This is a genomic window from Micromonospora sp. NPDC004551, assembly GCF_040609975.1.
Classification (GTDB): Bacteria; Actinomycetota; Actinomycetes; order Mycobacteriales; family Micromonosporaceae; genus Micromonospora.
Map to the genome: position 1 here is coordinate 1 of NZ_JBEXLM010000007.1, position 110798 is coordinate 110798.

Annotated in this window: 111 protein-coding genes, 3 tRNA genes, 1 rRNA gene and 3 pseudogenes (1 of these 118 running past the window's edge); 55 read left to right on the plus strand and 63 right to left on the minus strand. The window is 72.3% G+C overall.

Features of this window, described 5'->3' with window-relative positions; all coding sequences use genetic code 11:
* Window positions 1-64: ribosomal RNA gene (locus ABZW14_RS10665) — 16S ribosomal RNA — on the minus strand; the annotation flags it as partial.
* A gap of 640 nt (window positions 65-704) precedes the next feature.
* Here ABZW14_RS10665 and ABZW14_RS10670 point away from each other — a divergent pair.
* Window positions 705-929, plus strand: a complete 225-nt coding sequence (locus tag ABZW14_RS10670; RefSeq protein ID WP_355343173.1) for a hypothetical protein — start codon at window positions 705-707, stop codon at window positions 927-929.
* 7 nt (window positions 930-936) lie between these two features.
* Here ABZW14_RS10670 and ABZW14_RS10675 read toward each other — a convergent pair whose 3' ends face one another.
* Both ABZW14_RS10675 and ABZW14_RS10680 read right to left on the minus strand, forming a co-directional pair.
* Entirely contained in the window at window positions 937-1734 is a 798-nt protein-coding gene (locus ABZW14_RS10675; RefSeq protein WP_355343176.1) for a carbon-nitrogen hydrolase family protein, read from the minus strand.
* A 40-nt stretch (window positions 1735-1774) separates the two neighbouring features.
* On the minus strand, window positions 1775-2608 hold the full coding sequence (locus tag ABZW14_RS10680) for an EamA family transporter (RefSeq protein WP_355343179.1): 834 nt from the start codon (window positions 2606-2608) through the stop codon (window positions 1775-1777).
* Window positions 2609-2649: 41 nt separating this feature from the next.
* Between ABZW14_RS10680 and ABZW14_RS10685 the strand changes: the two genes are divergently transcribed.
* Window positions 2650-3273, plus strand: coding sequence for an XRE family transcriptional regulator (locus ABZW14_RS10685; protein ID WP_355343182.1), 624 nt, complete (start codon window positions 2650-2652; stop codon window positions 3271-3273).
* 23 nt (window positions 3274-3296) lie between these two features.
* Here ABZW14_RS10685 and clpX read toward each other — a convergent pair whose 3' ends face one another.
* The 5 genes from clpX to ABZW14_RS10710 all read right to left on the minus strand — a co-directional run bounded on the left by clpX (window position 3297) and on the right by ABZW14_RS10710 (window position 7861).
* Entirely contained in the window at window positions 3297-4592 is a 1296-nt protein-coding gene (gene clpX / locus ABZW14_RS10690; protein ID WP_091319119.1) for an ATP-dependent Clp protease ATP-binding subunit ClpX, read from the minus strand.
* Between the two features lie 215 nt (window positions 4593-4807).
* Complete coding sequence (locus tag ABZW14_RS10695; protein WP_091269636.1) at window positions 4808-5470, minus strand: ATP-dependent Clp protease proteolytic subunit; 663 nt, start codon at window positions 5468-5470, stop codon at window positions 4808-4810.
* 10 nt (window positions 5471-5480) lie between these two features.
* Window positions 5481-6122 (minus strand): ATP-dependent Clp protease proteolytic subunit, encoded by a 642-nt coding sequence (locus ABZW14_RS10700; protein WP_088960728.1) that lies wholly within the window; start codon window positions 6120-6122, stop codon window positions 5481-5483.
* A gap of 173 nt (window positions 6123-6295) precedes the next feature.
* A complete protein-coding gene (gene tig, locus ABZW14_RS10705) occupies window positions 6296-7642 on the minus strand; it encodes a trigger factor (RefSeq protein WP_355343186.1) in 1347 nt (448 codons plus the stop codon).
* 145 nt (window positions 7643-7787) lie between these two features.
* Window positions 7788-7861: transfer RNA gene (locus ABZW14_RS10710), tRNA-Pro, on the minus strand.
* Window positions 7862-8000: 139 nt separating this feature from the next.
* Here ABZW14_RS10710 and ABZW14_RS10715 point away from each other — a divergent pair.
* Window positions 8001-8074: transfer RNA gene (locus ABZW14_RS10715), tRNA-Gly, on the plus strand.
* A gap of 70 nt (window positions 8075-8144) precedes the next feature.
* Here the strand turns inward: ABZW14_RS10715 and ABZW14_RS10720 are convergent.
* The 3 genes from ABZW14_RS10720 to ABZW14_RS10730 all read right to left on the minus strand — a co-directional run bounded on the left by ABZW14_RS10720 (window position 8145) and on the right by ABZW14_RS10730 (window position 10957).
* Window positions 8145-8789, minus strand: coding sequence for a response regulator transcription factor (locus tag ABZW14_RS10720; RefSeq protein ID WP_355343189.1), 645 nt, complete (start codon window positions 8787-8789; stop codon window positions 8145-8147).
* A complete protein-coding gene (locus ABZW14_RS10725) occupies window positions 8753-10054 on the minus strand; it encodes a sensor histidine kinase (protein ID WP_355343192.1) in 1302 nt (433 codons plus the stop codon). The genes ABZW14_RS10720 and ABZW14_RS10725 overlap by 37 nt, the downstream gene beginning before the upstream one ends.
* Window positions 10055-10129: 75 nt before the next feature.
* Complete coding sequence (locus ABZW14_RS10730; protein WP_355343195.1) at window positions 10130-10957, minus strand: type II CAAX endopeptidase family protein; 828 nt, start codon at window positions 10955-10957, stop codon at window positions 10130-10132.
* A 192-nt stretch (window positions 10958-11149) separates the two neighbouring features.
* Between ABZW14_RS10730 and ABZW14_RS10735 the strand changes: the two genes are divergently transcribed.
* Window positions 11150-14203 (plus strand): Hsp70 family protein, encoded by a 3054-nt coding sequence (locus ABZW14_RS10735; protein WP_355343198.1) that lies wholly within the window; start codon window positions 11150-11152, stop codon window positions 14201-14203.
* Here the strand turns inward: ABZW14_RS10735 and ABZW14_RS10740 are convergent.
* A complete protein-coding gene (locus ABZW14_RS10740; RefSeq protein WP_355343201.1) occupies window positions 14193-16073 on the minus strand; it encodes a propionyl-CoA synthetase in 1881 nt (626 codons plus the stop codon). The genes ABZW14_RS10735 and ABZW14_RS10740 overlap by 11 nt on opposite strands.
* Before the next feature lie 145 nt (window positions 16074-16218).
* Here ABZW14_RS10740 and ABZW14_RS10745 point away from each other — a divergent pair, with 145 nt between their 5' ends.
* Entirely contained in the window at window positions 16219-16470 is a 252-nt protein-coding gene (locus ABZW14_RS10745; RefSeq protein ID WP_355343204.1) for a hypothetical protein, read from the plus strand.
* 146 nt (window positions 16471-16616) lie between these two features.
* Here the strand turns inward: ABZW14_RS10745 and ABZW14_RS10750 are convergent, their stop codons facing one another.
* Complete coding sequence (locus ABZW14_RS10750; protein ID WP_355343207.1) at window positions 16617-17147, minus strand: hypothetical protein; 531 nt, start codon at window positions 17145-17147, stop codon at window positions 16617-16619.
* Between the two features lie 99 nt (window positions 17148-17246).
* Here ABZW14_RS10750 and ABZW14_RS10755 point away from each other — a divergent pair, with 99 nt between their 5' ends.
* Together ABZW14_RS10755 and ABZW14_RS10760 are read left to right on the plus strand one after the other, a co-directional pair.
* Window positions 17247-18467 (plus strand): GNAT family N-acetyltransferase, encoded by a 1221-nt coding sequence (locus ABZW14_RS10755; protein WP_355343210.1) that lies wholly within the window; start codon window positions 17247-17249, stop codon window positions 18465-18467.
* A gap of 366 nt (window positions 18468-18833) precedes the next feature.
* Window positions 18834-19022 (plus strand): annotated as a pseudogene (locus ABZW14_RS10760) (hypothetical protein); the annotation flags it as partial.
* Between the two features lie 37 nt (window positions 19023-19059).
* On the opposite strand, the gene ABZW14_RS10765 reads toward ABZW14_RS10760, so the two are convergent.
* The 4 genes from ABZW14_RS10765 to ABZW14_RS10780 form a co-directional block, all read right to left on the minus strand.
* Window positions 19060-19530 (minus strand): ribose-5-phosphate isomerase, encoded by a 471-nt coding sequence (locus ABZW14_RS10765; RefSeq protein ID WP_355343213.1) that lies wholly within the window; start codon window positions 19528-19530, stop codon window positions 19060-19062.
* A 73-nt stretch (window positions 19531-19603) separates the two neighbouring features.
* Complete coding sequence (locus tag ABZW14_RS10770) at window positions 19604-20803, minus strand: DUF1015 family protein (protein ID WP_355343216.1); 1200 nt, start codon at window positions 20801-20803, stop codon at window positions 19604-19606.
* Between the two features lie 71 nt (window positions 20804-20874).
* Window positions 20875-21234 carry a hypothetical protein gene (locus tag ABZW14_RS10775; RefSeq protein ID WP_355343219.1) on the minus strand — a complete coding sequence of 120 codons (360 nt, stop codon included), beginning with the start codon at window positions 21232-21234 and terminating at the stop codon, window positions 20875-20877.
* Between the two features lie 120 nt (window positions 21235-21354).
* The gene (locus tag ABZW14_RS10780; RefSeq protein ID WP_355343222.1) at window positions 21355-21978 is read right to left on the minus strand and encodes a disulfide bond formation protein DsbA; all 624 of its coding nucleotides are present in this window, start codon (window positions 21976-21978) and stop codon (window positions 21355-21357) included.
* 223 nt (window positions 21979-22201) lie between these two features.
* Between ABZW14_RS10780 and pepN the strand changes: the two genes are divergently transcribed.
* Window positions 22202-24748, plus strand: a complete 2547-nt coding sequence (gene pepN / locus ABZW14_RS10785) for an aminopeptidase N (protein WP_355343225.1) — start codon at window positions 22202-22204, stop codon at window positions 24746-24748.
* 149 nt (window positions 24749-24897) lie between these two features.
* Here pepN and ABZW14_RS10790 read toward each other — a convergent pair whose 3' ends face one another.
* The 14 genes from ABZW14_RS10790 to ABZW14_RS10855 all read right to left on the minus strand — a co-directional run bounded on the left by ABZW14_RS10790 (window position 24898) and on the right by ABZW14_RS10855 (window position 37804).
* The gene (locus ABZW14_RS10790; RefSeq protein WP_355343228.1) at window positions 24898-25311 is read right to left on the minus strand and encodes a DUF5130 family protein; all 414 of its coding nucleotides are present in this window, start codon (window positions 25309-25311) and stop codon (window positions 24898-24900) included.
* Window positions 25298-25585, minus strand: coding sequence for a hypothetical protein (locus ABZW14_RS10795; protein ID WP_107076375.1), 288 nt, complete (start codon window positions 25583-25585; stop codon window positions 25298-25300). Before ABZW14_RS10795 ends, ABZW14_RS10790 begins: the two co-directional genes overlap by 14 nt.
* Window positions 25586-25659: 74 nt before the next feature.
* A complete protein-coding gene (locus ABZW14_RS10800; RefSeq protein ID WP_355343231.1) occupies window positions 25660-27123 on the minus strand; it encodes an amidase in 1464 nt (487 codons plus the stop codon).
* Between the two features lie 65 nt (window positions 27124-27188).
* Entirely contained in the window at window positions 27189-28190 is a 1002-nt protein-coding gene (locus ABZW14_RS10805; protein WP_355343234.1) for an amidohydrolase family protein, read from the minus strand.
* Window positions 28190-28714 carry a 3-hydroxyanthranilate 3,4-dioxygenase gene (locus ABZW14_RS10810; RefSeq protein WP_355343237.1) on the minus strand — a complete coding sequence of 175 codons (525 nt, stop codon included), beginning with the start codon at window positions 28712-28714 and terminating at the stop codon, window positions 28190-28192. Before ABZW14_RS10810 ends, ABZW14_RS10805 begins: the two co-directional genes overlap by 1 nt.
* Window positions 28711-29166 carry a RidA family protein gene (locus tag ABZW14_RS10815; protein WP_355343898.1) on the minus strand — a complete coding sequence of 152 codons (456 nt, stop codon included), beginning with the start codon at window positions 29164-29166 and terminating at the stop codon, window positions 28711-28713. Before ABZW14_RS10815 ends, ABZW14_RS10810 begins: the two co-directional genes overlap by 4 nt.
* Window positions 29167-29186: 20 nt before the next feature.
* Window positions 29187-29960, minus strand: coding sequence for a fumarylacetoacetate hydrolase family protein (locus ABZW14_RS10820; RefSeq protein ID WP_355343240.1), 774 nt, complete (start codon window positions 29958-29960; stop codon window positions 29187-29189).
* A complete protein-coding gene (gene dmpG, locus ABZW14_RS10825; RefSeq protein ID WP_355343242.1) occupies window positions 29957-31018 on the minus strand; it encodes a 4-hydroxy-2-oxovalerate aldolase in 1062 nt (353 codons plus the stop codon). The genes ABZW14_RS10820 and dmpG overlap by 4 nt, the downstream gene beginning before the upstream one ends.
* Window positions 31015-31947, minus strand: a complete 933-nt coding sequence (locus ABZW14_RS10830) for an acetaldehyde dehydrogenase (acetylating) (protein WP_355343245.1) — start codon at window positions 31945-31947, stop codon at window positions 31015-31017. The genes dmpG and ABZW14_RS10830 overlap by 4 nt, the downstream gene beginning before the upstream one ends.
* Entirely contained in the window at window positions 31944-32738 is a 795-nt protein-coding gene (locus ABZW14_RS10835) for a fumarylacetoacetate hydrolase family protein (protein ID WP_355343248.1), read from the minus strand. Before ABZW14_RS10835 ends, ABZW14_RS10830 begins: the two co-directional genes overlap by 4 nt.
* Before the next feature lie 56 nt (window positions 32739-32794).
* On the minus strand, window positions 32795-34276 hold the full coding sequence (locus tag ABZW14_RS10840) for a 2-hydroxymuconic semialdehyde dehydrogenase (protein ID WP_355343901.1): 1482 nt from the start codon (window positions 34274-34276) through the stop codon (window positions 32795-32797).
* 20 nt (window positions 34277-34296) lie between these two features.
* Window positions 34297-35631, minus strand: a complete 1335-nt coding sequence (locus tag ABZW14_RS10845; protein ID WP_355343251.1) for an NAD(P)/FAD-dependent oxidoreductase — start codon at window positions 35629-35631, stop codon at window positions 34297-34299.
* Window positions 35628-36905 carry a kynureninase gene (gene kynU / locus ABZW14_RS10850; RefSeq protein ID WP_355343254.1) on the minus strand — a complete coding sequence of 426 codons (1278 nt, stop codon included), beginning with the start codon at window positions 36903-36905 and terminating at the stop codon, window positions 35628-35630. Before kynU ends, ABZW14_RS10845 begins: the two co-directional genes overlap by 4 nt.
* A 14-nt stretch (window positions 36906-36919) precedes the next feature.
* Window positions 36920-37804, minus strand: coding sequence for a tryptophan 2,3-dioxygenase family protein (locus ABZW14_RS10855; protein ID WP_355343257.1), 885 nt, complete (start codon window positions 37802-37804; stop codon window positions 36920-36922).
* Between the two features lie 142 nt (window positions 37805-37946).
* Between ABZW14_RS10855 and ABZW14_RS10860 the strand changes: the two genes are divergently transcribed.
* From ABZW14_RS10860 to ABZW14_RS10870, 3 genes are all read left to right on the plus strand, one after another.
* Window positions 37947-38417, plus strand: coding sequence for an Lrp/AsnC family transcriptional regulator (locus tag ABZW14_RS10860; protein WP_355343260.1), 471 nt, complete (start codon window positions 37947-37949; stop codon window positions 38415-38417).
* A gap of 91 nt (window positions 38418-38508) precedes the next feature.
* A complete protein-coding gene (locus ABZW14_RS10865; RefSeq protein ID WP_355343263.1) occupies window positions 38509-39018 on the plus strand; it encodes a hypothetical protein in 510 nt (169 codons plus the stop codon).
* 12 nt (window positions 39019-39030) lie between these two features.
* The gene (locus ABZW14_RS10870) at window positions 39031-39948 is read left to right on the plus strand and encodes a class F sortase (protein ID WP_355343266.1); all 918 of its coding nucleotides are present in this window, start codon (window positions 39031-39033) and stop codon (window positions 39946-39948) included.
* Window positions 39949-39955: 7 nt separating this feature from the next.
* Here the strand turns inward: ABZW14_RS10870 and ABZW14_RS10875 are convergent, their stop codons facing one another.
* The gene (locus ABZW14_RS10875; protein ID WP_355343269.1) at window positions 39956-40495 is read right to left on the minus strand and encodes an HNH endonuclease; all 540 of its coding nucleotides are present in this window, start codon (window positions 40493-40495) and stop codon (window positions 39956-39958) included.
* Window positions 40496-41566: 1071 nt separating this feature from the next.
* On the opposite strand from ABZW14_RS10875, the gene ABZW14_RS10880 reads away from it, so the two are divergent.
* Window positions 41567-41986 (plus strand): ATP-binding protein, encoded by a 420-nt coding sequence (locus tag ABZW14_RS10880; protein ID WP_355343272.1) that lies wholly within the window; start codon window positions 41567-41569, stop codon window positions 41984-41986.
* Between the two features lie 57 nt (window positions 41987-42043).
* On the opposite strand, the gene ABZW14_RS10885 is transcribed toward ABZW14_RS10880, so the two are convergent.
* The 5 genes from ABZW14_RS10885 to ABZW14_RS10905 all read right to left on the minus strand — a co-directional run bounded on the left by ABZW14_RS10885 (window position 42044) and on the right by ABZW14_RS10905 (window position 45334).
* Window positions 42044-42367 carry a hypothetical protein gene (locus ABZW14_RS10885; protein ID WP_355343275.1) on the minus strand — a complete coding sequence of 108 codons (324 nt, stop codon included), beginning with the start codon at window positions 42365-42367 and terminating at the stop codon, window positions 42044-42046.
* 603 nt (window positions 42368-42970) lie between these two features.
* The gene (locus ABZW14_RS10890) at window positions 42971-43783 is read right to left on the minus strand and encodes a hypothetical protein (protein WP_355343278.1); all 813 of its coding nucleotides are present in this window, start codon (window positions 43781-43783) and stop codon (window positions 42971-42973) included.
* Window positions 43784-44025: 242 nt separating this feature from the next.
* Entirely contained in the window at window positions 44026-44232 is a 207-nt protein-coding gene (locus tag ABZW14_RS10895) for a hypothetical protein (protein ID WP_355343281.1), read from the minus strand.
* 35 nt (window positions 44233-44267) lie between these two features.
* Complete coding sequence (locus ABZW14_RS10900; RefSeq protein WP_355343284.1) at window positions 44268-44936, minus strand: HAD family hydrolase; 669 nt, start codon at window positions 44934-44936, stop codon at window positions 44268-44270.
* Window positions 44937-44950: 14 nt separating this feature from the next.
* Window positions 44951-45334: a VOC family protein gene (locus ABZW14_RS10905; RefSeq protein ID WP_355343287.1), complete on the minus strand. Its 384-nt coding sequence runs from the start codon at window positions 45332-45334 to the stop codon at window positions 44951-44953.
* A gap of 352 nt (window positions 45335-45686) precedes the next feature.
* Between ABZW14_RS10905 and ABZW14_RS10910 the strand changes: the two genes are divergently transcribed.
* The 3 genes from ABZW14_RS10910 to ABZW14_RS10920 all read left to right on the plus strand — a co-directional run bounded on the left by ABZW14_RS10910 (window position 45687) and on the right by ABZW14_RS10920 (window position 48047).
* Complete coding sequence (locus tag ABZW14_RS10910) at window positions 45687-46121, plus strand: hypothetical protein (protein ID WP_355343290.1); 435 nt, start codon at window positions 45687-45689, stop codon at window positions 46119-46121.
* Between the two features lie 319 nt (window positions 46122-46440).
* Complete coding sequence (locus ABZW14_RS10915; protein ID WP_355343293.1) at window positions 46441-47637, plus strand: hypothetical protein; 1197 nt, start codon at window positions 46441-46443, stop codon at window positions 47635-47637.
* An 86-nt stretch (window positions 47638-47723) separates the two neighbouring features.
* The gene (locus tag ABZW14_RS10920; protein ID WP_355343296.1) at window positions 47724-48047 is read left to right on the plus strand and encodes a hypothetical protein; all 324 of its coding nucleotides are present in this window, start codon (window positions 47724-47726) and stop codon (window positions 48045-48047) included.
* 70 nt (window positions 48048-48117) lie between these two features.
* Here the strand turns inward: ABZW14_RS10920 and ABZW14_RS10925 are convergent, their stop codons facing one another.
* A complete protein-coding gene (locus tag ABZW14_RS10925; RefSeq protein WP_355343299.1) occupies window positions 48118-48600 on the minus strand; it encodes a hypothetical protein in 483 nt (160 codons plus the stop codon).
* Window positions 48601-48836: 236 nt separating this feature from the next.
* Between ABZW14_RS10925 and ABZW14_RS10930 the strand changes: the two genes are divergently transcribed.
* Together ABZW14_RS10930 and cutA are read left to right on the plus strand one after the other, a co-directional pair.
* Window positions 48837-49559, plus strand: a complete 723-nt coding sequence (locus tag ABZW14_RS10930) for a hypothetical protein (protein WP_355343302.1) — start codon at window positions 48837-48839, stop codon at window positions 49557-49559.
* A gap of 72 nt (window positions 49560-49631) precedes the next feature.
* Window positions 49632-50189, plus strand: coding sequence for a divalent-cation tolerance protein CutA (cutA, locus tag ABZW14_RS10935; protein WP_355343304.1), 558 nt, complete (start codon window positions 49632-49634; stop codon window positions 50187-50189).
* A 4-nt stretch (window positions 50190-50193) separates the two neighbouring features.
* On the opposite strand, the gene ABZW14_RS10940 is transcribed toward cutA, so the two are convergent.
* Entirely contained in the window at window positions 50194-51504 is a 1311-nt protein-coding gene (locus tag ABZW14_RS10940) for an XRE family transcriptional regulator (protein WP_355343306.1), read from the minus strand.
* 260 nt (window positions 51505-51764) lie between these two features.
* Between ABZW14_RS10940 and ABZW14_RS10945 the strand changes: the two genes are divergently transcribed.
* From ABZW14_RS10945 to ABZW14_RS11015, 15 genes are all read left to right on the plus strand, one after another.
* Window positions 51765-52094 (plus strand): hypothetical protein, encoded by a 330-nt coding sequence (locus tag ABZW14_RS10945; protein ID WP_355343309.1) that lies wholly within the window; start codon window positions 51765-51767, stop codon window positions 52092-52094.
* 122 nt (window positions 52095-52216) lie between these two features.
* On the plus strand, window positions 52217-53152 hold the full coding sequence (locus tag ABZW14_RS10950) for a hypothetical protein (protein WP_355343312.1): 936 nt from the start codon (window positions 52217-52219) through the stop codon (window positions 53150-53152).
* Between the two features lie 109 nt (window positions 53153-53261).
* A complete protein-coding gene (locus ABZW14_RS10955; RefSeq protein ID WP_355343315.1) occupies window positions 53262-54140 on the plus strand; it encodes an FtsK/SpoIIIE domain-containing protein in 879 nt (292 codons plus the stop codon).
* Window positions 54137-54328: a hypothetical protein gene (locus ABZW14_RS10960; protein WP_355343318.1), complete on the plus strand. Its 192-nt coding sequence runs from the start codon at window positions 54137-54139 to the stop codon at window positions 54326-54328. The genes ABZW14_RS10955 and ABZW14_RS10960 overlap by 4 nt, the downstream gene beginning before the upstream one ends.
* An 84-nt stretch (window positions 54329-54412) precedes the next feature.
* Window positions 54413-54940, plus strand: coding sequence for a hypothetical protein (locus ABZW14_RS10965; RefSeq protein WP_355343320.1), 528 nt, complete (start codon window positions 54413-54415; stop codon window positions 54938-54940).
* Window positions 54937-55656, plus strand: coding sequence for a GGDEF domain-containing protein (locus ABZW14_RS10970; protein WP_355343323.1), 720 nt, complete (start codon window positions 54937-54939; stop codon window positions 55654-55656). The genes ABZW14_RS10965 and ABZW14_RS10970 overlap by 4 nt, the downstream gene beginning before the upstream one ends.
* A 764-nt stretch (window positions 55657-56420) precedes the next feature.
* Window positions 56421-56768, plus strand: coding sequence for an RRQRL motif-containing zinc-binding protein (locus tag ABZW14_RS10975; protein WP_355343904.1), 348 nt, complete (start codon window positions 56421-56423; stop codon window positions 56766-56768).
* Complete coding sequence (locus ABZW14_RS10980; protein WP_355343325.1) at window positions 56765-57637, plus strand: DUF2637 domain-containing protein; 873 nt, start codon at window positions 56765-56767, stop codon at window positions 57635-57637. Before ABZW14_RS10975 ends, ABZW14_RS10980 begins: the two co-directional genes overlap by 4 nt.
* Complete coding sequence (locus ABZW14_RS10985; RefSeq protein ID WP_355343328.1) at window positions 57634-59223, plus strand: replication initiator; 1590 nt, start codon at window positions 57634-57636, stop codon at window positions 59221-59223. The genes ABZW14_RS10980 and ABZW14_RS10985 overlap by 4 nt, the downstream gene beginning before the upstream one ends.
* A gap of 92 nt (window positions 59224-59315) precedes the next feature.
* The gene (locus ABZW14_RS10990) at window positions 59316-59519 is read left to right on the plus strand and encodes a hypothetical protein (protein WP_355343330.1); all 204 of its coding nucleotides are present in this window, start codon (window positions 59316-59318) and stop codon (window positions 59517-59519) included.
* The gene (locus ABZW14_RS10995; RefSeq protein WP_355343333.1) at window positions 59516-59710 is read left to right on the plus strand and encodes a helix-turn-helix domain-containing protein; all 195 of its coding nucleotides are present in this window, start codon (window positions 59516-59518) and stop codon (window positions 59708-59710) included. The genes ABZW14_RS10990 and ABZW14_RS10995 overlap by 4 nt, the downstream gene beginning before the upstream one ends.
* A 1-nt stretch (window position 59711) precedes the next feature.
* Window positions 59712-60953, plus strand: a complete 1242-nt coding sequence (locus tag ABZW14_RS11000; RefSeq protein ID WP_355343335.1) for a site-specific integrase — start codon at window positions 59712-59714, stop codon at window positions 60951-60953.
* Between the two features lie 232 nt (window positions 60954-61185).
* Window positions 61186-62232 carry a mechanosensitive ion channel family protein gene (locus ABZW14_RS11005; RefSeq protein ID WP_355343338.1) on the plus strand — a complete coding sequence of 349 codons (1047 nt, stop codon included), beginning with the start codon at window positions 61186-61188 and terminating at the stop codon, window positions 62230-62232.
* Window positions 62233-62480: 248 nt separating this feature from the next.
* Window positions 62481-63866: an MFS transporter gene (locus tag ABZW14_RS11010; RefSeq protein ID WP_355343341.1), complete on the plus strand. Its 1386-nt coding sequence runs from the start codon at window positions 62481-62483 to the stop codon at window positions 63864-63866.
* Window positions 63867-63946: 80 nt separating this feature from the next.
* Entirely contained in the window at window positions 63947-64336 is a 390-nt protein-coding gene (locus ABZW14_RS11015; RefSeq protein WP_208602946.1) for a globin, read from the plus strand.
* A gap of 34 nt (window positions 64337-64370) precedes the next feature.
* On the opposite strand, the gene ABZW14_RS11020 is transcribed toward ABZW14_RS11015, so the two are convergent.
* From ABZW14_RS11020 to ettA, 4 genes are all read right to left on the minus strand, one after another.
* A complete protein-coding gene (locus ABZW14_RS11020; RefSeq protein WP_355343344.1) occupies window positions 64371-64958 on the minus strand; it encodes a YbjN domain-containing protein in 588 nt (195 codons plus the stop codon).
* Between the two features lie 131 nt (window positions 64959-65089).
* On the minus strand, window positions 65090-65758 hold the full coding sequence (locus ABZW14_RS11025; RefSeq protein WP_355343347.1) for a hypothetical protein: 669 nt from the start codon (window positions 65756-65758) through the stop codon (window positions 65090-65092).
* Window positions 65755-66198: a thioesterase family protein gene (locus tag ABZW14_RS11030; RefSeq protein ID WP_355343349.1), complete on the minus strand. Its 444-nt coding sequence runs from the start codon at window positions 66196-66198 to the stop codon at window positions 65755-65757. The genes ABZW14_RS11025 and ABZW14_RS11030 overlap by 4 nt, the downstream gene beginning before the upstream one ends.
* Window positions 66191-67867, minus strand: coding sequence for an energy-dependent translational throttle protein EttA (ettA, locus tag ABZW14_RS11035; protein WP_355343352.1), 1677 nt, complete (start codon window positions 67865-67867; stop codon window positions 66191-66193). Before ettA ends, ABZW14_RS11030 begins: the two co-directional genes overlap by 8 nt.
* A 313-nt stretch (window positions 67868-68180) precedes the next feature.
* Here ettA and ABZW14_RS11040 point away from each other — a divergent pair, with 313 nt between their 5' ends.
* A complete protein-coding gene (locus ABZW14_RS11040) occupies window positions 68181-69581 on the plus strand; it encodes a trehalose-6-phosphate synthase (protein WP_046566252.1) in 1401 nt (466 codons plus the stop codon).
* Between the two features lie 94 nt (window positions 69582-69675).
* Window positions 69676-72237, plus strand: a complete 2562-nt coding sequence (gene otsB / locus ABZW14_RS11045; protein WP_355343909.1) for a trehalose-phosphatase — start codon at window positions 69676-69678, stop codon at window positions 72235-72237.
* Between the two features lie 62 nt (window positions 72238-72299).
* On the opposite strand, the gene cobA is transcribed toward otsB, so the two are convergent.
* The 3 genes from cobA to cobC are packed head-to-tail and all read right to left on the minus strand — an operon-like array spanning window position 72300 to window position 75720.
* Entirely contained in the window at window positions 72300-73571 is a 1272-nt protein-coding gene (gene cobA / locus ABZW14_RS11050) for a uroporphyrinogen-III C-methyltransferase (protein WP_355343355.1), read from the minus strand.
* Window positions 73568-74638, minus strand: coding sequence for a nicotinate-nucleotide--dimethylbenzimidazole phosphoribosyltransferase (gene cobT / locus ABZW14_RS11055; protein WP_355343912.1), 1071 nt, complete (start codon window positions 74636-74638; stop codon window positions 73568-73570). The genes cobA and cobT overlap by 4 nt, the downstream gene beginning before the upstream one ends.
* On the minus strand, window positions 74638-75720 hold the full coding sequence (gene cobC / locus ABZW14_RS11060; protein ID WP_355343358.1) for an Rv2231c family pyridoxal phosphate-dependent protein CobC: 1083 nt from the start codon (window positions 75718-75720) through the stop codon (window positions 74638-74640). Before cobC ends, cobT begins: the two co-directional genes overlap by 1 nt.
* A 133-nt stretch (window positions 75721-75853) precedes the next feature.
* On the opposite strand from cobC, the gene ABZW14_RS11065 reads away from it, so the two are divergent.
* Window positions 75854-77989, plus strand: a complete 2136-nt coding sequence (locus ABZW14_RS11065; RefSeq protein ID WP_355343361.1) for a transglycosylase domain-containing protein — start codon at window positions 75854-75856, stop codon at window positions 77987-77989.
* Between the two features lie 96 nt (window positions 77990-78085).
* Here the strand turns inward: ABZW14_RS11065 and ABZW14_RS11070 are convergent, their stop codons facing one another.
* Complete coding sequence (locus tag ABZW14_RS11070; protein WP_355343364.1) at window positions 78086-78655, minus strand: GNAT family protein; 570 nt, start codon at window positions 78653-78655, stop codon at window positions 78086-78088.
* Window positions 78652-80016, minus strand: coding sequence for a cobyrinate a,c-diamide synthase (locus ABZW14_RS11075; protein WP_355343367.1), 1365 nt, complete (start codon window positions 80014-80016; stop codon window positions 78652-78654). Before ABZW14_RS11075 ends, ABZW14_RS11070 begins: the two co-directional genes overlap by 4 nt.
* Before the next feature lie 136 nt (window positions 80017-80152).
* Between ABZW14_RS11075 and ABZW14_RS11080 the strand changes: the two genes are divergently transcribed.
* Together ABZW14_RS11080 and ABZW14_RS11085 are read left to right on the plus strand one after the other, a co-directional pair.
* Window positions 80153-80980: an SURF1 family protein gene (locus tag ABZW14_RS11080; RefSeq protein ID WP_355343370.1), complete on the plus strand. Its 828-nt coding sequence runs from the start codon at window positions 80153-80155 to the stop codon at window positions 80978-80980.
* Window positions 80981-81076: 96 nt separating this feature from the next.
* Window positions 81077-81862 carry a hypothetical protein gene (locus ABZW14_RS11085; protein ID WP_355343373.1) on the plus strand — a complete coding sequence of 262 codons (786 nt, stop codon included), beginning with the start codon at window positions 81077-81079 and terminating at the stop codon, window positions 81860-81862.
* A gap of 44 nt (window positions 81863-81906) precedes the next feature.
* Here ABZW14_RS11085 and ABZW14_RS11090 read toward each other — a convergent pair whose 3' ends face one another.
* The 4 genes from ABZW14_RS11090 to ABZW14_RS11105 form a co-directional block, all read right to left on the minus strand.
* Window positions 81907-83499, minus strand: coding sequence for an ATP-dependent DNA ligase (locus ABZW14_RS11090; protein ID WP_355343376.1), 1593 nt, complete (start codon window positions 83497-83499; stop codon window positions 81907-81909).
* 105 nt (window positions 83500-83604) lie between these two features.
* Entirely contained in the window at window positions 83605-83811 is a 207-nt protein-coding gene (locus tag ABZW14_RS11095; protein WP_091269681.1) for a hypothetical protein, read from the minus strand.
* 79 nt (window positions 83812-83890) lie between these two features.
* Window positions 83891-85243 (minus strand): dipeptidase, encoded by a 1353-nt coding sequence (locus ABZW14_RS11100; protein WP_355343915.1) that lies wholly within the window; start codon window positions 85241-85243, stop codon window positions 83891-83893.
* 36 nt (window positions 85244-85279) lie between these two features.
* Window positions 85280-85933, minus strand: coding sequence for a hypothetical protein (locus ABZW14_RS11105; RefSeq protein WP_355343380.1), 654 nt, complete (start codon window positions 85931-85933; stop codon window positions 85280-85282).
* Between the two features lie 110 nt (window positions 85934-86043).
* On the opposite strand from ABZW14_RS11105, the gene ABZW14_RS11110 reads away from it, so the two are divergent.
* The gene (locus ABZW14_RS11110; protein ID WP_355343918.1) at window positions 86044-86445 is read left to right on the plus strand and encodes a rhodanese-like domain-containing protein; all 402 of its coding nucleotides are present in this window, start codon (window positions 86044-86046) and stop codon (window positions 86443-86445) included.
* Window positions 86446-86486: 41 nt separating this feature from the next.
* On the opposite strand, the gene ABZW14_RS11115 is transcribed toward ABZW14_RS11110, so the two are convergent.
* From ABZW14_RS11115 to ABZW14_RS11125, 3 genes and pseudogenes are all read right to left on the minus strand, one after another.
* A complete protein-coding gene (locus tag ABZW14_RS11115; protein ID WP_355343383.1) occupies window positions 86487-88028 on the minus strand; it encodes a cobyric acid synthase in 1542 nt (513 codons plus the stop codon).
* Window positions 88025-89056 carry a cobalamin biosynthesis protein gene (locus tag ABZW14_RS11120; protein WP_355343386.1) on the minus strand — a complete coding sequence of 344 codons (1032 nt, stop codon included), beginning with the start codon at window positions 89054-89056 and terminating at the stop codon, window positions 88025-88027. The genes ABZW14_RS11115 and ABZW14_RS11120 overlap by 4 nt, the downstream gene beginning before the upstream one ends.
* A gap of 93 nt (window positions 89057-89149) precedes the next feature.
* Window positions 89150-89788: pseudogene (locus tag ABZW14_RS11125) on the minus strand (single-stranded DNA-binding protein); the annotation flags it as partial.
* 139 nt (window positions 89789-89927) lie between these two features.
* On the opposite strand from ABZW14_RS11125, the gene ABZW14_RS11130 reads away from it, so the two are divergent.
* Both ABZW14_RS11130 and ABZW14_RS11135 read left to right on the plus strand, forming a co-directional pair.
* Window positions 89928-90482: a helix-turn-helix domain-containing protein gene (locus tag ABZW14_RS11130; protein ID WP_355343389.1), complete on the plus strand. Its 555-nt coding sequence runs from the start codon at window positions 89928-89930 to the stop codon at window positions 90480-90482.
* Entirely contained in the window at window positions 90479-91189 is a 711-nt protein-coding gene (locus ABZW14_RS11135) for a DUF2637 domain-containing protein (RefSeq protein ID WP_355343392.1), read from the plus strand. Before ABZW14_RS11130 ends, ABZW14_RS11135 begins: the two co-directional genes overlap by 4 nt.
* Before the next feature lie 55 nt (window positions 91190-91244).
* Here the strand turns inward: ABZW14_RS11135 and ABZW14_RS11140 are convergent, their stop codons facing one another.
* Window positions 91245-91754 (minus strand): hypothetical protein, encoded by a 510-nt coding sequence (locus tag ABZW14_RS11140; RefSeq protein WP_355343395.1) that lies wholly within the window; start codon window positions 91752-91754, stop codon window positions 91245-91247.
* 424 nt (window positions 91755-92178) lie between these two features.
* Here ABZW14_RS11140 and ABZW14_RS11145 point away from each other — a divergent pair, with 424 nt between their 5' ends.
* The 5 genes from ABZW14_RS11145 to ABZW14_RS11165 all read left to right on the plus strand — a co-directional run bounded on the left by ABZW14_RS11145 (window position 92179) and on the right by ABZW14_RS11165 (window position 96980).
* Complete coding sequence (locus tag ABZW14_RS11145; protein WP_355343398.1) at window positions 92179-92841, plus strand: hypothetical protein; 663 nt, start codon at window positions 92179-92181, stop codon at window positions 92839-92841.
* Window positions 92842-94339: 1498 nt separating this feature from the next.
* Entirely contained in the window at window positions 94340-94513 is a 174-nt protein-coding gene (locus ABZW14_RS11150) for a DUF2116 family Zn-ribbon domain-containing protein (RefSeq protein WP_355343401.1), read from the plus strand.
* On the plus strand, window positions 94510-95520 hold the full coding sequence (locus tag ABZW14_RS11155; RefSeq protein ID WP_355343404.1) for a hypothetical protein: 1011 nt from the start codon (window positions 94510-94512) through the stop codon (window positions 95518-95520). The genes ABZW14_RS11150 and ABZW14_RS11155 overlap by 4 nt, the downstream gene beginning before the upstream one ends.
* A gap of 225 nt (window positions 95521-95745) precedes the next feature.
* Window positions 95746-96039, plus strand: coding sequence for a hypothetical protein (locus ABZW14_RS11160; RefSeq protein WP_355343407.1), 294 nt, complete (start codon window positions 95746-95748; stop codon window positions 96037-96039).
* Between the two features lie 53 nt (window positions 96040-96092).
* Complete coding sequence (locus ABZW14_RS11165; RefSeq protein ID WP_355343410.1) at window positions 96093-96980, plus strand: hypothetical protein; 888 nt, start codon at window positions 96093-96095, stop codon at window positions 96978-96980.
* Window positions 96981-97290: 310 nt separating this feature from the next.
* On the opposite strand, the gene ABZW14_RS11170 is transcribed toward ABZW14_RS11165, so the two are convergent.
* On the minus strand, window positions 97291-98004 hold the full coding sequence (locus ABZW14_RS11170) for a hypothetical protein (protein ID WP_355343413.1): 714 nt from the start codon (window positions 98002-98004) through the stop codon (window positions 97291-97293).
* A 169-nt stretch (window positions 98005-98173) separates the two neighbouring features.
* Between ABZW14_RS11170 and ABZW14_RS11175 the strand changes: the two genes are divergently transcribed.
* Window positions 98174-98362, plus strand: a complete 189-nt coding sequence (locus ABZW14_RS11175) for a hypothetical protein (protein WP_355343416.1) — start codon at window positions 98174-98176, stop codon at window positions 98360-98362.
* Here the strand turns inward: ABZW14_RS11175 and ABZW14_RS11180 are convergent.
* Window positions 98337-99860 carry a recombinase family protein gene (locus tag ABZW14_RS11180; protein ID WP_355343419.1) on the minus strand — a complete coding sequence of 508 codons (1524 nt, stop codon included), beginning with the start codon at window positions 99858-99860 and terminating at the stop codon, window positions 98337-98339. The genes ABZW14_RS11175 and ABZW14_RS11180 overlap by 26 nt on opposite strands.
* A 19-nt stretch (window positions 99861-99879) precedes the next feature.
* Window positions 99880-100047 (minus strand): annotated as a pseudogene (locus ABZW14_RS11185) (single-stranded DNA-binding protein); the annotation flags it as partial.
* Between the two features lie 278 nt (window positions 100048-100325).
* Between ABZW14_RS11185 and ABZW14_RS11190 the strand changes: the two are divergent.
* Both ABZW14_RS11190 and ABZW14_RS11195 read left to right on the plus strand, forming a co-directional pair.
* Window positions 100326-100736: an HPF/RaiA family ribosome-associated protein gene (locus ABZW14_RS11190; RefSeq protein ID WP_355343422.1), complete on the plus strand. Its 411-nt coding sequence runs from the start codon at window positions 100326-100328 to the stop codon at window positions 100734-100736.
* A gap of 90 nt (window positions 100737-100826) precedes the next feature.
* Window positions 100827-101843: an alpha/beta hydrolase gene (locus ABZW14_RS11195; protein ID WP_355343425.1), complete on the plus strand. Its 1017-nt coding sequence runs from the start codon at window positions 100827-100829 to the stop codon at window positions 101841-101843.
* Between the two features lie 10 nt (window positions 101844-101853).
* Here ABZW14_RS11195 and ABZW14_RS11200 read toward each other — a convergent pair whose 3' ends face one another.
* Window positions 101854-102585, minus strand: a complete 732-nt coding sequence (locus ABZW14_RS11200) for a hypothetical protein (RefSeq protein ID WP_355343428.1) — start codon at window positions 102583-102585, stop codon at window positions 101854-101856.
* A 168-nt stretch (window positions 102586-102753) separates the two neighbouring features.
* Here ABZW14_RS11200 and ABZW14_RS11205 point away from each other — a divergent pair.
* Window positions 102754-102829: transfer RNA gene (locus ABZW14_RS11205), tRNA-Arg, on the plus strand.
* Between the two features lie 46 nt (window positions 102830-102875).
* On the opposite strand, the gene ABZW14_RS11210 is transcribed toward ABZW14_RS11205, so the two are convergent.
* Together ABZW14_RS11210 and ABZW14_RS11215 are read right to left on the minus strand one after the other, a co-directional pair.
* On the minus strand, window positions 102876-103466 hold the full coding sequence (locus ABZW14_RS11210) for a dihydrofolate reductase family protein (protein WP_355343431.1): 591 nt from the start codon (window positions 103464-103466) through the stop codon (window positions 102876-102878).
* A 105-nt stretch (window positions 103467-103571) separates the two neighbouring features.
* Window positions 103572-104180: a dihydrofolate reductase family protein gene (locus tag ABZW14_RS11215; RefSeq protein WP_355343434.1), complete on the minus strand. Its 609-nt coding sequence runs from the start codon at window positions 104178-104180 to the stop codon at window positions 103572-103574.
* A 145-nt stretch (window positions 104181-104325) separates the two neighbouring features.
* On the opposite strand from ABZW14_RS11215, the gene ABZW14_RS11220 reads away from it, so the two are divergent.
* A complete protein-coding gene (locus ABZW14_RS11220) occupies window positions 104326-105177 on the plus strand; it encodes an alpha/beta fold hydrolase (RefSeq protein ID WP_355343437.1) in 852 nt (283 codons plus the stop codon).
* Between the two features lie 11 nt (window positions 105178-105188).
* Here ABZW14_RS11220 and ABZW14_RS11225 read toward each other — a convergent pair whose 3' ends face one another.
* Window positions 105189-106313: a hypothetical protein gene (locus tag ABZW14_RS11225; RefSeq protein ID WP_355343440.1), complete on the minus strand. Its 1125-nt coding sequence runs from the start codon at window positions 106311-106313 to the stop codon at window positions 105189-105191.
* 131 nt (window positions 106314-106444) lie between these two features.
* Between ABZW14_RS11225 and ABZW14_RS11230 the strand changes: the two genes are divergently transcribed.
* The 5 genes from ABZW14_RS11230 to ABZW14_RS11250 form a co-directional block, all read left to right on the plus strand.
* A complete protein-coding gene (locus ABZW14_RS11230; RefSeq protein WP_355343443.1) occupies window positions 106445-107275 on the plus strand; it encodes a class I SAM-dependent methyltransferase in 831 nt (276 codons plus the stop codon).
* A 120-nt stretch (window positions 107276-107395) separates the two neighbouring features.
* Window positions 107396-108571 carry an ATP-binding protein gene (locus ABZW14_RS11235; RefSeq protein WP_355343446.1) on the plus strand — a complete coding sequence of 392 codons (1176 nt, stop codon included), beginning with the start codon at window positions 107396-107398 and terminating at the stop codon, window positions 108569-108571.
* Between the two features lie 7 nt (window positions 108572-108578).
* Window positions 108579-109763 carry a hypothetical protein gene (locus ABZW14_RS11240; RefSeq protein WP_355343921.1) on the plus strand — a complete coding sequence of 395 codons (1185 nt, stop codon included), beginning with the start codon at window positions 108579-108581 and terminating at the stop codon, window positions 109761-109763.
* Entirely contained in the window at window positions 109733-110449 is a 717-nt protein-coding gene (locus tag ABZW14_RS11245) for a response regulator transcription factor (RefSeq protein ID WP_355343449.1), read from the plus strand. Before ABZW14_RS11240 ends, ABZW14_RS11245 begins: the two co-directional genes overlap by 31 nt.
* Window positions 110450-110524: 75 nt before the next feature.
* Window positions 110525-110798 carry the start of a hypothetical protein gene (locus ABZW14_RS11250; RefSeq protein WP_355343924.1) on the plus strand. 470 nt of this gene lie beyond the right edge of the window, so 274 of the gene's 744 nt are visible here — the first part of the coding sequence; its start codon is at window positions 110525-110527; its stop codon lies beyond the right edge, outside the window.

A 110798-nucleotide genomic window follows, 5' to 3' on the forward strand; every position in this document is an offset into this window, starting at 1 on the left:
CGACTTGCATGTGTTAAGCACGCCGCCAGCGTTCGTCCTGAGCCAGGATCAAACTCTCCAACAAAAACTTGTTGAACAATCATCCTGACAACAAATGTTGCCAAAGGAATCCCAACCGATCAGACCGAAGCCCAACCAGTCCGGGGTATCAAACAATTTGGCACTGGCTTATCAAGCACCCTGTTGAGTTCTCAAAGAACAACCACACACCATCCAGAAACCCCGCTCAGCAGGATCCCCGTCCGGGGCAACCTCTCTAACTTACCCGGTCCGTTCTTCGCTGTCAACCTCGTGTTTGAGGTGATCAACTTGGTTCGGCCCGATCCACGCTGACGCACGCCGTAGATGGCGGTCGTTGCTGTCGTGGGTTCCGGCGGACCGGCCGATCGCCGCTTTCGCGGCCACCCGCCCGGCTCCCTGCCGGCTTTCGAACTCTACCCGGTCGGCTTCGCGATCGCAACCCCGTGTTTCGCGGAGTAGCTCGCACCGCCCGAATCCTCAGTCTGGCTCGGCGTCGCCGCCACCAGCCTGGCGCCCGTTCTCGGCCGGTTTGTCCGGCCTCCCGCGTGCAGAGAGAAAGTTACGCGGACGGCCCCGAGAAGGCAAATCAATGATCGTCATTGCGGGTTCCACCGGAGGTCCGGCCGGCGGAAAGGCGCGTCCGGACGGGACCATCCCGGGCTCATCCGTGCCAGAGTGTCGTCATGGATGACGTCTCCCGGTTCCCGGCGACGCTCGCCGAGGAGACCGTGCTCGGGCTCCTGCTGCCCTTCTGGCAGTTGGTCATCGGCGCCTTCGTGCTCGCCGTCGTCCTGGCGTCGGTGGGACGTCTCGTCCGGCGCGGTCCCTCACGGATGACCACGGCCCTGCTCGTCACGGCCCTGGCGATCGCCGGCTTCACCGTGGTCGGCGTGCTCCTGGAGAGCTGAGCGAGCCTCAGAGCCGCCGATTGGCGAGGCTCGGCAGCTCGACGCGGATCGTCCGCAGCCGGTCCAGGTCCAGGTCGGTGACGGCGAGGCCCGGTCCGTCGGCCACCTGGGAGAGCACGGTCCCCCACGGGTCCACCACCATGCTGCGCCCGAAGCAGGTCCGCCCCGGCTCGTGGTCGCCGGTCTGACCGGCGGCCGCCACGTAGCACTGGTTCTCGATCGCCCGGGCCCGGAGCAGCACCTCCCAGTGGTCGCGCCCGGTGTGCATCATGAACGCGGCCGGCACCACGAGGAGTTCGGCGCCGCCGTCGACGGCCAGCTGCCGGTAGAGCTCGGGGAACCGGAGGTCGTAGCAGATCGACAGCCCGACCCGGAGGCCCTCGACGTCGACCACCACGGGCTTCTCACCCGGTGCCACGGTGGCGGACTCCTGATAGGAGACGCGGCCGGGGATTTCGACGTCGTACAGATGGATCTTGCGGTAGCTGGCGGCGAGCGCGCCGTCGCGGTCGAAGACCAGCGAGGTGTTCCAGGTGTGCTCGGGGTCCGGCCCGGCCTCGTGGAACGAGCCGGCGATCACCCACATGCCGAGCCGCCGGGCAGCGTCCGCGAAGAACCGGCCCACCACGCCGTCGACCGGCTCGGCCGGCGGCATGCCGGCGGCGGTGCCGAGGTAGTCCACGTACTCCGGGAGGACGGCGAGGTCCGCGCCGGCCGTCGCGGCCCTGGCCAGCAGGGCCTCCGCGGCGGCGAGGTTGGCGGTCCGGTCCGCACGGGAGTTGAGCTGACAGACGGCGACGCGCATGAGGCTCAGCGTACGGTCGGACGGCGGCCGGCGACAGGGCTCAGACGCTGGCCAGGACGAGCGCGCCGGCGGCGAAGCCGAGCCCGGCCAGTTGCACGGGGCGGAGCCGTTCCCGGTCGACCGCGAGCGCGAGCAGCACGGTGCTCGCCGGGTAGAGCGCGGCGATGGCGGCCACCACGCTCAGGTGCCCCCGGCCCGCCGCGGCCAGGAACAGCGCGTTGGCCGCCGAGTCGAGCAGGCCGGCCGCCGCGGCCCAGCGGAGCACCCGTGGTGCGAGCCGCAGGCGTACGCCGGTGCGGACGGCGAGCGCCAGGCCGAAGGCGATCGAGCTGACCCGTACCGCGGCCACCGGCCACATGCCGGCGCCCTCGTCGGCCTGGCCGAGCAGCGCGAAGAAGATCCCGAAGAGCAGCCCGGCGCCGAGCGCCATGCCGATGAGCCGGCCGGACACCCGGCCGGCGGCGCCGCCCTCCCCGAGGCTGACGAGCGCGATGGCCACGACGGCGAGCCCCGCGCCGGCGAGCGCGAGGGCGCCCGGCGAGTGGGCGGTGATCAGCCCGGCGACGATCGGCACCACCGCGGCCGTGATCGCGGTGACCGGTGCGACGACCGCCATCATGCCGCCGGCCAGGGCCTTGTAGAGCAGCACCACGCCGGCCGCGCCGGCCACCCCGGCGAGCAGCCCCCAGGCCAGGTCGAGCGGCCGGGGCGTGCCCGGCACGATCAGCACGAGCGCGAGCAGCAGCGGGACGCTCAGTAGTTGCGACACCACGGTCACCGCGACGGGGTCGGCGTGCCGCGACGCCTTGCCGCCGGAGAAGTCGGCCGTGCCGAACGCGACCGCGGAGACCGCCGCGAGCACAATGGGGAACATCAGGCAGTCGTACCACAATATTGACCGCGAAGGATAGTGTGATGACCGACGCCGGAGGGCGGGTGGGCGCGGTGACCTCCGCGGTGGCCCGACAGGTACGCGAGCTGCGGGCCGCCCGCGGCTGGTCCTTCGAGGAGCTGGCCGGCCGCTCGGGGGTGAGCAAGGGCATGCTCGTGCAGATCGAGGGAGCACGGACCAACCCGAGCGTCGGCACCCTCTGCCGGGTCGCCGACGCGTTCGGCGTCAACATCGCCCGGCTGCTGGAACCGGCGGAGGAGAGCACCGTACGGGTCTCCCGCGCCGGCGACGCGCCGGTGCTGTGGCGGGGCGAGCACGGCGGCACGGCGCGGCTGCTCAGCGGCCTCGGTGAGCCGGACCTCGTCGAGCTCTGGGACTGGCGGTTGGAGCCCGGCGAGGCGCACCACTCCCCCGACCATCCACGCGGCACCCGGGAGGTGCTGCACGTGCTGGCCGGGACCGTCACGGTCACCGTCGAGGGCGTCGACCACGAGGTACGCGCCGGCGAGACGGTCGAGTTCCACGCCGACCGGGAGCACGGCTACCGCGCCGCGGGCGACGAGCCGGTACGGCTCGTGATGGTGGCGGTCACCCCGTCGGGCGAGTGGGACCGGCGGACCCGGTCACGCGGACCGCGCCCGAGCTGACCCGGGCGCGGTCGCGGTGGCGGTCAGGCCGACTTCTCCTCGCGGTCCCGGCGCGCACGCCGGCCGGTGAACTCGCGGGGCACGATCGTCGGGTTGACGTTCTCCAGGACGACCTCGCGGGTGATCAGCACCCGGGCGGCGTCGGGGTTGCTGGGCACCTCGTACATCACGGAGAGCAGGACCTCTTCCATGATCGCCCGCAGGCCGCGGGCGCCGGTGCCACGCAGCATGGCCTGGTCGGCGATGGCCTCCAGCGCGGGCTGCTCGAACTCCAGCTCGACGCCGTCGAGCTCGAAGAGCCGCTGGTATTGCCGGACCAGGGCGTTGCGCGGCTCGGTGAGGATGCGGACCAGCGCGCTGCGGTCCAGGCTGCGCACGTTGGTGATCACCGGGAGCCGGCCGATGAACTCGGGGATCAGGCCGAACTTGAGCATGTCCTCCGGCATGACCTGGCTGAAGATGTCGTCCGTCGACCGCTCCGACACCGACCGGAGCCGGGCGCCGAAGCCGGTGCCGCCGGAGCCGGTGCGGGCCTCGATGATCTGGTCGAGGCCCGCGAAGGCACCACCGCAGATGAACAGCACGTTGGTGGTGTCGATCTGGATGAACTCCTGGTGCGGGTGCTTGCGCCCGCCCTGCGGCGGCACGTTGGCCACCGTGCCTTCCAGCATCTTCAGCAGCGCCTGCTGCACGCCCTCACCGGAGACGTCCCGGGTGATCGACGGGTTCTCCGACTTGCGGGCGATCTTGTCGACCTCGTCGATGTAGATGATCCCGGTCTCGGCGCGCTTGATGTCGTAGTCGGCGGCCTGGATCAGCTTGAGGAGGATGTTCTCCACGTCCTCGCCGACGTAGCCCGCCTCGGTGAGCGCCGTCGCGTCGGCGATCGCGAACGGGACGTTGAGCATCCGGGCCAGGGTCTGCGCCAGGTGGGTCTTGCCACAGCCGGTCGGGCCGAGCAGCAGGATGTTGGACTTGGCCAGCTCGACGCCGTCGCTGCCCGAACCCGGGGCGCCGGCCGCCTCGGCCTGGATCCGCTTGTAGTGGTTGTAGACCGCGACGGCGAGCGCCTTCTTGGCCTGCTCCTGACCGACGACGTAGTTGTCGAGGAACTGGCAGATCTCCATCGGCTTGGGAAGCTCTTCCCACTTCACCTCGCCGGACTCGGCCAGCTCCTCCTCGATGATCTCGTTGCAGAGATCGATGCACTCGTCGCAGATGTAGACCCCGGGGCCCGCAATGAGCTTCTTGACCTGCTTCTGCGACTTGCCACAGAAGGAGCACTTCAGTAGGTCGCCGCCGTCACCGATCCGTGCCACCTACGTTCTCCCTGCACTCGTCGGCCGGTGCGCCGGCCCCTGACCTGCGGGCGCCGCGCGCCCGTCCGTCCTGTCGCTCCACCTCGCCGGTCCGAGCCAGCGAAGCGGCACAGACCCGACGTTACCCGCTGCCGGAGGTTTCTCCGACCCCCAAAACGGGTGTGTCAGAGGTCGGCCGGGAACGATGCCCCGACCGACCTCCGACCTCACACTGCTCAGCTGGCGGCGTGAGACGCCAGCAGACCCTTCTTGCGGCTGGTCAGGATGGTGTCGACCAGCCCGTACTCCTTGGACTCCTCGGCCGTCATGATCTTGTCACGGTCGATGTCCTTGCGGACCTGCTCGATGGGGCGGTTGCAGTGCCGGGACAGCATGTCCTCGAGCTGCGTCCGCATCCGCAGGATCTCCCGGGCCTGGATCTCGATGTCCGACCCCTGGCCGTAACCACCCTCGGTGGCCGGCTGGTGGATGATGATCCGGGAGTTGGGCAGCGCCATCCGCTTGCCCGGGGTGCCCGCCGAGAGCAGCACCGCCGCCGCGCTGGCCGCCTGGCCCAGGCAGACGGTCTGGATGTCGGGGCGGACGTACTGCATGGTGTCGTAGATCGCCGTCATGGCGGTGAACGAGCCACCCGGCGAGTTGATGTACATGATGATGTCGCGGTCCGGGTCGGTGCCCTCCAGCGTCAGCAGCTGGGCCATCACGTCGTTGGCCGACGCGTCGTCCACCTGGACGCCGAGGAAGATGATCCGGTCCTCGAAGAGCTTGTTGTACGGGTTGGACTCCTTCATCCCGTACGACGTGCGCTCGACGAACGACGGCAGCACGTAGCGGTTGTGCACGGCCGCGAACTGGGGCGGCAGGCTCAGGTCGGTCATCGTCAGCTCCTCAGCTCAGGGTCCCGGCGCCATCCGGAACCTGTGCGGCCCCGATGATCACCTTGTCGATGAAGCCGTAGTCCATGGCCTCCTGGGCGGTGAACCAGCGGTCCCGGTCCGAGTCCGCCTCGATCTGCGCCTGGCTCTGGCCGGTGTGGTGGGCGACCCGCTCCTGGAACATCCGCTTCGTGTAGAGCATCTGCTCGGCCTGGATCGCGATGTCCGACGCGGTGCCGCCGAGGCCGCCGGAGGGCTGGTGCATCATGATCCGCGCGTGCGGCAGGGCGTAGCGCTTGCCCTTGGTGCCCGCGCAGAGCAGGAGCTGGCCCATCGACGCGGCCATGCCCATCGCCACGGTCGACACGTCGTTGTCGATGAACTGCATGGTGTCGTAGATCGCCATGCCGGAGTAGACCGAGCCACCCGGCGAGTTGATCCAGAGGTTGATGTCGCGGTCCGGGTCCTCCGCCGCGAGCAGCAGGAGCTGCGCGCAGATGCGGTTGGCGACCTGGTCGGTCACCTCGCTGCCCAGGAAGATGATCCGCTCCTTGAGCAACCGGTTGTAGACCGAGTCGTCGAGGTTGCCAATGGAGTCGCCACCGCGGGCCTCGATCGCCCGGAGCGACTTCTTGGGGATGTGCATGTCGGTCATGGCAGCCCTTCGCTCTCCGTACCGTCCTACCCGACACTAACCGCTCAGCCGGTGGGCGTACTCCCGGTCGGGGCACTGTTCGCTCTCAGCGCAGTCACCCTCGGGGCGTACCCGGAAAAGGGTTTCGGCCGCCGCCCGGCGCAGAGCGCGGGACGGCGGCCGACACCGGATGATCAGTGCTCGTGGTCGTGCTCGGCCTCGTTCTGGGCCCGCAGCGCGTCGAGGGTGACCTCGTTGCCCGCCGAGTCCTTGATCTTGATCTTCTCCATCACCGAGGCGAGCGCCTTGCCCCGGCGGACGTCGCCGAAGACGGCCTGGGCGGCGCCGGAGCGGACCAGCTGGTCGTAGTACTGCTGCGGGGCCATCCCGGCGCGCTGGGCGCGGTGGACGATCTCGTGACCGAACTCGTCGTCGGAGACCTGGACGTCCTCGGCGTCGGCCAGGGTGTCCAGCAGGAGCTGGATCTTGACGCCATCGGTCGCGGCCTCGGTCAGCTCGGTGTCGATCTGCTCCTCGGTCTTCTCCTCCGCGGCGAGGTATTCCTCCAGGGAGGCGCCGATGCGCTCGAGCTGGTCGACCATCGCGGCCTTGCGGCTCTCGACCTCCTCCTTGACGACACCCTCCGGCGCCGGCACCTCGGCGGCGGCGACCATCTGCTCGAGGGCCTTGTCGCGGGCCGCGTAGATCTGCTCGACCTGCTTGCCGCGGGTGACCCGCTCGCGCAGGTCGTTGCGCAGCTCCTCGATGGTGTCGAACTCGCTCGCGAGCTGGGCGAAGTCGTCGTTGAGCTCGGGCAGCTCCTTCTCCTTGACCGTGCGGACGGTCACCGCCACGTCGGCGTCCCGGCCGGCGTAGTCGCCGCCGACCAGCTGGGTGGAGAAGGTGGTGCTGTCGCCGGCGGCCAGGCCGACCAGGGCCTCGTCCAGGCCCGGCAGGAGCTGCTTGCTGCCGACCTCGTGCGAGATGTTGCTCGCCTGCCCGCCCGGCACCTCCTCGCCGTCGACGGTGGCGTTGAGGTCGATCTGGACGTAGTCGCCCTCCTGGGCGGCCCGCTCGACGGTCTTCAGCGTGGCGAACCGCTCACGCAGGCTGCTGACCTGCTCGTCGATCTCGCTGTCGGCGATCTGGATCTCGTCGACGGTGACCTCGATGGTGGCCGGGTCCGGCAGGGTGATCTCCGGGCGGACGTCCACCTCGGCGGTGAAGTTGAGCGAGTCACCGTCGTTGAACTCGGTGATCTCGACCTCGGGACGGCCGAGCGTCTTCAGGTCGTGCTCGCGGACCGCGGCCAGGATGTTCTGCGGGATGGCCTCCTGCACCGCCTCGTTGAGGACGGTGCCCCGGCCCACCCGCTGGTCGATCACGGCGGCGGGAACCTTGCCCCGGCGGAAGCCGGGAACCTGGACCTGCTGGCCGATCTCCCGGTACGCCTTCCTGAGGCTCGGCTCGAGCTCGACGAACGGCACCTCGATGGCGAGCCGCACGCGCGTCGGGCTCAGAGTCTCGACGGTGCTCTTCACAGGCGTACTCCTTGACGGATCTCAGTTGAGTCTGGGCGTGATTGCGCGCATCGAGTGTAGGCGAGCCGGCCTGCGGCATCGGCAGCGCCCGGGTACCGCGCGGAAAAAACCGGCGGTTCCCGGACGACCCGGTCGCGAACGACAGTCGGGGTGGCGGGATTTGAACCCACGGCCCCTCGCTCCCAAAGCGAGTGCGCTACCAAGCTGCGCCACACCCCGTGGCGACGACGAGTGTATGCCGTCCGGGCCCGCCGGACGGGCACCGGGGCGGACCCGGGGCGGCGCGCGGTACGGCGCTGCGCGTCCGGTTCGGGGATTCGGTAGGCTGTCGGGCGCGTCCCGCGAGAGCGGGGCGGCCGCGGGCGTAGCTCAATGGCAGAGCTTCAGTCTTCCAAACTGACGGTGCGGGTTCGATTCCCGTCGCCCGCTCCACCACGAAGACCCAGGTGGACCATGATCGCGGCACCTGGACCTGCCCCTCTCCCCTCGGCGCGCCGATCCGTCAGCGATTGAGGTAGGCGAGGACCGCGAGGACGCGCCGGTTGTCGTCGGTGGAGATCGGCAGGTCCAGTTTGGTGAAGATGCCGGCCGTGTGCTTGGTGACCGCGCTCTCGCTGATGTGCAGCCGCTGGCTGATCGCCAGGTTGGAGCGGCCTTCGGCCATGAGGGCGAGGACGTCGCGCTCCCGGTCGGTCAGCGCGGCGACCGTGCCCCGGGCGGTGTTGCGCTTCAGCAGGCGGGAGATGACGTGCGGGTCGAGCACGGTGCCGCCCCCGGCCACCCGGCGGACCGCGTCGACGAACTGGCCGCCGTCGGAGACCCGGTCCTTGAGCAGATATCCGACGGCCCCAGCCTGGTCGGCGAGCAGTTCCCGGGCGTAGAGCTGCTCGACGTACTGCGAGAGCAACAGGATCGGCAGGCCGGGGCGTTTCCGTCGGGCCGTGAGCGCCGCCCGCAGGCCCTCGTCGGTGAAGGACGGCGGGAGCCGGATGTCGACCACGGCGACGTCCGGGTTGTCGTCGAGCAGCGCCCGGAGCAGCGCCGGGCCGTTGTCCACGGCCGCGATGACGTCGAAACCCTCGTCGCGCAGCAGGTGCGCCAAACCGTCCCTCAGGAGGACGAGGTCTTCGGCGATGACAACGCGCACGGGATCTCCATCCGGATGGTGGTGGGGCCGCCGGGCGGGCTGTGCACGGCGACGGTTCCGTCGAACGCGGCCAGTCGGCGGCTCATGCCGCGCAGGCCGGTTCCCCGGGACGGGTCCGCGCCGCCGTGGCCGTCGTCGGACACCTCGATCCGGAGCCGGCCGTCGTCGTACCGCAGGTCGACCGTGATCCGGCCGGCGCCGGCGTGCTTGGCCGCGTTGGCCAGGGCCTCGTTGACGGCGAAGTAGGCGGCGGCCTCCACCGGCGGTGCCAGCCGCGCCGGGATCGTGGCCTCGACCGCCACGTCCACCACCATGTCCAGCGCCGCGGCACGTACCGCATCGGGCAGGCCCCGGTCGGCGAGGACCGGCGGATGGATGCCCCGTACGAGATCGCGCAACTCCTGCAGCGCCGCCGACGAGGACTCCCGAGCCTGCCGCAGCAGGGCCCGGGCCGACTCGGGATCGCGCCGCAGTTGCCGTTCGGCGGCGTCCAGGTTCATGCCCATGGCCACCAGCCGCGCCTGCGCGCCGTCGTGCAGGTCGCGCTCGATCCGGCGCAGCTCGGCGGCGGACGCGTCGTTGACCTCGGCCCGGATGTCGGTCAGCTGCTCGATGCGACGGACCAGCTCGGTGCGGTCGGACGCCAGCAGGGCCCGCGTGATCCTCGCGTGCCGCCGTAACCACCACGGCCCCGACCAGACGCCGAGGGCCACGAACGCCACACCCAGCGGAACGGCGAGCAGCGCGTTGGTCCAGCTGTCGACGTGGATCATCGCGTAGTAGTTGCCGTCCGCGAACGCGTGGATGTTCGCCCAGAGGAACGGCTGGACGAGCGCGCCGAACAGCCCGTACCCGATGAGTGCGAGCGGCGCTCCGGCCAGGAGCCCGCTGGTGTAGGGGACCAGCATGGCCCAGAGCAGCTCGCCCCAGAACGCCCGGTCGGTGATGATCCGCAAGGACAGCACGGCGCGGCCGGCGAACCCGGGACGGTCGACGGTCCACGGTGGCGACTCATGCACCGCCTCTCCCGACCAGACCGCCGCCCGGCTTCGCGCCCGGTTGGCCAGCGCCCGGAGCCGGGCAGCCGTCGGCGGGAGGAGAGCGAGGCCGATCCCGAGCGGGATCAGGCCGACGGCGCCGCCGACCACCAGAGCGGCCACGCCCTCGGTGATCCCGGCACCGACCAGGCGCAGTCCCTGTACGGGAGCCGCGGCGCGGGACGGCCGCCGTTCGGTGCGCGCCGGGCGGGCCACGCGGTCCGTCATCGACACTTCCCTCCCGGCTCCATCGCGTGCGGCCATCCGTCGTCGGTCGCGGATCGCCCCATGAACATAGATCGCCTAGCGCCGCACACGGCCACGGGCTCCCGCCCAGCCCAGCACGACGAGGGCGGCGAGAACGCAGGCGGCCGCGAAGACCGTCATCGCGGTGACGTCGCCGTCCTCCTCGGGCATCAGCAACAACAGGCCGAGGTTGACCACGGCGTGGAAGGTGCCGGCGATGATCAGGTGGCCACCCCGGGCACGCTCCAGCAGGACCGCCATGATCACCGACATCGCGATCGTCGAGAGCAGGAATGCGGCGGCGTACGCCGGTCCGGCCGCGAAGACCTGGACGTGCCAGACGCCCCACAGCAGGCCCACCGTGGTGCCGGTGGTCAGCACTCCGTACCGGGTTCGCAGGTAGGGCTGCAGGAAGCCGCGCCAGCCGAACTCCTCGCCACAGGCGCCGAGGAACTGCGCGGCGGCGATCAGCCAGAACGAATGGGTGAGGGCACCCGGGCGTGTGTACCGCACATCCTCGCCGAGCAACGCGTACGCGCCGATGACGGCGCCGAGGAGGCCGGCACAGACCGCGGCGACCGCGACCAGCCGAGTCAGCACGCCTGGCGACGGGATCGGCCGCACCGCCGACGGGGGACGCCATCGTCCACGCCAGACCAGCAGAACGGCGAGCACACCCAGCGTCGGGCCGAACTGCACCAGCTCGATGATCACCGGGTCCACCCGCAGCAGCGGCTGCACCGAGCCGATCAGGCCCGCGCTCACCGTGGTCACCGCGAAGTAGAGACCGACCACCCCGGCCAGCCGAGGGGCCCGCCGTGCCGGCGTCGTGGTGATCCCGCGTTCCGGCGTGGTCGACGTCGTCGTCACAACTCTCGTGTTCACGCCTCGACGATGCCGTCTGTTGATCTCCGCCGCGCTGGGCCCAGGTACCGAATCGGGGTGTACCTGGCTGCACCCGACGGGGACGTCGCCGGCCACGTGGTCCGCTGCCGGCCGCGCCGGGGATCGGCGGGCGGCGGGGGCTGCGTACGATGCGGGGCCGGACATCCCCTCGTCGGGTGGAGGTAGGGACGGATGTCAGGCCAGCGGGACGGTTTCGCCCTCGGCGTGGACCTCGGCACCTCGAACACCGTGGCCGTGCTGCGCTGGCCGGACGGGCGTACCCGCCCGTTGCTGGTGGAGGGCCAGCCGATCCTGCCGTCCGGCGTGTACGCCGACACCGAGGGACGCCTGCACGTCGGGCGGGACGCGCTGCGGCTGGCCCACGCCGACCCGGACCGCTACGAGCCGAACCCGAAGCGCCGCGTGGACGAGCCGGAGGTGACGCTCGGCGACCGCCGGCACACCCCGGCCGAACTGCTCGGCGCGGTGCTGCGTGCGGTCGGCGAGGCCGCGGTCGGCGCGCTCGGGTTCCTGCCGCCGGCCGTGGTCACCTGCCCGGCCACCTGGGACGCAGACCGGCGGCAGGTGCTCGCCGAGGCGCTTGCCCTGGCCGGCTGGCCGTCGGCGGCCGAGCACACCCTCTCCGGTCCCATCCCGCCCGGCACCCGGTTGCTGCGCGAGCCCGTCGCGGCGGCGCGCTACTACACCGAGGTGCTGCGCCGCCCGGTGCCGGTCGGTGAGTCGGTGGCCGTCTTCGACTTCGGCGGCGGCACGCTGGATGTCGCCGTGGTCCGCAACGAGGGCGCGGACCCTTGGGGTGACTCCGGCTTCACGGTGATCTCCTGCGGCGGTCTCGACGACCTGGGCGGGCTGGACCTCGACGCCGCCCTGCTCGCGCTGGTCGGTGAGCGGATCGCCGCCACGCACCCCACGCAGTGGGCGCGGCTGGGCGAGCCGGCCGACACCACGCAGTGGCGGGAGCGGCTCCAGTTCGTCGAGCACGTGCGGGGCGCCAAGGAGATGCTGTCCCGCACCACGGCCGCGCCGGTGGCGGTGCCGGGTGTCCCGGCCGCCCTGTCGCTGACCCGCGCGGACCTGGAGGGCGTGGCCGCCCCGCTGCTGCGGCGGGCCGTCGCCGAGACCCGGCGGGTGATCGCCGCGGCCGGGCTGAGCCCGGAACGGCTCGCCGGATTGTTCCTGGTGGGCGGCTCGTCCCGGATCCCGCTGGTGGCGCGGCTGCTCCACGCCGAGCTGGGTATCGCGCCGACCGTGCTGGAGCAGCCCGAGCTGCCGGTCGCCGAGGGCGCGCTCACCGATCTGCCGCTGCGGCGGGACCGGTCGGCCGCCCCGCCGCTGCCGCTGGCCCCGGCCGGCGCGGCTCCCGCCGGGCCTCCGGCCGCGGCGACCCCGGGCGTCGGCCCGGCCGGCACCCTCCTCGACGCCGGCACGCCGCCGCTGCCCACCACGGACCGGCCGACCGCGCCCGACGTGCCACTGACCGCGGCCGGCCAGCCGGACGGCACGACGGCCGCCGCGGGAGCGCCCGGTCCGGCCGCCGTCGCGGGCGGGCAAGCCTCGCCGGGCACCACCGTCGCCGCCGGGCCGCCGGGGCCGGCCGCAGCGGCCGCGCACGGCACGACCGTCGCCGCCGGACCGAACGGCACGCGGCTCGACCCCGGACCGCAGGCCGCGCCGTTCGCCGCCGGACCGAACGGCACCGCCGTGGCACCGCACTCACCCGCCCCGGGTACGCCCACACCGGCGTTGTCGCAGCACGGCTCGCCGGCGGCCGGCGTACCCCCGCAGGCTCCCGGGATTCCGCACCAGCCGGGCGCGTGGCCGGGCTGGCCCGGCGCACCGCAGAGCGGACCCCCGGCCGCGCCGAGCGGCGGTGGCCGGGGGCGGCGGGCGCTGTGGATCTCGGTGGGCGCGGTGGTCGCCCTGGCCGGGGTGGTCACCGCGGCCGCGCTCTACCTGACCCGGGACCGCCACCCGGAGCTGGCCTTCGAGGCGTTCGGCAAGGGCACCCGGATCGCGGCGGGTGGCGAGCGGCCTGTGGAGATGTTCACGGCGGTCGCGGGCGACCGGGCCTACCTGGCCTATCCGCGCGAGGACAGGCGGCTGGCCGTGGTGGCCGTCGAGGCGGGCACTGGCAAGCAGCTGTGGCGCAGGGAGAGCGTCACCACCGCCGACCAGTGGGCCGGGGTGGTCGCGCTGCCCGGCGCGGTGGCGCTCCTCGCGGACGCCGCGGGCAGCAGCACCCCGCGCGAGCTGGAGGTGCTCGACGGCGGGTCCGGCCGGCCGCGCTGGCGGCACACCGTGCTCGGGGACGACGAGATGTTCGTGGGCAAGGACGTGGTGGCGCTCACCGACCACGAACGGAAGCGGCTGGTCGGGCTCAAGCTGAGCAACGGCGACGAGAAGTGGTCGCTGCCCGACCTGGCCGACCAGTACGGCAACACGCGCGACAGCGTGCACCCGGTGACCACCGACGAGGCGGTGTCCGGCCCCGGGTACGGCGACGGTTCGCCCCGCGACCCGGAGCAGGGCCCGGTCGAGCAACTCGTGCAGGTGAACGTGGACGAGTCCGTCCGCCTCGTCGACCTGGCGTCGGGCGAGGTGATCCGCGACTGGAAGGCGGTGGCCGAGCCGGACGACCTGGTGGCCGCCCACGAGGACCGGCTCTACGTGGCGGGCGACGACGGGCGGCTGCTCGCGTACGACCTGGGGAAGCAGGCGCAGCCGAGCGTGCTCTACCGGGCCGAGGAGGACGACCGCCGGGCCAAGGCGCTGGCACCGTGCGGCGAGCACCGGGCGTGCCTGCTGGAGGTGACCGGCTCCGACGACGAGACCGCCGCGGTGGTGGCCGCCGGGGAGGGCCAGGGCGTCAAGCGCTGGGCCGCGCCGGGAATGACCCAGCTCGTGCCGGTCGGGGAGCGGGTGCTGGCCCGGCGGATCTACCCGGAGCCGGCCGCGACCCTCTTCGCGGCCGACGGGACGCGGGTGCTCGACGACGAGGAAGGGGTCGCCGTCCGGGTCGACGCCGGCAACCTCCTGCTGTTCGCCGACCCGCTGGGCAGCGGGGTGGACGACCGCAGCGTGGCCGGGGTGGGGGCCGGGTCGGGCAAGGTGGCGCAGCTCGGCGAGCTGAAGGACGTGCGGGGCGACTCCTGCTCATGGAACACCGAGGTCATCGCCTGCGGTTCCGAGGAGGACTTCGTGCTCCACCGCTTCGTCAAGGGGTAGCGCCCAGGTCGCGGAAGACGGCCAGCGCCGCCGGATCCTCGATGGTCGGCGGCACCGGCTCGTCCCGCCCCTCGACCAGCCCCCGCATGGTCCGGCGGAGGATCTTGCCGGAGCGGGTCTTCGGCAGCGCCGGCACCACCGTCACGCGGCGGAACGCGGCCACCGGGCCGATCCGCTGCCGGACCAGGGCCACGAGCTCGCCGGCGAGCGCGTCCGGGTCGGCCCCGGCGCCGGCCTTGAGCACCACGTACCCGCTGGGCACCTGGCCCTTGAGCGGGTCGGCCACGCCGATCACCGCGCACTCGGCGACCGCCGGGTGCGCGGCCAGCACCTCCTCCATCGCCCCGGTGGAGAGCCGGTGCCCGGCCACGTTGATCACGTCGTCGGTGCGGCCCATCACGTAGAGGTAGCCGTCGTCGTCGAACCGGCCGCCGTCGCCGGTCAGGTAGTAGCCGGGGAAGGCGGCCAGGTAGGAGCGGACGTAGCGCTCGTCGTCGCCCCACAGGGTGGGCAGGCAGCCGGGCGGCAGGGGCAGCCGGATGACGATCGAGCCGTCGGTGCCCGCGGGCACCTCCCGGCCGCCGCCGTCGACCACCCGGACGTCGTACCCGGGGACGGGCACCGACGGGGAGCCGGGCTTGATCGGCAGCGGCTCCAGGCCGCGCGGGTTGGCCGCCACCGGCCAGCCGGTCTCCGTCTGCCACCAGTTGTCCACCACCGGTACACCGAGCCGCTCCCCCGCCCACGCCCAGGTGTCCGGGTCCAGCCGCTCGCCGGCCAGGAAGAGGGTGCGCAGGCTGCTCAGGTCGTATCGGGCCAGGAGCGCGCCGGCCGGGTCCTGCCGCCGGATCGCCCGGATCGCGGTGGGCGCGGTGAACAGGGCGGCCACCCGGTGCTGGGCGACCACCCGCCAGAACGCCCCGGCGTCCGGGGTGCCGACCGGCTTGCCCTCGTAGAGCACGGTGGTCGCGCCGGTGAGCAGTGGCGCGTACACGATGTAGGAGTGGCCGACCACCCAGCCCACGTCGGAGGCGGCCCAGAAGACGTCGCCCGGCTCGATGCCGTAGACGTTCCGCATCGACCAGCGCAGGGCCACGGCGTGCCCGCCGTTGTCCCGGACCACGCCCTTGGGCCGGCCGGTGGTGCCCGAGGTGTAGAGGATGTAGAGCGGGTCGGTGGCGGCGACCGGCACACACTCCACCGGCGCGGCGTCGGCCATCACCTCGTCCCAGGTCAGGTCGCGGCCGGGGAGCAGCGGGGCGGGCTCCTGGGGGCGCTGCACGATCACGCAGTGCGCCGGGGCGTGGGCCGCCTCGTCCAGCGCGGCGGCGAGGATCGGGTGGTAGGGCACCACCCGGTCCACCTCGATGCCGCAGGAGGTGGCCACCACCACGGCCGGCCGCGCGTCGTCGATCCGGACGGCCAGCTCGTGGGCGGCGAAGCCGCCGAAGACCACCGAGTGCACCGCGCCGATCCGGGCGCAGGCCAGCATGGCGATCACCGCCTCCGGCACCATGGCGAGGTAGAGCAGCACCCGGTCGCCCCGGCCGACCCCGAGCCGGCGCAGCGCACCGGCGAACCGGGCGGTCTCGGCGAGCAGCTCGGCGTAGGTGAGGGTGCGGACCGTGCCGGTGACCGGGCTGTCGTGGATCAGCGCAGGCTGGTCGCCCCGGCCGGCGGCCACGTGCCGGTCCAGCGCGTTGTGGCAGGTGTTCAGCACCCCGTCGGGGAACCACCGGTACAGCGGCGCCCCGCTGTCGTCGAGGATCCGCTCCGGCGCCCGGTGCCAGTCGAGGTCCGCCGCGGCCTCCCGCCAGAAGCCGGCCGGGTCGGCGATGCTCCGCTCGTACGCTGATCGATACGCGCCCATCCCGTCATGCTGGCCCCGGGCCCGGGTCGGCGCAACGGCCCACCGCGTCGGGTGCGCCGGAAGCGCGCCCCGGCTCGGTGAACGGCCCGGCGCCGCCGGTGGAGGTCACCGTTTCCGCCCGGTCCGCCAGGGGTACGGCTGGCGCATGGAGACGAACACGAAGGCGCACCTGGTGGGCGGTCCCCGGGACGGCAGCAGCCAGGATGCGGGCGACCAGGCCCTGTTGGAGTTCGAGATCGACGGCATGATCCACCGCTACATCCGCACCACGAAGCAGCACGACGGGGGCACCGTCTACAACTACGACGGGATGGTGGCCCCGGGCGGCGGCGAGCCGGGCGTCGAGGACCCGGCGGCGCGGGTCGCCTCCCCGAAGGCCGACGCCGAGGGGCAGTGACCCTCAGCCGACCGGGCGACGGATGAACCGCCCCCGGCCGGGTAATGCGAGCGCCGTCCTGGTGGAGTGACGACCGGCGTCGCGGCGTTCCGCGACCGGGCACGCGGGCGGGCGGCGGAGGGCCGTCCCGCCCGCGGCCACGGTCGTCAGTTGCCGGTCACCCAGTTCCAGGCGGAGACCACCCACTCGGTCTGCTGAAGGTAGGCCACGCCCACGCCGGCCAGGAAGAGTGCGGTCACCAGGTGCGCGCCCCGGGCGCTGCGCCGTACGCGCCCGAGCTGCCGCTCCAGGACCAGCCGGCCGAGCAGGCGGGCCAGCGCGAACAGGCCGACCGCGGTGAGCAGGCTCAGCACGAAGGTGAGCAGCGGGGCGGCCAGGTCACCCCGGCCGGAGATCGCCCAGATGCCCCAGCAGACGAAGGCGAACAGCGCGCCGGCCGCGCTCCACTCCCCGCCCCTGCGGAGCTGGGCGACGTGCCAGCCCATCGGCCGGCGGGGGGCCGACTCACCCGTCCAGTCGCCGGGATCGACGGAGGGGAACTGCTCGGTCCGGGGCGTACGCGGCTGGCCGACCGCGGCCACCCCGCGCCGGAACGCGTCCCGCTGCGGGGGCACGACGCCGGGCTGCGGCGGCACCTCGACCGTCCGCTCGGCCCACGGCTGTGTCTGGTCCGCCATCTCGTGTCCTCCCCCTCGACCGACGCCGACCACGGTTCCGAGGGTAGCGAGCCGGCAAATAGGGTGCCGACCGCGAAGGTGATGGGTTAGACACACCGGATGACCGACGCGCTGGTGCCCCGGGCCGAGGACTTCGACGAGATCTCCGCACTGCTGACGCTCGCCTTCCACGGCGACGTCGACCCCGAGCTGCGGGAGGTCGAGCGCAGGGTCTTCGAGCCGGACCGGGCGCTGCTGGTCCGGGAGGGCGGAATCGCCGTCGCGCATGCCGGCGCGTTCACCCGCGAGCTGGCCGTGCCCGGGGCCAGCGTGCCGGCCGCGCACGTGACCATGGTGTCGGTCGCGCCGACCCACCGCCGGCGCGGGCTGCTCACCGGGCTGATGCGCCGGCAGCTCCGTGAGATCCACGACGCCGGCCGGGAGCCGCTCGCCGTCCTCTGGGCCAGCGAGGGCCGGATCTATCCCCGGTTCGGCTACGGCCTGGCCGCGCAGCGGCTCGTCCTGGCCGGCGACACCGCCGGGCTGCGGCTGCCGGATCCGACGCCCGCCGAGGGCACCCTCCGCCTGGACCGCCCCACGACGCACCGGGCCGAGCTGGCCCGGCTGTACGAGCGGGTGCGCGCCGACCGCCCCGGCTGGTCGCAGCGGGACGAGCGCTGGTGGGACTACGTGCTCGCCGACGTGAAGGACCTGCGGGGTGGCGCCACCGAGCGGCGGGTGCTGCTGCACGAGGGGCCGGAGGGCCTGGACGGATACGCGCTCTACCGGACGAAGGAGGACTGGGCCGGCACCGGGCCGCGCGCCGAGGTGCAGGTGGGCGAGGTGGTGGCCGCCCGGCCGGAGGCGTACCTGGCGCTGTGGCGGCTGCTGCTCTCGATCGACCTGACCCGCCGGGTGTCCTTCCCGATCGCCGCCGTGGACGAGCCGCTGTTCCGGCTGGTGGACGAGCCGCGGCAGCTCGGCGCCCGGCTCGCCGACGCCCTCTGGGTCCGCGTCGTGGACGTGCCGGCCGCGCTGGCCGCCCGCCGGTACGCCACCGGGGTCGACGTGGTGGTCGAGGTCACCGACGACCTGCTGCCGGAGAACAGCGGCCGGTGGCGGCTGGTCGGCGACCCGTCCGGTGCGGAGTGCACCCCCACGTCGGCGCCGGCCGGGCTGGCCTGCGACGTCCGTGCTCTCGGTGAGCTCTACCTGGGCGGTGCCGCCCTGGCCGCGCTCGTCGCCGCGGGTCGGGTCCGGGAACTGGTCCCGGGGACGGCGGTGGCGGTGAGCGCGGCCCTCGGCTGGCACCGCGCCCCCGCTCCCATGGAGGTCTTCTGACCGGCCGCCCCGGATCTTGATGATGTGCCGCCGGCTTCGAACGGCAGGTCGCCGAGATCTCCGGTCGAAGCCGGGTCCCCGGGGCGGTACGGTCGGGTGATGGGGGATCCGGAGCGCCGCCGGCGGCGGCTGCGGCACCAGGGCGACGGCGGGACGCCGGAGCGGGAGGCCGCGAGCGCGAGCACGGCCGCCGTGCACGACGACGACGGCACCCGTCCGCCGCGCGGAGCCCGGCACGACCCGCCGGATGACGGCACGCGGTCGCCGCGCGGGGCCCGACAGGACTCGCCGGACGACAGGGCGCCGCGGGGCGCCCGGCAGCACGACTCGTCCGAGCACCGGGCCCGGCGCACTGGCCCGCCCGTCGAGGAGGGCGAGCGGGGGCTGCGCGGCCTGGTCGGCTCGGGGGCGTCACAGGTGAGTGTGACCGCCGCGCTGCGGGCGCGGGACGCCGCCCGGCCCACCGACGAGGACCTGGCCGAGGCCGAGGCCCGGGTGGTGATCGTCCGCCGCAACTGGGTGCCCCGCGAGGAACTGCCCCGCACCGGGCGGTGACGGGCGCGACCCGGCGGCCGCGCCCGGTGGTGCCGGGTCAGGCGGGCAGGTCGGGAAGCTGGCGGCTCTGCTCGTAGTCGGCGACCTGGGCGATCCGGCGGGCGTGCCGCGGGTTGCCGGAGAACGGGGTGGCGAGGAACGCCTCGACCAGGGCGGTGGCCTCGTCCAGGGTGTGCTGACGGGCGCCGACCGCGATGATGTTGGCGTCGTTGTGCTCGCGAGCCAGCTGGGCGGTGTCGATGTTCCAGGCGAGCGCCGCACGGATCCCGGCGACCTTGTTGGCGGCGATCTGCTCGCCGTTGCCGGAGCCGCCGATGACCACACCGAGGCTGCCCGCGTCGTCCACCACGCGCTGCCCGGTGTGCAGGCAGAAGGCCGGGTAGTCGTCGTCCGGGTCGAAGGCGTGCGGACCCACGTCGACCACCTCGTACCCCTGCTTGGCCAGGTGGTTGGCGAGGTGCACCTTCAGCTCGAAACCGGCGTGATCGGATCCCAGGTAGACGCGCATACCGCGCAGTCTGACAGGCCCGCCCCCGTGCCGGCGCGCGGGCGGCGGCACGGAGGCGGATTCGTCACACGGCTCAGCGGGGCAGCTCGGCGACGACGAGCCCGGCCCGCGCCTTCGGGGTGAACCAGGTGCTCTTGCGCGGCATCTTCTCCCGGGCCAGGTTCACCGCCACGAAGTCGTCCACGGTCACCGGGGCGACGAGGACGGCCAGCTCGGCCCGGCCCGCGTCGACCTCGCCGGTGAGCCAGCTCGCCGGGTAGTCGCCGCCCACGTAGGTGATGCGCTTGTCGCCCGGGTCGAGCCCGAGCGCGTCGCGCAGCAGCAGCCGCTCGACCAGCGCGTGGTCGAGGTTCTCCAGCCGGTCGCCGCCGACGTGCGGCAGGCGCACCGCGTACCCCTGGCCGGCGAGGTGAAGGTGCACGGTGCCGCCGGCCGCCGGGACGCCGGCCGGGCCGGTGATCGGGGTGATCTCCGCGCCGGCGGCGCGGAGCCGGTCGAGCAGCTCGTCGGGGGTGGTGGTCAGCTCGCTGACCAGCCGGTTGTAGGGCTGGATCGCGACCGAGGCCGGCGTGGTGATCACCGACAGGAAGCGCGGGAAGCCGCCGGTCTGCGCGGCCAGGCTGCGGTGGTTGCCGTCGGCGACCACCAGCTCGCCGCCGCCCGCCAGGGCGGTCAGCTCGTCCTGGGCCGGGCCCGGGCCGAGCAGCCAGATGGCGTGCGTGCGGCCGGCCTGGTCCACGTCGGTGGCGGCGGGGGCGCCGGCCGACTCGGTCGCCGCCGCGAGGGCGGCGTGCAGCTCGTCGCCGCGCCCGGTCTGGAGCAGGAGTACGGGTGAGAGCAGGTGACCCAGCGCCTCGGCCAGGGCGACGCGCTCCCGCACCTTCGCGATGAACACGTCCTCGTTGCGGATCACCAGGCCGGGCTCGTCGGCCCGGGTGGAGATCTGGTCGGTGTCGACCATGGCGAACAGCCCGTACGCGGTCTCCTCGCCCGGCGCGCTGATCCGGTAGAGGATCACGACCTGCTCGGCCGGCGTGTAGCTGCCGTCGGCCTTGGCCTCGGCGAGTCGGGCCACCGCGTCGGGGAGCGCGTCGAGGAAGGACTTCCCGAGGCTGCCCGGCGCCCGGTGGGGCATCTCGATGCCCAGGGCGCTGTGCGGATTCGCCTCGACGATGGCGGTGATCTCCGCGTCGTCGGCGAACTCGTCGTAGTTCTGCGCGCCGGTGCCGCCAGTGGTGATCCAGGCCCGGGCGATCGGATGCACGACCGTCATGCCCGCTGACGCTACCCGCGCCGCCGGGGGCGCCGGTGCGGGACCCGCGCGCCGTCCACCAGATGAAAGGGTCAGCCGGTGCGGTGCCGGCCGGGGGCCGGAGAGCCACCCGGTGCCGGGACGGCCGGGCGGGACCCGCCGGAGGTGGCGAGCCGGACCGTCGTCGTCCCGGCCGGGGCCGGTCGGCCGGCCGCGGCACCGGTGCGGACCACGCCCGGGGTGCGCGCCGGCGCACCCGCGTCGGCGGGCGGGGTCATCCGGGAGGTGGCCACCACCCGGGCGACGCCGACCACGATCGGCGGGGCCAGCAGGCCGGCCATCTCGGCCGGGACCGCCGGCCAGTCGCCCTCGGCCACCGACCAGTACGTCGGACCGGGGTCCTCGGTCACCGTCTCCGGCGCCACGTCGGACGGGCGGCGGTGCTTAGCCATGGGAACGCCTCCAGGAGCTGCCGGGCTGCGGCCCCGGACGGGCCGCCGGCTGGGACACCCGGTGAAACGAGCCCCGCACCGGCCCGGTGACGGGGCGGCGCGGGGCTCGTGGGGCGCGGCTCAGTCGAAGATCGGGCCCTGTTCCCGGGTGCGCTTCAGCTCGTAGAAGCCGGGCGTGCCGGCCACCAGCAGCACGCCGTCCCAGAGCCGGCCGGCCGCCTCGCCCTTCGGCGCCGGGGTGATCACCGGGCCGAAGAAGGCGACCTGCCCGCCGTCCGGGCCCGGGGCGTGGATCACCGGGGTGCCCACGTCGGTGCCGACCGGTCGCATGCCCGCCTCGTGGCTGGCCCGCAGCGCGTCGTCGTACTCGGTCGACTCGGCGGCGTCGGCGAGCGCCGGGTCGAGGCCGACCTCGGTGAGCGCGCCGACGAGCATGTCCCGGCCCAGCTCCTCCTTGCCGAGGTGGATCCGGGTGCCCATCGCGGTGTAGAGCTTCGCCAGCGTCTCCCCGCCGTGCGCCTGCTCGACGGCGATGCAGACCCGCACCGGGCCCCAGCCCTTCTTCATCAGATCCTGGTACTGCTCGGGCAGGTCCCGGCCCGCGTTGAGCACGGAGAGGCTCATCACGTGGAACCGGATGTCCACGTCCCGGACCTGCTCGACCTCCAGCAGCCAACGGGAGGTGATCCACGCCCACGGGCACAGCGGGTCGAACCACATGTCCACGGCGACACGTTCGGTCACGGTGTCATCCCTTCACGACTCCACACGCCGGAGCTCCGGCGCCTTCCCTCCGATCCTCACCCCCCGCGGCATCGACCGGTACCGGAATGAGAGCGTGACCTCGCCCACCGAAGGGTGTCCGTGCATGGAAGACTCGGTTTCGGACCGGCCGTCACGAGCGGGCCGGGGAGGCCGGCCGCGGGGCGCGGCGAGACGAGTGGGATGGAGACGAACAGTGCCGGGAGTGCGCAACCTGACCCAGGTCGAGGCCACCGAGCGGGCACGCCTGCTCGACGTCACCGGGTACGACATCAAGCTTGACCTGTCGACCGCGGTGCAGGCCGACGGCCGTACCTTCCGGTCGGTGACCGAGGTCCGGTTCCGCTGCGCCGAGCCGGGAGCGAGCACCTTCATCGAGACGGCCGCCGAGTCGGTGCGCTCGGCCACGCTGAACGGCGCGCCGGTCGACCTGTCCGGCTGGTCGGCGGAGAAGGGACTCACCCTCACCGGCCTGGCCGCTGAGAACGTCCTCGTGGTCGACGCCGACTTCGGCTACTCCAACAGCGGGCAGGGCCTGCACCGCACGGTCGACCCGGTGGACGGCGAGACCTACCTCTACAGCCAGTTCGAGACGGCCGACGCGCAGAAGGTCTTCGCCTGCTTCGACCAGCCCGACCTGAAGAGCGTCTACACCTGGCACGCCACCGTCCCGGAGCACTGGCGCGTGGTGTCCAACATGCCGGTCGAGCGCGAGGAGCCCGCAGGCGAGGCGCTCAAGACCGTCCACTTCGCCGAGTCGGCGCGGATGAGCACCTACATCACCGCGCTGTGCGCCGGGCCGTACCACGAGGTGCGCGACAGCCACGACGGCATCGACCTGGGCGTCTACTGCCGGGCCTCGATGGCGCAGTACATGGACGCGGACGACCTGTTCCTCATCACCAAGCAGGGCTTCGACTTCTTCCACGAGAAGTTCCAGGTGCGCTACCCGCTGCCCAAGTACGACCAGCTCTGGGTGCCGGACTTCAACGCGGGTGCGATGGAGAACTTCGGCTGCGTCACGCACGCCGAGTCGCACTACATCTTCCGCTCGCAGGTCACCGACTTCGAGTACGAGCAGCGGGCCAACACGATCCTGCACGAGCTGGCGCACATGTGGTTCGGTGACCTGGTCACCATGCGCTGGTGGAACGACCTGTGGCTGAACGAGTCGTTCGCCGAGTGGGCCAGCCACTGGTGCAACACCCACGCCACCCGCTTCTCCGACGCGTGGACGACCTTCCTGTCCATCCGGAAGAACTGGGGCTACCGGCAGGACCAGCTCTCCTCCACCCACCCGGTCTACTGCGAGATGCCGGACCTGGAGGCGGTCGAGGTCAACTTCGACGGCATCACCTACGCCAAGGGCGCGAGCGTGCTCAAGCAGCTCGTCGCGTACGTGGGCGAGGAGCCGTTCCTGGCCGGCCTGCGGGCCTACTTCGGCAAGCACGCCTGGGGCAACGCCACCTTCGACGACCTGCTCTCCGAGCTGGAGACGGCGTCCGGCCGGGAGCTGCGCAAGTTCGCCGCCCAGTGGCTGGAGACCGCGCAGGTCAACACGCTCCGCCCCGAGGTCGTCATCGGCGCCGACGGCGCGTACGAGCAGGTGCTGGTGCGGCAGGAGGCGCCGTCCGGGCACCCGACCCTGCGTACCCACCGGATCGGCGTGGGCCTCTACGACCTGACCGACGGCCGGCTGGTCCGCCGGGAGCGGATCGAGGCCGACGTGACCGGCGAGCTGACCGAGCTGTCCGTGCTGCACGGCAAGCCGGCCGCCGACGTGCTGCTGCTCAACGACGACGACCTGACCTACACCAAGCTGCGGCTGGACGAGCGGTCGATGGCGGCCGTGGTGCAGCACATCGCCGGCTTCGACTCGTCGCTGGCGCGGGCGCTGTGCTGGACCGCCGCCTGGGACATGACCCGCGACGCCGAGCTGTCGGCCCGGGACTACGTGGCGCTGGTGCTGGCCGGGCTGCCGGCGGAGACCGACATCAACCTGGTCACCGCCACCCTGCGCCAGGCGACCACCACGCTCACGTTCTACGCCGACCCGGCCTGGGCGCCGACCGGCTGGGCCGACCTGGCCCGGGCCGCCCGCACGGCGCTCGCCGCGGCCGAGCCGGGGAGCGGCTTCCAGCTCGCCTGGGCCCGCGCGTACGCCTCCGCGGCCCGCTCCGGCGAGGACCTGGCCACGCTGCGCGGCTGGCTGGACGGCGCCGAGGTGCCGGCCGGGCTGACCGTGGACACCGAGCTGCGCTGGACCGTCCTTCAGTCGCTGGTGGCCAACGGCGCGGCCGGGGCCGCCGAGGTGGAGGCCGAGCTGGCCCGCGACCGCACCGCCAGCGGCGAGCGGGAGGCCGCGTACGCGCACGCGCTGGTGCCGACCGCCGAGAACAAGGCGGCGGTGTGGGCGCAGCTCACCGGCCCGGAAGCGCTGCCGAACTGGCGCAACCGGGCGCTGCTGCAGGGCTTCACCCACCCGGCGCAGGTGGAGCTCACCGCGCCCTACCGGGAGAAGTACTTCGCCGCGGCGGCGCAGGTGTGGGCACAGCGGGACAGCGAGCCGGCGCAGGAGTTCGTCCAGCTCGCGTACCCGGCGTACCTGGTGGAGGACGACACGGTGGCCGCCACCGACGCGTGGCTGGCCCAGGAGGGTCACCCGGCGCCGCTGCGCCGGCTGGTCGCCGAGGGCCGCGACGGCGTGGCCCGGGCCCTCAAGGCCCGCGCCCGGGACGCCCAGACCGCCTGATCGAGGAGTACGCGGCCGGGGCCGGCGTGGGTGGGAACCCGCGCCGGCCCCGGCCGTTGTCGATCCGTCCACCTGGCCCCGCTGAGCCGATGAGACGAAGAAGCCCGGCCCGCGTCGCGCGGGCCGGGCTTTCGTCGTTCGTAGTGGGCTCAGCCCTTGCCGGCGTGGCTGGCGAGCTGGTCGAGACCCTGGATGATGCCGCCGGCCAGGTCGCCGCCGCCGAACGAGGCCACCATGGAGAGCGCGGCCAGCTTGGCGTACGTGTCCGGGATGCGCTTGCGCGCGTAGCGCCCGGTGACGATCTCCAGCTGCCGCTGGTTGGGCGACACGGCGATCAGCACCGACTTGTCCGGCTCGGCGAGCTGGCGGTGCAGCCGCTGGGCGTGCTCCCGGATCGGCTCGTCGAGGCCGCCCACGTAGACCGAGAACACCAGGCCGGTGCCCTGGTCGGCCAGACGGAGCGCCTCGTCGATGCGGAGCAGCTGACGGGTCGAGAACGGCCCGTCCAGAACCTCCGGCGGGTTACCGGTCCCCGTCGCGGCCTGCATCTCACCAACGGTCACTTGCGCCTCCGGTTCCACCGGCCGGCGCCTCCCGGCCGGCCTGCTCCTGCTTGCGGCTGGTCAGCGCCGGCGCCTGCGCCCCGGCGGCCAGTGCGGTGCCGGCCGAGTCGGCCAGCTGCTCCGGACGGCCCAGGAACCAGACCGGAGTGAAGTCGAAGGGCCGGCCCGGCCGGTAGCGCTTCGCGCCGCCACCGCCGCCGCCGCGACTGCCGGCGGCCGCCAGTCCGGCGATCACCAGCACGGCGGCCGCCGGGATGCCGACGAAGACCAGCAACGTCTCGGTAACAGACAATCCCAACGCCCCCAGGCGGAAAGAGAGACCAGGAATGTTCCGGGTCGGGTGGACGGTCATGACGACGTGCGCCCGACTCCGCTTGTGCTGTTCACGTTAGCGGAGTCGACGGCCCGCCAGATTGCGGGGTGCTGATCCCATCCGCCACAGCCGTGCTCCAGTTGCGCGGCAGTGGCTATCAATGTCGCGTCGTCGCCGTACCGGCCGGTGAGCAGCACCCCGACGGGCATCCCGTCGTCGGTGCGGCCGACCGGCAGCGAAACGGACGGGTCGCCGGTGACGTTGAAGATGGCGCAGTACGGCGAAAAACGCCGCTGGCGGTCGAAATCCTCGGCCGGGTCGAGGCTGGCGAACGCCCCCACCGACGCCTGCGGTGCGGCCAGGGTCGGGCAGAGCAGCAGGTCGCAGCCGGCGGTACGGCGCACGCCCCGGCGTACCTGGGCCTGGAGTTCGCCGAGCGCGGCCATGAGCGGGCCGGCCCCGACGGCCGCGCCCCGGGCCCGGAGGAACCGGGTCAGCGGCAGCAGGTCGCTCTCCCGTTCGGACGGCACGGGGGCGAGCGCCAGCACGTACCAGACGGTCTCGAAGAGGGGCCACGCCTCGGGGCCGAGCGGCGCGGGGACGTCGACCACCTCGTGGCCGGCCTCGGTGAGCAGCGCGGCGGCGTGATCGACGGCGGCCACGCAGGCCGGGTGCACCGGCTCGTCGGCGAGCATCGGTGCGGTGAACCGGCCGATCCGCAGCCGGCCCGGGTCGGCGTCGCGGGCGGCGCCCAGGTAGCCGCCGGTGGGCGCGGCGGGCGCCAGGTAGGGCTCGCCGGGCACCGGTTGCGCCAGGACGTCGAGCAGCGCGGCCACGTCGGTCACGGTGCGGCCGAGCGGGCCGCTGATGGGCAGCCCGAACGCCCCGAAGCCGAGCGGGCCGCCGGAGACCAGGCCCCGGCTGGGTTTGTAGCCGACGAGGCCGCACAGCGCCGCCGGGATACGCAGCGAGCCGCCTCCGTCGGAGCCCTGCGCCACCGGCACGAGCCCGCCGGCCACGGCGGCCGCCGCACCGCCGCTGGAGCCGCCCGCCGTGTACGCGAGGCCCCACGGGTTGCGGGCCGGGGGCGCCACGAGGCCCTCGGAGTAGAGCGAGCAACCCAGCTCGGAGGTGGTGGTCTTGCCGAGGCTCACCAGCCCGGCGTCCGCCATGAACCGGACCACGTCGGCGTCGACCGGTGGCACGAAGTCGGCGAAGGCCGCCGAGCCGAAGGTGGTGCGGACCCCGGCCGTGAGCGTGAGGTCCTTGATGGCGGTGGGCACCCCGTGCAGGGGGCCGCGCCGGTCCGCCGGTACCGCGTCGGCGGCGGCCGCCGCCGCCCGGGCACGTTCCGGCGTGACGGTGACGAACGCGCCGAGGGTGTCGGCGAGCGCGTCCACCCGGCGCAGGTGGTGCTCGACAAGCTCCACGCTGGACAGCTCACCCCGGCGGATCGCGGCGGCCTGCTCCAGCGCCGTCAGGTCGTGCGGCTCGGCCATGCCCCCATCCTGCCTGGTCACGGCGGTACTCGCACCCATCACCCGCCGCGCGCCCGCGGGCGCGGTCAGCCGCGCAGGAAGCGCAGGGCGTTGCGGGACAGGAGCTTGTCGCGCTGCTCGGCGGTGAGAAAGTCGGCCTTGCGGACCACCTGGCCGACCGGTCGCTCGCCCAGCGGGTACGGGTAGTCGCTGCCGACCAGCACCCGGTCCTCGCCCATGGTGTCGACCAGCAGCCGCAGCGCGGCCGGCTCGAAGACGACCGAGTCGACGCTGAACCGGTCGACGTAGGCGCTCGGCGGGGCGCTGGACGCGCCGCGGACCAGGTCGCCGCGACGGTGCCAGGCGTTGTCGGCCCGGCCCAGCCAGAACGGGAAGCTGCCGCCGCCGTGCGCGAAGCAGATCCGCAGCGTCTCCGGCACCCGGTCGAAGACCCCGCCGAGGATCAGCGCCAGCACCGACAGGTGCGTCTCGGCCGGCATCCCGGTCAGCCAGCGGGCCATCCAGCGGTCCAGCCGGGGCCCGCCCGGCATGTCCCACGGGTGCACGAAGACCGGCGCGCCCACCTCGGCGCAGTGGGTCAGGAACTGCACGATGCCGGCGTCGTCGAGGTCGCGGTCGCCGACGTGGTTGCCGATCTCGACCCCGGCGTGCCCGGCGGCCAGGCAGCGGTCGAGTTCGGCGCAGGCGGCGTCCGGGTCCTGCAACGGCACCTGGCAGAACGGTACCAGCCGGTCCCCGCCTCCCGCGGTGACGGCCAGCGTCAGGTCGTTGAAGATCCGGGCCACCTTGACGGCCTGGTCGGCCGGGCGGTCGTAGCTGAAGAAGACCGGAGTGGGCGAGACGACCTGCACGTCAACGCCGTCGGCGGCCATGTCGGCGAGCCGGGTCTCCGGGTCCCAGCACTCCGCGCCGACCGGCCGGAACTCCGTCTCCCCCACCATGATCATGGCGGCCCGCTCGGAGTCCACCCGGAGCCAGGGCCAGCCGGACCCGCCGCAGGCCGCGGCGAGGTCCGGCCACCCCTTGGGTACGACGTGGGTGTGCACGTCGACGACCGGTCCGGGCATCAGCCCTTGCCCGGGTGCAGCGCGCCGCAGTTGGTGCAGGTGCGGGCCTTCTCGTCGGCGTAGAACGCCGCGAAGACCGGCGGCAGGTCGGCGGCGATGTCGCGCACCTGGAGTTCCACCTCGTGCACCTTGTGGCTGCACTCGGGGCAGTACCACTGGAACTTCTCCAGCGTGCCCTCCTCGCGGACCCGCTCGATCACCATGCCGATCGAGCCGGCCTCGGGGCGCTGCGGCGAGTGCGGGGTGTTGCGCGGCAGCATCCACATCTGACCCTCGCGCACGTGCACCGTACGTGGGCCCTCGGGCAGCATCAGGTTGATGTGCATGTTGCCCTTGACCTGGTAGAAGAACTCCTCGTACGGGTCGACGTGGAAGTCGGTCCGCTGGTTCGGGCCGCCGACCACCATGACGATGAAGTCGTCGCTGCCCGGCAGCATCTCCTTGTTGCCCACCGGCGGCTTGAGCAGGTGCTGGTTCTCCCCGATCCAGCCGGAGAAGCTGAACGGCTCGGCGATCTCACTCATGACGGACCTCCCGACGGAAGTAGGGCCACGGCCTGCATCTCGATCAGCAGGTGCGGGTGCGGAAGCTGGTGCACGGCCACCGTGGTCCGGGTCGGTCCGGTGGCGTCGAAGAACTCCGCCCACACCTCGTTGTAGCCACCGAAGTCGTTCATGTTGACCAGGTAGCTGGTGACCTGCACGAGGTCGGCCAGGTCGGCGCCGGCCGAGCGGAGCAGGTCCCGGATGTTCTCGATCACGGCCCGGGTCTGGGCCCGGATGTCGAGGTCGGTGGTGCCGAACTCGTCCACCGCGACCCCGGCGAAGGTGTTGTCCGGCCGGCGCGACGAGGTGCCCGAGACGAAGACGAACCCGCCGGCGACCTTGACGTGCGGGAAGGCGCCGCGCGGCACGGCCTTCCCCTCCACCACCCGGGCGGTCTGAGCCTTCTCTGTTCGCGACTGCGGGGCTCGCAAACCCGGCTCACTCCTCGCGCTCACGCCGACGCCTTCATCGACGCCGTGCCGAGCTTCTCCACGACGGCGCGCACGTGCGCGCCCGGGCGCAGCGGCACGGCGGCGGTGGCCGCACCGGCCAGGAAGACCCAGCCCTTGCGGAGCCGGACGCCGTGCCGGCCGGCCAGGCGGATGCCCTCGTCCAGCGCGCGCCGCGGGTCGCCGAGGATCGCCGCGGTCGAGCCGACCTGGGCCACCCGGCCGTCGATCTCCAGCAGCACGCCGAGGTTGTCCAGCCCGTCGGGCACCGGCGACCAGGGCCCGACCACGAACGCGGCGGCCGAGGTGTTGTCCGCGACGACGTCCGGCAGGGAGAAGGTGAAGTCGGCGTACCGGGAGTCGATCAGCTCGATCGCCGGGGCGACCGCGCGCACGGCCCGCGTGAAGGAGCCGACCGGCTCGCCCGGGTCGGGCAGCCGGTCCAGCAGGAAGGCCACCTCCGGCTCGACCCGGGGGTGGATGAACCCGGCCACGTCGACCGTGCCGCCGTCGGGCACCCGCATCGCGTCGGTGAGCCGGCCCCAGATCACCTCGTCCACGCCGACCTGGGCCATCTTCGCCTTGCTGGTCAGGCCCATCTTCAGCCCGACCAGCCGCTCACCCCGGTCCAGGCGGCGCTTCAGCAGCGCGGCCTGCACGGCGTACGCGGCGTCCACGTCGAGGCCGGTCTCGGCGGCGAGTTGCGGGATCGCGGTGGCCGAATCGGCGGCCGCGCCCAGCTTCTCGGCGATCCCCGCGATGTCCGGCCCGATCATGAGTTCTCCTTGCTCGCCAGGTCGAGTGCCACGTCCACGATCATGTCCTCCTGGCCGCCGACCATGCGGCGCCGGCCCAGCTCGACAAGGATCGAGCGGACGTCCACCCCGTACTTCGCCGAGGCGCGCTCCGCGTGGCGGAGGAAGCTGGAGTAGACGCCCGCGTAGCCGAGGGAGAGCGTCTCCCGGTCGACCTGCACCGGCCGGTCCTGGAGCGGGCGCACCAGGTCGTCGGCCGCGTCCATCAGCGCGAACACGTCGCAGCCGTGCTTCCAGCCGTGCAGTTCGGCGACCGCGACGAAGACCTCCAGCGGGGCGTTGCCGGCGCCCGCGCCCATGCCGGCCAGCGACGCGTCCACCCGGACGGTCCGGCCGTGCGGGGCGCCCGCGCCGGCCGGCCCGGGGCCCGCGATCCGGCCGTGCTCGACCGCCAGCACGCTGTTGGCCACCCCGAGGGACAGGTTGTGGTGGGCGTGGATGCCGATCTGCGTCTCCGGGTCGAGCACCTGCCGGTAGGCGTCGACCCGCTCGGCCACGTCGGACATGAGCAGCCGCCCGCCGGAGTCGGTGACGTAGACGCAGTGCGCCCCGTACGACTCCATGAGCCTGGCCTGGGCGGCCAGCCCGGCCGGGTCGTTCATGTGCGACATCATGAGGAACCCGGAGACGTCCATGCCGTTCTCCCGCGCCCACGAGATGTGCTGCGCGGAGATGTCCGCCTCGGTGCAGTGGGTCGCGATCCGGACGCTGGTCACGCCCAGCGCCTTGGCCGCCTTCAGGTCGGCGATGGTGCCGATGCCGGGCAGCAGCAGGGTGGTGAGCCGCGCGCCGGTCAGCACCTCGGCGGCGGCGGAGATCCACTCGGCGTCACCGGCCGCGCCGTGACCGTAGTTGACGCTGGAGCCGGCCAGGCCGTCGCCGTGCGCCACCTCGATGGCGGCCACCCCGGCCGCGTCGAGCGCGGCCGCGATCGTCCGCACCTGGTCCACCGTGTACCGGTGCGCGATGGCGTGCATGCCGTCGCGCAGCGTCACGTCCTGGATGTAGAGGTCGGTCATGCCGGGATCCCCTTCGCACGCAGGGCGACCAGCCGCTCGGCGGTGCGCAGCGCGGCCGAGGTCATGATGTCCAGGTTCCCGGCGTACGCGGGCAGGTAGTGCCCGGCGCCGGAGACCTCCAGGAAGACCGAGACCTGGAGCCCGGTGAAGTGCCGGCCCAGCACGGGCGCGTACGTGTCCACCCGGTCGAACTGCACGTCCTGCTTGAGCCGGTAGCCCGGGACGTACTCCTGCACGGTCTTCACCATGTCGGCCACCGAGGCGGCGATCGCGGCGCGGTCGGCGTCGGCGTCCGGGCAGAGGCAGTAGACGGTGTCCCGCATGAGCAGCGGCGGGTCGGCCGGGTTCAGCACGATGATGGCCTTGCCGCGCTCGGCGCCGCCGACCACCTCGATGGCCCGGGCCGTGGTCTCGGTGAACTCGTCGATGTTGGCCCGGGTGCCCGGCCCGGCCGACTTCGAGGCGATCGAGGCGACGATCTCCCCGTACGCGACCGAAGTGACCCGGCCCACCGCGTGGACGATCGGCACGGTGGCCTGCCCGCCGCACGTCACCATGTTCACGTTGGCCTCGCGCAGGTGCTCGTCGAGGTTGACCGGCGGCACCACGTACGGGCCGATCGCGGCCGGCGTCAGGTCGACCACGGTCCGCCCGTGCGCCCGCAGCACCGCGTCGTGGCGCCGGTGCGCGCCGGCCGAGGTGGCGTCGAAGACCAGCTCGACGTCGGCGAACTCGGGCATGGCGACCAGGCCGTCCACGCCCTCCGCGGTGGTCGCCACGCCGAGCCGGCGGGCCCGGGCGAGACCGTCGGACTCCGGGTCGATGCCGGCCATCGCCACCATCCGCAGGCTGTCGCTCAGCCGCAGCACCTTGATCATCAGGTCGGTGCCGATGTTGCCCGGCCCGAGCACCGCCACGCCGACCGTCATGAGGCCTCCTTGGAGAAACAGGTCCGCACCGAGCCGAGCCCGGAGATCCGCGCCTCGTACGCCGCGCCGGGCGTCACGGCCACCATGGGGCCGAGCGCCCCGGAGAGCACCACGTCCCCGGCCTTCAGCGGGTCGCCGGCGCGGGCCATGGTGCCCGCCAGCCACTCCAGGGCGTGCAGCGGGTTGCCGAGGCAGGCCGCCCCGGCGCCGACCGAGACCGGCTCGCCGGCGTGCTCCAGCACCATCCCGCAGAGCCGCAGGTCCACGTCGGCCAGCCGGCGCGGCGCGGTGCCGAGCACGAACAGCCCGCTGGAGGCGTTGTCCGCCACCGTGTCCACGATGGAGATGTCCCAGCCCGCGATCCGCGAGTCGACAATCTCGATGGCCGGCAGCACATGGTCGACGGCCCGGATCAGGTCGACGGTGGTGACCCGCTCGTCGGGCAGATCGGCGCCGAGCACGAAGGCGATCTCCGCCTCCACCCGGGGCTGGAGCAGCCGGCTCATCGGCACCTCGACGCCGTCGCCGACCGCCATGTCGTCGAAGAGCACCCCGAAGTCGGGCTGGAAGACGCCGAAGTTCTCCTGCACGGCGCGGGAGGTCAGGCCGATCTTCGCGCCGACCCGGCGGTGGCCCTTGCCGAGCCGCTGCCGGGTGTAGACCTGCTGCACCTGGTAGGCCGCTTCGATGTCGCCCTCCGGCAGCAGGCGGCCGCGCAGCGGCGGGCACGGCTTCTCCTCCTGCCGGGCCACGGCCAGTTCCCGGTTGGCGGCTTCGATGTCGACGGTCATCCCGGCTCCTCGCTGTGTTCGCTTGGGACGCCGGCCATTCTGCCCGGAGCGCGCACTCATGAGAGGTCCACGCAGACGTTGGTGAGCTCGGAGTAGAAGTCGAGCGAGTGCACCCCGCCCTCCCGGCCGATGCCGGACGCCTTCACCCCGCCGAACGGCGTGCGCAGGTCGCGCAGGAACCAGGTGTTCACCCAGACGATGCCCGCGTCCAGCCGGGACCCGGCCCGGTGCGCACGGCCCACGTCCCGGGTCCAGACCGTCGCCGCCAGGCCGTAGTCGGTGCCGTTGGCCAGGGCGTACGCCTCGTCCTCGTCGTCGAACGGCGCCACGTGCACCACCGGGCCGAAGATCTCCTCCCGGTTGGTGCGGGCGTCCGGGCCGAGTCCGGTGAGCACGGTCGGCTGCACGTACGCGCCGCCGTCGCGGGCGTCGCCGAAGCGCGGCGTCCCGCCCCCGGCACGCACCTCGGCGCCCTCGGTGCGAGCCAGCTCGTAGTGGCCGAGCACTTTGTCCCGGTGCGTGTGTGAGATCAGCGGCATGTTCACGGTGGCCTCGTCGGCCGGCCAGCCGTACGCCAGCTCGTCGGCGCGCTTGGCCAGCCGCGCGGTGAACTCCTCGAAGACCGGCCGCTGCACGTAGATCCGCTCGGTGCAGAGGCAGACCTGGCCGCCGTTGGTGAAGCTGGACCGGACCGAGCCGGCGACCGCCGCGTCCAGGTCGGCGTCGGCGAAGACCAGGCCGGCGTTCTTGCCGCCCAGCTCGAAGCTGACCGCCTTCACCCCGTCGGCGGCGGCCCGCATGATGGCGCTGCCGGTGGCCGACTCCCCCGTGAAGGTGATCGCGTCGACGCCCGCGTGCCGGGTGAGGTGCTCGCCGGCCGAGCCGGGGCCGAAGCCGTGCACCAGGTTGAACACGCCCTCGGGCACGCCCGCCGCGGCCATCACCTCGGCGAGCAGGGTCGCCGAGGCGGGGGTCTCCTCGCTGGGCTTGACCACCACGGCGTTGCCGCAGGCCAGGGCCGGGGCGACCTTCCAGGTGAGCAGGAGCAGCGGCAGGTTCCACGGCACGATGATCGCGACCACGCCGACCGGCTTGCGGACCGCGTAGTTCAGCGCCCGGCCGCCGGTCGGGGTGACGGTGGTGAACGACTCGGTCGGCGCGGTCGCCACGATCTCGGCGAACGCCCGGAAATTGGCCGCGCCGCGCGGGATGTCCAGCGTGCGGGCCTGCGAGATGGCCTTGCCGGTGTCCGCCACCTCGGCGGCCACCAGGTCGTCGAAGCGGCGCTCCAGCTCGTCAGCGACCCGGCGGAGCACCTCGGCGTGCTCCCGCTCCCCCATCCGGCCCCACGGGCCGCGCAGCGCCGCCCGGGCCGCGGCGACCGCGTCGTCCACGACGGACTCGCCGGCCTCGACCACCTCGAAGACGGGCTCGCCGGTGACCGGGCTGCGCTTGGTGAACCGCGGCCCGGCGTCGGTGAAGGAGCCGCCGACGAAGTTGCGCAGCAGGCCGGGGCCGTCCGGCGCCTGCCCGGCCATCAGCCGGGGATCCCACAGGGTCATCCTCGCCTCCCTCGGCCGAGCGCCATCGCCGCGCCGGCCAGCGCCGCCACCGCGCCGGCGGCCACCGCACCCACCACCCGGTACTGGCGGCGCACCCGGCGGCGCACCTCGGCGTACGGGGTGGTGGAGAAGGAGACCAGCTCGTACTGCGAGACGTAGCGGCCGGGCAGCGCACGCTCCAGCGCGTGCTCGATCTTCTTGCGGGTCTGGAACACCGGGGAGGCGACCTTGTCCCGCATCTCCACGAAGTTGGTCAGCGCCATCCGGGCGATCGCCTCGGCGTTGGCCTGCCGGCGGTGCTGGAACAGCGGCAGCGCCGACGCCCAGTGGTCGCCGCACTCGTCCAGGCAGCGGTCCAGCTCGACCACGTCCTCGAACGCGCAGTTCGCGCCCTGGCCGTAGAACGGCACGATGGCGTGCGCCGCGTCGCCGAGCAGGCCCACCCGGCCGTCGAGCTGCCACGGGGAGCAGCGGACCGTGCCGAGCACCCCGACCGGGTTGTGCTGGTAGTCGTCGACCAGGTTCGGGGCGAGCGGGACCAGGTCCGGGTAGTGGGTGGCGAAGTACCGCTCGATGGCGGCCGGGCTCCCCAGCGAGGCGAAGCTCTCGGTGCCGTGGGTCGGCCAGAACAGCGTGCAGGTGAAGGAGCGGTCCGGGTTGGGCAGCGCGATCATCATCGAGGTGCCGCGCGGCCAGATGTGCAGCGCGCCCGGGTCCAGGGCGAACTCGCCGCCGATCGGCGGGATGGTGAGTTCCTTGTAGCCGTAGTCGAGGAAGTCCACGCTCTCGGTCAGCGCCCCGTACGCCAGCAGTTGCCCGCGCACGGCGGAGCCGGCGCCGTCGGCGCCGAGCACCACCGACGCGGTCTCGGTGACCTTGCCCTGCGGGGTCTCGAAGGTCATCTCGCCGCTGGCCGGGTCCAGCCCGACCAGCCGGTGGTCGAAGGCGATCCGCACACCGGGCAGGGCGGCGGCGGCGTCGAGCAGCGCGTTGTTCAGGGCGCCCCGGCTGATCGAGTTGATCGCCCGGTCGCCGGAGACGCTGTACGACTGGAACTGCGGCTCCCCCTCCACCGGGTGGATCATCCGGCCGCGCATCGGCAGCGCGTCGGTCATCACCTGGCGGTCCAGCCCGATCCGGCGCAGCGCGTCCAGGCCGCGCTCGGAGAGCGCCAGGTTGATCGAACGGCCCCGCTCGACCTTCCCGGTGCGCGGGTCCGGCCGCCGCTCGTAGAGGGCGACCGGGTAGCCGCGCCGGGCCAGGAAGCAGGCCAGCAGGCAGCCGGCGAGCCCCGCGCCGACGACGGCGATCTCCTCGCGTTCCGTACTCATCGGGTGGCCTCCACCGTCGCGGCCAGCGCGTCGGCGACCCGCCAGCAGTCGTGGTACGTCGAGTAGAGCGGCACCGGCGCGAACCGCACGATGTCCGGTTCCCGGGCGTCGGCGATCACGCCGTGCTCGTGCCGCAGCCGCTTGGTCAGCTCGTTGGCGCTGCCCGCGCCGATCCGCACGGAGAGCTGGCAGCCCCGGCGAGCCGGCTCGCGCGGGGTGACCACGGTCAGCGGCCGGTCGGCGGTCACCTCGTCGAGCAGCCCTTCCAGGTAGCCGGTGAGCCGGAGACTGCGCTCGCGCAGCGCGGGCATGCCGACCGAGTCGAACAGCTCCAGCGAGGTGCGCACCGGGCCCATCGCGAAGATCGGCGGGTTGGAGATCTGCCACGCCTCGACGGTGGCCGGCGGCCGGGACACCGGCGTCATCTCGAACCGGCTGGCCGCCTCCGTGCTCCACCAGCCCTCGAAGCGCGGCAGTGCCGGGTCGCCCAGGTGTCGCTCGTGGACGAAGACGCCGCCCAGCGCACCCGGCCCGGAGTTCAGGTACTTGTAGGAGCACCAGGCGGCGAAGTCGACGTCCCAGTCGTGCAGGGCGAGGGGTACGTTGCCCGCCGCGTGCGCCAGGTCCCAGCCGACCACTGCGCCGGCGGCACGCCCGGCGGCGGTGATCGCCGGGATGTCCATGAGCTCGCCGGTGAGGTAGTTGACGCCGCCGAGCAGCAGGAGCGCCACGGTGTGGCCCTCGGTGGCCAGGAAGTCGAGCACGTCCTGCGTCCGCAGGGTGTCCTCGCCCGGGCGCGGCGTGAGCCGGATGACCGCGGTGTCCGGGTCCAGGCCGTGGAAGCGCGCCTGGCTGCGCACCGCGTAGCTGTCCGAGGGGAAGGCGCTGTCCTCGATGACGATCCGGGTCCGCTCCCCCGCCGGTCGGTAGAAGCTCACCATGAGCAGGTGCAGGTTGACCGTGAGGGAGTTCATCACCACGGTCTCCGCGGGGCGGGCGCCGACCAGTCGCGCGGCCGGCGCGGTCAGCAGTTCGTGGTACGGCAGCCAGGGCCGCTCCGCCTCCAGGTGCCCCTCCACGCCCAGCCGCCGCCAGGCGTCCAGGTCGGCGAGGAGTTCCTCCCGGGTGGCCCGGGGTTGCAGGCCCAGCGAGTTGCCGGCCAGGTACGCCACCTCGGGGTAGCGCCCGCCCTCGGCCGGCGGCACGAGGAACAGGTGCCGGTGGCCGGGGTCGGCGGCGTCGCGGGCGCGGGCGTCTTCTTCGGGGGTGTGCATGCTGCTCTCTCCGGTCACATCGCGGTACGGGCCGACCACAGCTCCGGGAAGACGACCCGGGCCATGCTCCGCTGCAACCAGGCCAGCCCGGCGGAGCCACCGCTGCCGACCTTGGCGCCCATCGAGCGCTGCACCGCCTTGATGTGGTGCCAGCGCCAGTCGCCGAACCGTTCGGCCACCTCGGTCAGCGCCTCGCCGAGCAGGCGCAGGTGGTTGTCGGGGCCGCCGTCGGCGTAGATGCGCACCCAGGCCGCCTCGACGGCGGGGTGCGACTCGTGCTCGGTCGCCACGTCCCGCTCCAGCAGGTCCTCGGGCAGTTCGAAGCCGCGCCGGGCGAGCAGCGCGACCACGTCGTCCCAGAGGCTCGGCGTGGCCAGCGCGGCGGTCAGCTCGGCGTGCACCTCGGTCTGCCGGCGGAACGGGCGGATCAGCGCCGGGTCACGCAGGCCGAGCAGGAACTCCAGCTGGCGGTACATGGCCGACTGGAAGCCGGAGCCCTCGCCGAGCCGGTCGCGGAACCGGTTGAAGTCGGCCGGGGTCATCCAGCGCAGCCCCTGCCACGCGGCGTTCAGCCCCTCCAGGTGCAGGGCGGCGCGGCGCAGCGGGGGCAGCGCGTCCCAGACCCGGTTGGCCCGCAGCTCGCGCTGGGCGTGGCGCAGCTCGTGGCAGGTCAGCCCGAAGTACAGCTCCATGATCTGGCTGACCATCAGGAAGGACATCTCGCCCGGGTCGTCGCTGAGCGGCTGCTGTAGCTGGTGCAGCGTGCTGGCCCGCACGTAGGCGTCGTAGGGCACGCGGTCGGCGAACTCCAGGGTGGGCTTGCCACCGTTGCGCTCCGCCCGGGCCGCCCGCTGCTGCGGGGTGGCCGGCCGCACCGCCGTCGTCTGTTCCACCGTCATCTCCCTCCGTACGCCGGGGTAGACGACATGATGCCGCTGGTTGATCCGCAGATGGAATGCCTCTTCAACGGCGGTACGGTGGTCTTACCTGTCACGCCGAAGGCATGTTCGGCCCTCGACTTCACGGAAGAAAGGTCACCGCGTGGACGACATGGACTGGGCGCTGCTACGCGAGCTCCAGGCGGACGCCCGGCTCTCCTACAGCGAGCTGTCCCGCCGGGTGCACCTGTCCCCGCCCGCCGTGGCCGAGCGGGTACGCCGGCTGGAGGAGTCCGGGGTGATCACCGGCTACCACGCGCACGTGGACCTGACCCGGGCCGGCCGCACCGTGCTCGCGCTGATCCGGATGTCCTGCTACGGGTCCCGCTGCATCCTCAACGACCCCGAGGTGGCGGACTGGCCGGAGATCATGGAGATCCACCGGATCACCGGCGACGCGTGCAGCATGCTGAAGGTGGCCGCCGGCACGATGGGCGAGTTCGAGGGCGTCATCGACCGCCTCGCCCCGTACGGCCAGCCGTCCAGCACCATGGTGCTCTCCACCCCGCTCGACTGGCACCCGGTCACCCCGCTCCCGCCGCGCGGTCCCTCCCCGGCCGGCCGGCGCCGCTGACCCGTCCCGGGTTTGCCCCCACGTCAGGGGGAATGCAGCCCGCGCTGCCCGTCAGCAGGATTCCGGTGCGCCGCACCGGAAGGGGGGAATCATGCGAGGGCTTCTGTCACACCGCGCGCTCCGTGCCGTCCTGGGGCTTCTCGGCCTCGTCGCGGCGTTCGTCCTGACCATCGCCTCGCCGGCCCACGCCGGGGAGAACGTCTTCGTCGAGGTCACGCCGAACAGCGTCCAGGCCGGCTCCCGGGTGAGCATCCGGGCCAGCTGCGACAACAACAACGACCGGCAGGCCCAGGTCACCTCGGACGCCTTCGGCCGGGTGATGCTCCGGCCGGACAACGGCTTCCTCACCGGGGCGGTCACCGTCCCCGGGAACAAGGCACCCGGCGACTACCCGGTGAACCTGGACTGCTCCAACGGGAAGACCGCCTCCACCATGCTCACCGTGTTGAACATGGCCCAGCCCAGCAAGGGCCCGGCGACCGGCGGTGGGGGCACCGCGGGCGGCCGGGGCCCCGGCTCGCTGCTGCTGGTCGGCGGCCTGGTCGCGGTGGCGGTGGTAGCCGGGGTGGGCGCCCGCCGCAAGTCCGGTAGCCGCTTCTGACGAGGTGCGGCCATGGCCCGCTCACCGCGCCGCCACGACCGCACCGGCCCGGACCCGCGCCGGTCGGCCGACGCCGGCCGCCGGACCGAGGACACCGGCCGCCGGACCGAGCAGACCGGCCGCCGGGCGCGCCGGGGCCGGCACCGGGCCGGGTCCCGGGTCGGGGACGGGCTGCGGCTGGTGTCCCGCGCGTCGCGCCGGTTCGCCCGCGCCGCCGGGCACGCCTTCTCGGCGAGCGTCACCACCGCCGACCCGGCGGCCCGCCCGGTCCCACCGGCCCGGCAGGCGGCGGCCGCCGGCCGCTGGCGGTACGCCGTCCAGCGCGGCCCCGGCGCCCCGGTGCTGGTGGTCGCGGCGGTGATGGCGTTGATCGTCGCCATGCTGGGGGTGGAACGGGTGACCGGCATCAGCGTGCTGCCGGAGCAGCTCACCGCCGGGCTGCGCCCGCCGCCGAAGAACTTCCCGGTGCTGTCCGGCAGCCCGCCGACCGACCTGACGATCAACAAGATCGACCTGCGGGCGCCGGTGCACGGGGTGGGCATCGCCCCGGACGGCAGCATCGCCGTGCCGGACATCGGCCGGGCCGGCGAGGTCGGCTGGTACGACCAGGGGCCCACCCCCGGCCAGTACGGCCCGGCCGTCATCGTGGGGCACGTCGACACCACCACCGGGCCGGCCGTCTTCCACGACCTGAAGAACCTCGACGACGGCGACCGGATCGAGGTGACCCGGCAGGACCGGTCGGTGGCCGTCTTCGAGGTGACCTCGATCGAGCGGTACGGCAAGGAGCGGCTGCCGGTGAGCGACGTCTACGGCGACTTCAGCCGGCCGAACCTGCGGTTGATCACCTGCGGCGGGCGCTGGGTGGGCGGCGAGACCGGCTACGCGGACAACCTGGTGGTCTACGCCTCGCTGGTGAAGGCGCGGTGAGCGGCGCTCAGGCCGCCTCGGGCTCCGGCTCGCGCAGGTCCAGCCAGTCGGCCCAGCGCGGGTCGGGCGCCCGGTGGCCGAGCACCCGCCAGGCGTTGCCCTTCGGGGCCGCCGGCAGGTTGTGCAGCCGCCAGCCCAGCTCGGCCGGCGTCTTGTCGCCCTTCGTGTGGTTGCAGCGGGCGCAGGCGGCCACCACGTTCTCCCAGGCGTGCCGGCCGCCCCGGCTGCGCGGGAAGACGTGGTCGATGGTCTCCGCCGGCCCGCGGCAGTAGGCGCAGCGCCAGCCGTCCCGCGCGAAGATCGCCCGGCGAGAGAGCCCGACATGGGTGCGGTAGGGAACCCGGACGTAGCGGGTCAGCCGGACCACCGAGGGCACCGGGAGCGCGTTGCGCGCGCTGTGCAGGATGCCCTCGCCGTCGGCCACGCAGACGGCCTTGGCGGAGAGCACGAGGATCGCGGCGCGACGCACCGACACGACACACAGGGGCTCGTAGGTGGCGTTGAGAACGAGTGCACCGGAGCCCGCCGTGGGTCGTATGTCAGGCATCGTGCTCACCCTCCCGGTCCAGCCGCTCCTGCCGCCGCTGCGCCGGGACCGCCCCGCGGGCAGCGGGGAACGACACCGACGCCGGCCGGATCACCGACGTCCGTTGCGCCAATAGTCCCTGATCGCGACCCGGATTGCACGCACTAATCCCTCTTCTGGTATGGGGATCATTCGCTTCCGGACGGATCACCGGCCCAACCTGGGCGAACTCTGCCGTTGCCTGACACTGTTTGATAGCCCTTGTCGGCCTCAGTTGTGCCGGATCTGTGCCCGATGATCTTGTTCGGCTATCGACTGTCGCTGTTGACCCGATGCTGACGGCTGTTACCGGCCAGGCACCGGCACCGCAACCGCTCGATGCGGCGTGGCCCTCGTGGCTTGCGCACCTCCGGCTTCCCTCATGGTTCGCACTCCGACAGGCTGTAACGGGATCTGCTTTCGCGTCGCTCTCCTTGGGGACCGGCGTTGCCGAGCCGGTCTCGGCCGGGGTGGCGCACCTTCCCAATAGGTCACCCCACCCACCCCGGCCGCCCTGCGGATGTGCACGCCTTCGTTTCAAAAACGGACGGCAGGGGATGTAACGCCCAGCGACAGGGCAACGCCTGTCAATGGTGAAGGTCGGGTGCCCGACCTTCATGACCGGGCGGGGCCGCGGCCGACCCCCCCACGGCCCCGCCCGGGTCCCAGTCCAGAGCAATGTGAGCCGTCGGAGGGCGTCCATGATCCCTGAGTCGAGCAATCACGCTCCGTCGCGGGTCTGGCCGGACCGCCGCCAAGTCGTGATCGCACCTCCGGCCTGGGACCAGCCAACTCAACCTCTCCCGCAGCAAGGTCACCGCCCCCGCGAGTGGTGGCCGTTCGTGGTGTTCGCTGGGATCATCCTCCTAGTCGGATTCGTCGCCACCTTGGTGACCGTGCTGGCACAGTGACCCGCACCTTCGCGGTGATCGCTGGCCCTTCCGGAAGCTCGACGCGCGCCGGCGTCGACCTGAGCTGCTAGTTTCCAGGCTGGCCCGGCCGGGTATAGGACCTCGGCCGTCCGTCTCGCTGCCGAACTAGGACCATCTGGCCATGACCCAGTTGACCGCACAGCTTGATCTTCCCCCCGGCGTTCATGCGCCCGCTGTGGCGCGCCGAAGGCTTACTGGCGTTCTCCTCGGCTGGGGATTCCGCGACGAGGTGTGGCTAGAGCAAGCAGCGCTGATCGTCAGCGAGCTGGTCACAAATGCGGTGCGCCACGGCGGCGGCTGCCTGTCCCTCGCCGCAGAAGCCCACGACACTCGGGTCCTCCTGTCCGTGGCCGACGGATCCTCCGTCGCACCCCGCCAACGCACCCCTGACGACAACGGCGGGCGCGGACTGCCCGTGATCGAGGCTCTATCAGCACAGTGGGGCGTGCGCGAGCACCAGGGCGGCAAACAGGTCTGGGTGGAGCTGGCACCGTACCGCGGTTGGCTGTCGCCGCATCGCGAAGTACGGCTGTCGGCATGACGCCAACGACCTAAAGCAGGTGTGGGCAGAGCTGCCACCATACCCGGCTGGTGGACCTTAATGATCTTGCGACTGTGCCTGACCGAAATCCACTCGAAGCTGGCGCGCACGCTCGGTCCGCTCCGGATGAACATGATCCGACAGCCGGTGGCCCGGCATGTTGATACAACGCTGGCCGGGCATCGCGTCGCACGTGGGGCACCGCACGAACTCCCCGGTCTCCGGCATCGGGATCCCCACAGCCATGGCCGCCTGACCCACCACTTGAATCGCCTGGAACAAATTCGTGTTGCCCGTGGTGGTTGCGACGTTGGCCACACAGCGCATGCCGTCCCAGAACTGGGCAGCGGCCTGCTCTGGACTCAATCTCTGGTACTCCACAGGCACTTCTGCCCGCCGACGGCTTAAACAAACCTTGCGGCGGCTCCAGGCTCTCTGACCCTAAGCCATCCCGTCGGCCTTCGTCCGCACACCGTGGAGCGGGTTGGGCCTGCCCGGTCAAGGTGGAGCACACCACCGTCTGAACGACCTTGACCGGGCAGGCCCTGCCCGCTCGGCTCTGCCCGGACGGAGGTTGTCGGGATGGCGCCAACATCCCGGAGTGCCCGAGGACCCCGCCGGAGGCACTGCCTGTGTCTCGATCAACGTGAAGCCCCGGAACCGTCATCGATCATGGCGGCCCGGGGCTTCTTCGTATGTCGCGCCGCCGGCGGGCTATCACCGACGCGCTGGCGGCCGAAGGCCAGAGGCGCGGCGGCGGGCCATCGGCCCGGCCCAGGTTCGGCGGCGCGCGCGGCCTGCGAAGCGGGCCGCCTTGATCTCGTACAGAAAGTTCTCACACCTGCTCAGCACCACCTCTTGTCGTGTCACGGGAGATGCTTGACACTCGCGTCCCACCAGATGCTTGACATGATCGGGTTCGGCGCGAAGCTGGCGGCCCGCCGCGCGGGTCTCCTCCGGCGTGTTACCAGGACTGAGCGACCGTCACTGGTTCTTCCATCGAGCGGCCAACTGCTGGTACTGCGCGACCAGCTCGTCCCGCGTCACGCCTCCGCCGTAGACCGAACTCCACAGCAGGTCCCGGAAGCGGAGATAGTCGAGGTCCTGCGGGGTCGCCTTCAGGTCATCCTCAAGCGGCCATCCTCTGCTCGCCATGTACTGCTCACGAGCCGCCCTGACGTCGGCCATACGGACCACGAGTTCGTAGTCTCCGAACGCCGGGTCGTCGGGGTTGATGACGGGCAGAATCTCAGCCTCTGGTGTGAAACCCAGAGCCGCGAACAACATCAACACGGCGTCCTGCATCAACGGCAGGTCGTCCTCGCCGCTGGTGACGATTGCCGCGATGGCCTCTGCCGAAGGCGTCCGGCCTGCTTCCAGCGCCCAGGCACGCAACGCATCTACCGCGAAGTCCGGGTCGACCTGCCCGGGCCTACCCTCCACGTGCTGGTACCCGCACGGCTCAGCTGTGTTGGGCAGGTGCAGCGAGAAGCTCTGGCCCGCCGAAGTTCGGCCCTCCAGGTGGGCGCAGGCGCTGTTGGACACGTATGCCGCCAGAGCTGGCGCCGCCGTGGCCACTACGAGATCGTCCACTCCCGCGGACAACCGCAGCCGCTCTGTGTAGAAGGGCATGACTCCCACTCTCTGCCAGCCCTGGCCGAGGTCGTAGAGCCCAAGCTTGTTGCCCCAAGATGTTGGCGTGGCGAAGGAAGAGCCGAACGCCTCGCGCACCCCGGGCTGGGATGGAAGCGTGCCGGTCGTCGGCCTTGCCAGCAGCAGCGTTCCGAACCAACCCACGGGGCCGAACTCTACGGGGTAATGAGACCTAGGCCGTCAAGCATGTCCTGGGACGGATTCGTCAAGCATGTGGTGGGACTAGACACTCAGCACCACCTCTGTCAGGTCTCGGGACCTGCGTGACACATCGGTATCAGGACCTGCGTGACGCTGTCGACGGCTACGGCTTGGCCAGCTGTTCGGCCGAACGGGCCTAAAGGACGTCGAACTCGTTGCCCTCTGGGTCGGCCATCGTCACATGGTCAGGGGCACCGTCCGGTGCGTCGACCCGGAGAACGGTCCCGGCCTGCCGCCACCAGTTTGTCGACGATCGCCTGGACCCGCGGCCAGCGCACCTCCAACGGCACGTGCCGGCCGCCGCCGACGTGGATATCGAAGTGCATCCGGTTCTTGACTGCCTTCGGCTCGACTTCATGCTGGAAGAATCGGAGATCTTTCCCGAAGCGCATTGGGCAACCTCGACAAACCCGGAACCGATCCGGCTTCAGATTCCGGCCAACGCCAGCACCTGATCGAACCCGCGAAGCTGGGCTGGCGAACTCACCATCGGCAGCACCAGTGCTGGTATTCCGACGGCCACAGAACCGCCGTCGCATCCGGGATGGTCGCCAACCATCAACGTTCGATCTGGCTGTGCCGTCAGGGCTTCGACTGCGGTGCGCCAGATCCGTACATCGGGTTTGACGAAGCCGACCTCGTAGGAAAGAACGAATGCATCGATGTAGCGGTCAAGCCCGTGCCTCGCAAAGCAGATGCGAATGTCCCAGCCCACGTTGCTGACCACGCCAAGGCGAATACCGCGGGCACTCAGCGCGGCGAGAGTGGACGCCGTGTCCGCGTACGGCGCCAGCGCTTCGGCGCGCGTTTCGTGCAGGGCTCGCGCAAACGGCAAGTCCACCCCACGGATTTGCTGCAGGACAGCCAGAATCGCCCGGTCCCACACCTGTGGGTCCAAGTCCCGGGCGATGTGAGCAGGGTCCGTAGCCGTCGTCCGCAGCAACTCAGCGAAATCCGAGGCGATGCGCTCCGCCTCACCGGCGGCCACCTCCCGGCCGATCAAGGCCGCCGCGCTGCCGACCCAGCGGTTGGGGTCCCTGGCGAACAGGGTCCAAGCGAAATCGAACAGGACGGTTGTCACGGGTTTCGAAGGCACCAGGTCACCCTAGATCAGCGGGACGCTTGACATGGGCCATGATGCTCCTGACTGCGCTCGACGTAGAACAGGTCGAGTTGCCCTCCGGGCCGGCCTTGGTCACCCGACCGGGGCTGCTGGATACCGGCAGTCCCTAGGTGGAAACCGATTCTTGGTTCGTCACGCTTCCCCTCCGGCACCTTCAGGAACGAAATACCGGGCCGGATGCCGTCGGGGTCCTCGATGAAGGCGCCGTCGCCCCACTCGTCCTTGGGAACCTTGAAATGGGTGTGCCATGCCTCCCAGCTGGCGAACCCATCTGGTGGGGCTGCCGGGACGTACCCCAGCGCGAGGCACCAGAATTCGGCCAGTTCGCGCGGGTGCGCGCAGTCGACGGTCAAGGACCACTGCTCGGACATCGCCACACCCTAGACGGCCGAAGGTCAGACCGAGGGCCGGGCGAGTTCGGCCCGGCTACGCGCATTCACCGGTGCGCAGCCCTCACTCCATGCCGCGCCCCGACCTCATGAAGATGTCATCTAGCCGGACGTGTCCCCCACGTCCCGAGACTGATCTGTCACGCAGGTCCTGAGACCCGACAGCTCAGCACCACCTCTGTCCTCCGTCGACTGATGCGCGACACTCGTCCGCCAACTGATCTGCGACACCTCAGCGGGCTGATCGCGGCAGAAACGGATGCTGCGCGAGCTGGCCAGTTCGCTGCTGCCACGGCTGGTGGCAACCTGAGCGGGCACATGATCCAATGGCGCAGTGGAACTCACCAAGCAGTTCAGTGAGCAGCAATACGCTCGGACGCTGGAGTCATGGGGCTGGCTGGATCTCGCCGGCAAGGCTCCGCGGTTCACCTCGCTGTTCGGCGATGTGTTCCTTGAGTCTGCGGACGGGGCGTGGTGGTTCCTCGACACCTTCGAAGGGCAGCTCGTACGGGGGTGGAACTCCCGCGCCGACCTGGCTGCCGAGCTGGACACCGAGGGTGGCCAGGACAGGTACCTCCTGGCCACCCTCGCCATGGGGGCATACCACCGGCGCGGGCTTCACCTGGACGCCAGCCAGATCTATGCCTACGCGCCACCGCCGATCGTCACGGGCAGTTTCGACGTCGACCGAATTGCGGTGTTCGACTTCGTTGCGGTGGTCAATACCGCTGGCCAGCTCCACGAGCAGCTACGAAACGGGCCCAGCTAGGGGCTGGGGGCCCGGCTCGTAGTGCCCGCCACGACGTTGGTCGCGGCAGCCAGCGGCGAGCGAGTTCACATCGGCATAGCAGACCCCGCGTCAGCGGGCATCCTGTCGCCCCTAGCTTGCTGGATCTGTCGCACATCACCTGGCGGAGCTGCGTCGCACATCAGCTGTCGGATCACACTCAGCACCACCTCAGCACCACCTTGTCCCCGTCCGGGGAGGCTGGACGGTCTACGACTGCCCGACGAGGAGAACCGGATCCCAGCCACATGGTGCACCATCGCCTATGTCGAATTCGGTCCATGCGTGCCAGAATGCGACCATGGCTACTCAGACTGATGACGCGGCGGAGTGGGATGTAGTCGTTCCGGCCGGCGAAGAGTCGTACTTTGTTCGGTTCGGATCCTTCCTTTTGTGTGTCAGCCACAACGATTCCGACTTAGCCGAAGTTGCGCGGAAGATCGAGCAGGCACTCCACCAGGACAGCCGTGTAGCAGAGGTGTACCCGTTCGAGAATCGGGTTGAGTGGACTGACACTGATGTCCACTACCCGCACCGCCGCCTTGCCAGTGCAGGAGACTTGCTGAGCGGTCGAGTACACCTACACACTGTGGAATTTTCGGAGGCGATTAGGTTCAAGGTCTCCGTCCCGATCAAAAACCAGCCAGCCCGAGGTGGATACAAAGACATTACCTCAGATAGCTACTGGGCGGCTTGGGACGGAACGACGCTTGCTGTCATGTGGCCTGCCAGCTTGGATGGACCATTTCCAATGGCCGGCGGTCACATTGTGATTGACCTGCTGCAGGACGTTGTAGAGGCGGCCGGATACTCGCTGTATACCCAAGCCTGTTCGCCCGGCTGTGAGCACCGCTTCGCCCACAGAAACGTATTGGTGGTCTGCAACGCAGAGGAGATGGGAGAGGAGGAGATGCACGAGCTCGGCGATCAGGATGTCGTGATTGAGCGGGTTGAAGGCGGGCAGCCAAAAGAGCATCTCCTCTTGGACCTTGAGCGCCTCTTCTTTTCGCAGGCCGCATACTTCGCGCGATACAAAAACTACGCCCGTCACATTCGAGATCTTGAGGATCTTGCCCGCGGATACGTTGACGAACTCCTGACTCTGAATTATCAACGGATTCAGGATGCGAATTTGAGATTGTGGCGAAGGGTGTGGAACCTATGGCACAAAAGGAAGGAGCGAAGGCGAGGGGTTGAACTGATTGCGATACTGTGGCTGCTCCTCGCCAGGTTGGAGGCCGTCCGGCGCGACTGGTTTGCCGATCGGCGAAAGCTTGGAGAGAGTACGTCCGGTGCAGGCAACGAGGTTCTTTTCGACCTCGACAAGTCCGACGACGACGATGCCGTAACCTCGCAGGATTTTACGTTCATTCGCTCAGCCATCCAGCAATCAGCAACGCGATTCGACACCAGGACGATGGCGTTGGCAACCGCCGCCGGCGGTATCGCCGGTTTCGTCGGTGCCATTCTTGGGGCCGTCCTAGCGAGTGGCGGCTAGCTGGACGGCGAGCACCGCCCAGAGGGGCGTTCCGGAAGACATGCCTTCCATGGTCGCCTGAGGGCGCAACCGGCTAAAGTCCGGCCGTGGTTCATGTGCCCTCGCTCCCGCAGCCGCAGCGGATCGTGCTCGCTGAGCTGTCCGGCGTGGCCGGCCGCTACGGCAACGGCAGCGACCGCGATCGGCCGCGCGATGAGGCGCTTGCCGCAGTGCGGTCAGTGACCACGGATGCGCGGCTGTTGGGCATACAGGCGGGGGTGGCGATGGCCGACCCACTCGGGATCAGCGGCCCCACGGTGGAGCTGCTGAAGGCCGCCGGCGCAGACATGCAGGTGGCCGCTGAGCACGCTGCCGAGGTCCGCGCCCGGTTGGAATCTCAGGGCACGCGCTACGACGAACAGGCTGAGTAGCCGCCCCACAGTCGCCTGCGGGGGTCGCAAGGGGGGCAGGCCGGGGCTTCGCCGCTTCAAGTCCTGGTGCTCATCGTCGGCATAGTTCTGCCCGGATGTGCACTCCGCACCATGGCGGCAGATCAACGGACCACACTCGCCAACCACCGAAGTCCTTGCGGAGTTCCCATCGCCACGGGTGAGCTGTCCCGGCGAGGTTCGTCCCCTCGCCCCACCACACCCCGCGTACCTGCTCCTCAACGGTTGCCCGATCGTCGCCCTGGTGCTCGATGAGACTCGGTCCGACTGCTTCGAGCTTCGAGACTGGGCGGGCTGAGCCGAACATGTCCTCGCGATATCTGACGAACTGCTCTAGCAGTTCGTCATGGCGGGACTTGGCCAGCACCCGCGACACACCGCCCTTTTCTCCTGCGCTGAGCTTCAACCGCCAGACTGCGGCCGCCGCCTCGGGCGTCGGCTCACCTCGGTCGGCTTCGGCCTGCTTCCACACCGCCCATGATGCAGGCACCGCGATAACACCGGCACAGACGACGGTCACCACCGCCAGCAACACCCATGGCCACCGCCGTGCCGGCGGTCCCGCCCTCCTGATCCGCGGCGGTCGCCACGCCGGTACTTCCTCCCCCATGGTCATCCGTGAACGATACGAAGAGATCTGGTACGGACCCAAGGCCCTGCTTCCGGTTGTTGGCCAGTGCGCGGATTCGCAGGCGCCCATGAGCGGCGACGAGCTGGTCTTGTCGGTGCATGCGCATACATTGCTAACAAGCGAGGGAAGGGCAGGGGCAAATGTTCGATCGTGACGTGGACTATCCGACAGCGGTCGCTAGCTACGACGACGCAGGGGTAGATGCCGCCATCGACTGGTGCTGCGAGCACATGGAGGGCGGCGACACCCTCACCGTGTGGACCAGCTTGAAGTCCAACTTGCAGAACTGCTCGCAGCTGGCACACCTCGTGCGTCAGCACTCCAACGTGGAGCATGCCACCGGCAGGGGCGGCGGCTTCATCCGAGGCAAAGGCCCGGTGCTGATGGCGTGGCCGGACATGGACGATATCGGGAAACTGGTGCAATACGGCGGCCACCGAATCCGTGCCTTGTGCGTCATCGCCTGGAACGATGACGCCATCAGGCCCTGGGTATCAGCCATGAAGCCCACGGTTCTCGGTGACGGCTCCGCGTGGGAACTCCGGACGCCCGACCTCGACCCTGTCGTCGCCGAAGCGATGAGCAGCCTTACCCGGACGGTCAACCACAACAACACCATCTCGGCAGGCTTCGAGAAGGACATGGTCGTCAGCACCCTGTTGGCACTCCACGACGCCGGCTTCCGGATGGATGGCGAGGCGATGCAGGGCTGGGCCCTCGCGAACGGGTGGTCCGGCAAGAACCCTGAGCGCCTGGCGAGGTACGTGGAAGATATCAACGCAGGCAAGCGACCCCGTTGTAGGCAGGTGCTTCGTGCTGACTACGTCGACAGCCTTCGACGCCGAGCGGCGGGGGACGCGTAGAGCTGCACGGCGTCTGCCACGAAGCGGTTCGGCTAGGTGGCGAAGTCAGTCTTACTTGGCATAATGCAGGTCGTGACGACACCTGACCCCGATGCCGAGTGGTGGACGACTTCAGACGTTGCGGAGTATCTGGGCGTTCAGATCGGAACGGTCAGCTCATATAGGAACCGCAACCAGATGCCGGAGCCTGATCAGACGCTAGGCCGAACCCACTTGTGGCGACCCGAAACCATTATCAATTGGCACGAAGGGCGGCCCCGAATCGGAATAGGCGGACGCCCTGGGGGCGCAGACCGCGTTGGCACTTACTTGCAGGTTTCTACCGCAGTAGAAACGCGCGATGCGGCGGAAAAGCTGGCGCGAGAGGTAGTCGAGGCGAAGCTGTCTGCGGGCGCTCAAATCATCGGACCAGTCATCTCCGCATTTTGGCACTTAGGCGAATTCGGCACTGGCGAAGAGTGGCAACTTCTACTCAAGACCCATTCCGACAAATTCGACGAGTTGCAGGCATATCTTACAGAACATCATCCTTGGAAGAACCCAGAGATCATTGCGCTTCCGATCGTCGCGGGTTCAGAGTCATACCTGTCTTGGGTCCGCCGAACCGTAGCCGGAGACGACGACCGCTGACTGCTTAGGACTTAGCCTTGTCGAGCACAGCGGCGACTGCCGGAACGCTTCCATGGCTGGCGAGGTGCCGCAAGATGGGTTGCAATCTCTGACGGGGGCGCACTGATGCGACGCCTGCCGAAAGTTCCAAGACTTGCTCGGCGACGCCTGCCGCCGCCTCGACTTCACCTGCCATCAAGTAGGCGTCAGCAAGCCAGCATGAGTACAAGGCTTTGTCCCTGGCGTGGGTGTCGTCAAAACCGCGGAGCGCATCCTCTAGCAGAGGCACGGCCCGCAAAGGCCGACGCAACTCTGTCCAGCACCTACCCGCCATGATCTTCAGCTCGCGCTCGTCCACCCAGCTCGACCAGTCCCGCTGCGGCGCCTGCCGGTCGCTCAGTAGCGCGGCCTCGGCGGTGCTCAGCGCCTGGCCTGTTTCTTCGGCATTGCCTGCCACGGCATGCGCCCACGCTCTCCGTTCGTGCAGCAGAGCCTTGACGGTGGCTGGGACCTCCCCGCCGATCGCAGCACAGGAAGCTTCCGCGACCTGCACTGCGGCCACAGGATCGTTTCCAATCTTTTGGTAGGCCAGGAACGCGAGCGCGTTCCCGGCTAGCGCAGGGTCCGACACCTGCTGAGCTACAGCATGGCTCTCCCTATAAAGGCGCTCTGCCCCGGCGTGCTCCCCCGCATCAAACGCCGCCCAGCCGGCCTGCTGCGTCTGCTCGGCGAGGATTGCAAGGAGTTTCTTCTCTGTCGCAGCCGAGTAACTACCCTTGCGCAAGATGGACTTGGTAGCTTCGCACTCCGCTAGGTAGATATTCGCGGTATCCCCGCCACCAAGAACGTCATCAAGTCGACGTAAGCGGGCTGCTCGGCGTGCAAGGATTTCTGGCACGTCCGAACCGATGCGCCCCCTGCCCACCTCATGGAGCTGGGCAGGAAGAGTAAACGCCGCTCCCACGCCAAAAGCGGAAACGCGCAGGAAGTCCCTTCTATTCACGCCTTCGTCTCCATTCGGCCCGACCATCCACTCCTGCGCGGATGGCGCTTCCCAGCTTCGGGAAGCCAGGCCCAGCATATGACCGGGAATCCGCAACCCGTCCGCGACGGCAGCGATTTTTTCGTATGTAGCGATACTTCCCTGCCCTCTCGCGAGAGCGCCAACCCGCTCCGGCTTTATTGCACAAGCCTCGGCGATCTTCGAGAAGCTGATTCCCGCCCACTTTCGCGCAAGGGCAAAGACTTCCCCGAAATCGTGCCGGGCTATCGCCGCCTGCATGTCCGGGCGCTGCAAGACATGGGGCGGAAGCGCAACGACGGTTTGGTTCCGCATCGACTCTCCGGGTCCTGGTCGCTCAGGCATTCGTGCCGCTCACTGACGAGCCTACCCATCATGGGTACCCCCAGGCGAGGCATGAAATAGGCGCGCGTGAGCGGGCATGCTCGGGATGGATCGACGACCGGTCCTCCGAATAGCTCCGATGCCAAGGATGCTTGACGGATGCTGAGTGAGTCAGTACGGTGCAGTCAGTACCGACTCGGTACCCAGCCAAGCTGCGGGGCGAGTGCCCCCCTGTTGAGAAGGAGTCAGTCATGGGACGTCTGCTGCTGGACACCTCGCGGGTGTCGTACGAGGTGTCGGTGAACCCGGTGCCGAAGCTGGACCAGAACGGTCAGCAGAAGTTCGACCGGGAGACGAAGAACCCGATGTGGACCGTGCACCTCTACGCCCTGTCGGAGGGCAGCGCCGAGGTCATCAACGTGACGGTCGTGAACCCGGTGATGCCGCCGGTGACGGTCCGTCAGCCGGTGCAGCCGGTGGACCTGGAGGCGCTGCCCTGGGTCAACGACCGGGACGGGAAGGTCCGTTCGGGTGTGGCGTTCCGGGCCTCGGGCCTGACGCCGCTGGACACCGCCGCCTAGCGGCGGGCGTGTCACCTGCTCCAACAGTCGTGAAGTGGTGGACACGGGCTCGCCGTTGATTGGCGTCGTCTGCGAGCCCGCGTCCTGTCAACAACTCCGGTCCCATGTTGGGAGGACTTGTCGTGTCCAAGTCTAGCCAGAGGTCCCCGTTCGGCTGGTCGAACCGTGGGGGCGCTGTCACCGTCATCGAAGCTCCGGTCGCCCGTTCCTACCGTCGTCGGGCCACCATCGCCTTCTGGATCACTCTCGGCGTCGTCGGCCTCCTGGCCGCCACGGTCGCCTCGCACTACCTGCACCCGATCGTGGGCGCCCTGCTCGGCGGGATCATCGGCGCTGTGCTGGGCGCGGTGGTGTTCGCGCTGATCGTGGCGTGGCCGGTCCTGCGCGTCTTCTGGCACTGGCTGCCGGAAATCGTGCTGGGTGTGGCCGCCGTCTACGGCTGGAACGCGTTGATGCAGTCGACCCCGATGTGGGGGTCGCTGCTCGTCGTCGCCCTGGTCGTGGGCGTGCCCGCGGCTATCGCCCCGGTCCGCCGCCGCGTGATGGCGTGGACCTGGTGTCTGGTTGTCAGGCACCGGCTGCGACTGTGCTTCGCCGCGTTCATCGCCACCAACCGCTCCGGCTCGCTGCCGCTGATTCTGCCCGCGAAGCCGACCCCGGCTGGTGAGCGGGTGTGGGTGTGGCTGCGCCCCGGCCTGTCCCTGCGCGACCTTGAGCAGGACGGCCAGGTGCAGAAACTCGCAGTGGCGTGCTGGGCCGACGAGGTCCGCGTCATGCGCGCCTCCCGCCGCTACGCGGCGCTGATCCGCCTGGACATCACCCGCCGCGAACCCCTCGCGGCAACGATCGTCTCCCCGCTGCCGGACCACGTCCCCACGGACATGCCGGCCAACGCCCCCACCTCACCGGGCATGCCGCCCGTCGGCCTGGACCTGCCCGACGTGCCGGACACCCCGGCCGCCCCCACCGCCGAGACGCCTCGGCCGCGCCGCCCACGCAACCCCGCCCCCACCACCGAGACGAGCCCGAACGGGTTCGACCCCTCCGACTACGCCTAACCACTCCGGGACGGCGCGGACCAAGCACCCATCGGGTCGAGCGTCCGCGCCCTTCCCACCTCCCCACCCGCTTTGACACGTACGTGTCAACCGACCCCGGGAGCCCGTCATGGACCTCACGGACACCATCGAACTGCCCACGCAGCCGGACTCGCCGGAGACGGTGCCGGTCGGCGCGGGCCTGTCCATCTTCGACCCGGTCTTCCTCGGCATCGACGAGTTCGGCCAGGCCGTGTACCTGCCGATGATCTACCGGAACATCCTCATCGGCGGTGAGCCTGGCGCGGGCAAGTCCAGCCTGCTCAACACGATCGTCGGGCACGCGGCCCTGTGCCCGGACGTGCGTCTGTGCCTGCTCGATGGCAAGCAGGTCGAGCTGGGGCTGTGGGAGGACGCCTGCGACGTGTTCGTCGGCCCCGACATCGAGCACGCCATCCGCACCCTGCGCCGGGTGCAGACCGTGATGGACAACCGCTACGCCTTCCTCAAGGCTCGGCGTCGCCGGAAGATCGGCCGCAACGACGTGTTCGGTCAGATCCTCGTCGCCTGCGACGAGATCGCCTACTTCTCCGCCACTGCCGGCGACGAGAAGACGCAGAAGCTGTTCGCCGCGCTGCTGCGCGACATCGTCGCCCGGGGCCGCGCCGTGGGCATCATCGTGGCCGCCGCGACGCAGCGGCCGTCCTCGGACATCATCCCGACCTCGTTGCGGGACCTGTTCGCGTGGCGGTTCGCCGGCCGCTGCACCACCGACGTGTCCTCCGACATTGTGCTCGGGCACGGCTGGGCCGCCCGCGGCTTCTCCTCTAACACCATCGACCCCAACAACCAGGGCGCCGGTTTCCTCATCTCCGAAGGCGGCATCCCCGCCCTGGTCAAGGCCGCCTACATGACGGATGCCGACATCATCCGCGTCGCCGACTACGCGGCATGGACCCGCCGCCACAGCAACCTCGACACCCCCACCGAGACCCAGGTGGCGGCATGAGCACCGCGACCGTCCCTGCAACCCGAGGGCGGGTCCTGGACTTGGTGCTCGTCGGCACCGGCGAGGACATCGCCGCACTAACCGCGATCACCCGTCACGCGGGCGTACTCGTCTTCCGCTCCGCACCCACCGCCGCCGACAACGGCCGGCAGCGGGTGTTCCTACGGCTCCACCTGCACCACCAATAGGACGGCCGACGGCCCGGATCGAGCCCTGAGAAAGCGAACCCGGACCGCCGACCTAACCACCGCCCACGAAAGGACGTGGCCGCCATGAACCCTACCCAAAAACAGCCCCACACCTGCGGTGCGCTGGCCGACCTGACGCCGGCCGACATCCTGCGCTGCGCCGCCCGCTACCTCGAAATCCACGGCTGGAACCAGGGCACCTACTACCCCCCGACGGACCACAACCCATTCCCGCCCGCCTGCGTGTCCGCCGCCATCGGCATGGCCACCCACGGCCACCGGATGCCGGTCCCACACGAGGTCAAGAACCCCTGCGCTGTGCGCGAATACTCCTGCGCCCTCGACGCCCTGACCTGTCACCTGCTCGCCACCGCGCCCGACCCGGTGCGGATCTGCGAGGACGACGACGTGCCCAGCGGCGACCCGTTCGAGTGGAACGACCGCCCCGACCGCACCGCCGAGCAGGTCATCACGACCCTGCGCGCTGCCGCCGACGACTACGACTGGACCCACGCCACCGAGGACGACCTCGAAACCTACGCCGAGCACGAGTACGCCAACGAGCAGCTCCCCACCCGCGCGGGCTTCCTCGCCTGGATCGGTGCCCGATGAGCCCCCGCCTGCGCGCCCTGGTCACCGCCAGCGCCATCAGCGCCGCCGCGACCGCCGGCTACCTCACCGCCCGTCACAGCCTGCGGGCCGAGCTGTCCACCGTCCGGCACGCGGCCACTCACGACCCGCTGACCGGCATCTGCAACCGCGCCGGCCTCTCGGCCGCCGCCGACACCCTCATCCGTACCGCCCACACCTCCACCCGCCCGGTCGCGGTCGTCCTGGTCGACCTCGTGGGCTTCAAGAAGGTCAACGACACCCACGGCCACGACGCCGGGGACCACATCCTCACCGCCGTCGCTAGCCGCCTGACCGGCATCGCCGGCCCCGCCGGGCTCGCTGCCCGTCTCGGCGGCGACGAGTTCGCCGTCATCACCACCGGCCCCGCCACCCGGCACCACGACGCCGACATCTGGCTGGCCGACTGGCTCACCCACATCCACACCCGGCTGACCACCCCGGTCAGCTACCACGCCCGCCCTCTCGCGGTGGGCGCGACCCTCGGCGCGGCCCTGGCCGACCCAGCGCATTCCGCCGCTGTCTGGCTGCACCGCGCCGACCTGGCCATGTACGTCGCCCGCGCGAACCGACGCACGACCGCCGTCTTCACGGCCACCACCGACACCCCCGCCATGGCTACGGCCGACCGGCCCCGCGACCTGGCCCGCCCCACCAGTCCCCTTGCCGCCGCCCCGACCACCCGGAGGGCCGCATGACCACCGCCATTCAGACCACCGACGTGACACGTACGTGTCAAAACGACATCTCCACCGCCGCCCTGATCCGCGCTCTCGAATCGGCGTGGGCCGCCATCCGCAACCAGCACCCCGAGGTGCCCGCCGCTGTACTCGTCGTCGGCTCCGGGTCGCCCACCAAGCCCAACCAGGGCATGAAGTGGGGCCACTTCGCCGCCCTGCGCTGGCAGGCAGGCGACAACCAGCTCCCCGAAATCCTCATCTCCGGTGAGGGCCTGTCCCGCGAACCCGAGGCCGTTTTCACCACCCTGCTGCACGAAGCCACCCACGCCCTGGCCGACGCCCGAGGCATCCAAGACACCTCCCGCCAGGGCCGCTGGCACAACAAGCGCTTCGCCACCCTCGCCGCCGAACTCGGCATGTCCACCACCAAGGACGACAAGCTCGGCTACTCCCCCTGCACCCTGACCGACCTCACCCGCGCCCGCTACCGGCACACCATCACCGACCTCGCTGAGGCGCTGCGCTTCTACCGCCACCCCGAACCCACCGGCGAGGGCAAGCAGCGCACGAACAACAACAACGGCGTCTCCTGCGAATGCGAGTGCCCCCGCAAGCTGCGCATCTCCAAGGCCGCCTTCGAGGAAGGCCCCATCGTCTGCGCCCCCTGCGGCGCGGCGTTCCTGCCCGAGGACATCGACCGCGACACCTACGAACACCCCACCTTCGCCACCGGCCCCGCCGCCGGCGGCCAGGCCGACAACGACCCGGAGGACGACGACCCGATGGTCTTCTACGACCCCACCGGCGAGCGCTACGGCCTGCCGACCTACCCGTTCAAGCTCGCCCCGTCCGGGCTGCTGACCCGCCGTCAGCTCCGCGACCGACAGCTGCGACCCGGCGGCCAAGACCCCGCCGCACAGATCCTCTGGCGTCGCGGAAAGCGCATTGCCTACCTGTTCCGCCTCGACCTCGCGGTGCCCAAGCGCACCGCCACCCCGGCGCAACGCGCCGCCATCGACAAGGCGCTCACCGCGCGGCGTACCTGCCCCACCTGCCAGCAGGTCAAGCCCTACTACATCCCCCGCTCACTCGGCGAATGCTTCGACTGCGATCGAGAGGCGACCTCATGACGACGACCTCTCGACCCTCGCGCGGCTGGTCGTACCTCGGCCTCATCCTCGGCGGACTCGTGTCCGTCGCCGCGAACATCGCGCACTCGTTCATCGCCCCAGACGGGGCACCGGAGAACTGGTCCCCGGAACCCGGTGCGGTCGTCTCCTCGATCGTCTGGCCGCTGTTCCTGTTCATCGCCATCGAGATCCTCGCTCGCACGCCCTGGCCGACCGGCTGGGGCTGGAACGTGCTGCGCTGGGTCGGGCTGCCGCCCGTCGCCCTGGTCGCCGCGTTCGTGTCCTACCGGCACCTGTCCGGACTGCTCGACCACTACAACGAGGAAACCCTCGTCGTCTGGTTCGGTCCCCTCGCCGTGGATGGCCTGATGCTCATGGCCACCGCCGCCCTACTCGCCACCAAGCACGCCACCCGGCCCACCGATCTCCTCGCGGCACCTGCGCCGGCCACCACCGCCGAGGCCCCGTCATCCGACATCCCCGCCTCGCCGCTGGTCCGCCCGGCCGCCGCGACCCCGGCCACCAACCCCCAACCCATCGAACCCGTCAACCCGCCCACCTCTGGCGAGGACACCGACACCCCGACGACGGTCGAGCCCACCCCGGACACCACCGACACCGACACGACCCCGGCACCTGCGGCGCCCGTGACGGCCAAGAACGACCTGCCTGCGGCGCTGCTTTCCAACGCCCGGCTCGTCGCCACGGCGCACGAAAAGGCCCACGGTGAACCGATCAACCCGGGACAGCTCGCCGTCCGGCTGCGCGTCCCGACCCACACGGCCGCCGATCTCCTGACGGCCCTCAGCACTCAACCGACCATCAACGACCACCAGCACAACGGCACTGCCGTGGGAGCCACCGCGTGACCTCCTCGACGCTGCCTCTCGCACCCGGGACCACTACGGTCCCGGGTACGGGAGCCTCCGCCGAGCCCGCCGGCTACTGGCCCTGGGCCACCCCGACCTCCACCCGCCCCGCCGATGACGGCTGGGTACGCGGGCACGATCCCCGCACCGTCGCCTCCGGCCGCGCCCGCGCCCAAGACCCGGACTACCCGGACTGGCTCGGGCACGTCCGCGCGGCATCGGCGTGCAAGCACCCGATCCGCCTTGCGGGACAGATCCACGTCAACGACGCCGACGGCAACCGCATGGCCACCATCGACACCGAGGACATGCCCGACGGGGCGATCTACACCCCGTGCGGCAACCGCCGCGCCGCCGTCTGCCCCTCCTGCGCCGAGGTGTATCGCCGAGACACCTACCACCTGATTAAGGCCGGTCTGCAAGGCGATCGGTGGGGCCTGCCGCCGCTGCACGAGCACATCGCGATCTTCCTGACCGCCACCGCCCCCTCCTTCGGCCCGGTGCACCACCGGGTCGTGAAGGTCCACGCCGCGGACTGCTGCAAGAAGGACGGCTGCACCTGCCGCGCCTCGGTGTGCCACCCGTTCGGCCGCACCTGCCCGCACGGTGTGGACCTGCGCTGCGGGCAGCGCCACAAGGCCGGTGACGGGCAGCTCGGGCAGCCGCTGTGCTTGGACTGCTACGACCACACCGCCCAAGTCGTCTGGAACCACGAAGCACCGGAGCTGTGGCGGCGCACCATCCAACAGGTCGACCGGGAGCTGCGCCGGCTCGGCCGGGTTCACGGGGTGGAGCTGCGCCGCCGCTACATCAAGGTCTACGAGTTCCAGGTACGCGGCGTCATCCACTACCACGCCCTGATCCGCTTGGACGGCGAGAATCCCGACTGCCCTGGCGCGATCGTCCCGCCGCCTCGCCAGATCACCCGCGACATGTTCGAGGAAGCCGCTCGGGCGGCGTTCGTGAAGACCGCCTACACCTCGGCCCCTCACCCGGCCAACGGCGGCCAGGGGTGGCACATCGCCTGGGGTGACAAGGGCCTGGACGTGAAGCACGTCAATGCCCCCGGCGGTGAGGTCAACCTCGCCCAGATCACCGGGTACATCGCCAAGTACGTCACCAAGAGCACCGAAGTCACCGGGCTGAACCTGCGCCGCGTCGACGACCTCTCCGTCGAGGTCCACGGCGACCCGACAACCCACCTCGGGCGGCTCATCCGCGCCTGCTGGGACCTCGGCGAACACCCCGACTACACCCGCCTTCGCCGCTGGGCGCACCAGTTCGGCTACGGCGGCCACATCACCACCAAGAGCCGCGCCTTCTCCGCCACCCTCGGCTTCATCCGCATGCAGCGCACCATCTGGCGCCGCACCGAAGGCCACCCCCACACCTGGGACGACGAACAAGCCGAGCAGGTCATCTACGAACTCGGCTACCACGCCACCGGCTGGATCACCACCGGCGACGCCCTCCTGGCCAACACCGCCGCCGCCATGGCCCGCGCCCGCCACCTCGCCGGCCTCGACGCCCTGGCCGACGAGCTGGCCGCCCACCACGCCACCGCCGGCCAGCCTGCCGCCGCTTGACACGTACGTGTCAACACCCGCCGTCCCTTCGTTCCTTGACAACTCCACAGCGGCACACAGCACCCCCGTCTCTGCCTGGAAGGAGGACGCCCATGCCCACACGTCCCCGCCCCCTGGTCGCGGTCCGGCTCATCGGCCCGACCGCCACCGTCACCACCCACGCCACCACCATCGCCGCCCAGCTCGTCGCCCACTACGGCCCCGAGCGCGTCACCTGCCGCACCAACACCCGCCATGGCGACTACAGCGGCGAAAGCCGCGCCTACATCACCCTCACCCGAAAGGAGCCAGGATGACCCCACCCACCCCTACCCCGCTGCCGGAGCTGTGGTCGATCACCGAAACGGCCGCGTTCCTCCGCGTCCCTGTCGGCACGCTCTACCAGTGGCGGCACCGCCGCACCGGCCCGCGCGCCTTCAAAGTCGGCCGGCACCTGCGCTACAACCCCGCCGATGTCCGGGCGTGGCTGGAAGACCGGGCGGCCTGACATGCCGATTGACGACCTGTGGTACCTCAGGAAACGCGACCCGGACACGAGAAAGCTCATCCCGTCGAAACGGCACGGCCGGGGAAAACGCTGGCGAGTCCGCTACACCGACGCAGACAACAACGACCGAGAAAGGCTGTTCGACCTCAAACGGGATGCGGAGGAGTTCGACCTTGCATGCCGCTCGGGCGTCGCCATAGCCGTCAAGGTGAGCGACGAAGTAGGCCGACTCACCTTCGCCGAATACGCGTGGCGGTGGAAGGAGTCGCGAGAGTCGGGGTGGAGCGTCGAGACGCGGCGACGCGTTCCGCAGAACCTTCGGAAGCGCCTCTTGCCGACGTTCGGTGAGAAGCCAATCCGGTCCATCACGCTAACCGATGTGATGTCCTGGCTAGGCCGGCTGCTGGATGACGGAACCAAGAAGTCGTCCATCGGCCTGTACTTCGGGGTCCTGAAGACCATCATGAACGCCGCCGTCATCGACAAGGTGCTTGACGACAACCCCTGCAACGCTGTGAACCTTGCGCAAGTCCTACGCGGGATGTCACGGGCACCGAGGTGGGTGCCGACCGAGGACCAGGTGCTCACGCTCCTGGAGGTCGTGCCCCGCCGATTCCGCGCCGCTATCTGGCTCGGGGCCGGTGAAGGTTTGCGCATCGGTGAGGCCCTGGGCATGGAGGACGACCCCCGGTGTTTCGACGTTGCTCGCGAAGAGCTGCATGTCGTCCAGCAGTTGCGGCACTCCGCAGAGCACTTCGGCGGCTTCTACCTCGCCCCGCCGAAAAGCGGATCGGCGGGAACGGTCGATCTGGACGCCGTGGTAGCTGAGGAAGTGGCAGCGCATATCAAAGAGGTTGGCCCCGTTGAATTCGAGCTTCCCGACATCACCAGGGAAGGACGGGGAACTCGTAAGGCAGCACTCCTGTTCACCACCACGCGGGGAAAGCTGATAACCGACCGATATTGGTCTGAGCTGTGGGAGGGCTGGCGGTCCGCTGCGGGCTGGCCGAAGGAAGGCACTTTCCACTCGCTGCGCCACTTCTTCGCCACGACCCTGATGAGCAACGGCGCTGAGCCCCAGGAGGTGCAGCACGCTCTGAGGCACGCCAGCCTGCGGATCACACTGGAGACCTACGTGCACTGGCTGCCGAAGAAGGACCGACAGCGTGGCCTGTTGGGGCGGATCCTCCGGCCAGTCACGGCCGGACAGCCGGCCACGCCTCCCGTTCAAGGTCACCGCTAGTTTGTGCCCTGGTTGTGCCGGATGATCTTTCCCGAGCGTTTCAGCAGGTCAAGGCCCCACTGATGCCCGTTTTCGGGGATTGCACGCACTAATCCGGGGTACCCTCGTGAAGCTTTCTCCGCCCGTGCCACGATGACCGGTTCCGCCCCACGTGGTCGGTCCGGCGGCCCCGTGGGCGGGAGCAGGGCGGGCCGCCAGCCGGCGCCCAGCGGCGTTGCGGTACGAAAGCAGGGTGAGTCTCTCCGAGCTGATCGCCACCGTTTTGTCCGCCGTTTCCGACCGGCGCCCGGACTGCCAGGGCAGCAGCTCCTGCGAGTGGGTGTACAAGGTCACGAACTCCGCCTGGTTCGCCGAGAGCAGCTACTGGATCCTGCTCAAGCCGCTGCGAATCGTGCTGATCCTGCTGCTCGCCGTGGCCGCCCGCTGGGCGCTGCACCGCACCATCAACCGGCTGGTCCGGACCACCACCGAGGGTGCGGTGCCCACCATGCTCCGCCCGCTGCGCGAGCGGATCCCCAGCGCCACGCTCGACCCGGAGCAGTTCGTGCCGGAGCGGCGGCGGCAGCGTGCCGAGGCGATCGGCTCGGTGCTCCGCAGCATGGTCACCGCGTTCATCTTCGGCATCGCCCTGCTCATGGTGCTCAAGGAGTTCAGCTTCGACCTGGCCCCGCTGCTGGCCAGCGCCGGCATCGCCGGTGTCGCCCTCGGCTTCGGCGCGCAGAGCCTCGTCAAGGACCTGATCGCCGGCCTGTTCATGCTGATCGAGGACCAGTACGGCGTCGGCGACACCGTGGACCTGGGCGAGGCGACCGGTGTGGTGGAGGCCGTGGGCCTGCGGGTCACCACGGTCCGGGACGGCCGGGGGGTGCTCTGGTACATCCGCAACGGCGAAATCGTCCGGGTGGGCAACAAGAGCCAGGGCTGGGCCCTGGTCGTGGTCGATCTGCCGATCGGCTTCGCCGGCACCGAGGAGGCCACCGCGGTGCTGCGTACGGCGGCCTCCTCGGTCGCGCTGGACCCGGAGCTGGCGCCGCAGATCGTCGAGGAGCCGGAGGTGCTCGGCGTCGAGCAGATGACGGTCGACGGCGCGGTGATCCGCACCGTCGTCAAGACCACCGCCGACGGGCAGTTCGCCGTCGGTCGCGAGCTGCGCCGCCGGCTCGCCGAGGCGCTGGAGAACTCGGGCATCACGGCGCGGATCGCGGCGGCCCGGCTCTATCCCGGTCTGCCGGCCCGCACCCCGGCCGGAGGCGAGACCGGCACCGGCGGGGCCACCTGACCTGGGTCGCCGGTCGGCTCGACGGACCCGACGATTTTCGGGGGTCGCGCACCGCGCGGCCCCTCGGGTATCGTCCGTTCGTTCAGTCGGAGATGCGACGATCAATCCGTTCACCCTAGCCAGTTGTCAGACGATCGGGCAGAATCCGGTGAACACGCTCCCTTGGGGAGCGTGCTCGTGTCCTCGCTGATCCGTAGATCTGACGACTGTTTCCAGGTCAGGCCATCACGAGTGGCGACCGGGAGACGATGGAGGCGACGGTGTCCGACGAGCGACCCGCCCAGGAGGGGCCGGCCACTTTCCGCGAACTGTTCAGCCTCGTGGAGTTCCGTGTCCTCTTCACGGCAAGCGCTCTGTCCTGGATCGGCGACTACGTGGCGAAGGCCGCGGTCACGGTCCTGGTCTACCGGCAGACCGACTCGGTGGCGCTCTCCGCCGCCGCCTTCGCGGCCAGCTACCTGCCCTGGCTGGTCGGCGGCCCGCTGCTCTCGGCGCTCGCCGAGCGCTACCGGTACCGGCAGGTCATGGTGGCCTGCGACCTGGTCCGGATGGCCCTGATGGTGCTGGTCGCCCTACCCGGGATCCCGCCCTGGGCCATCCTGGCCCTGGTCTTCGCCGCCACGCTGGCCAACCCGCCCGGCCAGGCCGCCCGGTCCGCGCTGATGGCCCAGATCCTCACCGGCGACCGGCTGGTGGTCGGCCTGTCGGTCTCCGCGAGCACCGGGCAGGCCGCCCAGGTCCTCGGCTACCTGATCGGCGCGGCCGTGGCCGCGGTCAACCCGGCCGCCGCACTGCTCATCAACGCGGCCACCTTCGGTCTCTCCGCGGCCCTGGTCCGCTTCGGCCTGCACAACCGGCCGCCGGCCATGACCGAGGCGCACCGCAGCCACCTGCTGCGGGAGACCGCCGAGGGGTTCGCGCTCGTCTTCGGCCGCCCGGTGCTGCGCGCCATCGCGGTGCTGGTGTTCAGCGCGATGCTCTTCTCGATCGTCCCCGAGGGGCTCGCGGCGGCCTGGGCCGCCGAGCGGGCCGGGGACGGCATGAACACCGGCACGGCGCAGGCGGTCATCATGGCCGCCAACCCGGTCGGCTACGTCCTGGGCGGGCTCATCGTCGGGCGGCTCGTCGCCCCGGCCCGCCGGCTGGCCCTGATGCGGCCGCTGGCGGTGATCGCTCCGGCGGTGCTGGTCCCGGCGCTGCTCGACCCGTCGCCGATCGTGGTGGCGCTCCTCGCCGCCGCGTGCGGCTTCGCGGTGGCCGGGCTCATCCCGGTCGCCAACGGCCTCTTCGTCCAGGCCCTGCCGGACGGCTACCGGGCCCGGGCGTTCGGCGTTATGGCCAGCGGCACCCAGATCATCCAGGGCGCCGCCGTGCTGGTCACCGGGGCGCTCGCCGAGCGGTTCGCCATCCCGTCGGTGGTCGGCACCTGGAGCGCCGCCGGCGTGCTGCTGATGCTCCTCGCGGTGCTGACCTGGCCGCGCCCGGCGGCCGTCCAGGCGGCCGTCGAGACCGCCCGCTCGGAGTCCCCCGCCACGGTGGCCGCCGGGGAGCGTCCCGGGCACACCCCGGCCCGGGGGGCGGCGGTGGGCGACCGGTCCGGCGAGCGCAGCCGGCGCCGGCACGCGGTGACCTGACTCCCGCTGCGGCGGTGGGCGCGGGCCGGCTCCGGGCGGCACCTGGCAGGATGGGTGGCGTGACTTCCCCAGGCGAGTCGATGACCCTCTTCGAGGCGATCGGCGGCGAACCCGCCTTCCGCAAGCTGGTGGACGAGTTCTACGCCGGTGTCGCCACCGACCCGCTGCTGCGGCCGATGTACCCGGAGGAGGACCTCGGGCCCGCGGCGGACCGGCTGACCCTCTTCCTCATCCAGTACTGGGGTGGCCCGCACACCTACTCCGAGCAGCGCGGCCACCCGCGGCTGCGGATGCGGCACGCCCCGTTCCGGATCGGCGCGGTCGAACGGGACGCCTGGCTGCACCACATGCGGCGGGCCGTGGACCGGCTGGACCTGCCGCCGCAGCTCGCCGCCGCGCTCTGGGACTATCTGGAGCGGGCCGCCTATTTCATGGTGAACGTGATGGAGGACCCGGCGGCCGAGGGCTGACCGGCGCGGCCGCGCCCGCCGTCCGTACCGGCGGTCAGAGCAGGGCGCCCTCGTCGTGCAGCCAGTCGACGAAGGTGGTGGCCACCGCCGCGCCGCAGTCGAGCATCTCGACCAGCAGCGCGTCGTGGGTGCCGGCGCCGAGCGGGACCTGGAGCTCCGCGTAGATGGGCAACTGGCCGCGCTCGGTCGGGTCGCCGATGTAGGCCTTGCAGAACCGCCGGGTGTGGTTCCACTCGTTGACCACCCGGTAGGCGCGGTCGGCCCAGTCCGGCGGGACCGTGGCGTGCGGCCGGGCCCGCATCACGAGGATCTCGTCCTCGGGCCCCTCCAGCGTGACCAGCACCGCGTGCCGCTCCCACATGGCCAGCAGGTTGCCGTCACCGTCGGCCAGGTAGCGCACGTCGAGCAGGTCGAGCGCGTCGCAGACCCGGCGGAGGGTGACGGGGGCGACGGTCGCCGGCCTGTCGGCGATCACGGGCCGCTCGGCGGCCGCCGCGTCGTCCCCCGGCTGACGGGGGGTCGGTGGTCCGACCCGGACGGTGTCATCCACTGTGATCCCGCTTCGAGTTTCCGGATCCCCGCCGCCGCCGGCGGGACCTGGGCGCCATGACCACCACGGCATCGCTCGCGCACCTCACTCCCCAGCGGATCCAGCCGCCTACGGTGCGTTGGATCCGAGGATGGACGGTACCCGGACAGCCGGGATGAGGCATCCCCCCAACGGCTGCCCCAAACCGTAAGAATGATCAGGGGTCATCCGTTCGGATGAGTCGTGATGGGCGTCAGGGCAAGATCAGCGACCTTACGCGACCAGGCCGCTCCGTACGGTCCGACGAGCCCGACCCAACGGCCGGCCACGCGTACCTGAACGTCGCCGGCACCGACGAAGCCCATCCGGACCAGCCCCTGCACCAGCCGCTGCGGCACCTCCACCGGGGCGTCCGGCGCCTCGTCCGGGGTCACCACCACCGCGACGTGGTCCAGCAGCGCGTCCCGCAGGGCCCGCTGGCCCACCGCCCGGCCCGCCACGCCGTGGGTGGCCGCCTCGCGCAGCGTCCCGGCCGCCGCGGCGGCGATCCGCCGGACCTCGGCGCCGGGGAGCGCCTCCACGGCCCGGCTGGCCGCCGGCGGCAGCGGCCAGCGCCAGCCGTCGTCCCGCCGGCGGGGTAGCGCGTCGCCACCCGCCGACAGCTCCGCCAGCAGCTCCCCCGCCCCCACCGTGACGTCGCCCGGCGCCGCGCCGGAGACGGTCCGGACCACGAGCACGTCCCACGGCAGCCGGGCCCAGAGGGCGGTACGCCCGGCCCCCGGCACCGGCCGGAGCCGGACCAGGGTGGCCGGGTCCAGCCGGACCAGGCGGGCCAGGAAGGCGCCCACGTCGGCCACCCCGTCCAGCCCGTGCCCGGTCGCCGGCGTGGTCATGCCGCGTGCCCGGGCGCGTACCGGAGCAGGAAGGCCCGCTCGTCGGCGGAGATCCGGCGGGGCCGCTGCGCGGCCAGGTCGAACGGGACCAGCACCGAGCGGGCCCGGCTGGCCAGCACGTCACGGTCGTAGAGCTCGTAGGCGACGGTGAACGAGGCCGCCCGGATCTCCTCCACCCAGAGCTCGATCCGGACCGTGGGGGCCGCCTCCGCGGTGGCCCGGCCCAGCGCGTAGTCGACCGGGCGCAGGTAGTCGACCTCGTGCCGGCGGATGACCACCCCGTCGGAGAACGAGTCGACGCCCCACGCCCGGCCGCCGGCGAACATCATCGCCACCCGCGCCTCCTCGTACAGGGTGAGGAAGCGCGAGTTGTTGACGTGGCCGTACGCGTCCAGGTCGGACCAGCGCAGCGTGCAGTCGTAGACGAACCGGTCAGTCACGGGTGAGCTTGCGGTACGTCACCCGGTGCGGCCGGGCGGCCTCCGCGCCGAGTCGGTCGATCTTGTTCTTCTCGTACGCCTCGAAGTTGCCCTCGAACCAGAACCACCGCGCCGGGTTCTGGTCGTCGCCCTCCCAGGCCAGGATGTGCGTGGCGACCCGGTCCAGGAACATCCGGTCGTGGGAGATGACCACGGCACAGCCGGGGAACTCCAGCAGCGCGTTCTCCAGGCTGCCGAGCGTCTCGACGTCGAGGTCGTTGGTCGGCTCGTCGAGCAGGATCACGTTGCCGCCGATCTTGAGGGTCAGCGCCAGGTTGAGCCGGTTCCGCTCGCCGCCGGAGAGCACCTTGGTCGGCTTCTGCTGGTCCGGGCCCTTGAAGCCGAACGCGGCGATGTACGCCCGGGACGGCATCTCGACCTTGCCCACGAGCAGGTGGTCCAGCCCGTCGGACACCGTCTCCCAGACCGTCTTGTCGCCCGCCAGGCCGGCCCGGCTCTGGTCGACGTACGACAGGGAGACCGTCTCGCCGACCCGGACCGAGCCGCCGGTCGGCTCCTCCAGGCCCACGATGGTCTTGAACAGGGTGGTCTTGCCGACGCCGTTCGGGCCGATCACGCCGACGATGCCGTTACGCGGCAGCGAGAAGCTGAGGTCGTCGATCAGCACCCGGTCACCGAACGCCTTGACGAGGTTCTTGACCTCGATCACGGTGCTGCCCAGGCGCGGGCCCGGCGGGATTTGGATCTCCTCGAAGTCCAGCTTGCGGGTCTGCTCGGCCGCGGTGGCCATCTCCTCGTACCGGTCGAGGCGGGCCTTCGACTTGGTCTGGCGGGCCTTGGCGTTGGAGCGGACCCACTCCAGCTCCTCGTCGAGGCGCTTCTTCATCTTGGCGTCGCGCCGGCCCTCGACCGCCATCCGGGCGGCCTTCTTCTCCAGGTAGGTCGAGTAGTTGCCCTCGTAGCCGATGGCCCGGCCCCGGTCCAGCTCCAGGATCCAGCCGGCCACGTTGTCGAGGAAGTACCGGTCGTGGGTGATCGCGATCACCGTGCCGGCGTACTTGGCCAGGTGCTGCTCCAGCCACTGCACGCTCTCCGCGTCCAGGTGGTTGGTGGGCTCGTCGAGCAGCAGCAGGTCCGGCGCCTCCAGCAGGAGCTTGCACAGCGCCACCCGGCGGCGCTCACCGCCGGACAGCTGGGTCACGTCGGCGTCCGGCGCGGGGCAGCGCAGGGCGTCCATGGCCAGTTCGAGCTTGGAGTCGACGTCCCAGGCGTCGGCGTGGTCGAGCTCCTCCTGGAGCTTGCCCATCTCCTCCATCAGCTCGTCGGAGTAGTCGGTCGCCATCTGTTCGGCGATCTTGTTGAACCGCTCCAGCTTGGCCTTGGTCTCGGCGACCGCCTCCTCGATGTTGCCGAGGACGGTCTTGGCGTCGTTGAGCGGCGGCTCCTGGGCCAGCATGCCGACGGTGTAGCCGGGCATGAGCCGGGCCTCGCCGTTGCTCGGCTGGTCCCAACCTGCCATGATCTTGAGGAGGCTGGACTTACCGGCGCCGTTCGGACCGACCACACCGATCTTGGCCCCCGGCAGGAAGTTCAGCGTCACGTTGTCGAGCACGACCTTGTCGCCGTGCGCCTTGCGCGCCTTTTCCAGGACGTAGATGAACTGGGCCACGGTGCGGGCTACCTCCGTCGGTTGCGATCGCGAGCTGGCGGGCGCGGGCGCGGGCGCGGGCCGCGAGGTCCGTCCGCCGCCGCCGGCCGAGGCCGGCCGCGCGCACGCCACCGTCAATCCTGACAGGTACGCCCCGCTCCGCCCACATCACCCCGCCCCGGCGCGCGTGGCGGGCCCGGCTGTCGACAAGATCACGAAGGAGGTTCGACCGGCGTGGGACGGGTAGGGAACTCCGGCACGGGGCAACAGACGCCGCAGCTACGCTCAGTACGCTCATCGCGGTGGACCCGTCAGCACCCGGAGGTGGCCGATCGTGACCGTCCGTAGCTCCTTTGTCGTTGTGGCGAACCGACTGCCGGTCGACGAGGTGAGCACACCCGAAGGGCGGCAGTGGCGTCGCAGCCCGGGCGGCCTGGTGACCGCGCTGCACCCGGTCCTCGCCGAGCACCAGGGCACCTGGGTGGGCTGGGCCGGTGGCACCGGCGCCGCCCCCGAGCCCTTCGACCTGGAGGGGATCCGGCTGCACCCGGTACCGCTAAGCGCCGAGGAGCTGGAGCGCTACTACGAGGGGCAGTCCAACGCGACGATCTGGCCGCTCTACCACGACGCGGTCGAGACCCCGGCCTACAAGCGGCGCTGGCGCGAGGCGTACCGGTTGGTCAACGCCCGGTTCGCGGAAGCCGCCGCGGACGTCGCGGCCGAGGGCGCCACGGTGTGGGTGCAGGACTACCAGCTCCAGCTCGTGCCGGCCATGCTCCGCGAGCTGCGGCCGGACCTGCGGATCGGGTTCTTCCTGCACATCCCGTTCCCGCCGATCGAGCTGTTCATGCAGATGCCGTTCCGCACCGAGATCCTGCGCGGCCTGCTGGGCGCCGATCTGGTGGGCTTCCAGCAGCGGCTGGCGGCGCAGAACTTCGTCCGGCTGGCCCGGCACCTGCTCGGCCTCCGCTACGAGGGGCAGATGATCCAGGTCGACGGCCGGCAGGTGAAGGCCGGCGCGTTCCCCATCTCGATCGACACCCGGGAGATGGAGCGGCTGGCCGAGGACCCGGCGATCCAGGCCCGGGCCAAGCAGATCCGTGAGGAGCTGGGCAACCCGAAGACGATCGTCCTGGGCGTCGACCGGCTCGACTACACCAAGGGCATCGAGCTCCGCCTGAAGGCCTTCCGCGAACTTCTCGCTGACGGAAAGTTGACAGTCCCCGACGCGGTTATGGTGCAGGTCGCCACGCCGAGCCGCGAGCGGGTGGAGCACTACCAGGCACTTCGGGTGAAGGTGGAACGCGAGGTCGGCCGGATTAATGGCGAATTCGGACGGGTGGGCGTGCCGGCGGTGCATTATCTGCATCAGTCGTACAGTCGCTCCGAACTGGCCGCGATGTACGTCGCGGCAGACGTGATGATGGTGACCCCGCTGCGAGACGGAATGAATCTGGTGGCCAAGGAGTACGTCGCATCGCGCGCCGACCAGGGCGGCGCGCTCGTGCTCAGTGAGTTCGCCGGCGCCGCCACCGAGCTGCGCCAGGCCTTCCTGTGCAACCCGCACGACCCCGACGCGGTCAAGGACGCGCTGCTGCGCGCCGTGCACGTCGAGAAACCCGAGGCCCGGCGGCGGATGCGGATAATGCAACGCCACCTGCGCAGCCACGACGTCGGCCACTGGGCCAAGTCGTTCCTGACCGAGCTCGGCGTGCCCGATGCGGAGGCTGCGTGAGCGCGAGGAGTGAGCCGATCTTGCGTGCCCCGCAGTCGCGAACAAGGGTGATGTTGTGACTTCTCCTGCCACCACCACTCCGCACGGCGGGGTGATGGATCCCGAGCTGCGTGCCGCCATCGGCCGGATCGCCCGGGTCCCCCAGCTCCTGGTCGCCTGCGACTACGACGGCACGCTCGCGCCGATCGTCGAGGACCCGAGCAAGGCCGTGCCGCTGCCCGAGTCGGTGGCCGCGGTCCGCGCCCTCGCGTCCCTGCCGCAGACCAGCGTCGCGGTGGTCTCCGGCCGCGCGCTGCGCGACCTGGCCACGCTCTCCCGGCTGCCCAGCGAGGTGCACCTGGTCGGCAGCCACGGTTCCGAGTTCGACATCGGCTTCGTCGAGCGGCTCACGCCGGAGCTGATCGCGGTCCGGCACCGGCTGCGCAACGAGCTGCGCGAGATCGCCGCGGCCCACCCGGGCGTACGCCTGGAGCGCAAGCCGGCCAGCGTCGCCGTGCACACGCGCGGGGTCGACCCGCAGATCGCCGCCGCGGCCATCGAGGCGGTCCGGAGCGGCCCGGCCACCTGGGAGGACGTCACCGTCACCCAGGGCAAGGAGGTCATCGAGCTGTCGGTGGTGGCGACCCACAAGGGCACCGCGGTCGACCAGCTCCGGACCCAGCTCGCGGCCAGCGCGGTGCTGTTCATCGGCGACGACGTCACCGATGAGAACGCCTTCGGCAACCTGCACGGGCCGGACGTCGGCATCAAGATCGGCCCGGGTGACACCCAGGCGGACTACCGGGTGGCCGAGCCCATCGAGGCCGCCCGGGCGCTGGGCCTGCTGCTGGAGACCCGGCGGCACTGGCTGTTCGGCGAGCGGGCGGTGCCGATCGAGCGGCACTCGATGCTGGCCAACGGCCGCACGGTCGCGCTGGTCACCCCCGAAGCGAAGATCACCTGGCTGTGCCACCCGAAGCCGGACTCGGCGGCGATCTTCGCCGACCTGGTCGGCGGCAGCCCGGCCGGGCACTTCACCGTCGGTCCGCAGCGGGGCGGCATCCCGCTGGGCCAGCGCTACCGCAGCAACACCATGACCGTGGAGACCCGCTGGTCCGGCCTGACCGTGACCGACTGGCTGGACCTGCCGGCACGGGAGACCACGGCGGACGGCCCGGCCGTCGTCACGGGCGACTCGACCCTGGTCCGGGTGCTCAGCGGCACCGGCCGGGCCCGGATCGAGTTCGCCCCGCGTCCCGAGTTCGGTCAGGTCGCCGTGCAGCTCCAGCCGCTGGACGACGGGCTGCTGGTGCTCGGCTCCAACGAGCCGGTGGCCCTCTACTCGCCCGGCGTCGAGTGGGAGGTCACGAGCGACGCCGGTTACGAGTCCGCCAAGGCCGTGGTGGACCTGTCCGCCGCCGGCGGCCAGGTGGTGCTGGAGCTGCGCTTCGGCACCCAGAGCCTGGAACACCACCGGGTGCCGATCCACGAGCGGCAGGCCGCCGCCGAGCAGCCCTGGAAGGACTGGGTGGCCTCGCTGCGGCTGCCCGCCACCGCCCGGGACCTGGTGGCCCGCAGCGCGCTCACCCTGCGCGGGCTCTGCCACGAGCCGACCGGCTCGATCCTCGCCGCGGCGACCACCTCGCTCCCCGAGGAGCTGGGCGGCGTCCGCAACTGGGACTACCGCTACTGCTGGCTGCGGGACGCGGCGATGACCGCCCGCGCGCTGGTCGACCTCGGCTCCACCGAGGAGGCCGAGGGCCTGCTGCGCTGGGTCGACGGCGTCATCGACCGCACCGGCGGGCACCCGGAACGGCTGCACCCGCTCTACACGGTCGACGGCTACGAGCTGGGCGCCGAGGCCGTCATCGACACCCTGCCCGGCTACGCCGGCTCCCGGCCGGTCCGGGTCGGCAACCTCGCCAACCACCAGCTCCAGCTCGACGTCTTCGGCCCGGTCGCCGACCTGATCGCCGCGGTGGCCGACGCCCGGGGCTCGGTACGCGACGACGAGTGGCGGGTGCTGGAGAACATGGTCGAGGCGGTCCGCCGCCGCTGGCACGAGCCCGACCACGGCATCTGGGAGGCCCGCCTCCCACCCAGGCACCACGTCTTCTCCAAGGTCATGCTCTGGATGACCGTCGACCGGGCGCTGCACGTGGTGCGGCAGCACGGCGGCGAGGACCGGCCGGAGTGGGTCGAGCTGCGCGACCGGATCGCCGACAACGTGCTGGAGCACGGCTGGCACCCGGAGGCGGAGGCCTACAGCGTCGCCTACGGCTACGAGGAGATGGACGCCTCGTCGCTCTGGATCGGCATCTCGGGCCTGCTCGCCGGGGACGACCCGCGCTTCCTGTCGACGGTGCTGAAGATCGAGGCGGAGCTGCGCAGCGGCCCGGTCGTCTACCGGTACCACTGGGACGACGGCCTGCCCGGCCGGGAGGGCGGCTTCCACATCTGCACGGCGTGGCTGATCGAGGCGTACCTGCGCACCGGCCGGCGCACCGACGCGGAGGAGCTGTTCGCCCAGATGGTCGACACGGCCGGGCCGACCGGGCTGCTCCCCGAGCAGTACGACCCGCTGGCCGAGCGCGGGCTGGGCAACCACCCGCAGGCGTACAGCCATCTCGGGCTGATCCGCTGCGCCCTGATGCTGGACAACATGCTCAAGCAGTGAGCTGACCGGCTACGACGGCGGCCCGGGACCGGCTGGTCCCGGGCCGCTCGCCTGCGTCTGGATCAGGTGTCGAGGGTCCCGACCACGTCCCCGACCACGACGATGGCGGGCGGGCGGAGGCCCGCGGACTCGACGTCGGCGGCCACCGTGCCGAGGGTCGAGCGGAGGGACCGCTGCCCGCTCGTCGTGCCCTCCTGGATCACCGCGGCCGGCGTCCCGGCGGGCCGGCCGTGCGCCACGAGGGTGGCGCTGATCGCCGCGAGGTTCTTCAGGCCCATGAGGATCACCAGGGTGCCGCGCAGGCCGGCCAGGGACTCCCAGCGGACCAGCGAGGCCGGCGAGTCGGGCGCGACGTGCCCGGAGACCACGGTGAACTCGTGCGCCACCGCCCGGTGGGTGACCGGCACCCCGGCCGCCGCGGGTACCGAGACGGCGCTGGTCACGCCGGGCACCACGGTCACCGGCACGCCCGCCTCGGCGCAGGCCAGCAGCTCCTCGCCGCCCCGGCCGAAGACGTACGGGTCGCCGCCCTTGAGCCGGACCACGACCTTCCCGGCCCGGGCGCGGTTCACGAGGATCCGGTTGATCTCCTCCTGGGCCCGGGCCGGCCCGTACGGGATCTTGGAGGCGTCGACCAGCTCGACGTCCGGCCGCAGCTCGTCGAGGAGCAGCCCGGGGACGAGCCGGTCGGCGACCACCACCTCCGCCTCGGTCAGCAGCCGCCAGCCCCGCAGGGTGATCAGCTCCGGGTCGCCCGGCCCCGCACCCACCAGCGCCACCCGGCCCGCCGACGGGGCCCCGGCGGCCCCGGACCCGGCGGACGCCGTACCGGACGGCACCCCCGGCCCGATGCCGGGCTCGGAGGCGGGCGGCTGGCCGGCCCGGGCGGCCAGCAGTTCCCGCACCGCATCCCGGACGCTCATCGCCCGGCGGGGGTCGCCGCCGCCCAGCACCGCGACGGTGACCGGGCCGTGCCGGGTCACCGCCGGGGTCCACGCGGTGGCCGCGGCCCGGTCGTCGGCGCGGACGCAGAAGATCCGCCGTTCGGCGGCGGCGGCGCTGACCGCGGCCGCGGCGATCCGGTCGTCCACGGCCACCTGGACCAGCCAGGCGCCGTCCAGGTCGTCCGGGACGAAGCGGCGCGGCTCCCAGCGCAGCCGGCCGGCGTCCGCGTGCGCCCGCAGCGCCGGGGTCAGCTCCGGTGCCACCAGCAGGACGTCCGCGCCCGCGTCGAGCAGCGCGGGCACCCGCCGGGTGGCCACCGCTCCCCCACCGACCACGACCACCCGCCGGCCGGCCAGCCGCAACCCGAGGGGGTACGGGTTGCCGCTCACTTCTCGGCCACTCCCGCCGAGTCGAAGGTGGCGACCTCGTGCAGCACCCGGACCGCGCCGGTGACGACGGGCAGCGCGAGCAGCGCGCCGGTGCCCTCGCCGAGACGCAGCCCGAGGTCGATGAGCGGGTCGAGGCCGAGGTGCCGCAGCGCGGCCGTGGCGCCCGGCTCGGCCGAGCGGTGCCCGGCGACCATGGCGCCGACCGCCTCCGGCGCGAACGCGGCGGCCGCCAGAGCGGCGCTGACCGCGATGACGCCGTCCAGCAGCACCGGCACGCGGCGCGCGGCGGCCCCGAGGATCAGCCCGGCCAGCGCGGCGTGCTCCAGGCCGCCGACCGCGGCCAGCACCCCAAGCGGATCCGCCGGATCCGGCGCGTGCCGGTCCAGCGCGGCCCGCACCACGCCGACCTTGCGGTCGTACGTCTCGTCGTCCACACCGGTGCCCCGGCCGGTCGCCGCCGCCGGGTCGGCCCCGGTGAACGCGGCGATCAGCGCGGCAGCCGGGGTGGTGTTGCCGATGCCCATGTCCCCGGTGAGCAGGATGCCCGCCCCGGCGTCGACCAGGTCCCCGGCCACCCGGATGCCGGTCTCCAGCGCCGCGCGGGCCTCGTCCCGGGTGAGCGCGGCGGTGACCGTCAGGTCCCGGGTGCCGGGCCGCACGTTCGCCGCCACCAGGCGGGGGCCGGCCGGGTTGGCGGCGGGGTCGGCCGGGAGCGGGGTGGCCACGCCGACGTCCACCACGGTGACCGAGGCGCCGGCCTGCCGGGCGAACGCGTTGACCACCGCACCACCGGCCAGGAAGTTGCCGATCATCTGGGCGGTGACCTCCTGCGGCCACGGGGTCACGCCCTGGGCGTGCACGCCGTGGTCGCCCGCGAAGATCGCCACCGCGGCCGGCTCGGGCAGCGGCGGCGGGCAGGTCCCGGCCAGGCCGGCGAGGCGTACGGAGAGCGGCTCCAGCGCGCCGAGCGAACCGGCGGGCTTGGTGAGCCGGCCCTGGAGTTCGCGGGCCGCCGCCATGGCCGCCTCGTCGAGCGGGCGGATCGCCGCGAGGGTGGACTCCAACATCATGCCTCCAGGATCTCCGCCAGCACGTCGGTGAAGGCGTCGGTCGTCGCCGGATCGCGCACCGCGATCCGCAGCCAGTCCGGGCCCAGCCCGGGGAAGGTGTCGCCGCGGCGGACCGCCCAGCCGCGCTCGCGCAGCCGCTCCCGCACGGCGGCCGCGCCGGCCAGGTGGACCAGGACGAAGGCGCTGGCGGGGCGGCCGACGACGCGTACCCCCGGCAGGCCGGACAGGCGGGCCACCAGGCGGTCGCGGTCGGCCGTGAGCCCGGCGGCGATGGTGCGCTCGGCCGCGACGGCGGCCGGGGACGCGCAGGCGGTGGCGGCGGCGAGCGCCGGGGTGGAGACCGCCCAGAGCGGCTGGGCGGCGGCGAGCCGGGCGAGCAGCGCCGGGTCGCCGAGCAGGTAGCCGATCCGCAGACCGGCCAGTCCCCAGGTCTTGGTGAGGCTGCGGACCACCAGGAGGCCGGGCAGGTCGCGGCGGGCGGCGAGCGACTCGGGCTCGCCGTCGACGCCGGGGGCCGCGGTGGTGTCGGCGAACGCCTCGTCGACCACCAGCACCCGGCCGGGGCGGGCCAGCGCGGCGACCGCCTCGGCGGAGTGCAGCACCGAGGTGGGGTTGGTGGGGTTGCCCAGCAGCACGAGGTCGGCGTCGGCGGGCACCCGGGCCGGGTCCAGCCGGAAGTCGTCGCCCGAGTCGAGCAGCACCCGCTCGACGGTGTGGCCGGCGGCCCGGAGGGCGGCCTCCGGCTCGGTGAACTGCGGGTGCACCACCACCGGCCGCCGGGCCTCGCGCAGCGCCCGGGCGATCAGCACGAAGCCCTCGGCGGCGCCCGCCGTGAGGAGTACCTCCTCCGGGGGACGCCCGTGGCGGGCGGCGACGGCGGCCCGGGCCGGACCGGGGTCCGGGTACGCGGCCAGCGCGCCCAGCGCGGCGACCAGCGGGTCGGCCAGCCAGTCCGGCATCGGGGCGCGGCGGACGTTGACCGCGAGGTCGACCAGACCGGGGGTGGCCTCGGCGTCCCCGTGGTGGCCGAGGTCGGGCTCGCCCGCCGGAGCGGCGGTCCCGATCAGCTGAGCACGCATGTCCGCGATCCTGCCGGGAAGCCGCCGCCCGGGACAGCGGATCCCGGCGTGGGCCGCGTCACCACCACTGAACCCCCTCGCCCGTTTATGAATTCTTCTCATTTCCGAATCGGAAATGTCATAGCTTGACCACGTGAGCAACCGACCCCTTGCCTCCGCTGGTCGTGCCGTGCCCCTTCTCCGCGCCGGGCTCATCGCCGGCATCGTGGTCGCCGCCGCGGCCTATCCGCTGGCCGCCGTCACCGGCATCGGCGCCAAGGCCACCGCACACGCAGTGGAGCAGAAGACGAACATCCTCAAGACCGCACTGCCCGCCGAGACCTCGTACCTGTACGCGCCGGACGGCAAGACCGTGCTGACGATGTTCTACGAGGAGTACCGGCAGTACACCAAGATCCAGGACATGTCGCCGAACATCCAGCAGGCGATCGTCGCCGCCGAGGACAACCGCTTCTACCAGCACCACGGCGTCGACCCGAAGGGCGTGGCCCGGGCCTTCGTGTCCAACGCCCGGTCCGGCGGGGTCTCCCAGGGCGCCTCGACCCTCACCATGCAGTACGTCCGGATGGCCCTGCGGGACAGCGCGAAGACGCCGAAGGAGGTCCAGGAGGCCACCCAGCAGACCAGCCTGCGCAAGGTCAAGGAGATGCGCATGGCGCTGGACATCGAGAAGCACGTCAGCAAGGAGCAGATCCTCGAGCGCTACCTCAACTCGGCCTACTTCGGGCACCGGGCGTACGGGATCTACGCGGCCTCGCAGATCTTCTTCTCCAAGACCCCGGCCACGCTCACCCCGGTCGAGGCGGCCACCCTGGCCGGACTGGTCAAGTCCCCCTCGGAGTACGACCCGATCACCTCCGACCAGAAGGACGCCACCGGCCGGCGCAACTACGTGCTCGACAACATGGCCCGCCTCGGCTACCTCTCGCCGGACGCCGCGGCGCGGGCCAAGGCGGAGCCGATCCAGCTACGGCTCACCAACCCGCCGAACGACTGTGCCTCGCTGCTGGAGAAGTACCGGTCGACCTGGGGCTTCTACTGCGACTACCTGAAGAACTGGTGGAGCACCCAACCCGCGTTCGGTGACAACCGGCTGGAACGCATGGACAAGCTGCGCCGGGGCGGCTACCGCATCGTGCTCGCCCTCGACCCGAAGATCCAGGAGGCGGCGGAGAAGAACGTCGGCGCGAAGGACGGCACCGGCAGCCCGTACGCCAACGGCATCGTGGTCGCCGAGCCGGGCACCGGACGGATCAAGGCGATGGCGGTGAACCGGAACTATTCGCTCGACCTGGCCGAGAACCCGAACAGCTCCAACCCGGAGGCCGGCCCGAACGTCAAGGCGAACTATCCGAACACGGTCGCGCCACTGCTCGGCGGGGGCACACTCCCCGGGTACCAGGCCGGATCGACGTTCAAGATGTTCACGATGCTCGCCGCGCTCAACTCGGGGACGAAGCTCTCCGACACCATCAACTCGCCGTACCGCTACCAGTCGAAGGTCTACGACGGGTGGGCACCGTCGAACGCCAGCGGCGCGATGACCGGCGTGCAGACCATGTGGTCCGGCTTCGGCAAGTCGGTGAACACCTTCTTCGTGCAGCTGGAGGAGCAGGTCGGCGCGGAGAAGGGCGTACGCCTGGCCGAGCAGCTCGGGCTGCGCTGGCGTACCGACGTGGACCGTGAGCACGCCGCGCCGGACAAGGCGAACAAGTGGGGCGCGTTCACCCTCGGCGTCTCCGACGCCACGCCGCTGGAGATGGCGAACGCGTACGCCGCGGTCGCGGCCGAGGGCCGGTACTGCGAGGCCATCCCGGTCATCTCGATCCTGAACCGGGACGGCACGCCGGCCATGTACAGGACCGCGGGCGGGGTGGAGCGGGAGGTCGCCAAACCGCGCTGCCGGCAGGTGGTCAGCGCCGACGCGGCCCGGGCGGCCACCGACGCGGCCCGCTGCCCGACCGGCGACACCCCGGCCAAGGGAGGCTGCGGCGGCTGGTCGACCGCGGACAGCGTGCGGGGCACGGTCGGCCGCCCGGTCGCCGGAAAGACGGGCACCACCGACAGCACGCGGTCGGCCTGGTTCGCCGGCTTCACCCCGGAGCTGGCCGCCGCGAGCTTCATCGCCGACCCGGACAACCCGTTCAACGCGGTGGGTGACGGGTTGTCCCAGGTGCCCGTCGACGCGGTGGCCATGACCCTCCGCGACGCACTGAAGGGCCAGCCCACCCGCCAGTTCACCCCACCGTCCGACCAGATCGTCGGCTGACCCGTCCCGGAACCGCCCGGGGGTGCGCCCGGGTTGATCAAGAGGTTCGCGTCCAGGATCCGGACGCGAACCTCTTGATCGCCGTCCCGGCGCCGGTCAGCGGAGGTCGGCGGAGACGAAGGACCAGAGTTCCAGGTCCACTCGGGCGCCGTGGACGAAGCCGGCGTTGCGGAGGAGACCCTCGTAGCTGAAGCCGGCCTTCTCCGCCACGCGGCGGGAGGCCACGTTGCCGGCGGCGACCCGCAGCTCGACGCGCTGGAAGCCGTGCTCCAGGATCAGCGCGATGGCGACCGCGTCGACCGCCTCGGCGGCCAGCCCGTAACCGCGGGCGTGCGGGGCGATCGCGTAGGACACCTCGGTGAGCCGGGCGCCCCAGTCGGTGCGGCGGGTCCAGAGGCAGCCGACCACCCGCCGGTCCTCGCGGCGGACCACCGCCCAGTGGTCGCCGTCGCCGCTGTCCCGGCGCTGCCGCGCCAGCTCGGTGCACCAGGCCCGCCCGTCTATCTGCCCCGCGGAGTCGGCCAGCGGCAGCCACCGCTGCGTCTGCCGGTCGGCGAACACCTCGTCGACCGCCTCGGTGTCGGCGGCGACGAGCTGGCGTACCTCGGTGCGCGGGGTGGAGACGGTCAGCTCCGGGAACCGGCGCACCGCCACCTGCCCGATCACGCGGGGGCCTCCGCGGGGGCCAGGGCCGCCGCGACCAGCCGGGCCGCGATCTCCGGGTGCGCGGCCCAGTGCGGCACGAGCTGCGAGGCGTGCACGCCCCGCCACACGAAGCCCTCCGGTGCGCCACCCTCCCAGCGCCAGGCGGCCCGCTCACCGGCCCGCGGGCTGAGCACCGCGGCATGCTGCTTGTGCCCCACCACCGTGGTGCCCGCCCGGGCCACCACGCTGTCCCCGGCCGCGGTCGCCTCCCGGTAGCCGACCACCAGGCCGTCCCGGCTCGCGCCGACCGCGTCGAGCACCCCGCACATGGGCCGGCCGTCGAGCTCCCGGGCCAGCCAGAGCAGGCCGGCCCCCTCGGCCACCACCGGGCGGCCGCTGCGGGCCAGCTCGGCCACCGCGATGCAGAGCCGGCGGTTGGCGGAGAGCTGCTCCGCGTACGTCTCGGGGAGCCCGCCGCCGACGACGAGCGCGCTGGTCCCGGCGGGCAGCGCCTCGTCCCGCAGCGGGTCGACGGTGACCACCTCGGCGCCGGCCGCGCGCAGCAGCTCGGCGGTCTCCGGGTGGCTGTAGCTGCCGCCCGGCCCACCGGCCAGCGCGACCACCGGCCGCTCCCCGGCGGGCGGGCCGGCCGGCTCCGGCGACCACGGCGCGGCGGGCAGCTCCGGGGCGGACCGGGCCAGCCCCAGCAGCCGGTCGAGGTCGACCGTGGCGGCCACGCCCTCACCGAGCCGGCGCACCGCCCGCTCGGCCTCGGCGTCGCGCTGGACCACCGGCACCACGCCGTGCCGGCGGGCGGGCAGCACCGGGGGCAGCTCGTGCCGGCGCAGCGCGCCGTAGACGGGCACCCCGACGTCGTCGAGCGCCTCGCGCAGCATCGCCTCGTGCCGGGGCGAGGCCACCCGGTTGAGGATCACGCCGCCCAGCCAGAGCTGCTCGTCGTAGGCCCGGAAGCCGTGCACCAGGGCGGCCACCGACTGGCCCATGGCGGCCACGTCGACCACCAGCACCACCGGGCTGCGCAGCGCGGTCGCGACGGCCGCCGTGGACTCGGTCTCCGGCCGGCCGGCGATCGAGTCGTAGAGCCCCATGGTGCCCTGGACCAGCGCGAACCCGGCCCCGGCGGCGCCGTGCGCGAAGAGGGGAGCGACCCGCTCCGGGCCGACCAGCCGCCGGTCGAGGTTGCGCCCCGGCCGCCCGGCCGCCAGCCCGAGATAGGCCGCGTCGACCTGGTCCGGCCCGATCTTGAACCCGGCGACGTCCAGCCCCCGGTCGGTGAGGGCCGCGAGCAGGCCGAGCGAGAGGGCACCGGTGCCGTGCCCCGAGGAGGGCGCGCTCAGCACGACGCGCGGCACGACGGTCATTCATCGACTCCTGCTCTGCGGTGGTTTCCGCCCGCGTGACCATACCCGCCCAGACCGACGCGCGACGGCCGGCGAACGGCCCGTTCCGGCCCGGTGCGGGTCAGTGGCGCCGCTCATACGGGTAGCCTTTGCCAACGTGTACCGGTTCCTGCTGACCCCGCGCTGGCTCGGCTATCTCGCGCTGACCCTGGTCGCGGCCGCGGTGATGGTCCTCCTCGGCAACTGGCAGCTGGACCGCTACCGGGGCCGGACGGCGATCAACGAGCGGATCGACGCCGGCGCCACCATGACACCGGCCCCGCTGCGGGACGCCCTGCCGGCCCCGACCGGCGGCCCCGGCACCGCCGGCCCGGCCCCGGCCGACCGGCTCACCTGGACCCGGGTGACCACCACCGGCCGGTACGACAGCGCGAACATCGTCCTGGTCCGCGGCCGCACCGTCGACAACAAGGTCGGCTTCGAAGTGCTCACCCCTCTGGTCCTCGCCGACGGCAGCGCCGTGCTGGTCGACCGGGGCTGGATCCCGCCCGTCCCCGGCGGGAACGCCACCGCCCAGCCGCAGGTGCCGGCCGCGCCGACCGGCGAGGTGACGGTAACCGGCCGGCTGGTGTCCAGCGAGAGCGGCGGCGGCACGGTCGACCGGCGCGACGGCAAGCTGGAGACCCGGCGGATCAGCATCCCCCGGCTGGCGAAGCAGCTGCCCTACCCGGTGTCCGGCGGCTACGTGCTGCTCGACGAGCAGACGCCGGCCGCCGACCCGGCGTTCCAGGCGGTGCCGATCGGGCACACCAACAACTGGCAGAACTTCGGCTACGTGGTGCAGTGGTGGCTCTTCGCCGGGATGAGCCTCATCGGCTACGGCTGGGTCGCCCGCCGGGAGGCCCGGCGGCTGGCCGGCCTGGACGGGCCGCGCGAGCCCCTGGACCGGGCCGCCGAGCCGGCGTCCTCCCCCACCTCCGCCTGAGCCGGCCGAGCCGTCCGAACCGGACATCCGGTGGGCACACCGGGCAGCGGGGACGCTGTAGGGTCCGCCCATGATCGTCAATCGTGGGGGTTCGCGGTGACCCCTGATCCCACGACGCCGCCGCCCGCCGAGCCGCCGGCCCCGGCCACGTACGACCCGTGGGCCGCCATGCCGCCGGCCGTCCCGCCGCCCACCGAGCAGTTCCCGGTGCTGGCCGCGGCACCGGCGGATCCCCCGGTCACCGCCGCGCCGACCGAGCGGTTCCCGGCACCGCCGGTGCTCCCCGCCCCGCCGGCCGCCGCCCAGCTCTCCGCCCCGCCGGCTACCGCGCAGTTCTCCGCGCCGCCGGCGCAGTTCTCCGCCCCGCCGGCTACCGCACAGTTCTCCGCGCCGCCGGCTACCGCGCCGTTCTCGGCGCCGCCGGGTCCGCCGGTCGGGATGCCGGCGCCGGGCGCCGGGGCGCTGGTGGTGCCGTCGGCTCCGTACCCGCCGGCATCGGCCCCGCCGGCGGGGCCACTGCTGCCGGCGCAGTCCGTGGTGGCCGTGCAGATCGGCGAGATCATGGTGACGCCGCCGGTGATCCGCACCCCGGCCGGTGTCCTGCCGCTCGCCGGTTCCTCCTGGCACGTCATGGACCACTGGCAGAAGGAGGAGAAGGTGGCCACCTGGGCCATCGTCGCCGCGGTCCTCGGCTTCTTCTGCCTGACCGTGTTCAGCCTCCTCTTCCTGCTGATCAAGGAGACCCGGCACCACGGCACCGTGCAGGTGACCGTGACCAACGGCGGGCACCAGTACGTGGCCCGGATCCCCGTGGCCGACCAGTTCCAGGTGCAGCAGATCAACAACCAGGTCAACTACGCCCGGTCGCTCTCGGTCGGCTGAGCCGCGCGCCGGAGGCGGTGCCGCGCCGCCTCCGGCCCGACGGGTCAGCCCGTGACCCGGCCGGCGTGGATGGCGCGCACCGCGTCGATGGTGTCCGCCTCGGCGGCGCTCTTGTCGTCCCGGTAGCGGATCACCCGGGCGAAGCGCAGCGCCATCCCGCCCGGGTAGCGGCTGCTGGTCTGCACCCCGTCGAAGGCGATCTCGACCACCTGCTCCGGCCGGACCCGCACCACCCAGTCGCCCTTCTCCACGGCCAGGCCCAGGAAGCGCTCGGTCTGCCAGCGCAGCAGTTCGTCGGTGAGCCCCTTGAACGTCTTGCCGAGCATGACGAACTCGCCGGTGCGGGGATCGCGGGCGCCCAGGTGCAGGTTGGAGAGCCAGCCCTGCCGCCGGCCGCTGCCCCACTCCACGGCCAGCACCACCAGGTCGAGGGTGTGCCGGGGCTTCACCTTGACCCAGGCCGCGCCGCGCCGGCCGGCGTCGTAGGGGGCGGCCGGGTCCTTGACCACCACCCCCTCCTGGCCCGCGTCGACCGCGGCCGCGAACGCCGCACCGGCCTGCTCGGCGTCCTCCACCTCCACGCGGCCGACCAGCAGCGACGGGTCGACCACACGGGCCAGCGCGGCCCACCGCTCCCGGCCGGGCAGGTCGATCAGATCCGCGCCGTCGAGGTGCAGCAGGTCGAAGAAGTACGGCGTCAGCACGGTCTCGCCGGCGCGCTCGGCCGCGGCGAGCACGGCGGGAGCCACCGGCGCCTGCGCGGTGGCGCTCGGGGTGGTGCGCCGGGCGGCCCGGCTGGAGGTCTCCTGGAAGGGCAGCGGGCGCCCCTCGGCGTCCAGCCCGATCGCCTCGCCGTCGAGCACCAGCTCCCGGGCGGGCAGCGCGCGGACGGCGGCCACCACCTCGGGCAGCCGGCCGGTGATCTCGTCCAGGCTGCGGGTGAACACGGCGATGTCGTGGCCGGACCGGTGCACCTGGATGCGGATGCCGTCGAGCTTGACGTCGACCACCGCCGGGGTGCCGGTGGCGGTGAGCGCCTCGTCGACCGAGGGCGCGCTCTGCGCCAGCATCGGGGCGAGCGGGCGGCCCACCTGGAGCCCGAACCCGGCCAGCGCGGGCGCCCCGCCGGCGAGCGCCGCGACCGCCACCGCCCGCAGGTCGCCGGCGAGCAGCAGGGCCCGCCGGACCGCCGCGACCGGCACGTCGGCGGCCCGGGCCACCGCCTCGGTGAGCAGGCCGGCCTGGGCGCCCTGGCGCAGCTCGCCGCGGAACAGGCCGACCAGCAGCCGTTGCTCGTCGGCGGTCGCCGCGGCGAAGAGCCGGCCGACCAGCTCGCGCCGCCGGGCCTGCGAGCCCGCGCCGCCGACCGCCGCGATCTCCTCGATGGCCGCGTCGACGCCGCCCACGGTCAGGGTCGCCTCGGCCGCCGGTGGGGGCAGGTCACGCAGGCCGGCCCAGCCCACGCCGGTCTGCCGCTGCCGCAGCTCGCCGGCCAGGTAGCCGGCGCCCGCCGGCACCTCGTCGGGATCGAGCGACCGCAGCGCGGCGGCCAGCAGCTCCACCTTGGCCCGCCGGCCGCTGGTGGCGCCCACCGCGGCCGACGTGGCCGCCAGCTCAAGGAACCGCACGTGCCTCATCCTGCCAGCCACGTCCGACACCGGGGCGTTTCCGGAGCGATCTTGGAGAGTTGGCGCCCCCCAGGAACGTCAACTCTCCAAGATCGGCGGAAGCGCCGGGCCGGCTCAGGCCGAGACCGGTTCCTCGATGCGGAGACCGCGGGCGCGCACCTCGTCGGCGACCCGGGTGAGCAGCGTGTCGAGCGTGACCAGCACGGCCGAGAGCTCGCCGAGCTGTTCCTTGAGCGCGTCCTCGGGCCACGCGGAGACATCGACGTCCCCCAGAGCACTGACGGCGGCCTGGAGCCGCGACATCTCGTCGTTCGTACGCATGTTCGAGAGGCTATAACACCCCGTCGCCCGACACACCGCAAACTCCGACATCGGCCCCGAAGTTACGGTTTCGACACCCTCAGGTGCGGTTCTCACCCGCCTCGGCGACCTTCGCCAGCAGCAGCGCCTCGGCCACGCAGACCCGGGCGAACTCGCCCAGGTGCAGGCTCTCGTTCGGCCCGTGCGCCCGGGCGTGCGGGTCCTCCACGCCGGTCACCAGGATCGCCGCGGAGGGGAACATCTCCTGGAAGGTGGCGATGAACGGGATCGAGCCACCCACGCCGATGTCCACGGGGTCGGTGCCGTCCCAGGCCTCCCGGAACGCCGCCCGCGCCGCGTCGAACATCGGCCCGGTCGCGTCGATGACGCAGGGCGCGCCGTCGTGCTCGAACGTCACCGTGACCTGCGCGCCCCAGGGGGCGTACTTCTCCAGGTGCGCGATGAGCGCCGCGTACGCCTTCTTCGGGTCGTCACCCGGCGCCAGCCGGACGCTCAGCTTCGCCTTGGCGGCCGGGACCAGCGCGTTCGGCGCCTCCCCGGTGGCCGGGGCGTCCACGCCGAGGATCGCGAGGGCCGGCTTGGTCCAGAGCCGGTCGGTGATCCGGCCGGTGCCGAAGAGCTCCGCGCCGTAGACCAGCCCGGCCTCGGCACGGAACCGGTCCTCGGGGTAGTCGACGGTGGCGCCCTCGCGGCCGACCAGCCCCTCGACGGCGACGTTCCCGGCGTCGTCGTGCAGCGTGGCGAGCAGTCTCACCAGCGTGGTGAGCGCGTCCGGCACCGCGCCGCCGAACATGCCGCTGTGCACGGCGTGGTCGAGGGTGCGCACCTCCACGAAGCAGTTGACGATGCCGCGCAGGGAGGTGGTCAGGGCGGGCACGCCGATGTCCCAGTTGCCGGAGTCGGCGATGACGATGACGTCCGACGCGAGCTCCTCACGGTGCGCGATGAGCAGCTGCTCCAGCGAGTCCGAGCCGTACTCCTCCTCGCCCTCGATGAAGAGGACCACGCCGACCGGCAGCTGGTCGCCGTACGCGCGCAGCGCCGCGATGTGCGCCATGATGCCGGCCTTGTCGTCGGCGGCGCCGCGGCCGTAGAGGCGGCCGTCCCGCTCCACCGGCTCGAACGGGTCGGACTCCCACAGCGACAGGTCGCCGACCGGCTGGACGTCGTGGTGCGCGTACAGGAGGACGGTGGGCGCGCCGGGCGGTGCCGGCTTCGTCCCGATCACCGCCGGCTGGCCGCCGGAGCGCACGATCTTCGTGTCGAGGCCGGAGCCGCGCAGCAGCTCCGCCACCGCCTCGGCGGAACGCTCGACGTGCGAGTGGTCGAAGCCCTCGAAGGCGATGCCCGGGATGCGGACGAGTCGCTCGAGGTCGGCACGGACGCCGGGCAGTTCCCGCTCGACGGCGGCCCGCACCTCGGACTCGGACATGATCGGTGTGGTCATGACCGGAATCGTATGCCGCCCTTACCCGGCCACGACGTCCGAGCCCGCCCACCCGGACCGGCGGACGTAGTAGCGCTCCGCGTCGTGCGGCAGGTCGGGGGCACCGTCGACCACCAGGTCCGCCGCCGCCCCGGTCCCGTCGGCGGCGAAGTGCGCCCGCTCCCCGGCGTGCCAGCGGCGCAGCTCGGGCAGGATCTCCGCGCCGTCGCGGGCCAGCGCCCGGGACAGCCGCAACCCGGCCGGCGCGGTGACGAGGACCGCCAGGGTCAGCTCCGGGCGGATCGCCGCCCGGGCGGCGCTCACCCCCTCCACGATCAGCAGCGGCCCGGCCGGCACCGGCACCGGCCGGTCCAGGAAGCACCGGCGCAGCCAGCTGTACCGGCGGTAGGCCCCCGGCCGGCCGGCGCGGACCGGCCCGAGCACCCACTCCTCCAGCCGGGACCAGAAGGTGAGCTGGTCGTCCCAGCCGTCGAGCAGGTCGTCGGTGCGGACCACCGGCGGCCGGGCGCCGCCGGGCAGCGCCGCCACGGCGTCCGCGAGGCGCGTCGCGAAGACGCTCTTGCCCGCGCCGCTCGGCCCGTCGACGGCCACCAACCGGGTACGCCCCAGCCGCGCCGACCCGGCCAGCACCCGCCGGGCCAGCCCGGCGTACGCCTCGACCACCGCCACCGTCACCCGACCGACGCTAGCGGTCCCCCGTCCGCTGGATCCTGCGGCACCAGCAGGCCGTTCACCGGGCGGGTCCGGGTCGCCGTGGGCATCATCGGGATGTGCTCCATGACGTGATGAGTCCGGGCGTCGACGCCCTCCTCGAACAGGCCCGGGCCGGCCTCCGCCGGCTCACCCCGCACGACACCGTCGAGGCGGTCCGCACCGGGGCGCTGCTGGTCGACACGCGCACCGACCTGCAGCGCCGCGAGCAGGGCGAGCTGCCCGGGGCGATCGTCATCGACCGGACCGTGCTGGAGTGGCGGCTGGACCCGGCGAGCGCCTGGCGCATTCCCGAGTCGACCAGCTACGACCGGGAGATCGTCGTGGTGTGCCGCGAGGGCTACAGCTCCAGCCTCGCGGCCGCGAGCCTCCAGGCGCTCGGGCTGCGGCGGGCCACCGACATGATCGGCGGCGTGCAGGGGTGGCGGGAGGCCGGCCTGCCCATGTCCGACCGCCCCGCCGACATCCGCTACTGACCCCGCAACCGGCCTGCCTGGCCCGTCGGGTGGTGGCTTGTTCAGGCGGTCGGCGCGCCGGGCGGGATGAACGGCAGGTCGGCGGGCGGGCCGGATTCGATCAGCCGCCACAGCGCGTCGGTGTCGAGGTGCTCCTCGACCAGGTCCCCGAGCAGGTCCACAGTGCGCTCCCGGGCGGCGGCGAACGACGTGTCCGGCGCGACCTTGAACCCGGTCCGCCCGGCCAGCGCGGCGACCTCGGTCAGGAAGCGGCGCCGGAAGGCGTCGGACTCGAAGGCGCCGTGCCAGTGGGTGCCGTGCACCGTGCCCAGCCGGGCCCCCTCGCCGGTGCCGTCGGCGTAGCGGAGCAGCGGCGGCAGGCCGGGGTCGGCGGCGGAGACCTGGCCGTGGTGGATCTCGTAGCCGTGCACCGGCACGTCACCGGCGGCGGTGCCGGCGGCGCGCCGGACCGTCTTGCGCGCGTCGAAGGTGATCTCGACGGGGAGCAGCCCGAGGCCGGGCACGCTCCCCTGGCGGCTCTCCACCGGATCGTGGATGGCCCGGGACAGCATCTGGAACCCGCCGCAGATGCCGAGCAGCGGCTTACCGGCGGCGGCGTGCGCCAGGACGGCGTCGGCCAGGCCGGTCTCCCGCAGCCAGGCCAGGTCGGCCACGGTCGACTTGGAGCCGGGCAGCACCACGAGGTCGGCGGCGGCGAGTTCGGCCGGCTCGATGGTCAGCCGGACCCGGACGCCGGGCTCGGTGGCCAACGCCTCGACGTCGGTGGCGTTGCTGATCCGGGGCAGCCGGACCACCGCGACGTCGAGCCAGTCCGTGCCCCGGGGCGCCGCCGGCCGGCCGAGCACCCGCCCGTACGCGAGCGAGTCCTCCGCGTCCAGCCAGAGGTCGAGCGCCCAGGGCAGCACACCGAGGGTCGGGCGGCCGGTGACCCGGTGCAGCATGTCCAGCCCCGGCCGGAGCAGCCCGAGGTCGCCCCGGAACTTGTTGATCACGAAACCGGCGATCAGGGCCTGGTCGGCCGGGTCGAGCAGCGCGACGGTGCCGAACATCGAGGCGAACACCCCGCCCCGGTCGATGTCGCCGACCACGACGGCGGGCAGGCCGGCGTGCCGGGCCAGCCCCATGTTCACGTAGTCGCCGGCCCGCAGGTTGATCTCGGCCGGGCTGCCGGCGCCCTCGCAGATCACCACGTCGTACTCGGCCCGCAGCTCGGCCAGCGCCGCGTACGCGGTCCCGGCCAGCCGGGGACGCAGCTCCCGGTAGTTGCCGGCGGTGACCGTGTCGACCGCCTCGCCGAGCAGCACCACCTGGCTGGCGTGGTCGCTGCCCGGCTTCAGCAGCACCGGGTTGAAGCGCAGGTCCGGGGCGAGCCCGCAGGCGGCGGCCTGCATGGCCTGGGCGCGGCCGATCTCCCCGCCGCGCCCGTCCGGCCCGACCACCACGGCCGAGTTGTTGGACATGTTCTGCGCCTTGAACGGGGCGACCCGCACACCCCGGCGGCGCAGCCAGCGGCAGATGCCGGCGGTGAGCACGCTCTTGCCGGCGTCGGAGGTGGTCCCGGCGACCAGCAGCCCGCCGCTCATCGCCCGCCCCCCACTGCCGGCCCGCTCCCCGGTCGCGCCCCGCCGAGGGCTCGCAGTGCGGCGCGGCCGGTGGCGCCGACCAGGCGGCCGGCCGTCACCGGGTACGCCGCCGCGAGGCCGAGCGCGGCCAGCCCGACCGCGCCGGAGATCCGGGCGGCCCGCTTCAGGTGCCGTGCCTCGGGCCGGGGCCCGTCCCCGAGGAACGGCCGGGTCTCCTGGCGCCCGAAGTAGACGTTGCGCCCACCCAGCCGGACGCCGAGCGCGCCGGCCATCGCGGCCTCGCACTGGCCCGCGTTCGGGCTCGGGTGGTCGTTACGGTCGCGCCGCCAGACCCGCCAGGCGGCCGCGCGGTCCCCGTGTGCGGCCGGCGCCACGGCGACGGTGAGCAGCCCGGTCAGCCGGGCGGGGAGCAGGTTGAGCAGGTCGTCGAGGCGGGCGGCCGGCGTGCCGAAGCGGGCGTAGCGGGGCGAGCGGTGGCCGACCATGGCGTCGAGCGTGTTCGCGGCCCGATAGCCGAGGAGGCCGGGCAGCCCGGCGACGGCGCCCCAGACCAGCGGGGCGACCACCGCGTCGGAGGTGTTCTCGGCGACCGACTCGACGGTGGCCCGGGCCAGTTCGGGCTCGTCGAGCGCCGACGGGTCCCGCCCGCACAGGTGGTTGAGCCGGCCGCGGGCGGCGGGCAGGTCGCCGGCCTGCAACGCCCGGGCCATGAGCCGCGACTCGTGCCGCAGGGTGCGCCCGCCCAGCACCGTCCAGGTGCCGGCGGCCACCAGCGCGGCCCGGGCCACCGGGTGACGGCGGGTGGCGAGGCCGGCGGCCGCCCCGAGCAGCACCGGCGCCCCGACCGCGAGCGCGGTGAACGCCGCGCCGGCCGCTCGCTCCGGCCGGTAGATCCGTCGCTCCAGGGCCCCGGCCGCGCGACCGAAGCCGGCCACCGGGTGCCAGCGCCGGGGGTCGCCGAGCAGCGAGTCCAGCGCGTAGCCCGCCACCAGTCCCGCCGCGTTCGCCATGGCGGTCGCCTGCCGCACCCGTCACCACCTCCGGCCGGCCAGCCTAGTCGTACGGCGGGGCGGCCACGCCGGCGTCGCCACCCCGCTCCCCCGTTGCACGATCCGGGCTGCTCAGGCGGGCACCGGGGTGCGGCGGCGGCCCCGCCGGTTGCGACCGCTCCCGGCACCGCCCCCGACGTCGTCGGTCGGGCCCGGCTCGTCGGCGGCCGGCTCGCCGTCGCCGTCCTCCGTCCCCAACTCGTCGTCGCCGTCCTCAGCGGCCATTTCGTAGTCCTCGGCGGCGAGTTCGTCGCCGGCCCCGGCGGCCGGCTCGTCGGGCCGGTCGTCGAACGGGTCCGTCAGCCCGTCGAGGTGACCGGCCGACCCGTGCACCCCGCTGGCGAGCCCGACCCGCGGGGCGTCGTACTCCGGTGGCGGGAACTCGTCGTCGAACGGCCGGTCGTCGAACGACGCAGGCGCGTGCGCGACCGGCACCGGCTCGGTGGCCTCGCCGTGCACCCGGCGCTCGGCCTCGGTGTCCTCGACGGTGCTGGTCGTCATGCTCGGCCGGTTGCGCAGGAACCGGGCCCGGCCGCGGGACAGGTCGTGCCCGACGGCGACCGCCTCCAGCTCGTAGAGGGTGCGGTGGTTGCCGGCGTCGTCGGTCCAGTCGCGGGTGTAGAGGCGGCCCGCCACCACCACCGGGTCGCCGACCGCCACCGAGGCGGCCACCCCCTCGGCCAGCTTCCGCCAGCAGTTGACCCGCACGCGGGTCTTGAGCTACTGCCACACGAGGCCCGCCCTCAACTGAAGACGCCCCGGCCGAGTGCTGGAACACCGACCGGGGCACGACGGAGAAAGGGCCTCCGCCATGTCTGACACTACCCGTTACGCGGGCGGCGCTGCTGCCGTGAAGGACGCGCTGCGCGCCTCGCACGACCTGAAGCCGACCGAGCGACTCGTGCTCGTCGCGATCGTCGCTCATGCCAACGCCGACGGCGCGGCGTGGCCGAGCGTGCAGACCGTCGCCGAGTACGTCGGCTGCTCTGAGCGGACCGTGCAGCGGGCGCTTCGCCGCCTCGTCGAGGTCGGCCGCCTGCTCGTGCAGAAGGTCGCCGGAATCGCCACGCGGGTTTACCGCCTCGTCGTCGGCGGGGGTGACATTCCGGCGCGCGGGGGTGACTTCTCGCCGCGCGGGGGTGACACCCTGCCTGACACCCAAAGGTCTGTAGAAGATCAATCCGAAGACGTGAAGCGCCGCGCTCCGCGCGTCGACTGGCGTCGCCTGATTCCGAAGAGCAAAAACCCGACCCCGCCGCCGAGGCCGTACCCGTACCCGTACCCCGAGCGCCGAGGCGCTGCTCTGCCGCCGCCGGTTGGCACCGAGCGGTGCCCGCGTCACATCGGGCAGACCGCCGCGCACTGCGCGCCGTGCCGCTCTGAGCGCCTCGGCGGTGGCCGATGAACCCGACCGCCTTTTTCGCTCGCGCCTCTGCCGCCCTCGTGGCGCTCGTCGCCGGCTACTCGTCTTTCTCCCACATCGCGCACGTCGCCCTTCGGTACGGCGAGCGCCGCGAGGTCGCCTACGCCCTGCCGTTCGCCATCGACGGTCTGCTGATCGTCGCGACGACGGCGATGCTCGACGACAAGCGCAACGGGCGGCGCGTCCGATGGTCGGCCCGCCTCGCGTTCGCGTTCGGCGTCACGGCGTCGCTCGCCGCCAACGTCGCCAGTGCCGCCCCGTCGGCGGGCGCTCGTGTCGTCGCCGCCGTGCCCGCCATCGCCCTGCTGCTCGCGGTCGAGGTGCTGTCGCGTCACGGTCGCCCCGTCGACGAGGTCGCCGTCGCCTCGCCCGCCCGCGTCGACGTGACGCCCGCCGCCGACGTCACGCCCACTCGTGCCGCCGCCGTCGCGTCGCCCGCGCTCGCCGCCGCTCACCCGTCGCCCGCTCGTGTCGTCGCCCAGGTCGCCGAGGTGGCGTCGTCGGCCCGCGACGAGGTGACGCCCCGCCCGTCGCGTCAGTCGTCCGCCGACACCATTCGCGACGCCGCCGCCAAGCCGGGCGCGACGCCCGCCAGTGTCGCCGCCGCCCTGGGCGTCAGCGTTCGGACGTGTCAGCGGCACTGGCCGAGGCCGAGTGTCGCGACGCCCTCGGGCCTCGCCGTCGCGTGACGTGTCGCCGGGGGCGACCCTGATGCCGCCCCCGGCCGCCCCGGACTCCGCTGGTTTAGCCCGTCAGCGCTTCTCTGGTCGCTGTTAGCTTTTCCTTGCAATCCTTCGCCGCATGGAACTGCGCAAGCGCGGTGCCAGCGATACGGCGCAAGAGGGGGCCGGGCTCGAACACCGTTGGGTCGTCCGTCCGCCTCCACTCGCGCAGGGCGTACCCAATCTCTTTGTCGTCGGGGATGCCCTTCGAGGCAGCTTCTACAAGATGCCCCTGTATCCGGAGACTCTCGATAACTCTTCCGATCGCGGGTGCCGCCTTCCCGACGCTGTCCAGGCGTTGAAGGGACTCGGTGAGCATTGTGAGCTCAGCCGCCCCCCGGACAATCGGCCTGCCGACGAGAATCGCGTTGATCGCTTTCTCCATGTCGTTAAGTGCCGCAATCGCCTCACGGCGCTCCTCTTGATGCTCAGCGGCGGCAGGCAACTCCTTCGGCCGGAACCGAATGGCCGCGACGACGCCGGCGACGGTCGCAACGAGGCTGGCGAGCCCTATCCACGCTTCGATCGTCACGGGTGATGCCTCCAGGAGCGAGATTCGATGATCTGTGATCGACCGCGAAGGATACCGCCGCGCAGCCACCGCCGCTGCCTTCCCATGCCGCCGCCCCGGTCGCCCTGCGGCCGCGCCCCCGCTGCTCGGGCCGCGAAGGCGGCGACGGCAGGCCGAGTGGCCATGTGAACGTGGCGGGCAGCCGGGTGGGGGGTGTTGTGACCCCTTCAGTCGGCGCTCGGCTCATCCGTTTGTCGCAAAGTCAACGCATAGATGCCTTGACATCAATGGGGGTGGCTAGGAACGTGAACTCATGTCAGGCGATCGTGGCGTAGGCGGCTTCGCAGAGCAGAGCGAGCCGATAGACCCCCAACGCGCTGTCCGCGTTGCATTAGAGCTGGCTAGTTTCATGGGGGGCGCTTTCCCGCAGCTCGGAAAACGCCTCATGGATACTGATGAGCATGACCTAACCATGATCGCTGGCTTCATCTTGTCACGGCTCACAGGAAAGCCGCTAGATCGAGCATATTTTTCGAGCCTGCTAGAAGACGACGATTTGCTCGACTGGGTCTTGAGCGCGCTATATGACGCCGATTACGTCAGCGAGAGGCCGGATGGCTCGTTGGAGCTAACGGAATCTGCACGGGAATCTTTGGCCAGGCACAGTACGCCAGACGCCGAGCTGCGCACGCGACTTCAGGTAGACGAACGGGGCGTAGTGGAGACCCTGGTCGTGAGGTTGATGCTCCTTGGAGAACTGGAGCTGGAACCGTCAGAGAACCTCAAGAAACTCTCGGTGCCCGAAAACAGGGCAATACCCACGTCTCCCGCTCGGTCCTGGACATCCCGCCCGCAGGACATTTTGTTTGTATCCAGGCTTGTGGCCATCAGATGGATGCGACAGCGGCTGTCCCGTGTGTGGAGCATGCTGGCAGGTCCACGCTCGACGTCGGATGGCCGCGCAGCGACCGCGGACGGCAACATGCTCCGTTTTGTAGATAACGCCAGCCTCGATGTCGACGCAATCTTTAACCTGCTAGGTCCGCCGCCTCAATGGTCATCGACCGGCATGAAGCCGCACCCCCGTAAGCCGGTCGGTGTGTCATGACGAGTTCCACGAGTCCCCAGAACGCAGAGTGGGAAAGCCTTGCCCCTTGGGAGAAAGCGGCGCAATGGCAGGAAGCTGCTCCGCACATTGCGGATCAGGTCATGGCATTGGCCGTAAGGCACGCCGAAGAAAACTGGAAGATGCAACGGGAGCAGGCGGAGCATCAGCGCCGGATGGACGTGAGGCTGTGGATAACGCAACTCGTGGCGCTGGGTGGAGGGCTCTTGGACGTTGCGATCCTCGCTGTCGTGGCTTGGCACTATGCGGACACCGGGAACGTCGTGCCGGGGCTGCTGACGTTTGGAGCTGGCGCAGGGCTGACGGCCGGGACGTACGCCGTCGGCCGTGGGATTTTGAGGCGGCGAGACCAGAGCGTTGGTGCGGCTGCGGCTGAATCGAGTCCGACGTAGGCGGGCCGCCAGTACGACCGAGAGAGCGCCTCGCACGAGCAGCCCGCAAGGGCCGCCGGCGGGCGCTCTTTCGCGTTTCCGGGGATGTCTCGTGAACAGGTAGCAGCGCTCCGGCCGACTCGCGTTCTGAGCGACGTTTCAACGACGACGCGACCAGCCCGACCGAGGAGCCCCCGCTATGAGCTTTACGTGTGTCGAATGCCGTGGATCGCTGCCGCTCCGGTCGAAGAGCGCGCGCCAAACCTGCTCGCCTCGCTGCCGAAGCCGCCGGGGCCGTCGACTGCGCCGTGCCCTGGCGTGGCGCATGGGTATCGAACTGCTCATGAACACCTCGCCGCCGCTGGGCCGACTTGGATAACGACACCGCCCCCGACGTCGAGAGGTCGCCGAGATGACCGAGGATTCCGACCCACCATGACGCAGGCCCGCGTGAGGCGGGCCGCCGAGCACGACCGAGAGCGCTCGTCGAGCAGCCCGTGAGGGCCGCCCGGGGGGCGCTCTTTCGCGTTTCCGGGCGCGGCGTCGAGCTGCTCAGCGTCGACCTCGTCGGCCTGGGCGAGGTGCTCGCCGTGACCGCGAGGCGTGACCGCCGGCGGAACTCTGCGTGCACTGCGCCGGGCGGGGCCGCCGAGGTGGCGCGCGTCGCTCTGAGCACGCCGAGAGCAGCGCGGGCGAGGGCGAGCAGCTCGAGTGAAGGAATGGCGTAACAGTGCTGTACTACGTCACTTATATATCTCTCTCTAGTTTTTCTTCTTCTTCTTCTACAACCCCTATTAGGGGTGACGCACAACAGCACTGTTACGCCATTCCTACACCCGCCCTCGGCCTCGCCCTGGGCGTCGCCGCCCCGCCCGCGCGACGTGAACACCCCGGCCGACTTGTATATCGGAGGGCCGTGCGCCCGCGTCATCAGGTCCGGGCCGACTTGTCTACTGAGGCGAGCGCACGCGCCCCTCTTCGCATTCTGCGCCGCAGGCCAGACGGCGCGCGGTATCTCGCTCGGGTTTTGGCAGGCGCTGGGCCTGGGCGAGATACCGCATCCCCTTTTTCCTCTCACCTCGTGCGCTCGCACGAAAGGAGTAACGCGCGTGTCCCATTGCGAGCACTGCCGCGCCGAGCTGCCTGCCGAGGCGCAGAGCAATCGGCGCTTTTGTGATGACCGATGCCGCTCGGCGTACCGCCACGCCCAGACCCGCCGCCGCCTCGCCGAGCTGGCCGACGAGGTTGCCCGCCTGCGTGCCGCCCGCGAGGTGACCGAGTGAGCCCAGAACCGCCACCACCACGGGCGGCGCGCGAGGCCCTCGCCGCCGCCGTCGCCCCGCTCTTCGCTGGTTGGGTCCGCCGTGAAGCGCCGACCCGCGACCGCACCTCGGGCCGCGACGTCGAGCCGCTCAATGCCCGAGACCTCGCCGCCGGGCTCGCGCCGCTCTTCGCCGAGCGTGGCTACGTCGTGCACGTCGAGGGTGACTACGACGAGCGCCGCCTGATCGCCCGCGTGCGGGCCGCTGAGGGCGTCGCAGAGCACCTCACGCGCGACCGCTTCGCCGAGAGCGTCGCCCGCCTGCTCCGCCTGCTGCCTGACGCCCCCGCGACCGCCTCGCCGCCAACCCGCCGCGCGGTCGCCGACGCGCGCCTGCTCGCCGAGCGTGACAGCACCTCGGCCTACGTGCGGCGCGTCGCCGAGGCGATCGTCGACCGCTTGCCATACCTCGCCGACGTCGACCCGCGCCCCGTGCTCGTGCGGGCGGGCACCGACACCGCCTCGCCCGACGAGCGCCGCGAGCAGCGCCTCGAGTACATGCGCGAGCACAGTCGGGCCGCCCGTGCCGCCGAGCGCGAGGGCCGCCGCGACGCGATGCTGCGGGCCGCCGCATGGCTCACCGCATGGCGCGAGCACGTCGGCGCAGGCGCCCATCCTGCGCCCGAGGTTCACCGCGCGTACGTCGCCGCCGCCGACCGGGCGGGCCTCGAGCCCGTCGGGCGAAAGACGCTCTACCGCCTCGCCGACGAGGTGCTCGGCCCGCGTACCCGACGGGCCGCCGGCCCTGTGTACGTGATTCCTCAGGAGGTCGCAGCAATGGACCGAGAGCAGCGTCGAGACCTCGCCGAGCTGATCGTCGAGCGCCTTACCGCCGAATGGCGCGAGGCCGCTCTCAAGGGCCTGGCCGACCTCGTCGCCGATCGCCGCGCCGAGCAGCTCGCGCCGACGGTCGAGCGTCACGCCCAGGTCGTCGACCTCGCCTCGCGGCGCGCCCTGAGGGCCGCCTGAGGCGCTTTCTTCCCTGCTCCCTCGTCGGCCCTGGGCGGTCACCGACGAGGGCCTGAGCGCGTCTCGCGAGGCGCTGCTCGCCGTGCCGAGAGGTGCGTGCCGCTAACGGGTCTGCACGCGCCTCTCGGCCGGTTTAAACCCGCCGCCCGACGTCCCTGCCCGACCGACCCGAGAGACCGCCCCGATGACCGACGACGAGCGACTGATCGAGCAGGTGCTGAGCAGATGACCGCCCCCGACGACGCCCTCGCCCGCGCCCTCGCGCTGCTCTGCCTTGAAGGGCGCGGCAAGCGTCAACATCGCCTGCGCCGTTTCCTCGTCGAGCTGCGCGCCGTCCTGCCGCCGGATCACCCCGGCCACGCGATGTCCGACCCCCGCCTCGTCGAGGCGTGCGACGAGGTCCGCGACCACCTCGCCGAGGCATACGGCGTGAGCTACCAACGCAAGCTGCGCGACCCGTCCAACACGCGCATGAGCGTTCGCCTGTGCCGCCCCGCCCTCGGCCCGCCGACTGATTGACCCTCGGCCGCGTCGCCCGACGCTGCCATGACCGCCCGAAAGGACTGCCCGCAATGACCAGTAACTACACGCCGCCGAGCAACGGCGGCACGCCTGACATGCTGCCGACCGAGGTCGACCCCGACGCCCCGCTCGCCGAGCGGGTCGCCAAGGCCCGCGCGCTCGCCGAACGGCAGTACGCCGCCCCGGAGATGCGCGAGCCGCGACCGCAGGAGATGCCCGACATGGGCCTCGTCGAGGCGTCCGACCCTTACCGCACCGACTTCATCGCCGCCCCGTGGTCTCGCGCCGGATGGGAAAGCGCCGCCGCTGCTGAGCGTTCCATGTACCGCGTGCAGACCGCGATCCGCGACGCGATCGACACCGCCGAAGCGATCGTCGCCGACAATGCGACCTGGCCCGGCTACCGCTTCGAGAAGTTCGGCGAGAACATCGCGAAGACCGATGCGACCGTGCGCGAGGCGCTCGACGCCGCCGAGGTCGCGCTCACCGTCGCCGAGGCGACCGCAATCGGCGAGGCGCTGCCGCAGGCGAGGACGGAAGACAAGCGGGCCGCCGACCCGCGCGCCGCTCGGATGCTCGAGAGCGCGAAGCGCATCTCTGACATGGGGCCGCTACTGCGGAAGCTCGCCGCCCGCTCCGACGAGGTCGGCGCGCTCGTGACCGATCGACAGTGGCTCGACGACACGCTGCTCGGGCTTGGGTACGACGCCGAGCAGCGCGAGTCCCTGCACAAGCTGGTCATGTCTGCCGCGCTCGCTGCCGCCGCCGCGTCGGATGACAGGAAGCGGGCCGACGCTGCTCGCGCCATCAAGGCTGTTGCCGCCGGGCGTAAGGGCCTCGCTGCTCTGCGGTCGGGCTGGCAGGTCACGCGCGGTCGCCTCGACGCACGAGGGAAGCGCGAGATCCCGGTCGTCACGACCGTGCGCAGGTACGCCTAACCACGACGCACCGAGGGCGAGCAGGTCAACGCGACCCGCTCGCCCTCGTCGTGCTCGTCGACCTGGGCCTCGCCCTCGCGTTACGGGCCGTGCCCGCCGGCAAAACTCCGCGTCTACCTCGCCGACCTCGACCTCGACATCGAGCAGTGAGGCCGCGGCTCACCCTGCGTGACCTCCACGCCTGAGGGGGTGGCGGGGGGCTCCCTCGGCCCTGCGTCTCGGGACCGCCGGGGAGGCGTCTCTCTGGTCTGTCAGGTTCAAAGCTTTGGCGCTCACGCAACGCGACCACCGCGAGAAGTGACTTCCGGCGCTACGCCGAGAGTCCCTTCGGGAGCGCAACCGGCACCTCCTCTTCCTCCTCCTCGAACGGGTACACCTCAGGTCCACCCCGACTCAAAAAAAGCAGCACCAGCAGTGCCCCAGTCGCCGCAAGGGATACCCAGACGAATGCGTTGCCGTAGCCGTAGGTGACGAAAAGCCGATAGAACGAGTAGAGAGCGAAAAATGCTGGCAGCAGCACGATGCATATAAACGTCTCCGCACTCTCAATAATCTCCATGAGCCGCCCGTAGCGAGTTCCGTCGTCGATGCCACCCCCTCCGACGCTGAAAAGGAAGGCGGAGGAAACGACTACTGTGTCGAGGTCTGATTTAGATAGCCCGGGAAAGCGATGCTTCGTGATCTCGTAATAGACCGACAGTGCCGTTTGTCGACGCCAAGAAATTTGAACGGCCCGCACAACGAGGCCAACCGCGACGGGCGGTATTAGGATCCGAATGAAAGCGAAATCCGTAAGCTTGACGGCGAGGATGGAAACCTCACTCACGCCGCGACCCGAGATCAGGATAAAAACCAGCGCGAGCGATACGGCGACGAACCAGTTTCTCCGCGCCTCCCGAGCCATCGTCTCGCAAGTATCAAGCAACCGGGCCAAATACTCCTTGACGAGGTCGAGGTCGGTTTCCTTGCAGTCAAGAAACTGCCTGACTCGGTCGGGCAATAGCGCCGAATCGTCTTCTTGCACCGCCTTCACCCCCTCCGCCGCGCCCTACCGTAGTAGCCGCGTTCAACCCTTACCCCTGCGGGGAACCAGCGCTGGCGTAGGCCCTTCACGCGCCCCCGGCGAGCGGCTGCGCCTCGGGCACGGGAGGTGCGTACGCTGTCAGCCCTCTGCGCCCCCAAAGGAGCCCGCCGTGACCGAGCCGCCCCGCTTCCCGCCTGACCTCATCAACGCCCTCTGCGAGTGGATCGCCGGCTACCGCCTCGGCGACCGACAGGCGCAGATCGTGAACGGCCGCGCGCCCGAGCAGACCTCGAAGCGCCCGAAGCAGCACCCGAAGGCGGGCCTTCGGACGTCTAGGGCATCGCTTCCTCGGCCGTGACCTCGGCGAGGCGCTGCGCCTCAGGGTCGTCGAAGACGCCGAGCTGAAGATCGATGCGAGACTCATCGAAGACTTTCCGCCCCGGCACGGCCGCGCGCTGCACGACGACGCGAGCGTGGGCCGACACAAGCAGCGCCCGCCGACCGTCGACGTCTCGCGACTCCCACGCCTGGGCGAATGTCTCCCCGGTCTCTACCTTCCGCGTTTCCGTGACCGCCGTCGCCGGTAGTGCCTCGCGCGCCGCGTGCAGCTCGCCGAGTCGCGCCGCAAGCGCCGGAACGTCGGCCCCCCGCTCGGTCATCTGCCGCGCCGTGTCGGTGATGGCCGCCTCGATGTCGGCCCGCCGACCGTCGTCGACCGCGACCGTCACCACCTCGACGACCGGCCAGTGCCCGACCATGCGCAGAAACTCGCGCTCGACGTACTGCTCGGTCATCTCCGCCGTGATCGCAACGCCCTTGCAGCCCTGTCCATTGCGCCGCGCCGCGCAGGCGTACGTCGGCACGGTCGCCCCGCTCGCGTGCTTCCTCGACGAGGCGTAAAGCTTGCGACCGCACCCGGCGCAGTAGGCGACGCCGGAGAGCAGCCGTGCCGCCCGTACCCGTCGGCCGCGTCCCTCGACGCCGTCGCCGTTCGCCGTGAGCACCGCCCGCAACTGGTGCCATGTCTCGAGCGAAAGAATCGGCTCCCAGAGCTGCCGGGGCAGGCCGTCGTCGCCGCGCAGCAGCTCGCCCCGGTAGACCGACCGGCCGACGGTCGCCGGATTCACGAGCATCTGCGCGATGACCTGCGTCGACCACGGCGCGGGTTTCGTCCGCCGCGTGCGGCCTTCGGCGATCAGCCGTGCCGAGCGAGTCGGCACATCCCGCGCGTTGAAGTCGTGCGCGACCCGGTAGAGGGACTCGCCGGAGAGCACCCGCTCGGCCGCCTCGCGCACCACGGCCGCCGCCTCGGGATCGGGCACGAGCACGTATCCGGGGCCGTCGGCCGCCGGGGCGACCTTGTATCCGTACGGGGCAGCACCGCCCGCCCACCGACCGAGTCGCCGCGCTCCGGCGATGCCCGCCGCCGTCCGCTCGGCAATCGTCGCCGCTTCCATCTCCGCGAAGGCGCTCAGAATCGTCGCGACGAACCGACCCGCCGAGGTGGTCATATCGAGCGACTCGGCGACACTCACGAGCGCCGCCCCGTGCTGCTCGGCCTCGTCGGCGAAGGCGCGGAAGTCGACGACGTTTCGTGCGAGCCGATCGATCTTCGCGAAGATCACGACGTCGACCTCGCCCCACCGCTCGCGAATCTCGCCGAGGCCCGGCCGGTCGAGCCGTAGGCCCTTGTCGGAGCCGCTCACGTCCAGGTCGCGAACGACATGAGGGTGAACGTTCCAACCCTTCGCCGCGCAGTACGCTCGCGCAGCCTCCTCCTGCCGAGCGGGAGAGGTCGAGGGGTCGAGGTCGCCCCGGTGCGAGGAAAGCCGCACGTAGATGATCGCCGTGGTCATGGTGGGAAATGGTAATGTGTCGCACCCGGAGGCTGTTGCCGTCGACCCAGCGGCCGCTCTCCCGGTCGAGCCGCCGGGCGGTCGAGGCGACCTTGAAGTTGGCCACCAGGGTGTTGCTCTGCGTGGTCCGGCGCCACTCCGGCGCGGTCAGCACATTACCGACAATCGTTACATAAGTATCGAACATCGCCCCTCCCAAGGGAACTCGGCTTGTCCGGCCGAGCCTCGGCCGCCGGCCGGCCGCGGGCCAGCCTGCCCCGGCCGACCTGTGGACGACGCGCCCGGCTGTGGACAACCGCCTGATCAAGGTCCCGGTCTGCTAGGACCAGTGGCCCTGTGGCCCTGACCTGCGCAGCAGCATGATCAAGAGGTCGGGTTCCGGAGACGGCCCGACTGGGTATGGCTTTGATCAACCGAGAGAGAGGGAGCGACGATGCTTCTCCGAGACGTCTGCGAGGCCCCGCGATGAGCGCCGTGGCGAACCCCGCGACCGTGGCCGAGTGCCTCCGGGTCGGCGCCGGGTTCTCCCAGGGCGACCGGAACTGGATCGCGGAGCAGTTCGCGACCCTCGACGCCCGGCTCGCCGGCTTCCACGCCGACGCCACCGAGCTGGAGGTGTCGGTCAAGGACCGGAACGCGCGGGGCCAGAAGGTCACCCTGGAGTGCTGGGTCGCGGGCCGGCAGAAGATCGTCACCACCTCCGCCGAGGAGGACCTGCACGCCGCGCTCAACGACGTCCGGGACGACCTGCGCCGCCGGCTCAACGACGCGAAGACCCGGCAGGAGCCCCGCCACAACAAGCACCTCCGCGAGGTCGACCAGCCCGAGGGCGTGCCCGCGCAGGCGGCCGAGCGGGCCGACGCCGAGACCGCCTGAGATCGACTCCCGCCCCCGCTCGCACCCGGTGCCGGCGGGCGGGGGCAGGGGGGCTACCGCCGGGTAGCGAGGCGGCGTACCGTCGCGGTCGTGGAACCCGACGTGCTGGGACCGCCGTACGAGCGGCGGACGATCGACCTGGGCACCGACGACGAGGGACCGGTCGTCGCGACCCTGGTCCGCCGGCGGGCGGAGCGCCCGACCGGCCGGGCCGTGCTCTACGTGCACGGCTTCGTCGACTACTTCTTCCAGACCCACGTCGCCGACTTCTTCGCCGAGCGCGGCTGGGACTTCTACGCGCTCGACCTGCGCAAGTACGGCCGCAGCCTGCAACCGCACCAGACCCCGAACTTCTGCCGCGACCTGAGCGACTACTTCCCCGAGCTGGACGCCGCCGCGAAGATCATCCGCGAGGACGAGGGGCACGACACCCTGCTCGCCATGGGCCACTCGACCGGCGGCCTGATCATCTCGCTCTGGGCGCACGCCCACCGCGAGGCCGGCCTGGTCGACGGGATCGTCCTGAACAGCCCCTTCTTCGACATCAACGCGCCCTGGCTGGTCCGGCGACCCCTCGCGGCCGCCGTCTCCCGGCTGGGCCGCCGGGCGCCGCAGCGCATCCTCCCGTTCGGGCTGGGCACGGTGTACGGCGAGAGCCTGCACGCCGACCACCGCGGCGAGTGGCGTTACGACCTGGCCTGGAAGCCGCTCGCCGGGTTCCCGGTGCGGGCCGGCTGGATCAACGCGATCCGCGCCGGCCAGCGCCAGCTGCGGGCCGGCCTGGACATCCCCGTGCCGGTGCTGCTGGCCTGCTCGACCCGCAGCTACCGGGGCACGAAGTGGCACGACTCCGCCACGCTCGCCGACGCGGTGCTCGACGTGGAACACATGGTCCGCTGGGCGCCCCGCCTCGGCCGGCACGTCACGCTGGCCCGCTTCGACGGCGGGCTGCACGACCTGACGCTGTCCGGCCCCGCCGTACGCGAGAAGGTGTTCGCGGAGGTCGGGCGGTGGGCGGAGGGCTTCCTCGGCGCCGGGCCGACCGAGCCGGCGCCGGCGCCGCGGCGGCCGGTCGACGAGCCGGCCGGGGCGACCGCCGAGGGGTGAGCCGGGCCGGTCAGCCGGCGGTCGCCGCCGCCAGGGCCGACCGGATGCGGTCGAACGTCGCGACCGGGTGGCCGCCGCCGTCGGCCGGCAGCAGGAGGCCCAGGCAGCGCAGCGAGAGCTCCCCGTCCGGCGCCTCGACGCCGAACACCGGCGCGCCCACGTACCCGGACGGCAGCTCGGTGGTGACCCGCACCTGGTCACCGACGCGGGCCACCCGCTCGATCACCGCCTCCAACGGCCGCGCCCCGGTCTCGCCGATGCCGAGCGCCAGCACGAACGCCGAGCCGGGCTCCGCGCCGACCCGGGCCACCGCGTCGGCCGGCGCGGCCACCGAGTCGGTCACCTGCTGGGTACGCCAGCTCCAGCCCTCGTCCTCGGCGTAGCCGTGCAGGCCGCCCGTGGGCATGGCGGCCAGGCCGATCTCCGGCAGGTGCAACCACCGGTCGGCGAAGTCGGGCAGCCCGATCGGCTCCGCGGCCGCCTCCGCCGGCTCGGTGACGCTCGGCCGCAGCCCGATCTCCCCGTACGGCGTCCGGGTGGTCGCGGCGGCCGTGAGCAGCCACTCGTGCACCACCTCGCCGTCGTCGGTCGCGCCGACCAGCTCGCTGTAGAAGAAGGCGGTGCCGAACGTCGCACCCGGCGCGCCGGGCCGGTCCGACCCGGTCACGGGCAGGATGGCCCGGCCGAGGAGCTGGCACAGCTCGTATGCGATCTCGTTCTCGGTTTCCTGGTCGAGCAGCACGACGCCGAGGGTACGGACCGGCCCGGCCCGGGTGGCCCGCGCCCCGGATATCCGGGATGCCCGCGGGGGCCGGGCCGTGGGACGCTGAGCGGCGACGTGGCCGCGACCACCCGTTCCCCCGCCCAGGCCCAGGGCGGCGGTACCCTCTTGGCGCGACACCGTCGACGCGCGCCCGTAGCTCAGCGGATAGAGCAGGGGACTTCTAATCCCAAGGCCGCAGGTTCGAATCCTGCCGGGCGCACCATCGTCATCAGCGAAACGGGAGACGGCCGGGCGGGAGGCGGCGACCGTCAGGCCTGCGGGGTCGCCTGCCGCCGGACCCGGTAGCGCAGGTGGGTCACGTGCGGCGAATCCACTGTGGCGAGCCGTTCCAGTTCGATGTGCGCGTCACCGAGGTGCTCGAACAGGCGGCGGCCCGCACCGAGCAGCACGGGTGCGACCTGGACGCGGATCTCGTCGACCAGGCCGGCGGCCAGGAACTGCTGGCCGACCGTCGCGCCCATCAGGCGTACGTCGCGGTCTCCTGCGGCGGCGGTGGCCCGGTCGAAGGCGTCCCGGACATCGGTGACGAAGGTGAAGGTGCCGCTCTTCTCGACCCGCTCGGCGAGGGGGTGGTGGGTCAGCACGAGGCAGGGCACCGGAAAGGGGGTGTCGTTCCAGACGTCGATGCCGACGTCGAACGTCCGCCGGCCGAGCACCACGGCGCCCGTGCCCACCTGCGTTCCACGACTGATCTCCGCGTCCACCTCGTTCGACGAGGCCTCGAAGATCCACTCGTGCAGGCGCAACCCGCCGATGCCCATCGGGTTCTCCACGCTGACGTCCGGGCCCGCCATGAACCCGTCCAGCGACATGGTGACGTCCAGCAGTACGCGTGCCATGGCAGCCCTTCGCCGAGGGACGCCGCGGCGTCCGGGACCGGTAGGTGCTCGATACCGTACCCACCGAGGCCCAGGATCGGGTGGACCTCGGCGGACCGGCCGCCCTCAGACGTTGCCGAAGGTCGGCGCCCCGGCGCTGTCGTAGGTCAGCATGGTTACGCCGGTGCCGGAGGTGTGGGTGCCGGTCAGCCGCAGGCCCGCCGGGGGCACGCCGTCGGCGAAGAGCCGCTGCCCGCGTCCCAGCACGACCGGGAAGACCAGCAACTGGTACGTGTCGATGAGCCCCTCCCGCATGAGCGACCGGGCGAGCGCGCCGCTGCCGTGCACCTGGAGTTCCCCGCCGGGGCGGCTCTTGAGTTCGGTGACGGCGGCGGCCAGGTCACCGTCGAGGCGGTGCGATCCCGACCAGGTGAGCTCGTCGTCCCGGGTGGTGGCGACGTACTTCGGCAGCCGGTTGAGCGGGTTGTCCGGGCCGCCCTGGGCCGGGTCGGTCACGTGCGGCCAGTAGGCGGCCATGATGTCGTAGGTGCGGCGGCCGAGCAGCAGGGCCTCGGCCCGCTCGAGGGTCTCGCCCATCCACCCGCCGACGGTCTCGTCGAAGTGCGGCGGCAGCCAGCCGCCCAGGTCGAACCCGCCGCTGCGGTCCTCCTCCCGGCCGCCCGGGGCCTGCATGACGCCGTCCAGGGTGAGGAACGTGGTGATGGTGAGTCGCATGGTGGTGCCTCCTTCGTGACCGGCCCTGCGCCGGCCTCCACCCTGCCGACGGCCGGGGACCAACCGGATTCGACAACCCGGCCGGACCCAGTATGTGATCTGGGCCACACCAACCGATGTCACCGGGGCGACGTAGCCTCCGCTCATGGTGACCGAGACGGATCTCCGCCTGGCCGACGGCCGCACCCTCCACGTCTACGACACGGGTGGGTCCGACCGCCTCGCCGTGTTCTGGCACCACGGCACGCCGAACATCGGGGCACCGCCCGCGCCGCTGTTCGACGCGGCCGACCGGCTCGGTCTCCGCTGGGTCTCCCACGACCGCCCCGGCTACGGCGGTTCGACGCCGCTGCCGGGGCGCGACATCGCGTCGGCCGCCGCCGACGTCGCCGCGGTGGCCGACGCGCTGGGCCTCGACCGGTTCGCGACGGTGGGCCACTCCGGCGGTGGGCCGCACGCCCTGGCCTGCGGCGCGCTCCTGCCCGACCGGGTGGTCGCGGTGGTGGCCGGCGCCGGCCTGGCCCCGTACGGCGGGGCCGGGCTGGACTGGTTCGCCGGCATGGTGCCCGCCGGGGTGGCGTCGCTGCGGGCGGCCGCCGCGGGGCGGGCGGCCAAGGAGGCGCACGAGGCCTCGGGTGTGGTGTACGACCCGGAGTTCACGCCGGCCGACCTGGCCGCGCTGCACGGCGAGTGGTCCTGGTTCGACAGTGTGGTGGGCCCCGCGACGCAGGCGGGGCCGGGCGGGCTGATCGACGACGACCTGGCGTACGTGCACCCGTGGGGATTCGACCCCGCCGACGTGACGCCGCCGGTGCTGCTGGTGCACGGCGCGCGGGACGGGATCGCGCCGGTGGCCCACGCCGAGTGGCTGGCCGGGCGCTGTCCGACCGTCGAGCTGCGCCGCTACCCGGAGGACGGGCACATCTCGGTGCTGCGCCACGCCGGGCCGGCGCTGGAGTGGCTGCGCTCGCGCGCGGACGAGGCGTCCGTGCGGTAGGTGGAGGGGCGTCAGGGCGTACGCGGGCCGATGCCGTCCGCGGCCGAGGGATCGAGCATCAGTCCGACCTGCCGCCCGATGAACCGGTACGCCACCTGCTTCGCCGCCCACAGCAGATAGCCCCGCTCGGCGGCACCGATGCTCCGCCCGTCGGCGTGCCCGACGCTGCTGAGCAGCACCCAGCTTCCGGTCGTGGAGCTCACCGTGAGGGTCTCACCGCCCGGGATCCCACGCTGGGCGGCGCTGCGCGGAAGCCGGCCGAGCCGGTCCCGGGTGGTCCGCTCACCGGGATAGAGGACCGCTGCCAGGTGGACGACGGCATCGCTGTCGTCGGTGGTGTATGTGACCCGGACCGTGCGCACGCAGCCGTCGAGCACGTCGTCGTCGAGCACGCCGACGCAGCCGCGCAGGTCCTTCCCGCCGGTCCGGCGCAGGGTGTCCCCCGCCGCCTGGAACGTCCGCTCCGGCATCGCCGTGGCCACGGTCACCGGCGGCGCCTCGGCCCGGACCAGCGCCACCGCGAGGGTGCCGAGCAGGGCCACCGCGACGAGGGCGGCTCCGCGAGCCGACCGCCGCCCGCCGTCGGCCCGGACGGTGCGGACGAGGACGGCGATCACGGCCAGGCCTGCGCCGACCCCGCCCCAGCGGATACCGGTGGCCATCGCCCCGGCCGCCGGGCCGTCGAGGAGCAGGTACAGGGCGGCTCGCCGGCCGGGCACGTGCACCCAGGCCACCAGCAGCAACGCCGAAGCGACCAGCGCGGCGGCGACCCGGGCGGGCACGCTGAGCCGCGCCCACAGCACGAGGGCGACCGTGGCCCAGAGAACCGGGAGGGTGATGAGCAGCCAGCCGACGAGGGTCATGCCGGTGCCGGTGCAGCCGGTCAACGCGCAGGCGCTCTCGTCGATCCGGGTCCGCACCTCGTCGCCGTACACGATGCGCAGCGTCACCAGGGCGACCACGCCGACGGCGACCAGCACGCCCGCCGGGTCGAGGCGGCCGCGGCCGGCAGCGCGTCGCGCCTGGTCGGCCGCGTCGGCGGTGGCGTCCGCGCGAGCGGACCCGGCCGTCATCTCCTCGCGTGCCCGGGCCACGAGGTCCTTCGAGGTGCTGCGCCCACCCCTGCTGCTCGACATGGCAGCGAGACTAGGGCAGCGGCGCACGGGGACCCGCCGCCGCCGGCACTCGCGGACCGTCCCGGCCGCCGGGTGGAGCGCCGCGCGGTAAACCGGGTGACCCGCCGCCACGCGGCGTCCACCATCGACGGATGCCGCAGCATCGACCCGCCGAGCCGGACATCACGCGCTACTACACGGACGTCTTCGCCGAGGCGGACCGGTTGGACCGGTCGCCGCAGGGAAGGTTGGAGGCGTGCCGCACGCGTGACCTGCTCACCCGGCTGCTGCCGCCCCCGCCGGCCGAGGTGCTGGACGTCGGCGGTGGCCCCGGCGCCTACGCGGGCTGGCTCGCCGCGGCCGGGCATCGCGTGCACCTGGTCGACCTGGTGCACGCGCACGTCGAGGCGGCCCGGGCGGCGTACCCGGGGATCAGCGCGGCCGTGGGTGACGCCAGGGACCTCCCGCTGCCCGACGACTCGGCCGACGCCACCCTGCTGCTCGGCCCGCTCTACCACCTGCCCGACCGGGCGGACCGGGTGGCCGCGTTGCGTGAGGCGGCCCGGTTGACCCGGCCCGGTGGCCCGGTGCTCGCGGCGGTGATCAGCCGCAACGCCGCCCTCATCGACCTGACGGCGCAGGGGCTGGTGGACGAGCACAACCGTGCGCTGCTGCGCGAGGAGTACGCCACCGGGGTGAACGACCCGCGGACCGGCTTCACGACCGCCTACTTTCACCGCCCGGAACAGGTGGTGGACGAGTTCGTCGCGGCCGGATTGCCAGCCCCCGCGGTGTACGGGGTGGAGGGTCCGCTGTGGCCGCTGCTGAACGCGCTCGGTACCGGCCCGGACGAGCGGCTGTTCGCTGACGCGGTGGCCCTCGCCGAGGTGTTCGAGCGGGATCCGGCGGTGCTCGGGGCCAGCTCGCACCTGCTCGCCGTGGCCCGCGCCCCGGTGGATGGGAGCCGGCCCGCCGGCGGCTGAGATCGTCATAGCGACGCGCCGCGCACCGAGGGTGACCGGTTCCGTGTGCACGTGTTATTCTCCGGCGTCGATCTACCGTGCGGACCCGACCGGGTCGCTGCCGGAAGGACACCTCCCCCGATGCCGGTCGTAGCCGCCACGACCCTGCCGCCGTCCGCGCTGGACCGGCCGGCGGGCGGCGCGTTCACCCTGATCTTCACCACCCTGCCGGCGCTGCTGCGGCTCACCTGCGGGCTCGTCGCGGCGGTGGTCGCGCTGGCGGTGCGCACCCCGCCGGTCCGGGTGGCCCTGCTGGTCCCGGCGATCGTCGCGCTCACGGCCTGGTCCCTCTGGTACGCCGTCCGCGCCCTGCGGTACGGGTTCACCGGCGCCCTGGTGGCCGGCGACGTGGCGCTGACCACCGCGGCCGCGCTGGCCATTCCCTGGCTGGTCGCGCCGGAGGTGCTGCCCGGCGAGGGGAGCTGGATGGCGGTGCTGGCCAGCACCACGGTGATCAACGCACAGGCCACCGCCCCGGCCCGCTGGTCGGTCCCGGCCGGGCTGCTGGTCACCGCGGGCTACGCGACCGGGGCCTCCCTCGCCGGCAACGCGGTCGAGGCGCGGGCGCACGCCGGGACGCTGCTGGTGCAGACCAGTTGCACGGCGGTGGTGACCGCGGTGATGCGACGCCGGATCGGGCGGGCCGACGCCGCCTTCGGGGACTACCAGCGGCTGTCCCGGGAGGCGGTGGTGGGACGCGCCGCCCGGGAGGCCGAGCGGCGGCAGAACCGCGACCTGCACGACACCGTTCTCGCCACGCTGACCATGGTGGGGCTCGGCGCTGTGCCCGGCCCCTCCGCGGCGCTGCGCGAGCGGTGTGCGGCGGACCTGCGTACCCTCACCGCCCTGGCCGACGCCCGCGCGACGCCGGCCGGCGCGGTGGCGCTCGACGAGCGGCTGCGGGCGGTGCTCGCCCGCCTGCCCGAGCTGACCGTGGACGCGACGCTCGCGCCGTGCCGGGTGCCCGCGGCGGTCGGCGCGGCGCTCGCCGACAGCGCCGCCGCCGCGCTGGCCAACGTGGTCCGGCACGCGCCGGGCGCCACCGCCACGCTGCGCCTGGCCCCGGACGCCGGCGCCGTCGTGGTCGAGGTGGCCGACGACGGCCCCGGCTTCGACCCGGCCACCGTCCCGGCCCACCGGTACGGGCTGCGCGAGTCGATCCACGGCCGGATGTCGGCGGTCGGCGGCCGCGCGGTCGTGACCTCCGCCCCTGGCGCCGGCACCCGGATCCGGCTGGAGTGGTCCGGTGTCCACTGAGTCGGGAATGGTCGGGACCGGCACGGCGGCCCCGGCGATCGTGCGGCAGCGGACGCCGGAGCGCGCCGGCCCGGGGGCCGCCGCGACCGCGGCGCACGCGGTGGGCGACGCCTCGGACCGGGGCGCCCGGATCGCGGCGGTGGTCATCGCGCTGGCCTGGCACCTGGCGATCGGGTTGCCGGCGCTGCTCGGTTCCTGGTCCCGGCTGGCCGCCCCGCCGGTGGTCGCCGCCGGCTGGCTGGTGACCGCGGCGGTCGGCGTCGCGGCGGGCGTACGCCTGCTGCGCGGTGGGCTGCCGCCCGCCCGGCTGCTGGCGGCGGCGCTGCTGGTGGTCGACGGGGTGGTCTTCGCGGCGGCCGGTGAGCGGCAGCTCTTCACGGCGGCCAACTGGGTGTGGGGCGGGCTGGCCTGGTTCTTCCTGCTGGTGCTCTGGCGGCGGCCGCTGAGCTGGCTGCTCGCGCTGCTCGGCGCGCACGCGACGATCGCCCTGGCCGCGGTGGTCCAGCACGGCGCGACCGCCCCGGCCGACCTGAGCCGCTACGCCATGTACGTCTACGGCACCTCGTCACTGCCGGTGGCCGTGTTCGCCGGGGCGGCGGCGATCGCGGCGCTGGCCCGGGACCGGGCCGCCACCGCCGCGGCGTCCGTGGACGTGGTGGCCGAACGGGACGCGGCGGAACGGGCGCAGCGGGAGCGGCAGGCGCGGCTGGCCCTGGCCAGCGGCACCGCCGAGGAGGTGCTGGCGGCCCTCGCGTCCGGCGAGGCCGACCCGGCCGACCCGGCGGTACGCCGCCGCGCCGTGCTGGCGGCGGCCCGGCTGCGCCGGCTGATCGCCGAGTCGGACGACGTGCCGGATCCGCTGCTGCACGAGCTGCGCGCCGCGGCCGACCTGGCGGAGCGCAACGGCCTGCCGATCGAGCTGGTCGCCGTCGGCGCGCCGCCGGACCTGCCGGTCGAGGTCCGCCGGCGGCTCGCCGACCCCGCGACCGAGGCGCTCGCCGGCGCCCGGGGCTGGGCCCGGCTGACCGTGGTGGCCGGCCCGGACGAGGTGGTGGTCAGCCTCGTCACCCCCGACCACGACGGGCCGGACGCGACCGGCCCGCCCGGCGGGGACGGGACCGGGCCGGTGGAACACCTGCACGAGCGCGACGGGGAGATCGAATGGACGCAGACGCGGTGGCGGAGGACGTGACCGGCGGGCAGCCGGTGGGCGTGGCGATCGTGGACGATCATCCGGTCGTGATCGACGGGGTACGGGCGTGGCTGGCCGGCGAGCCGCGGCTGCGCGTACTGGCCACCGGGGACGACCCGGACGTGGTGCTGCGGGCCGCCCCCGAGGCCGAGGTGGTCCTGCTCGACCTGCGGCTGCACGGGCGCATGGTGCTCGACAAGCTGGCCGAGCTGAGCGCCGCGGGCCGCCGGGTGGTGGTCTACTCCGAGCACACCGCCCCGGAGACGATGCTGGCCGCGCTGGACGCCGGCGCGGTGGCGTTCCTGGCCAAGCACGAGGGGCGGGAGCACTGCGTGGCCACCGTGCTCGCGGCGGCGAGCGACCGCCCGTACGTGCCGCCGGCACTGGCCGGGGCCATCGTGGGCGATCCCCGGCCGGACCGGCCGGTCCTGTCCGACAAGGAGCGCGAAGCCCTGCTGCTGTGGTTCCAGTCGATGTCGAAGGCGTCGGTGGCCCGCCGGATGCGGATCAGCGAGCACACCGTGAAGCAGTACGTGGACCGGGCCCGGATCAAGTACACGCGGGCGGGGCGGCCGGCGGCCACCAAGGCGGCGCTGCTCGCCCGGGCGATCGAGGACGGCCTCGTCCGGCCGGAAGATATCGGCAGCTATCGGTCACAGGCGTCCGCCGACCGGCCGACCCCCTAACGGCTGTCATGACAGCGGCCACGGGGTGGGCCAGGCTCGACGTATCGCCAACCGCGCCACCGGGAGGTCGTGACCGTGCAGGAGGACGCCGCACCCTTCTTCATCGGGCCGCACCGCTTCGACGCGGATGACGATCCCACCCACCCGCTGCTCGACCGGCGTCATGCCGTGCTCCCCGAGCCGGGCGAACGCCTGCTCGGGCAGCACAGCCTGCGGGTGGCCGGTCACCTGCTCGGGCCCACCGACGACCTCCGGTCCTGGGCGCTGCCCACCCCGGCGGCGGTCACCGTGACCGACCGGCGGCTGGCGTACGTCTGCAGCGGTTCCGAGCTGTCCCTGGTTTCCGGGC

Excerpts from the sequence above, each read along its gene's own strand:
- ABZW14_RS10975 (WP_355343904.1), top strand. The coding sequence starts at position 56,421 with ATGGTCTTCTACGACCCCACCGGCGAGCGCTACGGCCTGCCGACCTAC.
- kynU (WP_355343254.1), bottom strand. The coding sequence starts at position 36,905 with ATGCACACCCCCGAAGAAGACGCCCGCGCCCGCGACGCCGCCGACCCC.
- cobC (WP_355343358.1), bottom strand. The coding sequence starts at position 75,720 with ATGCGTGCTCAGCTGATCGGGACCGCCGCTCCGGCGGGCGAGCCCGAC.
- ABZW14_RS11190 (WP_355343422.1), top strand. The coding sequence starts at position 100,326 with ATGAGCGCCGTGGCGAACCCCGCGACCGTGGCCGAGTGCCTCCGGGTC.
- ABZW14_RS11180 (WP_355343419.1), bottom strand. The coding sequence starts at position 99,860 with ATGACCACGGCGATCATCTACGTGCGGCTTTCCTCGCACCGGGGCGAC.
- ABZW14_RS10770 (WP_355343216.1), bottom strand. The coding sequence starts at position 20,803 with ATGACGGTCGTGCATCCGATCGCCCGGGCCTGGATCACCACTGGCGGC.
- ABZW14_RS10945 (WP_355343309.1), top strand. The coding sequence starts at position 51,765 with ATGGGACGTCTGCTGCTGGACACCTCGCGGGTGTCGTACGAGGTGTCG.
- otsB (WP_355343909.1), top strand. The coding sequence starts at position 69,676 with ATGGATCCCGAGCTGCGTGCCGCCATCGGCCGGATCGCCCGGGTCCCC.
- ABZW14_RS10875 (WP_355343269.1), bottom strand. The coding sequence starts at position 40,495 with ATGCCTGACATACGACCCACGGCGGGCTCCGGTGCACTCGTTCTCAAC.
- ABZW14_RS11090 (WP_355343376.1), bottom strand. The coding sequence starts at position 83,499 with ATGAGGCACGTGCGGTTCCTTGAGCTGGCGGCCACGTCGGCCGCGGTG.
- ABZW14_RS10855 (WP_355343257.1), bottom strand. The coding sequence starts at position 37,804 with ATGACGGTGGAACAGACGACGGCGGTGCGGCCGGCCACCCCGCAGCAG.
- ABZW14_RS10810 (WP_355343237.1), bottom strand. The coding sequence starts at position 28,714 with ATGAGTGAGATCGCCGAGCCGTTCAGCTTCTCCGGCTGGATCGGGGAG.
- ABZW14_RS11135 (WP_355343392.1), top strand. The coding sequence starts at position 90,479 with ATGAACCCGACCGCCTTTTTCGCTCGCGCCTCTGCCGCCCTCGTGGCG.
- ABZW14_RS10940 (WP_355343306.1), bottom strand. The coding sequence starts at position 51,504 with ATGCGGAACCAAACCGTCGTTGCGCTTCCGCCCCATGTCTTGCAGCGC.
- ABZW14_RS11075 (WP_355343367.1), bottom strand. The coding sequence starts at position 80,016 with ATGACCGTCGTGCCGCGCGTCGTGCTGAGCGCGCCCTCCTCGGGGCAC.
- ABZW14_RS10830 (WP_355343245.1), bottom strand. The coding sequence starts at position 31,947 with ATGACGGTCGGCGTGGCGGTGCTCGGGCCGGGCAACATCGGCACCGAC.
- ABZW14_RS10870 (WP_355343266.1), top strand. The coding sequence starts at position 39,031 with ATGGCCCGCTCACCGCGCCGCCACGACCGCACCGGCCCGGACCCGCGC.
- ABZW14_RS11020 (WP_355343344.1), bottom strand. The coding sequence starts at position 64,958 with ATGCCGTGGTGGTCATGGCGCCCAGGTCCCGCCGGCGGCGGCGGGGAT.
- ABZW14_RS10765 (WP_355343213.1), bottom strand. The coding sequence starts at position 19,530 with ATGCGCGTCTACCTGGGATCCGATCACGCCGGTTTCGAGCTGAAGGTG.
- ABZW14_RS10820 (WP_355343240.1), bottom strand. The coding sequence starts at position 29,960 with ATGATCGGGCCGGACATCGCGGGGATCGCCGAGAAGCTGGGCGCGGCC.
- ABZW14_RS10750 (WP_355343207.1), bottom strand. The coding sequence starts at position 17,147 with ATGGCGGACCAGACACAGCCGTGGGCCGAGCGGACGGTCGAGGTGCCG.
- ABZW14_RS11235 (WP_355343446.1), top strand. The coding sequence starts at position 107,396 with ATGCCGGTCGTAGCCGCCACGACCCTGCCGCCGTCCGCGCTGGACCGG.
- ABZW14_RS10740 (WP_355343201.1), bottom strand. The coding sequence starts at position 16,073 with ATGGGCGCGTATCGATCAGCGTACGAGCGGAGCATCGCCGACCCGGCC.
- ABZW14_RS10675 (WP_355343176.1), bottom strand. The coding sequence starts at position 1,734 with ATGCGCGTCGCCGTCTGTCAGCTCAACTCCCGTGCGGACCGGACCGCC.
- ABZW14_RS11210 (WP_355343431.1), bottom strand. The coding sequence starts at position 103,466 with ATGGCACGCGTACTGCTGGACGTCACCATGTCGCTGGACGGGTTCATG.
- ABZW14_RS11245 (WP_355343449.1), top strand. The coding sequence starts at position 109,733 with ATGGACGCAGACGCGGTGGCGGAGGACGTGACCGGCGGGCAGCCGGTG.
- ABZW14_RS10685 (WP_355343182.1), top strand. The coding sequence starts at position 2,650 with ATGACCGACGCCGGAGGGCGGGTGGGCGCGGTGACCTCCGCGGTGGCC.
- ABZW14_RS10700 (WP_088960728.1), bottom strand. The coding sequence starts at position 6,122 with ATGACCGACATGCACATCCCCAAGAAGTCGCTCCGGGCGATCGAGGCC.
- ABZW14_RS10835 (WP_355343248.1), bottom strand. The coding sequence starts at position 32,738 with ATGACCGTCGACATCGAAGCCGCCAACCGGGAACTGGCCGTGGCCCGG.
- ABZW14_RS11015 (WP_208602946.1), top strand. The coding sequence starts at position 63,947 with ATGACCCTCTTCGAGGCGATCGGCGGCGAACCCGCCTTCCGCAAGCTG.
- cobT (WP_355343912.1), bottom strand. The coding sequence starts at position 74,638 with ATGTTGGAGTCCACCCTCGCGGCGATCCGCCCGCTCGACGAGGCGGCC.
- ABZW14_RS10930 (WP_355343302.1), top strand. The coding sequence starts at position 48,837 with ATGTTCGATCGTGACGTGGACTATCCGACAGCGGTCGCTAGCTACGAC.
- ABZW14_RS10695 (WP_091269636.1), bottom strand. The coding sequence starts at position 5,470 with ATGACCGACCTGAGCCTGCCGCCCCAGTTCGCGGCCGTGCACAACCGC.
- ABZW14_RS10905 (WP_355343287.1), bottom strand. The coding sequence starts at position 45,334 with ATGTCCGAGCAGTGGTCCTTGACCGTCGACTGCGCGCACCCGCGCGAA.
- ABZW14_RS10915 (WP_355343293.1), top strand. The coding sequence starts at position 46,441 with ATGGCTACTCAGACTGATGACGCGGCGGAGTGGGATGTAGTCGTTCCG.
- ABZW14_RS10880 (WP_355343272.1), top strand. The coding sequence starts at position 41,567 with ATGACCCAGTTGACCGCACAGCTTGATCTTCCCCCCGGCGTTCATGCG.
- ABZW14_RS11145 (WP_355343398.1), top strand. The coding sequence starts at position 92,179 with ATGGATACTGATGAGCATGACCTAACCATGATCGCTGGCTTCATCTTG.
- ABZW14_RS10970 (WP_355343323.1), top strand. The coding sequence starts at position 54,937 with ATGAGCCCCCGCCTGCGCGCCCTGGTCACCGCCAGCGCCATCAGCGCC.
- ABZW14_RS10670 (WP_355343173.1), top strand. The coding sequence starts at position 705 with ATGGATGACGTCTCCCGGTTCCCGGCGACGCTCGCCGAGGAGACCGTG.
- ABZW14_RS10800 (WP_355343231.1), bottom strand. The coding sequence starts at position 27,123 with ATGGCCGAGCCGCACGACCTGACGGCGCTGGAGCAGGCCGCCGCGATC.
- ABZW14_RS11095 (WP_091269681.1), bottom strand. The coding sequence starts at position 83,811 with ATGCGTACGAACGACGAGATGTCGCGGCTCCAGGCCGCCGTCAGTGCT.
- ABZW14_RS10680 (WP_355343179.1), bottom strand. The coding sequence starts at position 2,608 with ATGTTCCCCATTGTGCTCGCGGCGGTCTCCGCGGTCGCGTTCGGCACG.
- ABZW14_RS10735 (WP_355343198.1), top strand. The coding sequence starts at position 11,150 with ATGTCAGGCCAGCGGGACGGTTTCGCCCTCGGCGTGGACCTCGGCACC.
- ABZW14_RS11215 (WP_355343434.1), bottom strand. The coding sequence starts at position 104,180 with ATGCGACTCACCATCACCACGTTCCTCACCCTGGACGGCGTCATGCAG.
- ABZW14_RS11225 (WP_355343440.1), bottom strand. The coding sequence starts at position 106,313 with ATGTCGAGCAGCAGGGGTGGGCGCAGCACCTCGAAGGACCTCGTGGCC.
- ABZW14_RS10965 (WP_355343320.1), top strand. The coding sequence starts at position 54,413 with ATGAACCCTACCCAAAAACAGCCCCACACCTGCGGTGCGCTGGCCGAC.
- ABZW14_RS10895 (WP_355343281.1), bottom strand. The coding sequence starts at position 44,232 with ATGCGCTTCGGGAAAGATCTCCGATTCTTCCAGCATGAAGTCGAGCCG.
- ABZW14_RS11025 (WP_355343347.1), bottom strand. The coding sequence starts at position 65,758 with ATGACCACGCCGGCGACCGGGCACGGGCTGGACGGGGTGGCCGACGTG.
- ABZW14_RS10840 (WP_355343901.1), bottom strand. The coding sequence starts at position 34,276 with ATGGCCGGGCAGGCGCCGGACGGCCCCGGCCTGCTGCGCAACTTCGTC.
- ABZW14_RS10960 (WP_355343318.1), top strand. The coding sequence starts at position 54,137 with ATGAGCACCGCGACCGTCCCTGCAACCCGAGGGCGGGTCCTGGACTTG.
- ABZW14_RS11100 (WP_355343915.1), bottom strand. The coding sequence starts at position 85,243 with ATGTCCGAGTCCGAGGTGCGGGCCGCCGTCGAGCGGGAACTGCCCGGC.
- ABZW14_RS10755 (WP_355343210.1), top strand. The coding sequence starts at position 17,247 with ATGACCGACGCGCTGGTGCCCCGGGCCGAGGACTTCGACGAGATCTCC.
- ABZW14_RS10995 (WP_355343333.1), top strand. The coding sequence starts at position 59,516 with ATGACCCCACCCACCCCTACCCCGCTGCCGGAGCTGTGGTCGATCACC.
- dmpG (WP_355343242.1), bottom strand. The coding sequence starts at position 31,018 with ATGACCGACCTCTACATCCAGGACGTGACGCTGCGCGACGGCATGCAC.
- ABZW14_RS11000 (WP_355343335.1), top strand. The coding sequence starts at position 59,712 with ATGCCGATTGACGACCTGTGGTACCTCAGGAAACGCGACCCGGACACG.
- ABZW14_RS11165 (WP_355343410.1), top strand. The coding sequence starts at position 96,093 with ATGACCAGTAACTACACGCCGCCGAGCAACGGCGGCACGCCTGACATG.
- ABZW14_RS10990 (WP_355343330.1), top strand. The coding sequence starts at position 59,316 with ATGCCCACACGTCCCCGCCCCCTGGTCGCGGTCCGGCTCATCGGCCCG.
- ABZW14_RS11220 (WP_355343437.1), top strand. The coding sequence starts at position 104,326 with ATGGTGACCGAGACGGATCTCCGCCTGGCCGACGGCCGCACCCTCCAC.
- ABZW14_RS10955 (WP_355343315.1), top strand. The coding sequence starts at position 53,262 with ATGGACCTCACGGACACCATCGAACTGCCCACGCAGCCGGACTCGCCG.
- ABZW14_RS11010 (WP_355343341.1), top strand. The coding sequence starts at position 62,481 with ATGGAGGCGACGGTGTCCGACGAGCGACCCGCCCAGGAGGGGCCGGCC.
- ABZW14_RS10865 (WP_355343263.1), top strand. The coding sequence starts at position 38,509 with ATGCGAGGGCTTCTGTCACACCGCGCGCTCCGTGCCGTCCTGGGGCTT.
- ABZW14_RS11230 (WP_355343443.1), top strand. The coding sequence starts at position 106,445 with ATGCCGCAGCATCGACCCGCCGAGCCGGACATCACGCGCTACTACACG.
- ABZW14_RS10980 (WP_355343325.1), top strand. The coding sequence starts at position 56,765 with ATGACGACGACCTCTCGACCCTCGCGCGGCTGGTCGTACCTCGGCCTC.
- ABZW14_RS10775 (WP_355343219.1), bottom strand. The coding sequence starts at position 21,234 with ATGGCTAAGCACCGCCGCCCGTCCGACGTGGCGCCGGAGACGGTGACC.
- ABZW14_RS10725 (WP_355343192.1), bottom strand. The coding sequence starts at position 10,054 with ATGACGGACCGCGTGGCCCGCCCGGCGCGCACCGAACGGCGGCCGTCC.
- ABZW14_RS10745 (WP_355343204.1), top strand. The coding sequence starts at position 16,219 with ATGGAGACGAACACGAAGGCGCACCTGGTGGGCGGTCCCCGGGACGGC.
- ABZW14_RS10805 (WP_355343234.1), bottom strand. The coding sequence starts at position 28,190 with ATGCCCGGACCGGTCGTCGACGTGCACACCCACGTCGTACCCAAGGGG.
- ABZW14_RS10845 (WP_355343251.1), bottom strand. The coding sequence starts at position 35,631 with ATGAGTACGGAACGCGAGGAGATCGCCGTCGTCGGCGCGGGGCTCGCC.
- ABZW14_RS11115 (WP_355343383.1), bottom strand. The coding sequence starts at position 88,028 with ATGAGCGGCGGGCTGCTGGTCGCCGGGACCACCTCCGACGCCGGCAAG.
- ABZW14_RS11240 (WP_355343921.1), top strand. The coding sequence starts at position 108,579 with ATGGTCGGGACCGGCACGGCGGCCCCGGCGATCGTGCGGCAGCGGACG.
- ABZW14_RS11110 (WP_355343918.1), top strand. The coding sequence starts at position 86,044 with ATGAGTCCGGGCGTCGACGCCCTCCTCGAACAGGCCCGGGCCGGCCTC.
- ABZW14_RS11160 (WP_355343407.1), top strand. The coding sequence starts at position 95,746 with ATGACCGCCCCCGACGACGCCCTCGCCCGCGCCCTCGCGCTGCTCTGC.